Genomic DNA, 109,347 nt, shown 5'->3' with positions numbered 1-109,347 from the left:
CCCCAGAGTCATGTTCCTCCCCGACGCCGCCCCCCACCCTTCTGACACCCGGAGTGCGCTGGCCAACCCCGCACCGCACGACGCCGGAGAGCAGAGACGCCCGAGCCCTCGACAGGAGCACTCGGCTGCCCGGTGCTCCTTGGGCCGGACATCGGAGCCCCCCGCCGTCCGCTGCTGCCCCCCGCTTCATGAGCCCCACATCGTGCGGGGCGAGGGGCTGCCATGACGACAACGAACGAGGGCGCTGTCGGCGCCGAGGCGATCACCGCGAAGTGGCAGGAGCTCGGCGGAGAAGCGGGAGCCCTCGGGGCGCCGCAGTCGCCGACGCAGACGTCCCTCGTCGGGGCATACCGGAGCTTCGATGGTGGCGCGGTCGCTTGGTGCGAGCAACTCGGAGCGCACGCGCTGTATGGCGCGATCAGCAAACGGTGGCTCGAGCGCGGAGTGCATCTCGGCGCGATGCCGGAGGCCGACCAGCAGTCGACACCGGACGGCAGCGGAGCGTTCGCGCCGTTGCGGATCATCGAGCACGACGGTGGGCTGGGCGAAGAGCTGGCCGTGTGCGCTGCCACCGGTTCCGGAGCGTTCGAGGTCTCTGGAGCGATCTGGCAGCACTGGAACGCCGCCGGGGCCGCAGGTAATCCAGTCGGCTTCCCGATCGACGGCGTCGGCACCACCGTGGACGGCGTCGGTGCGCGGCAACAGTTCGAGCACGGGTGGATCTGCTGGCATCCGGCGACCGGCGTCGGCACACTGCGCGAGTCGATCGCGCAACGCTGGTCGGAGCTGGCGTACGAGCAGTACGGCTATCCGACGGGTGACCATGTCGCGCTCCGCGACGGCCGCGGCGAGTACGTCACGCTGGCCACATTGCAGCCCGACGGCAGCAGTGTCGCCGGCCCGTCGATCTATGCCACGCCGGAGTTCGGTGCGTGGGAGATCGCGGACGAGATCCAGACAGAGTGGCGCCGCCGGGGGCGAGAAGCGGGAGAGGTCGGCTATCCGATCGGTCCGCCGACCGATCGCATCAAGGCACCGGGACGTGAGCAGCTGTTCGAGAACGATCGCATTGTCTGGCCGCCCGATCCGCCGGGGACGCCGCGCCCTGTGTTCGCCAGCGGGCCCATCCGCTCCGGCGGGCTCGCAGCGCTGGGCGGGCGCGTCACCATCCAGGTGAATCCGGGCGGGAGCGTGGAGTGGTCGGGCCATGCGCACAACAGCGGTTCGGACAATTACGACTTCTCCGTTCGAGCGGTCCTTCGGCCGGCGAAGCCCGATGCCCCCGCGATCGTGTTCAACCACTCCGGGAGCGTCTACGGCACGTTCCACTCGGGCTCACAGAACGACGACTGGTCCGAGCTGCACCCCTCGGTGGATGACGACGGGCCCGCGCTGCTCGACATGCTGAGGGGCGCCACCCTCGAGACGGTGACGGAGTATGAGAGCGGCATCGTCAGCACGTTCGAGACGGTGCTCGGGTGGGCGATCAAGGCCGTCGTGGCGTCCACGGCGGGGACGGGAACGCTGGTGCTGGTCTTCCTGGGCGTGGAAGTGGGCAGCCTCGTGGCGACGGGGTCTCTGCTGCCGGGAGCGCAGATCATCAACGACATGTACTGGATGGCCGGGCCGTTCGGCACGCTCGTCTCACTGGGGACGCGGGCGATGATCGCCGCCGGCAGCCAGGAGACCGAGGTGACCGAGGAGCAGTACAAATGGGCCAAAGACACGGTGTTCGGCGATTCGCTGCCACCACGTGAAATGCTCGTCGTCACCGACTGGTCGGGGGAGAAAGACCGGGCGTTCACGTTCCGGCGCTTCGACGGCAAGATCACCCTGAACATGGGCCGCTCGGGCTTTCCAGACCCTCGCAACTACCATCTGGGTCGGCGCAAGTACGGGGAGACGTTCATCCACGAACTCGTTCACGCCTGCCAGGCGCATCACGACAAGATGGGCCTGTCATACCTCGGCAAGGGCATCTCCGCGTGCGTCGAGGGCGAGTCGTCGTACAGCTATCCGGCGACCGCCGACTTCGACTACACCGAGATGGGTCTCGAGGCTCAGGCGCAGATCGTCAGTGACTGGTTCGCCTGCTCAGCTCAGAAAGCCGGGACGAAGAAATGGGAGCCGGACACGGAGAACTCGTTCTATCGCTACATCACCGACAATTTGCGGATGGGCGTGTTCTGATCTCCGTGCGAACGGAGCCCGGAACCAGCAGAACGGCCTGTGCCTACCCAAAATTCAGTCGCTGCGTCATGAGCGCGTCACAACGCGCTTCATGATGTGAGCGATTCGCATGACAAGGCGCTGGGTCCTCCCTTCCGTTTGACAGAGGTCGGAATTACGCCCGGCTCAGACGCCTCAACACCTCGCTCTGCCTGCGTGTGGACACTCCCCGCCCCTCCTGCGAACGCAGGTAGGCCGGTGCAGCATGCGCAGGTCTACGAGGGTGGTGTTGGAAGGACCGAGACGCTACGCAGCGCGGCGCTCGTACCGGTGGTGGAGCCCGAAGACTTCCCGTAGCTCTATCACCTTGGCTCCGCGCTCCGGGCCCTGCACCTCACGCGTCTCGGGCGCATCTTTCCCGAGCGACAGGTGCGTCCGGCTCGCATTGTAGTAGCGCTGGTACTCACGCAGCAGGCACCGAGCGTGGGCTTCGTTCAGGATGACGACATGGTCCAGCAGCTCCCTACGTATCGAGCCGATGACTCTCTCCGCATAGGGATTCTGCCACGGACACCGTGCTGCACTCGGCACCTCGCGAATCCCCAAATGGGTAAGCGTGGCGCGAACGCCCTCGGAGTAGAGCTTGTCCCTATCTCAGTGCAAGTATCTCGGAGCACTGGTCCAGGGAAAGGCCTCTCGCAACTGCTGCTTCGTCCATTCTTCCGTCGGGTGCGCTGTCACATTGAGGTGGAGGATTCACCTGTCCCGGTGACTCACAACCACAAATCCCAACAGCACTCCAAACGTTGCAGTCGGAATGACAAAGAAGTCCATCCCTGCGGACTCCGCCAGATGCAAGCGCAAGAAGTTCCGCCATGTTGGTGATGGTTTCGGCGCTCCCTTTCTCGGTCTGGGCATGTACCGAGCGACCGTTGTCTGGCCTACCTCCATCCCCAGCTTCAGCAACTCCCCGTGAATGCGCGGGGCCCCCCATGTCGGGTTGGCTTCGGCCATGCGCCGAATCAACGCCCTCAGCTCCAGGGTTGCCCGAGGACGTCCCACCCGGCTTCGGGACTTCCAGCGCCAGAAGAGCCGAAAGCCCATCCGATGCCACTTCACCACCGTCGCCGGCTGCTGTGCCTACCCAAAATTCGGTCGCTGCGGCATGCGTGCGCCAAGGCCGTGTGAAGATGGGTGTTGTCTCTGACTGCGGCCAAGCGGTGCCCCTGCCCTCCGGCCTGGAATCAAGGTGGTGTTCCGCCACGAGGCTTGCTCTGGCGCTCAAGCAGGCACGAAGTTCGCGGCGGTTCAATTGGTCCCCGATTGGCAACGTCCTCTACCCGGATGCGATTAACCATCAGATATTGCAGCGCTTTCTCCGCCTCAGAGCGTTTGAGTCCTCTCAGAGAAAGACCGAGAACGAGTTCGCGCAGGGCTTCATTCGGGGAGCAAAAAAAGAAGGCCCTGCCCTAACCCGGCAGGGCCTTTTTGCTTTTCGCGGCCCGCCGAGAATGGGCGTGTAGCGCTCCCCCAAGAGCATGGCTCGGCGAATCGGGTCCTCCTAGAGATGCGAGCTTGCTCTCTGCAGCCGCGCCTGGAACTGCTCCCACACGCCGGCTCGGGTCCATTCCTCCAACTTGCGCCAAGCCGTCATGCCCGACAGGCCGAACTGCTTGCGAGGCGGCTCGAACACTGGCTCATGGCCGGCCCGGCGAGCGCTGATGCACAAGCAGGCGGCCTGATTACAACCAACCCGGTGTCTCAATAATCCGGTGCGGTACAGCACAGAGGTCTCGTCACGAAGGCACGAGTTCGCGCGCCTGGAGCTGTTTGCGCGAGATGAGGTACGCCACGCCGAGGTTGGGGAGCCAGCAAAGCCAAGCGACGATTCTGTAGGCCGAGATGAAGTCGCCCAGGGCGTGAGTCAGGATGGGCATCCAAAGTCTCAGCGTGACTGCCGCGAAGCAGGCGGCATAGCTGTAGGTCATCATGAACAGGTGTTCTTCGAGTCGCCGGTTCTTGATGAGCCGATAGGCGGAGGCCGTGGTGTAGAGCCAGACGATGCCCAGGCTGACGAAGCCCGACGCGGCGATGACGCCACCCGTGGCGAAGAAGCCGACGTAGACGCCGGCGAGCCCGCTCAGCAGGACCGCCCCGACGTAGACCTTTCCGAGGAGCCGGTGTGCGCCTGGGCGCTTGAGTCGCAGTCTCGCGACGAACTGAGTCCACCCCAGGGCAAGCGCGAGTCCTCCCAGGGCGATGTGCGTGTAGAAGGCCGCGTTCCAGACGGGGTCGGTCAAGAGCTCGCTGCTCTTCAAGGCACGGACTCCGAAGTTCGAGCCCGCGAGGAAGTAGCTGCCGGGATAGAGCCCCACGGCCAGACAGAGGGCCGCGAAGAGGACCCAGCATGCCTTGCTTGCCATCAAGGAGACTCTTGGTTCGGAGTGAGGAGGCACGGTGCGACAGAGGATACGCAAGAAACAGCGTGCCGTGCTCCTCGGAGTTGAGCGCTGGAGGAGTGTGAGAGTCCCCCGCTTCCGTGGATACCCACGATGTGATGGAAGGGTGTTCGATGTCGGAGAGCGAGAAGAAGCAGAGGCGGCAGCGGCGTAGTTTCCGCCCGGAGTTCAAGGCCGGAGCTGTGAAGCGGGTGCTGGAGCAAGGCAAGTCCGTCGCGGCGGTGGCGCGGGACCTGGACCTGACCGAGACGGCCCTCCGCAAGTGGGTGGAGCAGGCGAAGGCCGACAAGGGCCAGGGCAAGCCGGGTGCGCTCACCAGCGAAGAGCGGGTGGAACTCTCCGGGCTGCGCAAGACGCTCGATTTCCTTCCTCCTGCCGAAAAATAGAGAGCGTGTTGCTCTGACCCGTTGAGCGTGCCCAGTACACCTCGATTGGCTTCGGGCCTCGATGCAAAGAAGCCGGCGTGCGCCCCTCCATGGGAGCGTCGGCGACGCGTACGACAACGCGATGTGCGAGAGCTTCTTCGCCACTCTTGAGTGCGAACTGCTCGCACGTCGCCGTTTCACGTCTCACGCCGAGGCGCGGATGGCAGTCTTCCGCTTCCTCGAGGGCTGGTACAAGCCGCTGCGGCGCCGCTCCGCACTCGACTACGAGTCACCCGCCGGTTACGACAAGAAGCACCGCGCTACCGCTTGAGGGCGAAAGCGCGGAACGCTCTGCTGAACCGGGGCAACTTCAGGGCAGCAGGGTGATGCGATTGAGCGCGGGGGCGGGCAAGGGGCTCGCCTGGCTGCTGTGTGCCTTCAGGTAAGCCTCCAGCGCGTCGCTGTCCACGGCGCCACCCAGCCGGTTCGTCCCCTCGGCGAACACCTGGAAGCCATCACTCCCACTCGCGAGGTAGTTGTTCGCGGTGACACGGTAGTTCGCCGCCGGGTCCACCGTCACGCCGTTGAGCCGGATGGACGCCGGGTCGACGCGGCTTCCGACGGGCGCCGACGCGCTGAACGCATAGGTGAAGCCCGCCGACGGAAGCAGCATGAGGGTGGCTCCCGACGGCCGCCACTGCCACTCCAGCAGTTGTTCGATTTGCGCGCCCGTCAGCGTCAGGGTGACCAGGCTGTTGCCGAACGGCTGCGTGGTGAAGGCCTCGCCGTAGGTGACCTCGCCCTGGGCGATGTCCGCGCGCATGCCGCCCGGGTTCATGAAGGCCACCTGCGCCCCACCCAGGTTCGCGGGCTTCGTCGCCTCCAGATGCGAGTCCGCGATGACGAAGCCCAGGGTGGACTGGCCCACGGAGTCCGACTGTGTCCTGAGCGTCTGCGACACCCAGCCGATGACCCGGTTGGCCCTCGGCGTGACGAGTTCCTGGTACTTCGTCACCAACGCCTTCACCGCGCCGACCTCCTGCACGTCGCGAGTGACGATGACGTTGTTCGCTCGCGCCTCCACGACGTCGCCCGTCGCCTTGCTCAACGTCAGGTCGATGTCCGTGACGAGCTGTCCCATCGACGAGGCGCTCGTGACGACCTTGCCATCGATGACGCAGTTGTAGGCCTGATGCGTGTGGCCGCTGACGATGACATCCACCGCGTCGTTGAGGCCCTTGGCCACGCCCACGATGGCACCTGAGATGAGGCCGTCCGCACCCGCGCCCTTGCATTCGTTCACCAGCGAGCCCGAGGTCGGAATTCCGCCCTGGTGCACCACCACGATGATGGCTTCGATGCCCTGCCGCCGCAGCTCCGGCACCAGCGCGTTCACCGTCTGCACTTCGTCCTTGAAGGTGAGCCCCGCCACGCCCGTGGGTATGACGCTTTCCGGCGTGGCCTCCAACGTCATGCCGATGAAGGCCACCTTCACGCCCTCGAACTCGCGCACGTCGTAGCGGGGGAACAGCGTGCGGTCCACGCCCGTGGCCACGTTGGCCGCCAGGAACTTGAACTTCGCGCCCGGGAAGCCATCCCCGTCCAGGCAGCCATCCACCGGGTGGCAGCCGCCCGACTGCATGCGCAGCAGCTCCGTGCTGCCCTCGTCGAACTCGTGGTTGCCCACCGCGACCAGGTCCAGGCCAATCAGGTTCATCGCCTCGACGGTGGGCTCGTCGTGGAAGAGCCCCGACAGCAGCGGGGAGGCGCCGATGAGGTCTCCCGCCGCGACCACCACCGTGTTCGGATTGGCGGCCCGCAGGGCCGCGATGTGCCGGGCGAAGTACGTCACGCCGCCCGCGTTCACCCGCACCGGTCCACCGTCGGGGGCCACGCCCGCCAGAATCTGGCCCGCGGGCTCCTCGAGCTGCCCGTGGAAGTCATTGAACGCGAGCACCTGCACGCTCACCGTGGTGGGACCCGAGTCGGGAGTCCCCGCGTCGGGTCTCCCCGCGTCGGGCGTCCCCGCGTCCGTGCCGGAATCCGGGGGCGGCACCTGGACGGAATGCTGCTCACAGCGCTTGTCCTCGCAGACCCACTCCGTGTTCGAAGCCGGCGGTCCCTTGTCTTCACGGCAGTCGGCGGCGTCCTGGCACTCGTCACGTCCGCAGCCGCCCTGGGCGAAGAGGAACATGCCGGTGACGAACGCTCCGGCGAGCAGGAAGACGCTGGGACGCGCTTCCAGCAGTGACGAGCGCGGTGTGGCTTGTGGCATCGACGGAACTCCAACGAACAGGGAGGGAGAACCTACTCTGGTTCGTGGACGATGGCGCGACTTCGTCCTGTTGTTCGCCGTGCTAGCGACCCTGCATGGATTCGACCCTGTCAAAGAGGGGCGCCAGCGCGCGTTCCATGGCGTTGGCGGTCGCATCGCCGCTCTGGTTGGTGATGATGAACACCCCCAACTGATACTTCGGCACGAGGTAGAGATAGCATTGCGCGCGAGGCACGCCGCCGTGATGCACGTAGTGGGTGCCCAACTGGCTGCTCTGGCCGATGTTCCAGAAATAGCCAATGCTGAAGTCCTCCGCGAAGCGCACCAGCGGCTTGTGTGACTCTGTCACCGCGGGATGGTTGCTCAACTGCAAGCGCAAGTACTTCACCATCTCCGGCATCGTCGCCTTCAAGGCTCCCGCCGCGCCCCAGGGCAGGAGTGGCATCGGCGTGGTGCCGACCGGGTTGTCGCTGTGGTAGCCAGGAGCCAGGCGGTGGGCGTCCTGGGCACGCAGGCGCAGCCACGTGTCGTGCATACCGGCTTCCCGCGCCAGGAACTCCGCGAGCAACGACTCGTAGGGAGCCCCGTGGATCTTCTCAAGGGTGTGCGCGACCAACTCGGTGCCGGCGCTCGAGTAAGCATAGTCCTTGCCGAGCGGGCCCTTGATGCTGACGGTGTGCAGGTCCTGCCAGAACCGCGGCTGCCCGTAGTCCGCATAGGCGGCATTGAGCTTTGCCGGGGTGGCATGCGCAGTGAAGTCCCTCAACACCTCATTCACTTGCAGTGGCAACATCCCCGGCATGCCGCTGGTGTGTGTGACCAGATGGCGCAGACGGATCGGCCCGCCGTCTGACTGAAGGTTCGGATAGGCGGACGGCAGATACTTTTGTATCGGGTCGTCGAGGGTCGCCTTGCCTTCGAGGACAGCGTTTGCCAACAGCAGGCCGACGAAGGTCTTGCTGACCGACCCTATCTCATAGAGGGTCGAATCATCGGGCGGATTGGACTTGCCGGTCTCCAGCTCACCCCGATGCAGGATGAACTCCTCGCCGCGATAGACCACTGCGATCGACGTTGCGTGCAGCAGTCGTGACTGCAGCAGGGTCGTCGCGGCCTGGTTCATTGCCGTGGGGATATCGCGGGCGGGTGCAGGGCCCGTCGTCTTGCAAGCGGCCAGCACCAGCATCATTCCAGCAATGGCTACGGAGAGTTTGTTCATCAGGCCCATCGTCCAAAGGGGATGGGCACTGTCGCACGCCCCCCCAGGTCGGAGCCAGACACGCGAGGCCCCATGCCCAACAGCCGGGCCACGTCGCGCGCACCCGTCCCCATCCGGTGCAACCGCACCCACTCTCTCAACCTGTCCATGTCGACTCTCCGGTAGCTCATCCTCCACCTCCCAGCCGCGCTTCTTCCAACTGTCTTCAGCGTGGAACGGACCGCCGTCCCGATTGCTCCAGCTCAAGGTCCGCCTGGCCACCCCGCTACGAACAGCTTGGGTGACCCGCCTGCGATCCATTACCCCGGTCCGTTACAGCCGCTGGCGGCGCTTCCTGTCGGACCGCCTGTGCCTACCCAGTGAAGCGGGCGTCGCGAGGATCAACACCATGGATGGGAGGTCACCCACCGTGTAACTTGAGGACATTCAATCGGACCCCGATAAGTGACCGCGAGCGCGTCCCACTTCAACGCGCCGACGTCGAGCCAATCGCATTGATGAAACACGGCTCCTTGGGTGAACGGAGCGCGCTTCGCGGCGAGTTTGTCGTCGACGAACGAGGCGGCGGATGTCCAGTGCTCCGGCATGTCACGGGCGTCAGTCCCACGCATTCGCGCGAGTCACAGGGCGTGAGCGCCATTCCCGCGCTATCCTGTCATTCATGAGCCAGACCGAGGCGCGCGAAGTGGAGAAAGCCTTCCAGCAGGCGGCCCGACTGGAACGCGAGGAACTCCATCGGTGTGTCACCCTCGCCGCATCCCATTTCCAATCGCGTCTCTGGGACGATGAGGAGGGACAAGCCGCGAGGGATTACATCGCCTCGCGCGGCGTCGCACCGGAGAGCGCCCGGGCCTTCGGTCTCGGCTACGCATCGGCCTCGGGGACAGCGCTGGCGGAGACACTCGCACGCGAGGAACTCCTCGACGCGGGTGACCGTGCGGGCGTGTTGCGCCATCCGAGGGCGGGCGACCGCCACACGGACTACTTCAAGCGGCGCGTCATGCTCCCGTTCTGCTCCCCGGAAGGACAACCCCTCTCATTCATCGGACGGGACCTCCCTCCCCATCAGCGAGTCAAGTACCAGGAGACCCGGAACTCCTCCATCTTCATCCGCAACACGACGCTCTTCGGGCTGAACCACGCCCGCGACGCCATCCGCAGCGAGGGCTCCGCCATCGTCGTCGAGGGAGGCTTCGACTGCATGATGCTGCACCAGGCCGGCTTCCCTAACAGCGTGGGCCTCATCGCCACCACCCTGAGCACGGCCCGGATCGACTTGCTGCTCGCCGCGGGGGCCCGCGAGCTGGTGGTCATGTTGGATCCAGACCTCGGAGGCTGGCGAGGCATCCAGCAGAACAGCGACCTGTTGCTGCGCTATGTCCCGAGGACTCGCGTGGTGCAGCTCCCCGGCAAGGAGGACCCGGACGAGTTCATCCTCCGCGCCGGAGCCGGGGCCATGCGCCGCCTGCTCTCCGAGGCGCGCCCTCTCACCGACTACCTCCTCGCCACCGCCCTGCCCCAGGGGCGCGGCGCCTCCGCCTCCGAGCGGAAGAAGGCCATCGAAGAGCTCTCCCCCATCTTCCTCCGGCTGCAGGAGGGCCCGGCACGCACGGCCCTCCTGGAGGCTCTGGCCTCGCACTCCGGGCTCTCAGGCCCGGAGCTGGAGTCGTTGCTGCGCCCCCAGGGATGAACCCGGGGCCTACCGCACGTCGAACAGGCGGAGCTGCACTTCGACGTTCTCGGCGGAGGCGTTCCTCACGTACAGCTCATTGGAGCTGCTGAACCCGGGATAGAGTTCCACCTCGATTTGCGCGTGGATCGGCCCGCTGTAGGAGAAGTAGATGTCATCCTCGTTTCCCTGAGGGATCTGACGCTTCAGGCCCATCGCGACGAGCGGCGGCTGGGTGAAGAGGGGCACCGACTGCGCCCACGACTCGTCGGGCTCCAGCGTGAACGTCCACTGGTAGAGAACCGAGGGGTATTTCGCATCGTGGTGGTGGCTCGTGGAAGCGAACGTCGCGTTCGCGTCCGCTCGCGGGTAGTAGCGCGCGTCGTGGTCCGTGGAGGCCGACGCCACGTGGGTGTTGAGGTGGGTGACGAGCTGGGTGAGCTGGCTCCGGACCGTGCCCGCCGTCAGGTTCTTCGGCGCGCCGGTGATGGCCGCGCTGCCAATCAGGCCCGAACCATTCGCCGCGGAGTTCGCCTTGTTCAACACGGGGATGAGCGAGCTGAGCTGTGACTGCACCGTGGTGCCCATCACGTCCGCGTGCGCCTCCGTGCCGACGTAGTTCGCCCCCGAGTCCCCCACGGACGGCGACATCAGCCGTGTCAACGAGGGGAACCCCAGCGTCCGCTCCGACGTGAAGACGCCCGACCCGATGACGCCCAGCTTCACGTAGCGATGGAGGAGCCCCACGGGCTGCGCGCCGCTCAGGAGCTGGTCCCCCGCGGCATCCTGTTCGCGCACGGGCGCCAGCCAGTAGTCCCCGGCGACGAAGGTACGGCTGGTGGTGCCCCCTCCCGTCAGGGTGAGCGCGAGCGCCAGGTCCTGGAGCTCCAGGTGCAGCACGCCGTTATCGATGCGCACGTGGCCATGCACGCCCTGCGCGTTGGCCGTGGACAGCGGCGCGCCGCGATCCCTCCCTCCGCTGACGAAGGTCCAGACTCCCGTCGTGGTGTTGCGCGTCAGCGTGCACCAGCCGTCCCACCTGCGCACGAACGGGTACGTGGCCGCGTCGGGCACGGAGACCGGGTAGCCCTCCTTCAACAGGCCGCGCGAGGGGAACCCCGCCGGGGGCGTGCCAAGGTGCACGCCCAGGTGGCGCTCCGTCGCGGCGTTGTAGAACTCGTAGAGCCAGTCGTTGCCCTGGTAGTCCTGGGGCACGCGAGGCCCGTTCGCGTAGGCCTCGGCCGCGTTCTCGCTCGACCACTTCAACGTGAGCTCGCTGGGGGCCGTGGGCGAGCCCTTCACGTCGTGCACCTCCAGCCGGAAGAGGTAGTTGCCCGTGAACTGGGCGGCGGGCCCCGTGCCCCCCACGCGCTGGGACAAGGTGAGCGGCGCGTTGCCCCGCCCCGGGTTGACGAGCGGGTCCGTGGGCTGCTGGCCCGCGGGGCAGCGCTTGATCTGCAGCATCACCTGCGTGCGGGTGCACGTGTCCGCGCCGTGCAGCCCCGGGTCCTGGAGGTTCGGGTCCTCCAGGAATAGCACCGGCCGCTCCCAGACGTCCGCGTAGAAGCTCTCGCCCACCGCGGGTGCCCCCGGAGCCAACGGGAAGTCCGGCTGGGTGGCGTAGGTGAAGGGCGTCGTGCCGGGCAGCGAGGCCATCAGCCCGTCCGCGTAGACGCTGCCGGGCGTCATCTGCAGCGTGTTGGAGATGAGCAGCTTGCCGGTGGCGGGGCCGCCGCTGCCCACCACGTCCCGCAGCGCGCTGGTGACGCGGTCGTTGATGATGGACACCAACTCGTTCCAGTCCGCGTCGGTGAGCATCCGCCCCTGCTGCTGGTAGACGCCGGAGTAGCGCTTGGAGGAGTCGTGGGAGTCGCGTGAAATCTGGGTCTTCATGATGAGGAACTCCGCAGGAGTCGAAGCGGGAATCAGGTGGAAGGAGGCGTGACGACGGGCAGGGCCAGGCCGAGCCGTTCGTCGGGAACCAGGATGGCGCTCATGCCCGCGGGCAGGGATTCACGGAGCCGGGCGAGCACCGCCTCGTCGCGCAACGCATAGCGACGGTGGCGGTAGGCCCCCAGCTCCCCTCCATCCTCCGCGCCGTCGAGCAGCCTCGCGCCGCTGTCGCTCGCGAGCACGCCAGCGCCGGGGGCTCCGAAGGCGGTGGCGCGGAAACGGGGCACCTCGCTCGTACACGCGTACGCCTCCGCGGGCTGCCCCTCCACGGTGTACGCCGCCAGCGCGGCCTCTGGCAGCCGGCAGTAGCGGAAGCAGTTGCCCTCCCCAGGGCGGGGAATGACGGAGCCCGCGAAGATTGAGTCGTTGGCGAAGCACCTCTCCACGTTCATCGTGTCGAGCACCGTCACGCTCAGCAACGTGATCAACGCAGTGCTCTCGATTGAACCCAGGAGGCTGTCCTCCACCGTCGCGCCGACCACGTCCAACGTGCCCGCCTCCAGCAGGAGGTCGCCGATGGCGGAGCGGCGGACGACGAGCGCGTTCCCCAGGTTCTTCGACACCATCCCCGTGACGATGGAGTCCTCGATGACGTGCGCGGTATCGGGAACGTCGATGTACACGCTGCCCTGGACGACGCAGTTGCGCATCACCAGCGGCCGATTGCCGACGATGACGTCCACTCCCTCTGGCAGGACGAGGTTCTCGAGGACGTAGTCGCCCGACTCCGGCTCGGGCGGCAGGAGCCCCTGACGGCGCCGGGGCAGCACGCGCGACGGCTCCGGGGGCACGGGCAGCGGACGCGTGTCTCCGAACTCCCAGCCCGGAGGGAAGAACCCCACCCTGGGCAGCGTGAAGACCGCGACGCGCTTGGGGTGGACCTGTCCCTGCCGCGCGGAGGGCCGGCGCAGGTCCGGCGTCCGCCGGGAGACGTCGTCGAAGTGGCCGGGCGCCGCGGGGATGCCGTGCACGTTCTCCTGCAACGGCGGCAGCGACGAGCCATCCCCACGCGGCGGCAGCGCCACCTTGCGGGACAGGTACCGCAGGTCCACCGTCGCCGCGGGCAGCGCCGGGTGCCGTCGCGCTGGCGCCCCCGCCGGCAGTGGCAGGGCCCCGAGCGACTCCGGCGGGAGCAACGGCTGTCCCACGCGCGGCGTCACCGCCACCCGCCTCCAACCCTCCTGGAGGTAGACAGGCTCGGGGGGCTCGCTGCGCGGGTCCTCCGTGTCCCACGCATACTGGCCGACATCCTGGGCGATCTGGGCCACCGACCCGGGCGTGCCCTTGCGCTGGCGCAACGACACGGCCTGGGACAGCTCACGCCGCTGCTCCGGCTCCGCGGGTGACAGCAGCTTCACGTCCAGGAGCTCCGCCAGGTACGGCAGCGTCCAGCCCTGGGCGTCCGGATGGTCGGGGAACGCATCCGCCAACCGCTGGGCCATCACCCCGCGGACCAGGTCCAGCACCTCGCCACAAGCCCCGAGGTAGTCGCGCAGGTCGCCGTTGTCGCGCGTGCGGTACACCTCCGGCAGCAGCCCGTAGAGCTGCGCGCCGAGCCCGCTCCCCGTTCCCCCGCTTCCCGAGCTCACAGTGAGTACTCCTTGAAGCGCACGGACAGGTCCTGCCCCTCCGGCGCCAGGTAGACGACGTGCGCGCCGGACGGCGCGTCCTTGCGCTGCAGCCCCGGCACACCGGCCATCACACAGATGGAACTCTCCACACCCGTCACGGCCTCCACCACCTTGTAGACGTCACTGAGGTACAGCGCCTGTCCCAGCCCCCGGTGCCGCAGCGACAGCGCGTCCAGCAGCGCCGCCCGCACCGCCTGCACCACCGCGTCCGGGTTGAAGGCCCGCGTGTCCACCTCCACCTCCACGTCGAGCGTCACCGGCTCGCTGAGATAGCGGGAGAGCGACACCTCCACGCCCGGCAGCGCGTGGGCGCGCAGGAAGTCCGCCAGGGACTCCTTCAGGGGCCCCAGCTCTCCACCGTCCGAGGGCACCACCACCACCTCCACCCGCTCCATGCGGGAGCCGGGGTTGCGCTTGAGCAGCGCGCGCGCCTGCCAGACGCTGCTGTGGCCCATGGCGAGGCTGGCGAAGTCCTCCGTCGACACCGCGCGCTCCAGCGTCAGCACCGTGGCGGGCGCGGTGCGGCGCAGCGCCTCCACGTCCTCCATGTCGTTGCCCCCCGAAGCGGGCAGCGGCTGCTCCACCGCCTCCACCAGCGCATGAGGCCGGCTCGGCTTCGCGAGGCTGCCCGGGGGCAGGTTGCCTCGCAGCCCCGAGCCCGCGCGGAAGCCCACCCGCACGTTGTTCGCGCCCGTCGGCAGCCGCCGGCCGTTGCGCCCATCACCGAAGACGACCGCCAGCTCCCCGTCGCGAACCAGGCGCACCGTGTAGTGCGGGTCCGTGGGGCCCGACTCGCGCAGGCTCTCCACCGCCTGCCAGCGGCGGCCCGCCACCTGCACCTCCAGGTCCGCGCGCACGCCCGACGCGCGCGTGGAGTCCGCGACGAACGAGAGGCCGCGCTCCCGCAGCACGAACGCCTGCCCGGTCTGGGTGGCGTCTCCGCTGCCCAGCACCTCCTCGGGCTTGCGCTCTCCGTGCCCCACCAGGACGACGTTCGCGTGGAGGACCAGGTTGTCCACCGTGCTGCCGGGAGGCAGCGGGTCCACCAGCGCGACGAAGCCCTCGCCGGTGCCCTGCACGCGCGTGAGCAGCGGCGGCGCCGTGCCGCCCTCCTGCCGCACCACCACGGCGCGGCCGAACGTCAGGCCCCGTGGCACCGTGTCCAGCGGCACCTGCGTGCCGGACAGCGGCGTGGCGTTCTCGTCCCAACCCACCAGCCGCGCCGCATCCTGGAAGCGGCCGTACACGCGCGTCTCCGCGCGGGGAAACTCTCCCCCGCCCCGGCCCTGCCAGCCGTCCACGGGGACGAGCTCCGTGCGCCCCAACTCAGCGTTGTTCGCCACCGAGGCCAGCCGCCCCCACGAGGACTGCACGCCCGTCACCACCACCGCGAAGTCCCCCGCCGCGAGCCCCTTGGGCTTGTCCGCCCACAGGGTCCGTGGCAGCAACGACGCCGAGTCGTCCGCCATCAGGAAGGTGTCCACCTCCCAGCCCCCCGCGGACGCGGGCGGCGGCGCCAGGAAGGACTGCGGGTTGTAGAGCGACTCCTCTGTCTCTCCCTCACCGCGCCGCTGGGTGAGCTTGAGCAGGGTGTAGCCCCGATTCGCCTCCTCGGAGGTCTCCACCGGGACCTCGGCGGCGGACACCACGTGCACCTCGTACTCCCGCACCGGGTCATCGAAGGCGCGCGGGTCCCCCAGCGTCTCCCCGTTCAAGCGCTGCCAGGCACCGGGGACCTGGACGAAGTACGCCACCGAGGGCGGCTCGGTCGAGGTGATGCTCCGCTGCCCCATCTGCCGCGCCACCGGCACCACCACCGGCCGGGCCAGCACCGCCTGCGACAGGGCCAGCTCGCCGACGCCTCGCTCCAACCCCACCTTCTTCCCGTCCACGGCGGTGACGCGCCGGTAGTAGCGCCGCTGCCCGTCCGACACGGTGACGATGTCCCCCGCGAGCAGGCCCCGCGGCTCCACCGCCAGCCGCAGCGTCAACCCCACCGCGCCTCCCGTCCGCAGCGGCCCCTGGACCGGCAACCGCTCCTTGGGGCGGACATGCACGCGCGTGCGCCCGAGGGTGAAGACGTTGCTCGGGAGCGTGGGGGTCACCCGCAGGGTCGTGGTCTCCGCCTCCTGGAGGACGCTGTCCACCACGAAGGCCACGCACCGCCCATCCACCTCGCTCTCGAGGACGACGGGCTCCCCCGCGTTGATGCCGGAGAGGCTCCCCTCCAACACCAGCTTCTTCGTGGAGTGTCCCAGCGCGTCCGGACTCACCCCGTGCCCCGCGGGCCGGAGCAGGTTGAGCTCCGCGTCCACGTCGAGGTCGTCGAGCGACTCGAACGTGACGGGCGCGCCCCCGTCCGGCGGCGAGTGCCGCACCGCGAAGCCGCGCCCCAGCCGTCCCCGCGTCCCCGCCTTCGCGTGCACCACCAGCGGCGTGAAGGCCGACGCGGGAGGCGACGGGTGGTAGTCAATCATCTCCACCAGCCGGCGCAGGCTCTCCCACTGGGTCGCCGTCCCCAGGTAGCCCTCGTTGGCATAGGCATCCACGTGCTCGGTGAGGACGTGCGTCGCACGCGCCAGGGCGCGGGCAATCTCCCAACCCCAATCCGGCACGGAGGCACGCGGGGCCTCGTACTGGGCCACGAGCCGCGCCTGCCGCTCGGACTCGCTCTCCGGAACCGGAGCCTGCATCCCGGGCCAGCGGACGGACGCCTCCGGCCGGTTGAAGCGCTCGTCCAATCGCGCGCGGAGCTCCTCGAGCAGCGTGGCCGCGTTGGCGTCCACGTAACGGATGCGCCGCAACCCCGCCCGGTTCCACCGGGTGATGTCCGATGACTTGCTCACCCTCGCCTCCCGCCCTGCAGGTTCAACGTGTACGAGCCCCGCTCCGGATGGGCCGGGTCGTTGTCACACGTGGCCAATTCGATGCCCTGGAGCAGGATGCGGCCGGTGGCGACCTGGTCCAGGTAGCGCGCGCCGAAACGCTTGAGCTGATCCAACTGCACCGTCTCCACGCCCTCCAGCGCGGTGAGCGTCTGGATGAGGTCGCTGGCGTTGACGTCCTCGCCGAAGCGCAGCCGGCCCGGCTCGAAGAACCCTCCCGGGCCGCGCCCGAGGGCCTGCTCCACCGCGGAGCGGACCTCGGACTGGAAGTAGTCCGGCCCCACCTGGACGGTGAACGCCAGCTGGATGCCCACCGGCACCGCGTCCTGGAGCTGCACCTCCTGGCCCATCATCCGGTACGTCTCCACGTAGCCGCCCAGCAACGTGCGCAGGGTGGTGTCCGGCCAGTGCGGCGCATCCAGCCCCCGCTCGATGTGGAAGCGCTCCACGCGCTTGCGCAGGTCCGCGGGCGTGGTGGCCGCCGCGCTCGTGCCCTCCACGGCATCCAGCACCCGGTCATTCCACCCGATGATGGCCACCCGCACGACGGTCCACGAGCCGCCCCACTCCAGCGAGGCCTGCGCGTGGCGGACCAGCGGGTGCTCCTCCAGCATCCCGCCGTAGTCTTCCACCGTCACCATGCGCCGCTGGACGTGCAGCTCGCGAGGCCCCGCGCGCCGCGCCGCCTCCATCAGGAAGGGGTTCGCCGCCCAGGCCTGCTCCAGCTCCGCCCTCGCCCCCGCCCCATCCGCCGCCGGGTTGGTGCGGATGTCTCCCGCGGCGAAGGCCATGCGCTCCGCGTCGTAGCCAATGAGCCGCAACAGCCGCCGCACGGACTCCGGCCGGCGCGCGGTCTCCAGGAAGGACTCGGCGGCGACCCGGTCCGCCATGTCCGACAGCTGGTCGAGCACCGCCGACAACAGCTCCACCAGGACGACCTCGATGTCCGCCGCCGTCCAGCGCTGGCGCTCCGGGAAGCGCGCCGCCAGCTCCTCCATCATGAAGCGGCGGAAGCCGTCGAAGTCGCGCACCTGCCAGTCGAAGTCGTTGCCCACGTCCGGGAGCGGCCGGGGCAGTCCCCGCACCACGCGGCGGCCACACCCCGGCAGCCCGGGCTCGAAGATGATTTCAGGCACGGGCGTGTCAGCCACCGACGCCTCCCACCGCGAAGAGCTGCTGCTGGGCAACCCCCAGCGTGGTGAGCCGGTAGCGCACGACGAGCTGGAGCTTCTCGTCCTCGCCCGTCACCTCCAGCTCCAGGCTGCCCGGGTCCACCTCTCCGCGCAGCGCGTCCGCCAGCGCCGCCTGCATCCGCCGCCGCGTCACGTCCCACAGCGGCGTGCCGTTGGGTTCGAACACCAGCATCTTCGCCCCACCCCCGAAGTCCGGGCGGAACACCCGCTCCCCCGGCGTGGTGAAGAGGACCTGCTCGATCTGCTCCCGCACGTGCTGGCCGCGCCGGCTGATGGCCGGCCCCTGCGCCTCCACGCGGAACGGGAAGGCCAGGCACGGTGGGTCCCCCAGGCGCTGACGCTGATCGAATGGCTCGCTCATCCCTCGTCCCTTTCCCTCACTTCGTCATCACCGACGTCGACAGCGTGCTCATCTCGCCCTGGGGGATGGGCGGCGACGTGGGGCCCCCCGGCGCCGACGAGGTGTGCACGTGCGTGGCGAACAGGGTGAGGAAGCTCTGCCCCTTGATGACGGGCTCCCCGCCACTGCCGCCCAGGAGCACCTGCGTCCCCTCCACCACCACCTGCTGGCCCTTCACCTTCACCCCCGAGGACGCGGTCTCGATGGTGTTGCCGTGCGCGTCCTCCACCCGCACGCCGCTGGAGGACAGGACGAGCGAGTTGCCGTGGCTGTCCTCGACGCGCAGCTCCTCGCCCTCCGCGTCCAGCACCACCGTGGCGCCCTTGGCGTCCGTCAGCGCCACCGTCCCCTTCGGGTCGATGCTCAGCGCTGCCCCCTTCGGGTGGTGGAGCAGCACCGCCTCCTCGTCCTTCGCGTCGTCGAACCGCAACACGTGGCCCGCGGGCGTGCGCAGCAGGCGCGTGGTGGGAGGCGTCTTCGCCGCGTCCTCCGGCACGTCCTCCTTCTTCTGCCAGAACGTCCCCGTCCAGATGGGCCTGCGCAGGTCCCCCTCCTCGAACTCCACCCACACCTGGGCATCCACCTCCGGAATGGCGAACCAGCCATGTCCAGCGGCGCCACCGAAGGGCACGCAGGGCAGCGCCCAGGGCGAGGGCTCGGAGCCCAGCACCGACGGCACCCGCAGCTTGAGGCGCCCCAGTCCTTCCGGGTCCTGGTTGTCCACGACGAAGCCCCGGTACTTTCCGAAGTACTTGTCGCGCGTATGCCGGACGAGCTCCGTGAGCAGCTCTGGCGTCACAGGAGACCTCCCAGCACGTTGAGCGCCCCGCCCCCGAGGTTGTCCCCATAGGCATTGCGCAAGAGGCGCAGCCCCTGCCGGTAACCGTCGTGAGAGAAGACATGCGTGACGGCGTCCACGTAGTAGATGCCGCCCAGCCACTCACCGACGCCGTCCACGCCCACGGGCTGGCCCACCTTGAGGACATGACCGTAGGCCGTGCCGTCCAGCTCCCCTTCCGCGCGCACGCGCAGGGAGAAGTCGTTCACCTTGCGCCGGGCCCGGGCGAGCAGCTCCTCCTCGTCCACGGCCCCCTCGCGGGTGAGCAGCCACGTGAAGTCGCGCCCCTCATGTCCACCGTGCGCCTGCCGGGTCCCGAGCAGCGGGAGGTCCGGCGTCACCTCCTGCCGGCGAGGCTCCGCGCCCGACAAGGGGGCCAGGTCCACCGCCACCGTGTTCGGGCGGTGCCCGTCCGTGGTGACGCTCAACGCGCGGCAGTGCGTGTCCAGGCCCGCGTAGACGCGGAGGGTCGGCTGGGGCTCTGCGTCCAGCCGCATGGGCCCGAAGTAGATGACGCCCCCCCGGACCAGCAGCTCGTACCCGTTGGCCTCGGCCCGGGCACGCAGGAACCGGATGTCGGTGGAGTCCTGCGGCACCACCAATCCGCTCAGGCCGGCGCCGCTGGTGGGGTCCACCGCCAGACCGTGGCGCGCGGCGATCTCCGCCAGCAGCACGCCGTCCGACGTCGGGACCTCCGCGCCCCACACGCGCCGCACGTGCTCGCGGTCCATCGCCAGCGATTCGTCCTGGCAGGACACCGTGACGCGGGCGGTGCCCATGTCCTCGGGGTAGTCCGCGCGCACCTCGCGCACGAAGCCCCGCAGCACCTCCTCGGTGCGCTGACCGAAGCGGGCCTCGATGAGGATGGGCTCCCAGGGGGCCAGGACCTCCGCGTCCTGCACCGTCCAGCGCCCGCTCTCGTCGCGGCGCGTGTCGAAGACGAGCGTCGCCACGCCGACCCGGTCGCGGCTCAGCTCCACCCTGGCTTCGCGCAGGAACGGATAGAGCGAGGTGATGGGACGGCCTCGCACCTCGATGGAGCACTCGACGGGTGCCCGGAAGCGCTCGCTGAACAGGTCGGCCAGCATGGCGCTATTCCGTGGCCCGGGGGATGAGGATGACCTGGCCCACGAAGCTGTCGAGCGTCAGGTCGCCGCCGAAGAGGAAGCCCGGGTTGGCGTCCAGGATGCGCCACCACAGCCTCGCGTCGTTGTAGTAGTGGCGCGCCAGCAGATCCAGGCGCTCACCGGAGCGGACCACGTGCTCCAACACGCCAGTGGCCGGGCCGATGGCGCGAGGCCTCACGCCGCGGAACACCTCCCCCAACACCGGGTCCTCGTCGAAGGCACGGGCCTTCGCATACCGCGAGTCACGCGGGAACATCACAGCACCCCCTTGAGCAGGTCCGCGGTGAGCCGGCCGCTGTTGACCGCCGCGCCCACGAGCTGACGGGCCTTCTCCCGCAGGTAGAACGGGTTGTTGCCCTCGATGACCTGCAACGTGAGCGACACCGTCGCCCGGTAGGCCACCAGCGATGGCAGGAAGTTCGTCTCCTCCACCCGGACGGACGTCAGGAACACGGGCAGCACCTGGCCCCCCCAGACGAACAGCAGCACCGACGCGAACTGCTCGCGCTGGAAGGCCCGCTCCGACCCGAGCCCCAGGCTGGCCAGCAGCTGGAGCCCTCCCGGCCCCTGCGACTTCGGCTCGACCAGCGTGCGCAGCGTGTCCAGCTCCGGCTGGATGCCCAGCGTTGCGGCCACCGCGTCGCCTTCGTGCATGCGATCGGTGGCGTCCAGGAGGATCTCCAGCGTGAATGACTCCGGCTCGACCGACACGCCCTGTGCCACGCGGGGCGTCTCCGTGGGCAGCGCGAAGTCGTAGGCCCCGCGCAGCCCTGGCGTCCCCGGCGTGCGCAGGGTGAGCGTGCGCGTGCGCGAGAGCGTCCGCGGATTGAAGTCGAACACCAGCGCCAGGGGAGGCACGGACAGGCCGTACTCCACCAGCGCGCCCCTGCTCACCCTCACCATCCGCGGCCTCCTTCCTCTTCGACCCGGCCAGTCTCCACCGCGCCCCTGACATGCGAGACGAGCGCGTGGGCGATGCGCGAGGCCACCTCCCCATCCGGCAGCGACAGGTCCACGTGCAGCGACAGGTGCGCGGAAGGCACGTGGTGCGTCCCTTCATCCACCACGTGCACGCGGGACAGCTCGCGCGCGACGAGCCGGACGAGCGTGTCCGCGCGGCGCTCGAAGCCCGCTGGCAGCCGCAGGTGCAACGCGTCGATGGTCAGCATGGCCCCAGCTCCTTTGGCAGGTGCTTGCGCAAGGGCCCCAGCTCCGAGGCGGACACGTCGCGCCCCTCCTTGCCCAGCTCGCGCCACACCGCGAGCGCGAGCTCCCGCATGCCGATGGGGGTCCCCGCGCCCGCGGCGAGATAGGCCGCGTGCAGCGCGGCGTTGCGGATGCCGCCACCGGACAGGCTCACCGCCGAGCCCAGCACCTCCGGGTCCACCTCCGGCGACAGCGGCGCGCGCGGCGGCAAGAGCCCCCGCCACAACCTCGCCTGCGCGCGGGCGTCCGGCCGGGGGAACTCCACCACCACCTGGAAGCGGCGGGCGAACGCCGGGTCCAGGTTGCCCTTGAGGTTGGTGGTGAGGATGCACGGCCCCGTGTGTTGCTCGATTCGCGCCAGCAGGTGGCTCACCTCCTGGTTGGCGTACCGGTCGCGGGCCTCGCGCACCTCGCCACGGCGGCCGAAGAGGCTGTCCGCCTCGTCGAAGAGGAGGATGACGTCGCGCCCGTGGGCCGCGTCGAAGAGCTTGCTGACGTTCTTCTCCGTCTCGCCGATGTACTTGCTGACGAGCGCGCCCAGGTCCACGCGGTGCAGCTCCCAGCCCATCGTCGTGGCGAGCACCGAGGCGGCGAACGTCTTCCCCGTCCCGGACGGGCCGGAGAACAGCGCCACGGGGCCTCCCATCGCGCGGCCGCCCCACTGCTCCACCACCGTCTCGCGATGCTGGAGCCACAACAGGAACTCCCGCAGGAGCGCCAGCTTCGCCTCCGGCAGCACCAGCTCCTCCCAGCGCGCCGTGCCCGGCACCCGCAGCGCGCCCGGGAGCGACAGGGGCGGCTCCGGGGCTCCGAGCAGGCGCGGCGTGAGCCCCCGGCTCGGCCGGATGGGCGAGTAGGGGCCTCCCTCGTCGCGCTCCAGCAACCCCAGGCGCCGCAGGGGCGCGTCCTCGGACAACACCGACGACAACCTCGCGCCGTCCGCGGGCTGCAATGCGAGCAGCTCCTGGATGAGCGCCGCCGTGGGGTACACCGGCTGCGCCGCGCCGGGCTGGAGCTGCTGGAAGAGCCAGCCGACGCGAGGCTCCATCTCGGGCGCCACCGCGCAGGCCAGCACATCGTACTCGACGGGGGCGAGCTGGCTCGCGCGGAGCCGGCGCCACGCCGAGCCATCCTCCCGGGCCCCCCGCACCCGCGCCTGGGCCTCGCGCAGCCGCTCCAGCACCGCGTCCTCCAACGGCGCGCCCTGCCGCAGCCGCGACAGGCACTGCCCCAGCAACTCCACCCGCTCCACCTCCGCCCGCAGGGGCTCCGTGCTCATGCGCCACCTCCATGCAAGGTGACGAAGACGGGGTTGCCCCGCGCCTCGAGCTCCACGCCCTCCGGCCCATCCGCGGCGCGCCGGTAGCGGCGCACGGCATAGAGCACGGCCTGTCCCGCATGGTCCGAGAAGGGCAGCGGCACCGGCACACGCGACGCGGCGGGCGGCTGCTCCGGATCCACCTCCAGCACGGCCGGCGTCATGTCGACCGCCGTGTCCACCGTGCGCCACCCCAGGGTCTGGTCCCAGACGTCCCAGCGGAAGTGCACGCTCGCGCCGTCCGCTCCGGCCACCACGACCTCTGGCGTGAAGCCTGCCAGCTCCGGGCTGCCCACCTCGAACACCAGGCTCTGCGTGCAGGTCCCCGCGCGCACGAAGCCAACCTGCGGCGCCCAGTCCTCCAACCGGGGGTCCACCCTCAGCCGCGCCAGGGGCGGCGTCCAGGCTGGCACCGCCGGCACCGGCCCGCGGTGTGTCCCCGGCTGCACGTGCGCCCCCACGGACACCACGCGAGGCGCCTCGCGCGTGCGCGTGCGCGGCACCACCGGCACGAGCGCCACCTCGTAGGCCACGGACGGCCGGTAGACGACGTCCTTCTGCGTGGACCAGAGGCGGTTGATGTCATCCAGGCTCAGCGGCTGGAAGATGAGCTGCAGGCGGACCCCCTCGCCGGAGGCGTCCAGCGCGTCCATGACGGGCTTCTCGTGGAAGAAGCGGATGACCTCGCCCAGCAGGCGCAGGTCGTTCTCCCCCGCGCTCACCGTGTCCTCGGCGGCGGCGAACGCCGTCACCAGGCAGTGCACGCGCAGGAACCAGGGCTGACCGGGCAGCACGTCCGCGCCCATGGGCGGTGGCTCGAAGCGGTGGAAGAACAGGTTGACCCGGTGGTCCGTGTCACCCACGGCGGGCGCGGCGGCGGCGGGCGTGCCAATGGGCACGCGGACCGTCTGCCCCTGCAGGCGGAAGCTCTCGCGAACGAAGTCCGCCAGCGAGCGGCAGGCCACGGAGACCGAGGATTCAGGCAGTGCCATCTCAGGCGTTCCGGAGGTAGTGACGGTTGAGCAAGTCCGAGCCCTGGCCCGGAATCGCGGAGGAAGACGCGGGCGCGGGCGCCGGCGCGGTGATGACCACGTGCACCTCGCCGATGTGCACACGGGGCTCCTGGAGCTCGCGCCGCGGCGGCAACGCCGGAGCGGTCCCTCGCGCGGCCTCTCCTGGCGGCAACGCCGGAGCGGCTCCACGCGCGGCTTCCCCTGGCGGCGGAGCCTGTCGCGCGACGTCCCGGGGAATCGCCCGCGCCTCCCGCTCGGCGGCGGGCGCGCCCGGCACCGGGCGCCGGGCAGAAGATGGAGTCTCGGACGCGGCGGCCCCGGGCACGGCGCGCCCCTCCGGCGCTGGGGCTTCTTGAACGGAGGCCCCCGGTGCCGCCGGCCCCGGGGACCGGCTGGACGCGGCCTCCTGGGGCGCGGGCATTGAGGGCCCCCGAGCCTCCGGAACACGCGGAGGCACGGACGGCACGAAGGCGGGAGGGGTGGCGGACCCCTGTGGCTTTCTCCTGAGCAGACCTGTCGAAGCCAGAGGCGGAACGGAGGAGCGCTCGGTGTCCTGGGACCTGCCTTCTTCCAACCCCGCTCCACGAGGAAGCGACGTCAGTCCGGGCACGCCTTCAGGCACCTCAAGCCCACCCGCCCCACGTGACTTCACGAAGGCCGGTTCGGGTAGAACATCAAGGCTGTCGGGGTCGTCGCCGGTCTCCCGGTCCGGTTCCCCACCAGCCTCCACTGGAACTCGGACGGCACCTGCCAGGATGCCGCCCTGCCCCTGAGGGACCACTGCGCTAGCCACCTTTCCCAGACCTCGACCTCCGTTTCCGGAGTCAGGCCTGGCCTCCCATTCATGGTCCGCGGACCGGGGGGCGGGCACTCCGCCCCACGCAGGTGGTGCTTCCCCGACGACCTCGGACACAGGTGTGTCCTCCCGCTCGTCCAGCGGTGCCTCGGGCACCCGGTGCGGGAGCGCATCGGCAAGGATGTCAGCCAGAAACCCCATCGCGGACTCCAAAGTCGTTTCACGTCGTCACACCCGCGCCCCGTTCCACGAGACGCAGGTACCGCCGCCGCCGGTGCCTCGGGAGCGCGAGGATGTCCCGCTCGCTCCAGTGGTACGTCGACGCCAGCGTGTGGACCTCCTCCAGCAACGCCTCCGGGTCCAGGGACAGGCACCCATACGGGTCCACCTCCACCTCCCGCACGTCCCCGCATGCGGCACAGGGCGCCCGGACCCGCGTCACCACTGCTGGAGACACCGCCTCCAATGCCTCGTCGATGCGCTGCACGTCCGCGGCATCCAGCCGCGTCACGTCCCACGTGGAGGCGTCCAGCGGCTCCGCGCAGCGCGCCAGCAGCGCGTGCGCGTCCATCCGCCCTTCCTCCACGACGGCCTCCTGGTCCGCGCCCGCGGGCACGCGGACCCGGACCCGCCCCTGCCCCGTCTCCACCTCCGCGAAGGGGAAGCCCTCCCCCGCCTGCTTCACCGGCAAGCGCGACACCGGCAGCTCGAAGTCGAACCGCTCGCCGCACGCGCCGCACACCACCGTGTGCCACGACCGCTCCAGGCCGAGCAGCCGCTCCAGTCCCCGCATCAGGAACTGGCGATCCGCGACACACAGCTCACCCGCGAGCACCCCGTCCACCGGAGCACCGCCCACGTGCTCCAGCGCCGCCGCCAACACCCGCGACACCTTGCGCGGCAGCGACCCGCGCCCCCGCGCCAGCTCCGCGAGCTCCAGCTCGAGGACTCCGTCCGGTTCGCGGAAGGAGAACTGTCGCCGGAGCGCTCCGGCGCGGAGGAGTCCACCTGGCAGCAGCATCAGGTCTCCGCGGGCTCGGGCACGCTCGTGTCACGCTGCCAGCCCTCATGCTGGAGCGTGAGCGTCTGGATGCCCACCGCGCTCATCGCCTGCGAGTCCAGATCCGGCAGCGCCTGGTACTCCGACACCCAGGCCCGGAGGATCTTGTAGGAGATGGCCACCTGCCCCTGCATGTTGAGGACGTTGATCACCAGGTCCTTGCGGAAGTTCTTCAAGGACATCGCCGCGTCACCCTCGACGTTGTTCACCAGGGCGGCCCAGGCCTCGAACACGGGGTCATGCGTCAGCCCCTGCTCCAGGGTGATGGGGTCGTAGCTGGTGCCTCCCGGCAAGATGCGCTCGTGCGACGGGTCTCCCCCCGTGCGCCACTTGATGGCCTCCGTCTTCTTCTTCAGGGCGCCCATCTTCTTGAGCCCGGCCACCGGACGGCCGTCGATGAGCAGTTGGAACTTGAAGGTCCGGTACGGATCGTGTCGGTGCGTGTTCACCGTGAACATCGGTGCGGCCATGTCTCATCACCTCGGTCGGGGGACCTACTGCTGGAGCTTCTGCTGGATGCGGACGATGACGAACTCGGCGGCCTTGAGCGGCGCGAACCCGACGACGACGATGACCTGCCCCCGGTCGATGTCTCCCTGGGTCATGGTGTCGCCCAGACCGCAGCGGACGAAGTACGCGTCGGAGGCCTTCTCGCCCTGGAAGGCACCGGCCCGGAACAGGCCGTCCATGAACGAGCCGATGTTGGTGCGCAGCGCCGCGTGCAACCGGTGGTCATTGGGCTCGAACACCGCCCACTGGATGCCGTTGTAGACGCTCTGCTCGATGAGGATGGCCGTGCGGCGCACGGACACGTAGCGCCACTCCGGGTCCGCCTTGGTGGCCAGCGTGCGAGCTCCCCAGATGACCGAGCCGAAGTTCGGCAGCGCGCGCAGCGCGTTGACGCCCAGCGGGTTGAGCTGGTCCTGCACGCCGTCATCCACCCCGAACTCCAGGCCCGCCACGCCCGTCAGCCCCGTCTCCACGCCCGCGGGCGCCTTCCACACGCCCCGGCGCGCGTCGACGCGCGACCACATGCCCGCCGCGAACGCCGATGGCGCCACCTTCACCGTGGGGCTCTTCGTGCCCGGCGCCTCCGCCTTGTAGAAGGGGTTGGCCACCTTCACCCAGGGGTAGTAGGCGACGGCATAGGTGGACGTCGGCAGCTTGAGCTGGTCCACGCGCGAGGCCGACGTCAGCTCGAAGCCAGGCTCCGGGTCGACGATGAGCACCCGGTTGCGCATCTCCTCGCAGTGCGCGAGCGCCGCGGCGACGGCGCCGTTGCCCGCGCCGGTGCTCGGCAGCGCGTTGCCCGGCAGAACCACCGTGGTGATGTCGCGGATCTTCCTCAGCGCGCCACCGAAGACGGCCTGGAAGTCCTCCGGACGGGGCGCGTTGGCCGCCCCGCCCGCGAGCTTCGCCGTCGAGCTGGCCTCCACCGACGCGGGCGTCAGCATCACGGCGCCGTGTGCCGCGGTGGGGCTGGAGGCAGGGTCCAGCCTCATCGCCTTGGCGAGCGTGGGGCCCGAGCCCGTGTCGTAGACCTCCACGGAGGCGTACGACGACTTCGGCGACGAGAGCACGAACTGGCGCGTGGCCGTTTCGTAGGTGCAGGTGAAGTCCTTGAAGGGCGCGTCCGTGCCGGAGATGCCCCGCACCGCCTGCTGGATGGCGGCGGCCACCTTGTCCGCGTCCGCGGCCGCGTCCGTCCCCCCGAGCGCCAGGGGCGTCTTCAGGACGGTGAAGTTGCGCGTGCCCAGGGCGTCCAGGTTGATGCTGAACGACAGCTCCTCCGGGAGGCCGAAGGTGGTGAAGTAGTTGGCGGGAACCGCCGTCGCGTGGAGCGCCGCGCCCGTCAGCTTGCCGAAGCCGGCCAGGTCCTTCACGGTGCCGTTGGCGAACTCGAGCCGCACCGGCGAGGAGTCGCCGTTGACCACCGACAGCGCGTAGCTCGGTGAGCGCTCGTTCATGGACAGGTTCGGGAAGGACAGGTCCGCCTTGAAGCGTTGCAGCCCGTCCACCAGCTCCATGTGGCCCACCTCGAGCGTGAAGGCCGGCGCCGCCGTGGAGGCCGAGCGCACCACGCGATGGTGGAGGCCGTTGCCCCAGGCTCCGGGGCTGGTAGCGCTCAACTTGAGCACCGGGTCCGGCGACACATCCGCGTTGTCCAGCGTCGCGGTGGCCGCCACGGCCCCAGTGGGGTCCGCCACGCGGGCGATATACGCGTCCTTGCCGCCGTTCTGGTAGTAGGCCAGCACCGCGAAACCCATCACATCCTGCTCACTGCTGATGGCCCCGAAGGTGCGCTCGTACTCCTCCAGACTGTGCACCAGCACCGGCGTGCCCAGAGGGCCCCGCGTCGCCGCGCCCACGAAGGCAGCCAGCGACGTGGCGACTCCTTCGATAGGCTTTGCACCGCTCGGAATCTCCTCCAGGTAGACACCTGGATGCAGATAGGTCGCCATGCCACCTCTCCTTGAAATGAATATCAGACGCCCGACCTGTCAGGTCATGACGCAAGTCGATCGGCGCAACTCGCGCCGGGTCCGTGTGTCGATGAGGCTTATATCTGGGGGGTCTGACACGTGCCCAACACTCCCCCGACAATCCACCAACTATACGCGCCAGCCTTTATGCCTTGGCTTTATCACGGCGATTTTCTCCAAACCCCCTCAAGTCTGTCTTTCGACCTGGCCCAGGGTTTGAATCCAGCCGGATTCATCCGGTGATTTCGTGCCACCCGCCGGAGCCACGACCGAATACCAGCCCGGGCCCCTCCCCCAGGAAGAAGACGGCGCGGCCAAGCGCGTTGAAGAAATCCATGCCGGTCGCGCCCACGCCCGACGACTCCAGGTCCCCCTGGTTCGCCTCGACCCACCGGAAGGGCGAACCGCCCGACACCAACTCGATGGCCGAGACGGGACATGCGAGGGCCTTGGAGATGGCGACGACGCGTGCTTCGTCGAAAACGCCCGGGTGGCGCAGCTCGACGAAGGAATTCTTCGTGTTCGGTGTCCGTCCCGCGCGCCACCGTCCCCCCGGAGCGAGCCGTCCGGCCACGGCGCTCCAGTCCGACGCCTCGACCTTCGACAACACCAGGAGGCTCTCGGTTGGCAGGGTCTCCAGCACATAGTCCGTGACGGGAGGCGCCACCTCCCAGTGTCCCTCTTCGAGGACTTCTCCCAAGCGTAAGAGGGAGGACACGGAGTTGCAGAAGTTACCGAAGCGCTCCTCGTACACGCTTTCCAGGGAGGCGCCACCGAGGAGCAGGTGGGGCGGAGGAGCGCCCAGCGCGATGCGCGGGAGGCCGACGTCCTCGAGGGACACCTCCATCGTGCGCCCGGAGAAGAAGCTGGCGAGCCCCCGGCGAGACAGGGAGTCATACAGATCCATGCCCACCACCACGCCATCCACCACCGAGGACAGCGCCCGGAAGAAGTCGAGGTCCCAGCTCTCGGCGGGTCCGTCCTGGAGGGTCAACGCCGTGCCGCCTACCGCGGTGGCGCGGATCACCCGCCAGGAGAACCGCCAGGGGCCGCTCGTGGGGGAAGGCCCGGTCCCGTGGCGCCACTGCCGTGAGTGGATGGCCCTGCCAGTCTTTGCCAGGGCCTCCGCGAGCCGGTCCGCGGCCTCGGCGGTCCCCACGCCCGGCGCAAAAGCTTTGATGAAGAGTCCCGCCATCACTTCTCCTAGAAGGTGTGCGTAATCTTGAAGACGTACGTTCCGTTCACGAACTCGACCCGCATCACCCCATTGGAACATTGGATTTCGATGAGCTTGATGATCTGATTCTCGAAGACGTCCCCCACCTGCCGGGGCGGCCCACCACCATCCGAGCTCAAGGGGCCGCCCCAGCCGGCCTGAACGTCCGCCATCTTCTTGCCCTCCGGCTTGATGTAGACCTCCACATCGTTGAATCCGGCATTGCGCGCTTTTTCCAGGGCGGCCATGGCCGCGCTTCGCGCGGCGGAGGCACCGGAGGCATCGGAGGTCGGTTTGATATACTTGAGCTGTATGGCGCGTGGCGGTGAGCCGATGGTGCCGTCGATGCCCGGATATGACACCCCCGCGGCGTTGTTGTCGAAGAGGACGACCGTCTCCTTGGAGCGCTCCTGGATTTCGGAGGCTTGCTGGATCTCGTGCTCTCCCATCCTGGCCTCCGCAGTCCCCGAAATAATTCGGACGCCCTTTTCAGTGCGTACATGCGGCAGGTCGGGACGGAGAGGATCTCCCAACAAGTTGGCGACATGGCGGTGGGCCTGATCCCACTCGGCCACCCTGTTCGCTGCGGGAGCGATGGCGGCCCTCACGTCGGGTTCCTTCATTCCCTTCCCTCTACTGGTGTCCAGGGCCTTCTCGAGATCGATGCCGCGGCTCACCTGAATATCCGCCCAGAGGTCGAACGCCGCCACGCTGTCTCCCGAGAACCACTCGCGCGCGGCCTTCTCGCGGTCCCCAATCTGCCTGCGGGCCTTTCCGCCGCCAGCCGTCACGGCGGTCGTGAACGGTGCCGTGCTCCCCGAGGCCGGCGGAACCAGGGTCACGAGATCCGCGGGCGACAACGACGTCTTTCTCACGGCCTCGGAGAGTTCGCCCAGGCGCTGCTTCAGCAACTGGGGCGTCGTGCCAGGTGTCGCGGCCCTCTGGACCCAGGCCTCGACCCCCGTCATCCGGCCCTGGTGCTGGAGGAGCGCCGCCTGGTCGATGAGCTTCGTGACGATCGTCAGCTCCTGGGCAATGAGCATGGTCCGGACGGTCGCCAGCTCCGCCTTCACCGTGGAGAGCGCGATCTCGGTCGTCGGATGGTAATTCGCGGCCACATAGCCACGCCCGGCCTCCAGGGAGTCGACGAGTCGCTCGTAGTGTTCGAGCTGGACCTCCAGCTCCGCGATGTCCCGCTGGACGGACTCCTTCTCACGGGCCAGCGCCGAGCCCTCCTTGTCTCCGACCTTCTGGATGCGTTCGTCGATGCCCGCGTGCAGCGACTCCAGCTCGCTGATGATGCGGTTCAGCTTGCGCACCTCCAGCCGGGACTCGAAGCCGAGCGTGCCGTAGCCGGGGATGCGCGTGAGGGCCTGGACGAGCCGGCTCAGCAGCTGACGGATGTGGCCAATGGGCCCCTCGTAGCGGCGCAGGAGCCGCGCCGTCTCCACGTGCGTGCGGATCTGGTGAGGCCCCGCCTCGGGTCCCACTTCAATCTGGACCCGGCCCTTCCGGTAGCGAACCCGCGTGGAGCGCCCCTTCAACTCCGGGGGCCCCAGCTCCACCACGGCCACCTTGCCCTGGAGGTCACCCAGCTCGAGCTCCAGCGCCGTGACGCGTTCGCTCTTCGCGGGCTGCCGCGCCGCCGGCCCCGCGGCATCCACGGGCAGCGGCCCCTCGTCGCCGGGCGCGCGGGCCTCACGTGACACCGGCTCCAGGACCTCGTCCGGCGTGGAGACCCGGGGCTCCACCTCCGCCGGTCGCGTGGAGAGGCCGTCCTCGGAGTCCGCGGCATGAGGCGAGCCGCCCGCGTCGGACGGGTGGAGCATCTGCACCGCCGAGCCCGCCGTCATCAACCCCGAACGGACCGCGCCGAGGATGGCCTCCGCCCGCCGCGCCGCCAGCTGGCCCGGACTGAGCTGCCCCTGCAACTTCTCCAGCTCCGCCAGCTCCATCTCGAGTTGGTACGGAATGACGATGACCGTCGAGCCGAGCTGGGTGACGCCGTAGATGTGGAGGATTCCCTGCAGCCGCTCCACGCGCTTCGCCCAGCGGGGCGCGTTGCGCAGCGCCGACAGCGCGGGAGACGCCACCGCCGCCACGCCGCCGACGATGGACGAGACGTCCATGAGGGTCTGGAAGTCCCACTGGAGCGCGCCCGCCGAGTGCCGCCGGGACAGGCTGTCCACCGCGACGACGGCCCCCGCCAGGCCGCCGGCCAGTCCGACCGCCAGGCCCGCGGGGCCGGTGAGGAACAGGCCCGCGATCTCCGCCACGGTGGCCAGGTCCGTCAGGCGCTGCATCACCCGGCCGCGCGTGCCCGGGGCGCTGCGCATGCGAGGCTCCAGCCCCAGGGGGCCGCCCGCCGCGTCCTCCAGCGCCTTCGGCAACCGGAGGGCCAGCGTGCCGCGCCCGTAGCCGTTGTTCTCCCGGAAGTCGACGAAGGCCTTGCGCACCGCCTCCGCATGGCCCTTCGTCCCCGGCTGACTGCCGCGCCCCTCGAAGACGTAGCGGTCCTTCGGAGAGGGCGCCGTGACGTCCGCCAGCAGGTAGTGACGCGCTCCCTCGCGCGAGCCCTCCGCCTCGCCCAGCATCATGACGAGTTCGTGGACCTGACCGTTCTCCTCGGAGACCAGCGTCACGGCCGGCCGGAAGTTGGCCCCCGGGATGCGCGCGCCCACCTTGCCGATGAGCTGGAGCCGCTGGCCCACCTGCTCCTTCTGCTGGGCGAGCTGCTGCTGGTACTCCTCCAGCGGGATGCCCTGCAGCTCCAGCTGCGCATCCAGCAATCGCGACGCCGGTGTACGCGAGTCCCTGGCGACGCTCCCCTGGCGATCCGCGGCGAGCTGGTTCGCCACCGCGATGCGCTCCTCTATCGCCGTGCGCGCATCGCCGCCCAGCTCCGCCACGCTGGCGGTCTCCACCCGTTGAAGGGCCGCGATCTGGGCGTCGAGCCCGTCGCGCTCCTCCCCCGTGGCCTGGTCGCGCAGCGCCTCCAGTCGCCGGAGCTTCGCGAGGTTCTGGTCGTTCACCTGCGTCGCGCGCCGGTTCACGTCCATCACCTTGACGACGACCGCGGCCACGCTGGAGGCCCGGCGGACGGGCGAGTCGTCGTCGAACTGGGGCGAAGCGACGCAGCGGACGAGGAACTCGCCCTCGTGGTCCCACCCCACGCCCTGCTCGCTCCTGGGCGTGGTGACCAGGTCGATGTAGCTGCTGATGCTCGCCTTCCCGAAGCGCACCACGTTGCTCAGCCCCACCACCCCCAACCACGCGGAGCGCGCGGGCCAGGTGGCCACCACGGACAGCGCCGAACCGGACGTGGCGTCGTCCACGTCCGCCGCCGTGTCCTCCGCGATGTCCTCCATCTTCCGCCCGAAGTCGCGAGCGATGGCATCCGTGCGCGAGAGCTGGTTGGCGGAGCTCAAGGCCGCGTTGCGCATGTCGCCCCGGCTCTCGGGCTGCATGTCCGTGACGTCGAAGATGTCCCAGAAGTACGTGATGGGCTGCATCCGCGCGCCCACCTGGTCCAGGGTCGTTGAACCCGCGGACGCATAATCCAGCATCATCTCGAAGCGGCTGCTCGAGCCGGTGACGGTGATCTCCGGGCCGTAATTGGCGATCTTCGAGGGGTACGGCAGCGTGTTGGCGACATTCCGGGCGCCCGCCAGCCGGGGCACGTCCGCGGGCAATGCATCCCCCACGAACTGGCCGTCCCTGCCCGTGAATCCCGTCTGCTTCGCCCCCTTCGCGACCTTCGTGCTGTGGGCCGCGTCGCGGGACTCGCGCAGCTCCTCGGTGGCCTCTTCCACGCGCGACTGGAGCGCCTCCTCCGTCTCGCCGTCCGACAGGGGCAGGACCTTGCAGACCCCGTCCGCCCAGACGTTGACGAAGGGGCCGCGCTCGTCGGACCACACCACCAACCGATCCGGAACGCCCTTCCCCTCTCCGCCAGGAGCGGAGGTCCCCCCGTCCCCCTCCTTCGTGGCGACGCTCCGGGCGATGCGCTCGCGCACCTTCGCGACGAGCCGCTCGGCGTTCGCGACATCCCCCGCGCTGGAGTCGTCCGCGGGCTTCGTCTCGGGAATGCCCACCAGCGCCACCAACGACCCCACCGAGGCGACCTCCGCCTGGAAGCGCTTCGCCTCCGCCGGTTGGAGCCAGTTGAGCAGGAGGCCCGTCTGCTCATTCTCGAAGGACCATGGCGCCCACCAACGCTCGTTCTGCTGCTCGACCAGGCGCACCAGCGCCGACTCCATGGCCAGGTAGTACCCCGTCGCCCAGATGACCGCGTCCGGCCGCATGGCGAACGTGCCCTTGCGCTTCCCGTTCGCATCGAGCCAGAGGACGTCCTGTCCGGAGACGATGAGGTACGTCAGGTCCGCCACCAGATGGCGCTGCTTCGGGTCCAGCGCATTGGCGACGGCCTCCCGCCCCTCCGCCACCATCTGCCGGTTCGTGCGCGCCGTGGGCCGCACGGGCACGGCGTCCGCTTCCGGCCCGGCGTCCAGGTTCATGCTCACGTCGCGCATCACCGCGCCGGCGCTGGGCGTGAGCCGGGGAACCGGCAGGCCGTTCACCGCGAGCGAGGCGGCCCGCTCCGCCTCCACCTCGGCGGGGTGCGTGGGCGTGGACACGGACTCCGGAAAGGCCGCCAGCCCGCTCACGCCGGCCGAGCGCTGCTGCACCACATGCGCCAATTCATGCGCGATGAGGCGCTCTCCCGAGGGGACACCGGGGCGGTAGTTCCCCGCTCCGAAGACGATGTCCGTCCCCACCGTGAAGGCCCGAGCCCCGAGCGCCCGCGCCGCGGCCCCCGCCTCGGGCGAGGTGTGCACGCGCACGTCGCCAAAGCCCGTGCCGAATGCGGACTCCATCGAGTGGCGCGTGGCGGGCGCCAGGGCCTGCCCGGTGGCGAGGATGTCCCGCACCTTCGCCCGCTCGGCGTCCAGGTCCTGCCGCGCATCGAAGCGGGGACCCACGGACGACGGGGACCGGGCCTGCACCGGTTCTCGAGTGGTTTGCGCCTTCACGCCTGACATGAAGCAACATCCCCCTGACATTCGCGTGCTTCACTCGAGTCAATGGCTCCGCGGTGCTGCCCCCAGGCGGAAACACAACCACTGTACCGCACCGGATTGTCGAGACTCCAGGTTGGCCGCAATCACACAACCCGCTGCGACAGCATGGGCAGGCATCCGCCGGGACGACGCCCTCCCCGAAGGAATCGACACGTCAGAGTGATTGGCTGACGCGTCATTCCCCACCAGGTCCTGCGTCCTGGCGAAGCCACTGGGAGTCATTTCCGCCATTTGAAGTGCTGGCACACCCCCTGCACTTCCCACCGGGTCGTTTCCACGACGAACCGGAGGAACCCCATGTCCACCCTCACCCCTGTCCTCAATCTCTGTCAGAAAGCCTTTCTCCTCACCCGGGAATCCAACCGGGTGGGTGACATGCAAGGCGATACCCGGACGCTGGCCAAGGCCCTGCAAACCCAGCTGAACTCCTTCCTGGCCCTGCCGGACGTCCAGAAGGCCATGGGGGGACAATGGTCGCTGGTGTGGGGGCCGGCGGTCTTCGAGACCCAGGAGAGCGCGACGAGCTACGCGGACAATGTGATGTACGTCGCGGCGAGCCCTGACCGGTCCTCCTATGTCGTCGCCATCGCGGGGACCAACATGCATTCCGACTATGACAAGGACCAGGAGGACAACGGCGTCAACACCACGAAGCTCTGGACGGCTGCGTTCCCAGGCCTGCCGTCCTACGGCGTGCCCCTGGGCATCAACCCCTGGCCCGTTGTCTCGACGGGGACCGCGTTGGGGGTCAACAACCTGCTGGGCATGACCGACACGCTGACGACCCAGAAGAGCTTGCTGGACTTCCTGCGCTCGCTGAGCGGGACCAAGACCCAGACACTCATCTTCGGTGGCCACAGCCTGGGCGGAGCGCTGGCGCCGACGCTCGCCCTGGCCCTGTTCAATCCCTCGGGTGGGCCCCTCCGCACCCGGGACTGGAACCATGTCCACGTGCTCCCCGTGGCCGGCCCCACGCCTGGAAACAAGGGCCTCTCCGAGTTCTTCCAGAAGGTGTTCCCGCCGGTCGGCACGGACGCGTTCCAGCCCCCCAACGCCTGGAATCAGAACATCTGGAACAGACTCGACGCCGTGCCACACGCATGGGTCGTCGACATGCTCAAGCAGATTCCCACCCTCTATCCCGCGAAGTGGGAAGGTGGCCAGGTGCCCTCGGACATCACGAAGGCGGTCAACGGCGCGGTCCTGGCCTCGAAGCTTGGCGGCGACCTGCCCGGCCCCTACACGCAGCTCCCCAACATCCAGGTGCAGGGCACCCTCCATGGCCCCATGCCCATCACGACCGAAGAGCAGTTCTTCGCCCAGGTCGCGTACCAGCACCTGGATGCCTACGAGATCCTCTTCGAGGTCCGGTCCCTGGTCTCCGAAGGCACCCGGTCCGCGCTCCGGAAGAACCTCAAGCGGTGGTGGGACTCCCTGCCGAGGATGGCGCCCCGGGACGCGAACCGCGCCGCGACCGGAAGCTGACGGGTCCCACCGCGGAAGCGAGGCGGGGAGGAGTCACTCAGTACAGCGCAGACCGCAGCCTGATGGCTGCGGAACCTGCGAAACCTGGACTCAGGGCACTTCGCTGTCTGGCGGCACCTGGAGCGCCAGTTCCTGGCAGCTCGCGGGCGCCAGGCCCTTCTCCATGGCACTCTGGCGATACTGTCTGCGCAGCTTCAAGCTTCGACTTTCCGAAGCCCCACCCTCCTGCTTGGACTCATCCACGAAGTGAATGGCAGCCCCACCCGCAGCGAAGACATGTCCCTGTTCAGGCCGTGGGGACGGTCCCGCCATCGATGACGAACTCCGTCCCCGTCACCGAGCCCGCGCGCGGAGAAGCAACGAAGGCGATGAGGTCGGCCACCTCGCGAGGTTTCACCGGACGCCCGATGGGAATGCCCCCCAGCGACTGCATGATGATCTGCTTGCCGCCCTCGTAGTCGGTGCCCGTCTGCTTCGCCAGGCGCTCGGCGAGGTGCACGGCGGCCTCTGTCTCGACCCACCCTGGCGAGACGCGCACCACGCGCACCCCTTTGGGAGTCACCTCTTTCGACAGCGCCTTGCTGTACGTGGAGAGCGCCGCCTTCGCCGCCGCGTACGCCGTCGTGGATTCGGGCAGAGGCAGTTCATGCTGAATCGAGGTCACGTGGACGATGACGCCGGAGCCCTGCGCGAGCATCGCCGGCAACAGCGCGCGATCGAGCCGCACGGCGGGCATGAGGTTCAGGTTCAGCTCCTTCTGCCATTCGTCGTCCGTGAGTGCCGCGAAGCCGCCGCCCGGGGCGGTGGAGCCTCCCAGCACATTCACGAGGATGTCGATGCCACCCAGGTGCGCCATGGCCTGCCGGGCGACCTCCGCGCTGCCCTCCGCCGTCGTCACGTCCGCCGCGACATGGTGGACGTCCTTCGTGTCGCTCGGCACCGTGCGCGCCGTGGTGACGACGCGGACGCCAGCCTCGACCAGCGCCGCGACGACGGCCGCCCCGACGCCTTTGGTCCCGCCCGTGACGAGCGCCCGTTTGCCCCTCAATTCGAGATCGAAGCTCATGGAGTGATCTCCAAGTGCGTGGTTCGTTGTCATGGCCATCTCAGTAATGGCGCGGTATCTCTTCCACAAGAACGCACGAAAAAGTGGGGTACGTACTTTTGGGTAAGCATGACCATCACACGCCCATGACTGCGGCCAGCGGCATCGAGGGCGCCATCCAGATGCTCGAAGGCCGCTGGAAGCTGGTCATCCTCTTCCACCTCTTCGGCGGGAATAAGCTGCGGTTCTCCGACCTCGAGCGCGCCATCCCCGCCGTCTCGCAGAAGATGCTCAGCCAGCAACTCCGGCAGCTGGAGCAGGACGGCATCGTCGCGCGCATCGTGCACGCCCAGGTACCACCGAAGGTCGAGTACCACCTGACCGACTGGGGCCAATCCCTGTGCCCGGCCCTGGACGAACTGCTGACCTGGGCAGAAAGACGGCCCACGCCGAAGCCTGAAGAGAAGTCATCGGCCAAGAGCCCCTGACGCCAGAACTCACGAGCGAGTCACCCGTCAGCGCGCTCGGGATCACCGGCACGGAGTACGTCATCAACAGCGGCACGGTGCCAACGGTATGAGCGGCGACGCCCTACCTTGTTGCCCTGCTGGAGTCCGTATGCGCCACGTCGTATCGACGATGCTTGTGTTCGTGGGCGTCATTCACCTACTGCCCCTCCCGGGTGTTCTTGGGAGCGAACGGCTCGCCGCGCTCTACGGTCTCTCCTTCACTGAGCCCAATCTGGCGATTCTCATGCGCCATCGCGCGGTGCTGTTCGGCCTTCTGGGGCTCTTCCTGGTCGTTGCCGCGTTTCAACCTTCGCTGCAAACCACGGCATTCACCGCCGGCTTTGTCAGCGTCATTTCCTTTCTCTGGCTGGCCTGGTCCGTGGGTGGCTACAACGCCCAGCTCGCGCGCGTTTTCATGGCGGACATCGCGGCCCTGATCTTCCTGCTGGTGGGTGTCGCCGCCCATGTCTCCGAGCGATTTCGTGGCTGACCTGTCCCCCTGAGAAGCTGGCACATCATGGCCACGGATTGGTCGTTGCTGGAATGTGAAGATGCCCAGGGGACCATCGCCGGCATTCGAAGAGAGTCGCTCCGCCCCCCTCATGTTACAGTCCGCTGGACTCGTACGCGAAGCAATCAACCATGAAGAAACACTACCAGCTATCCGAGGACTCCTTCCTCGACCATGGCATCACCTCCGGCCCGACGTTGCCAGACGAAAGCATCATGGTGGGGAAATGGGTTGAGGCTGATACCCTGCCCAGGCTGGCTTACGAAGTGACCGCACCTGATGATGAACCCTGCCAGCACTTCATGAGCGGCGGAGCTGTCATTGCCAGCGAGCGTTTCATCCAGGTGCTGCGCGGCGCTGGCGCCAACAACTTCCAATGCTTCCCTGCCCTGCTCATCAATCCAGAGACCCAGAAGCAGCGTTCGGGGGGTTCTATCTATTCAACGTGCCCGGCCTGATAAAGGCAGCGGACATGCAGCAGTCCTCCTTCACGACCTTGATGGAGGCAGACACGGAAGGTGTTGACGCTCCACGGGTGTCATTCGAGAGCATCGTGTTGGATGGCACGAAGTCGCGCGGACTGCACATGTTCAGGCTGGCGGAGTCGCCCAGTGTCCTGGTCATTGATGAGTCAGTGAAGGCAGCCCTCAAGGAAAACCGCCCGGCAGAAGGCTGGGGGATTGTTTTCGAGGAGCTCGACTCAGTGTAGTCCTGGAATGTGTGGGCGGAGCCGGCACCTCCGACAGCGCCCCTGCTTCCCCCGCCTGGGAACCCTGGATGGGTGGGCCGCGACATGAGACGCTAGCCACTACATCTTGAAAGGGTGTGCGTAGCGCAGGGCACGCACAGGTCTCCCGGTGGTCGGGCCGCCACCGGGTCGCGGTGGCTCCCGCGAACACACCCCAGGGTGCAATCTCATGCGCGTACTCATTTCCACCTACGGTACCCGAGGCGATGTCCAGCCCTTCATCGCACTCGCCAAGGCGTTGAAGGCGCATGGCCATGCCGTGGCGCTCTGCACACCCACCGGCTTCCGCGCCACGGTGGAGCGTCACGGCGTTCCGTACGCGCACATGGACAATGCGGTTCTGGAACTGACGGAGGCGGTCCTCCGCGCCCCCACGCGTGCCGAGCAGCGGCGACTGTTCAAGGGGTTCGGCGCCATCGTCCGGGCAGGTCTGGAGGACGAGTGGAGAGCAGCGCAGGAGCTGGAACCGGACGTGCTCGTGTACCACTCCAAGGCGCTCGGCAGTCACCACATCGCGGAAAAGCTCGGGGCAGCCGAGCTTCTGGCGATGCCACTGCCGCTGACTCCGACGCGCGAGTTCCCGGTGCCGATGCTTCCGGCTTTTCGACTCGGCGGTTGGCTCAATGCGCTCAGCTACAAGCTCATTCCATTGGCCAACGCGGTCTGGGCCGGCGCAACCAATGACTTCCGCGTGAAGTCACTGGGCCTCGCCCCCCTCTCACGCTTCGCGGATCCGCTGAAGAAGGTTGATGGCTCCGCGGTGCCCGCGCTGTACGGCTTCAGCGAGCAGCTGCTGCCGCGCCCCGCGGACTGGCCTCCCCACGTACAGGTCACGGGCTGCTGGTTCCTCGACGAGGCCGACAGCTGGACGCCGCCTGCCGAGCTACGGGCGTTCCTGGAGGCAGGGCCGCCTCCCGTGTATGTGGGCTTCGGCAGCATGGGTGGGGCGCACGCCGATGCTCGAGCTGCCACCGTCCTGAAGGCCGTGGCGTTGACCGGCGAGCGCGCGGTGGTCGCCACGGGCTGGGGCGGGTTGAAGGCGGACGCGCTTCCGCGCCATGTCTTCAGGCTGGACGCCGCACCGCATGACTGGCTGTTCCCGCGAATGAGCGCGGTGGTGCATCACGGTGGAGCCGGCTCCACCATGGCGGGCCTGCGGGCGGGCAAGCCGACGGTCATCTGCCCCTTCCTGGGCGATCAGCCGTTCTGGGGGCACGTGGTCCTCCGCGCGGGTGTAGGGCCACGGCCGGTGCCGCAGAAGTCGCTCACAGCCGAACGTCTGGCCGAGGCCATCCGCGCGGCACACTCCCCCTCCGTGCGAGCCCTGGCCGAGGCGATGGGCGAACGCATCCGGGCAGAGGACGGAGCCGCGCGCGCCGTCCAGCTCATCGAGCAGGAACATTCGCGGTGGAGCCACCGTCGTCATGCTGCAACCTGAGGTGGCCGCGATGGGGTTCGGAGTCTCCGCGAGCAGCGCGCGCACGCGCCGCCGAAGTACGACCGCGGCCTCGTCACCCACTGACGGGACTGAATGCTCCGGCGAGCGCGGAAGAAGGGATTCGACGCGCCCCCTGGCTGCCGACCCGGGCGAGCCCCCGCACCGATTCCCCGGTCGCGGTGGATCCGCGCCCGCGGCAAGCAGCCTCGTGCTGCTCACATCGCTCGCGTGCGTGGGTCATCGTCCTGTCCCGCTCCGCATCGTCTCCCGCCATCCCGGCTGCTTTGGCCTGATGAACCTGGAAACGGGCCCGGTGGCCTTCAACGACAGCAGCGCCTGCCACCCGCCTCCACCTTCAAGATTCCGCATGCGCTCATCGCGCTGGAGGAAGGCGTGTTGAAGCCAGACGAGGTGTTCCGTTGGGACGGCGCCCCGCATGCCATCCAGGCCTGGAACCAGGATCAGACGCTGGACACGGCCATGCGTCGCTCGGCCCTGTGGGTCTTCCAGGGACTCGCGACCCGGCTCGGCCGTGACCGCGAGGAGGCCTGGATGAGGCGCCTCCATGGTGCAGGGCCCCCAGTCCGTGTCGCACGTCCGGGATGGCATCGACATGGGCGGCCCCTGGAAGGAGGGCGCGTATGTCTTTGTCAGCACCGTGCGCGCCCCAGGAGCGTGGGTGTCACCCCACCCCGCGCTGGCCGCCGCCATCGACGCATTGACGGCCCAGGGCTTGCTCTGACCGTGAGAGCGAGCGGCCTCAGGCCCCCGTCGCCGGGGCCGGGGCCGGGGCCGGGGCCGGCGTCTCGCCGCGCGGCAGGACGCCCTGCATCACCAGGCCCAGCACCACCACCAGCGCACAGCCGATGACGTTGAACCAGAGGTAGCCCACGTCCGAGAGGAAGAAGAGGGCAATCACCGTCGCCTGGGAGATGACGGCCGCCGCGAACACGGCATGGCCGCGCACGTGCTTCACGAAGAAGGCCACCAGGAAGATGCCCAGCACCGTGCCGTAGAAGATGGAGCCCAGGATGTTGATGGCCTGGATGAGGTTGTCCAGCAGCGAAGCGAAGGTCGCGAAGGCCACCGCGACCAGCCCCCAGAACACGGTGAACAGCTTGGACGCCACCAGCACCTGCCGGTCCGAGGCGCCGGGCCGGAACACCCGCCGGTAGAAGTCCACCGTCGTGGTGGTCCCCAGCGCCGTCAGCTCGCTGGCGATGGAGCTCATGGCCGCGGACAGGATGACGGCGATGAGCAATCCGAACAGCCCGCTGGGCAACCAGCGCTTCACGAAGGCGATGAAGATGTAGTCCGAGTCCTTCGTCTCCGCGCCCGGAAGCGCGCGCGCCACCATGGCCTTGGCCTCCTTGCGGACCTCGCCCGCCTGCTGCTGAGCGCCCTGGAGCAGCGCCCGTGACGCCTCGCCGGCCGCCACGTCACCCGACCCGACGGCCGACAGGTAGCGCTCCACCTCCGCGCGCTTGCTGGACTGGACCTGCTCCCACTTCGCTTCCAGTTCGGCGTACTCGGCCGCCTGCGCCGTGCCCTGCACGCGGGTGCGCAGCGCGTCGTTGAAGAGCAGCGGCGGCGTGCTGAACTGGTAGAAGACGAAGACGAGAATCCCGACGAAGAGGATGAAGAACTGCATCGGGATCTTCAGCACGCCGTTGAAGAGCAGCCCCAGCCGGCTCTCGGAGATGGAGCGGCCCGTCAGGTAGCGGCCCACCTGGGACTGGTCCGTGCCGAAGTACGACAGCGACAGGAACAGACCTCCCGTGATGCCGGACCAGAAGTTGTAGCGGTCCTGCATGTCGAAGTCGAAGCTCACCACGTTCATCCGGCCGAACGCGCCGGCCACGTCCACCGCCTTGCTGAACGAGACGTGCTCCGGCAGGCGCCAGAGGATGACCGCGGCGGCCACCACCATGCCGCCCATCATCACCACCATCTGCTGCTTCTGCGTCTGGCTCACCGCCCTGGAGCCTCCCGTCACCGTGTAGAGGATGACGAGCGCGCCCATGGCGATGACCGTGGGCTCCAGCGGCCAGCCGAGGATGGTGGAGAGGATGATGGCCGGCGCGTAGATGGTGATGCCCGCGGCCAGCCCGCGCTGGATGAGGAAGAGGAAGGCGCCCAGGAGCCGCGTCTTCAAATCGAAGCGCGACTCCAGGTACTCGTACGCGGTGATGACGTTCAGCCGGTAGTAGATGGGCACGAAGACCGCGCTGATGATGACCATCGCGATCGGCAGGCCGAAGTAGAACTGCACGAAGCGCATCCCGTCCTCGTAGGCCTGCCCGGGGACGGAGAGGAAGGTGACGGCGCTTGCCTGCGTGGCCATGACGCCCAGGCCAATGGTGGGCCACCTCAGCTCACGGCCTCCACGCAGGTACTCATCGCTGGTGGCCATCCCCCGGGACTTCCAGAGGCCCCATACAACGATGAACGCAATCGTCCCGCCCAGGACCAGCCAGTCGAGCCCCGTCACGCGTACGCCTCGGTGAGTCCCCAGAACACGGCGACGAACAGCACGAAGGTGCCCAGCACCAGGATGTAGATGTTGCGCCAGGAGCCCAGCAGCGGCGGCGCGTCATCGAGCTCGGGCCGGCGCGCGGGGGCGGCGGCGGCGGCGGGCTCAACAGGGGTCAGGTTGGGAGCGGTGCTCATGGAGAAAGGATGTTGGCCAACAGGCGGTAGGCGCCGGGAACCCCGGCGGGGAGCTGACGGAAGAAGGCGAGGCCCGTGTAGATGAAGGTGCCCTTGCCATGACGAGCGACCAGCAGCGCGCCCTGGAGCGGCGCCTCGCCAGCGTCGTTCATGGCGAACACGGGCTGATAGCGAGCGTCCCACGACGACGCGAAGTAGAGGCCACGCTCCTGCACCCAGCCCTCGAAGTCCGCGGCCGTCAGCGCATTGGGCGCGCGCAGCAGCGGCTCATTGGCGCGCAGCGGCGTCATCACCGCCGTCTCATCCGTCACCCGGTCGCGGCCAATCTCCATTGGATAGGGCCCGACGAAGGACGTGAGCGGCCCCACGCGGCTGCTGGTGTTGTACTGCACCACCAGCCGCCCGCCGCCTTCCACGTACTGGAGCAGCCGCTCCCGGTGGACGGCCAGGTGCGTGTTGGCGTTGAAGGCGCGCACGCCCACGAGGATGGCGTCGAAGCGCTCCAGCTTCTCCCGGGCCAGCCGCTCCTCGGGGAGCAGCGTCACCTCGTAGCCCACCGCGCTCAGGCTCTCCGCGACGCGGTCGCCCGGACCGGGGATGTAGCCAATGCGCTTGCCCTTCATGGCCAGCGAGAACGGCACCACCGTGGCCGTGGAGGGCTGGCGCACCGTCAACGGCGGGATGTGGGGATGGGACACGGACAGGGCACTCCACGACCAGGCGCGGCCCCCCACGTCGACCTCCACGGAGAGGACTCCCTGCTGCGTCGCGCCCGGGGGCGGTGTCACCTGGAAGGTGACGGTGCGCTCGTCTCCGCGTGCCGCGAGCTTGAACTCGATCGACGCGGGCTCCACGCGCCAGCCGGGAGGCGCCACCATCCGCACCGTGCCCGGCACCGGGTCCATCCCCGCGGCCAGCACCACCGGCACGGCGCGGGACTCGCCGTTGGGGAACATGAGCACGTCCTGCGCCAGTGTGGCGGTGACGGGCGGGACGACCTCGAAGTCACGGGAGAGCTCGCCGCGCACCGGATCCGTCCAGGCGTAGACCACCGGGCGCACCGCGCGGATGCGCCGGCCCGCGACCTGGTACTCGAACGCCACCGACAGCGCGGGGACGCCCTCCGGCTGGCCGGTGAGCGCGCGGTCCTCGCCCTTGAGCGTGTAGAGCCCCCCGGTGACAGGCTCCCGGAGCCAGTAGGGCGTGGAGATGGGCGCCGTCGCCGGCAGCGTCACCGTGCGCGACAGCTTCAGGGGCACGTTCGCGCCCAGCGCCTTCCCCACGGCCTCGGGCTTCTCGCCCGGCAGGGTCAGCCCCACCCACTCGACGGCGGCGGGCGAGCGGTTCAGCGCCACCACGTCCAACGCCACGGGCAGCCCCGGGATGCCCGTGGGCGCGGCGGCACGCACCTCCAGGAACAGCCCCGCGCAGGCGGCGATGAGCGCCTCCACCTCCCGCAGCTTGGGCGCCTTCCAGGGGTGGGTGTCCGGCAGCGCGGTCAGCACCTCGTGGACGCGGACGAGCGCGGGCAGGGAGCGGTGGGGGGCGCGCGCATCGAAAGACTTCGTCGCGGCGGACACCGCGCGGGACACGGCCTCCGAGCCCGTCCAACGCTTCCAGGAGAAGTCGAGCCCCTCGAACACGTCGCGCTTCGGGAGCGTCCCCGCCAGCGGCGTGAAGTACTCGGTGGCGGGGCCCCGGTCCGCGGCCTGGCCGAAGCCCTGGCTCTTGTGCTGGCTGCGGCTCTCCGCGGCCACCTCGCCCCACGAACGCCCGAGCAACGCGTCGTAGCCGCCCACGTCCAGCTTCACGTAGCGGGACAGGTCTTCATCGGGCTTGAAGCTCCACGAGGAGGCGTTCTGCAGCAGGCGGTCCGCCTTCCACGGCTTCACCTCGGACAGCTGCTCGGGAAAGCGCTTCGGGTCCGCGGCGGCGATGAAGGCCTCCGCCGCCAGCAGCGCGGAGGCGGTGTGGTGGCCGTGGTTCGGCGGCGCCGTGGTGAAGCGGGTGATGATGACGTCCGGCTGGAAGCGCCGGATGGCGAGCACCACATCCGCCAGCACCGCGTCATGTCCCCAGATGCGCAGCGCCTCTTCCGCGCTCTTCGAATAGCCGAAGTCCCGCGCCCGCGTGAAGAACTGCTCCGCGCCGTCCACGCTCCGCGCGGCGAGCAGCTCATGCGTGCGGATGAGCCCGAGCAGCGCGCCCTGCTCGGTGCCGATGAGGTTCTGCCCACCATCCCCGCGCGTCACGGACAGGTAACCCGTGCGCAGGCCGCGCTCGCCCACCAGCCACGCGAGCAGGCGCGTGTTCTCGTCGTCCGGGTGGGCCGCGACATAGAGCACGCTGCCCGTCACTCCGAGCCGCTTCAGGCCCGCCGCGATTTCACCCGCGTGGAGCTGCCGGGCAGGCCGCGCCACCGCCATCGACCCGAATCCAAGGCTCATGGCCAGCGTCATTCCAAGGAGCAGGTTCCGCATTCGGACGGACCCTATACCAACCCGCGCGGTCTGCCTTCATTCCGGGATGACGCCCGCCGCCATGGCCGGACGCGACGCGCGGGCCCGCACTTCCGGTGGCGGGCCCGCCACGACCTGTTATCACCGCAAGCCGTGACGTCCTCGTTCTCGACCGCGTGGCTGCGCGGAGATGCGTCCGCGCTCTCCTTCCTCTCCGATGACTACCGGCACCGTGAAGCGCGCGCCCGGGCCGTGGCCGCCGCCGCGTCGCGCACGGTGCCGCCCGCGCTGCTGGACGTCCTCGCCGCGCAGAACGCGCGCCTCGCGCCGAGCCCCGCTCGGGAGCAAAACCTCGCGCTGCTCGCGCGGCCCGGCACCGTGGCGGTGGTGACGGGCCAGCAGATGGGCCTCTTCCTGGGCCCGCTGTACACGCTCTACAAAGCCGCGTCCGCCATCGTCACGGCGCGCGCGCTCCGGGAAGAAACCGGCCGGCCCTGTGTTCCCGTCTTCTGGCTCCAGACGGAGGACCACGACCTTCCGGAGATCGACCACTGTGTCATCCCACGTCCGGGCGGAGGGCCCTGTCGCCTGGCGCTCGAGCTTCCGGATGCGGCGACGTCTCGAGCGCCCATCGCCCACCGCCACCTGGGCCCGAGCGTCCTCCCCGCCCTGGCCACCCTCCGCGCCGAGCTGGGAGCAGAACCCCACGCGGAGGAGTTCCTCTGCCTGCTGGAGCAGGCCTACCGTCCCGAGGCCACGCTCGCGCAAGCCTTCACCGGCGTGCTGTCGTCCCTCTTCGCCGACGAGGGCCTGGTCTTCCTCGACCCGAGAGACGCACGGCTGGCGCCACTGGCCGCGCCCGTGCACCGCTTCGCCCTCCAGGAAGCGGGGGCACTCTCCGCGGCGCTCGCGGCCCGTGCGGAGGCGCTCACCCGCGCGGGCTACGCGGTGCAGGTCCATGTCCGCCCCGGCTCGCCGCTCAGCTTCTTCTCACCGGATGCGCTCGATGGCCCGCGCTACCGGCTGGATCCGGCGGAGGCAGGCGCCTGGAGTCTGGTGGGCCACCCGGAAGGCAGCGCCATCCCCCAGGACGCGCTGCACGCCGCCCTGGAGCGTGAGCCGCTGCGCTTCACCACGTCCGCGCTGCTGCGCCCCCTCCTCCAGGACACCTGGCTCCCCACGGCGGCGTATGTCGGCGGCCCTGGCGAGCTGGCCTACTTCGCGCAGCTCGCGCCGCTCTACGCCCGCGCGGGCCGGCCCATGCCGCTCGCCATTCCCCGGGCCCGCTTCCGCGTGCTCGATGACCGCGCGCGCCGGTGGCTGGGCAAGGCGGGGCTCCAGCCGGATGAGGTGAACGTGCCGCGCGACACGCTGCTCACGCGGCTGGCCACGCGCAATGCCCCGGAGCCGCTGGACACGCCCGAGGCCCTGGAGGCCCGCCTCTTCGGCGCGTTCTCCTCCGAGCTGGAGCGCGTCACCGGACAGGTGTCGGCGGTGGACGCGAGCCTCCAGGACGCGCTGCGCCGCACCCAGGGCACGGTGCGGGTCGCGGTGTCCCGGCTGACGGGCCGCTACCGCCGCGCGCTCGCCCGGCGCGACGCCACGGCGGCCGAACAGGTGGACCGCCTGCGCACGTTCCTCTTCCCGGAGGACGCGCCCCAGGAGCGGGTCCTGGGCCTGCCCTACTTCGCCTGCCGCATCGGGATGCGGGCCTTCACGAAGCAGGTGCTGGACGCGTGTGTCCCCTTCTCCGGTGACTCGAAGGACCTGACGCCATGAGCGCGACCGGCACTGGCTACAACATCGACGTCCTCGCCTTTGGCCCGCACCCGGATGACGTGGAGCTGTTCTGCGGCGGGCTGATGGCGAGCATGGCCGCCCGCGGCTACCGCACCGGCATCGTCGACCTGACGCGCGGCGAGAAGAGCTCGCGCGGCACGCCGCAATCCCGCGCGGAGGAGACAGAGGCCGCCACCCGCGCGCTGGGGCTGGCCCACCGGGAGAACCTGGAGCTGCCCGACGGCTGGCTCAACCCGTGGGCGGGCTTCGACACGCCCGAGCCCGAGCGTGCCCGCACCGCCGCCGTGGTCCGCGTGGTGGAGGCGCTGCGCCGCCTGCGTCCGGAGCTGGTCGTCGTGCCCTGGGAGCAGGAGCGACACCCGGACCACGAGGCGGCCAGCGCGCTGGTGACGCGCGCCCTCTTCTTCGCGGGCGTGCGCAAGTTCGACGCGCAGCCCGCCGCGGAGCCCTTCACGCCGCGGCAGGTCCTCTACTACCCGCTGCGGCACCTGGCCGAGCCCGGCGTCATCATCGACGTGTCCGCCGTCTACGAGCGAAAGCTGGCGGCGGTGCACTGCTACGCCAGCCAGGTGATGCCCCGCCCGGACGCCCCGCCCACGCTGGTGGGCTCACCGCTATCGCTGTCCTCGCTGGAGGCCCGGGACCGCTTCCATGGCGCGCAGATTGGCGTCACCCACGGTGAGCCCTACATCCTCCGCGAGGCGCTGGGACTGGCCGATCCGCTCGACCACTTCCGCAGGAATAGCTTCGCCCGGCCCCTGTTCTTCCCGGCACGGACATGAACGCCCCGCTCAACGTGGCCATCACCTGCTTTCCGACCTTCGGTGGCAGCGGCATGGTCGCCACGGAGATTGGCCTCGCGATGGCGGACCGGGGCCACCGCGTCCACTTCATCGCCCGGGACCTGCCGGTCCGGCTCCATGGCACGAACCGGAAGGTCGTCTTCCACGAGGTGACGGAGAGCGACTACCCGGCGCTCCAGCAGTCCAGCACCTACCCCATCGCGCTGGCCTCCAAGATGATTGAAGTCGCCAGCTACGAGCGCCTGGACATCCTGCACGTCCACTACGCGGTGCCGCACGCCACCGCCGCGTGGATGGCGCGCGAGGTGCTGGGCCCCAGAGCGCCGCGCGTCGTCACCACGCTGCACGGGACGGACACCACGCTGGTGGGAATCGACCCCAGCTACCTGCCGATTACTCGCTTCTCCATCATGCGCAGCGACGCGGTGACGGTGCCGTCGGCCTACCTGCGCCGCGCGACGTGGCAGGGCTTCGACATCCCCGAGAGCGTCCGCATCGACGTCATCGCCAACTTCGCGGACACCGCGCGCTACGCCCCGGTGCGCGACCGCGCCTGCCTGCGCGCGCTCTTCCCGGACCTGCACGAAGACGAGCCGGTGCTCATCCACGTCTCCAACTTCCGGCCGGTGAAGCGCATCGCCGACGTGGTCTCCATCTTCACCGAGGTCCACCGCCGCCGTCCCTGCCGGCTGGTGATGGTGGGAGACGGCCCGGAGCGCTCGCCCGCGGAGCGGATGCTGCGGGAGATGGGCCTGGAGGGCCGCGTCGCGTTCCTCGGCAAGCAGGACCGCTTCGAGGAGCTGGTCGCCGCCTCCGACGTCTTCCTGCTCCCCAGCGAACAGGAGAGCTTCGGGCTGGCCGCGCTGGAGGCGCTGAGCTGCGGCATTCCCGTGGTGGCCAGTGACCTGGGCGGCATCCCGGAGCTCGTCACGCACGGAGAGACGGGCTTCCTGGCGCCGCTGGGGGATGTCCCCGCCATGGTCCGGCACGTGCTCACGCTGGTCGAGGACCCGGAGCGCTGGCGGGGCTTCTCACGCCGCGCGCGGGCGCGGGTCCTGGAGCACTTCCAGATGGAACCCGCTATCGACCGCTACGAGGCGCTCTACCGCCGGCTCCTGACGGGGCCCCTCCATCGCTGAGGAGCCCCGGGAGCGAAAGCGGGCTACTTCTTGTTCTTCCACTCCGCCAGGGCCTTGGAGACCTGGTCCCGGAAGAAGAAGTTCTTGTCCTTCTGCCCCAGGTCCCACGCGGTCTGCGCGGCCTTGCGGGCCTCGGCGTACCGCCCCATCTGCGACAGGACGCTCGCGCGGGTCCAGTGGGCGTACCACGTGGGGTTGGCGGCCACGGCCGCGTCGGCGTGCTTCAGCGCGGCGGCCGGGTCCTTGGCGGTGCCCGCCAGGTAGGAGGCCGCGCTCGTGTGCATGCTCGCCGCGTCCTTCTCCGCCTGCTCAATGTTGGCCTTCGCGAAGGCGGCGGTGTCCACCGTGATGGGCACGGAGACGCGCAGCTTCTCCCACTCCAGGTCCAGCCGCGTGCCGGTGTCCGTGGTGTCGGTGAAGAGGTACGTCAGGCGCTCGCGCGCCGGAATCTCCGTGGTGGTGGCGCTCACCGAGGCCACGTCCTTGGAGGCGTCATAGGGCGCCGCGCCCCGCCACAGGCCCAGGTCCGTGTTCAGCATCACCTTCCAGCCCTTCTGCGAGGGCAGGCTGACGATGGCGTAGGAGCCGGCCGGGACGGCCTTGTCGCCGAAGGTGACCGGGTGGCTGAAGGTAATCTTCGTCGCCGCGTTGGCGCCGCTGCGCCACGCCTTGTCATGGGGGACCAGCTCACCCCAGATCTTCCGGCCCTTCACGGCGGGGCTGGAATATTCGACGGAGATTTCGGAGACACCCACGGACTGCGACACCTTCGCCGCGGGGCTGGGGGCAGGCAGTTGGAGCTGGGCCAGCGCGGGCGTCGCCGCCAGGGTCATGAGCGCGGAGGCCATACAGCCGAAGAGCGGGTTCCTCATGGTCTTCACTTCGTCCTTTCCGACCCGAGAAGGGTCGCAGAGCCCGCGGAGTGTAGAGACGCGCAGTCCGATGTCCACCACCGCCACCCGCCGTAACGCGCCCTTCCCAGTCGACCCAAAGAACGCGATGTTCTGTTCTTCCTCCTTTTCCCCCTCTGGAGTGAGTCGCATGCGCATCCTGACAACGTCCCTCATCGTCGCCACCCTCCTGGTCGGCTGCCAGGAGGATCCAGAACCCACGTCACCGGACTCAGGCACCCAGTTGCAGGACTCGGGCGTCCCTGAGAATGACTCGGGTGTCCCGGAGAATGACGCGGGCACTCCTGAGAATGACGCGGGTGTCCCGGAAGATCCGCTCCCCAGCGGTCCCCCGGTTCCGCAGGGCCCGCGCAACGTGCCCGAGTTCGAGCCGGCCTTCCCCGGGCAGACGCGCGTCCCCGCCATCCAGACGAAGACGCCCCTCCAGGTCACGGAGATTGCCTCGGGCTTCAGGAACCCCTGGGCCATCGCCTTCCTGCCGGACCAGCGCATGCTGGTGACGGAGAAGGCCACCGGCTCGCTCTACATCGTCACGCAGCAGGGCGCGAAGTCCTCCGCCGTCAGCGGCCTGCCCGCCGTGGACGCACGCGGCCAGGGCGGCCTGCTCGACGTGGAGGTGGGCCCGGACTACGCCCAGAGCCAGCTCATCTACTGGACCTATTCCGAGCCCCGCACGGGCGGCAACGGGCTGGCCGTGGCGCGCGCGCGGCTCGTGGACGGAGCGCAGCCTCGCGTGGAGAACGTCCAGGTCATCTTCCGCATGATGCCCACGCTCGAGTCGACGCTGCACTCCGGGGGCCGGATGGTGTTCACCCCGGACGGCAAGCTGTTCGTCACGCTCGGGGAGCGCTCCATCCTCGCGGGCCGTGCCCAGGCCCAGGACGTGAAGAGCCACTTCGGCAAGGTGGTCCGCATCAACCCCGACGGCTCCGTGCCCAAGGACAACCCGTACCTGAACAACCCGGAGGCGAAGCCGGAGATCTGGTCGGTGGGTCACCGCAACGTCCTGTCCGCCGCGCTCGACAGCCAGAACCGGCTGTGGACGGTGGAGATGGGACCGCAGGGAGGTGACGAAGTGAACCGCCCGGAGGCAGGCAAGGACTACGGCTGGCCCACCATCGGGTATGGCGAGGAGTACTCCGGCGCGCCCATCCACCAGAGCACCCAGGCTCCGGGCATGGAGCAGCCCGTGTACTACTGGGACCCGGTGATTGCCCCCTCGGGGATGACCATCTACTCCGGGACCCTGTTCCCCGAGTGGAAGAACGACATGTTCATCGGCGGCCTGGCCGCCAAGACGCTGGTGCGGCTCATGGTGCGCAACGACCGCGTGGTGGGCGAGGAGCACCTCCTCAAGGACCTGGACTCGCGCATCCGCGAGGTGGTGCAGGGCCCCGAGGGCGCCCTCTACCTGCTCACCGACGCCACCAACGGCAAGGTGCTCAAGGTCACGCCGAAGTGAAGCATCCGTAGGCCACGGCGCGCTCCCCGCTCCCCGAGCGAATCAAACCTCGGGGAGCGCAAGGGGGCGGTGGCTACTGCGCAGGCATCCAGGCCAACCCCAGGTTCCTGGCGCTGCCCGAGTTCACGGTCTGGATATCTCCGCCGTCCGCCAGATTGGCGCTCCGGACCGCGGTCCCCAGCCAATCCGCCCAGTACACCCGCCCGGCCGTGACATCGATGGCAATCCCATGCACCGTGCTCTGTTTGGTCACCAGGGCGGTGGAGCTGGCGCCGTCCAGGCTGGTGACATAGAGGCTGGCGCCGCGGGTCGAGTAGTACACCTCCCCGCTGCTCGAATCGACCGCCAGGCCCACGCCCTGTCCGCCCAGGCTTGAAGCGGCCGTCTCCACGTTGGTGCCATCCAGATTGAACCGCACGAGCCGGGTGTTGTTGTAGGTAATGACATACGCCTTGCCGTTCGGGACATCGAACGCGATGGCGGACGGGCTATCGATTCCGCCGGCGACCTGCGTGGGATTGCTGCCGTCCAGTTCGGCGCGCATGACCCGCTTGCCGTTGAAGTCGGACCAGTACAGCTTGCGGTTCGTCGAATCGACGGCCAGCCCACTGGGGAAGCCTCCGTTCGCCACGACCTCGACAGCGTTCGCCCCATCACCATCCACTCGAACGATCGCGCTGTCGCGATTGTAGAAGATGGAACGGGTGACCGGGTCGGTCGCGACAGAAGACGCCCCGCTGATGCCGGTCTTGAGCTCAATGGCATTCGCGCCGTCCACGTCGACCCGCCACAACGAGCCGGCGGCGGTCATCCAGTAGAGGCGCGCAGGAATGGTGACGTCGACCGTGAAGGTGGTGGAGGTGGTGTCGGAGCCGTCACTCACCGAGAGGGTGATGGTGGTGGAGCCGCTGGCGTTGGCGGCGGGAACCACCTTGAGGGTGCGGCCGGTGCCGGAGCCTCCGAAGACGAGGTTCGCGGGGGCGTTGGGCACCAGGTCGGGATTGGAAGACGTGGCGAAGACCGTGAGGCCGTCGGCGGCGGTCTCCACGTCGCCCACGGTGAAGTCCAGGTCGCCGGTCGCGCTGCCAGCAAGGATGCGCTGGTCAGCCACTGGGGAAAGGGTGGGAACGTCATTCACCGGGGTGATGGTCAGGGTCACCGTGCCCTGGGCGCTCTGGCCCTGGCTGTTGGTGGCGCGAAAGACGAGCGCATCTTCGCCATTGTAGTCGGCGCTGGGGGTGTAGGTGATGGAGCCATTGGCGCTGACCTCACCCACCGTGCCGTGGTCCGGTGCATCGACGAGGGTGAAGGTGAGTGCCCCGTTGCCGCTGGCCGGCAGGTCCACCTCCAGAGGCGTGTCTTCCACCGTCTCGAGGGTGACGCTGCGGGCGACTGGCGGGTTGCTGGGCGTCGGGTTGGTGGGCGGGTCGTCGTCACGACATGCGCCGAGGGTGCTGGCGGCCAGACCCACCACCCATCCGGCGCGCAATGCGGCGGCCCATCGTGAAGACAGAGATGACATGAACTTTCCTCGTGGGGAGCCCGACATGGGTGCCGCCGGCATGAAGCGCCGGGATGTGGATTCGGTGCAACCTTGTTTTCGCGCACGGCCATGGCTCGTCGGTGGCGTGCGAGGAGTTGATGGCAGGCCCCACCCCGCTGGGACGGGCGGAAAGCAAGACACTGCCACGGTGACTCGAGCGCGGGCTCGAGTTCGCCTCGGCAGCCCTCTTCGCTCTTTCCACAGCCAGCAAATGCCAGACCCCGGGTGTTGCCGCAAGCCCCCTCGGTCATGCTCCACCATTGCCCGTTTCGATCCACGAACGGGAGGCCGAGATGGACACGGACAGGGTGAAACAGCACACAGTGGTGATTGCGGGAGGGGGCCCGACCGGGCTGATGCTGGCGGCGGAGCTGGCGTTGGCGCAGGTGGACGTGGCCATCGTCGAGCGGCGCGCCAGTCAGGAGATCGCCGGCTCGCGCTCGCGCGGCCTGCACGCGCGCAGCCTGGAGGTGCTCGACCAACGCGGGGTCGTCGAGCGCTTCACCTCGCAAGGGCAGGCGGTCCAGAACGTCGCGTTCGGGCAGGCGCCCCTGGACCTCAGCGACTTCCCGACGCGTCACAACCATGGGCTCGCGCTCGTGCAGGAGCGCTTCGAGCGCATCCTGGCGGAGTGGGTGGGCGAGCTGGCGGTGCCCCTCTACCGTGGGTGCGAGGTGACGGGCTTCGCGCAGGACGACACCGGCGTCGACGTCGCCCTGTCCGACGGACGTGTGCTGCGGGCGAAGTACCTCGTCGGGTGCGACGGGGGCCGCAGCCTCGTCCGCAAGGCGGCGGGCATCGGGTTCCCGGGGTGGGACGCGTCCATCAGCTACCTCATCGCCGAGGTCGAGATGACCGGAGCGCCGGAGTTCGGCATCCGCCGGGATGAGAAGGGCACCTACGCCATGGGCCCGGCAGAGGGCGGACGCGTGGGCCTCGTGCTGCGAGAGGAGCAGGTCAATACGGGCGACGCGCCGACCCTCGATGCGCTGCGCGAGGGGCTCGTCGCGCTCTACGGGACGGACTACGGCCTGCGCAGCGCCACGTACCTCTCACGATTCACCGACATGACGCGGCAGGCGGCGTCCTACCGGGACCGGCGGGTGCTCCTGGCCGGAGACGCGGCCCACGTGCACTCCCCCATGGGTGGACAGGGGCTCAACCTCGGCGTGCAGGATGCAGTGAACCTGGGGTGGAAGCTGGCCCAGGTCGTGCGCGGCGTCTCGCCGGAGAACCTGCTCGACACGTACCAGGCCGAGCGGCACCCCGTCGCGGCCCGTGCGCTGCGCAAGACGATGGCGCAGACCGCGCTGAGCCGCGGTGATGCGCGGATGGACGCCGTGCGCGAGACGCTGACGGAGCTGCTGCGGATGGACGGGCCACGCAAGCAGTACGCGGCGATGATGTCGGGGCTGGACGTCCACTACGACCTGGGAACCGGGCACCCGCTGCTCGGGCGCCGCATGCCGGACCTCGACCTGGTCACCGCCGACGGCCCCCGGCGCGTGTTCCACCTGCTGCACACCGCGCGGCCCGTGCTGCTCGACCTGGGCGAGCCTGGCACTCTCGACGTCACGCCCTGGGCGGACCGGGTTCAGCGGGTCGCTGCTCGCTACACAGGCGAGTGGGAGCTCCCGGCGCTCGGCGCGGTCACGGCGCCCGTCGCGGTGCTGATTCGCCCGGACGGACACGTCGCGTGGGTCGGAGAGGGCACGAACCAGGGGCTGCATGAGGCCCTGACCCGGTGGTTCGGCCCGCCGCGGACGGCGTAACGCGTCCAGAGCGGTCTGGCACCGCCGACCATGTAGACCGGCGTCAGAAGTGGCAGGTCCAATCCGAGCCGCAGTAGCCCGCGACGCCGTTGCAGCTGCAATCCCAGTTCTCGGTGCAGAACTGCTCGGCGCAGAACGGACCGCCAGGGCCACCGCCACCGCCCGTGTAGGTGAACTCGCAGGTGTTCTGGACGCAGGTCGCGGTGCGAGCGCTGGAGCAGGAGTTCCGGCAGTCCTGGTCCGTCTCGCAAAGGCTCGCATGACAGATGGGGCCGAGCATGGCCTGACTGGAGGAGGCTTCCTCGTAGCTCGCGTTCGGGGCTTCCGCGGAGGCCACGGAGGCGGCGAGAAGGGTCGCGGCGAACAACTGACGGAAGAAGGACATGGGGCTCCTTGAGGGAAAGGCGCGACATCCTGAGATATCGCGCCTTGATAAGCATACAGGATGGGTTCACTCCGCGTTGCGGATGAACTGCTCCAGCCCGCCTCCCTTGACGCGGAGCATCCATCCCAAACCCGGTCGCTGCGTCATGAGCTCGTCTGGGGCCGTCTGCGCAAAAGGAGGTATGCCACGCCGAGGTTGGGGAGCCAGCAGAGCCAGGCGACGATTCTGTAGGCCGGGATGAAGTCCCCCAGAGCGTAGATCAGGACAGGCATCCAGAGTCTCAGCGTGACTGCCGCGAAGCAGGCGGCATAGCTGTAGGTCATCATGAGCCGGTGCTCTTCGAGTCGCCGGCTCTTGATGAGCCGATAGGCGGAAGCCGTGGTGTAGAGCCAGACGATGCCCAGGCTGACGAAGCCCGACGCGGCGATGACCCCACCCGTGGCGAAGAAGCCGACGTAGACGCCAGCAAGTCCGCTCAGCAGGACCGCCCCGACGTAGAGCTTTCCGAGGAGCCGGTGTGCACCTGGGCGATGGAGTCGCAGTCTCGCGACGAACTGGGTCCAGCCGACGGCCAGCGCGAGCCCTCCCAGGGCGATGTGCGTGTAGAAGGCCGCGTTCCAGACGGGGTCGGTCAGGAGCTCGCTGCTCTTCAATGCACGGAGTCCGAAGTTCGAGTCCGCGAGGAAGTAGCTGCCGGGATAGAGGCCCACGGCCAGACAGAGGGCGGAGAAGAGGATCCAGCAGGCCTTGCTTGCCATCATGGAGACTCGTGGTTCGGAGTGGGGAGGCACAGGGCGGCAAGCGCTGACGTGCCATCAGCGCGTGTCGGTGCTGGACTGCTGAGCCTTGGCGTGGTGGCGCCGCACGGCCGCGACATCACCGGCCACGTCGGCGGTATTCACTGCACGCGGCTGATGGCCGGCGCACAGGACGCCCGCGCCGTGCTCCTCGTCCCAGGCACATGGGGAGTCCTGGCTCCAGGAGGACACGGCGGTTGGCGGCCCGCAGGCTGTCGATGGCAAGCATGGGAGCGGAGCTCTCGGGCTGGAGGACGGATCGAGAATATCAGCTCCACGGCGTCGACTTGATGAAGTCGACGAACGTGCGCAGCGGCACCGGCAGGTGCTTCCGCCCCGAGTAGTAGAGGAACGGCCCCGAGAAGCTCGGCCACCACCGTTCGAGCACGGGCTCCAGCTCTCCCCGGTCGAGGTAGGGGCGCAGCCAATCCTCCAACAGATAGACGATTCCACCGCCCGCGACCGCGGACTCCACGGCGAGGTCGGTGCTCGTGTTGAGGCTGAAGAGCAGCGGCCCCTTGGTTTCGACGTGGATCGTCTCTCCACGGCGTTCAAACTCCCACGCAGGCACCGGTCCGCTCAGCAAGCGCCCGCGCAGGCAGTCGTGTTCGAGCAGCTCGCGAGGATGCTTCGGCCGGCCCCGGCGCTCCAGGTATGCGGGCGATGCGGCCGCCGCGTAGCGCTGCGTGCGCGGCCCGATGGGCACCGCCACCATGTCCTGCTCGAGGCGCTCCTCGTAACGGATTCCGGCGTCATAGCCTTCCGCGACCACGTCGATGAGGCGCTCCTCGGCGGTCACCTCCAGGGCGATGTCGGGGTACTTCGCGAGGAACGGCTGCACGATGCGCGGGAGGATGAGGCGCGCGGCGGCGATCGGCACATTGAGCCTCAAGCGCCCCGCGGGCCGGTCACGGAAGGTGTTCACCACGTCCAGTGCTGAGCGCACCTCACCCAGCGCCGGTGCGAGCCGTTCAAGCAAACGCGCCCCCGCGTCCGTCGGCGTCACGCTGCGCGTGTTCCGGTGGAGCAAGCGAACGCCCAGACGGGCTTCGAGGCGGCGGACTGCATCCCCCAAACGGGAGGCGCTCGTGCCCGACGCGCGAGCCGCGCTGCGGAACCCGCCCTCGCGGGCGACCGCCAGGAACGCCGTGAGATCAGAGAGGTCATCCATCGGTGTGCGGATTTTCGCACGACCTGTGCGGACTGCCACCGGTAGTCGCGCAGTGATTCCTTGCGTAGATGAGGTGGGCAACCTCGCTCAACCCAGGACTCTCACCGTGACCCACCGTCCCATCCCAGGCAGCTATCGCATTGGCACACACACCGTCCGCCGCGTGGGTTACGGCGCCATGCAGCTCGCCGGCCCCGGCGTCTTCGGCCCGCCCAGGGACCGCGAGGCCGCGCTCGCGGTGCTGCGAGAGGCCATCGCCCAGGGCGTCGACCATCTCGACACCAGTGACATCTACGGCCCCCACGTGACCAACCAGCTCATCCGGGAGGCGCTGCACCCGTATCGCGACGGCCTGGTCATCGCCACGAAGGTCGGCGCGGTGCGCGGTCCCAATGGCTCGTGGGAGCCTGCGTTCTCCCCCGCGGACCTCGAGCGCTCGGTCCACGACAACCTGCGCAATCTCGGGCTCGAGGTGCTCGATGTTGTGAATTTCCGGGCGATGTTCAGCGCCGCGGGCCCGGTGGAGGGCTCCATCGAGGCGCCGCTCACCGCGCTCGCGGAGCTCCAGCGGCGTGGCCTCATCCGCCACATCGGCTTGAGCAACGTCACGCCGGCGCAGGTCGCCGAGGGTCGCAAGATCGCCGAGATCGTCTGCGTGCAGAACCACTACAACCTGACGCACCGGAGTGATGACGCCCTGATTGACGAGCTCGCCGCCAGGGGTACGGCCTACGTGCCGTTCTTCCCGCTGGGCGGGTTCACGCCGTTGCAGTCGAGCGCGCTGAACGACGTGGCCGCGCGGCTGGGCGCGACCCCGATGCAGGTCGCGCTGGCCTGGCTCCTGCGCCGGTCCCCCAACGTGCTCCTCATCCCGGGTACGTCGTCAATCACACATCTCCGGGAGAACCTCGCCAGTGCCGACCTCACCCTGAGCGTTGAGGACATGGACACCTTGAACCGTCTTGCCGAGCAGACCTGACCTCGCCGGCATGCGAGCGAGCCCCCACTCCGCCTATCCTGTGCTGGCGGACTCGAAGCGCGCATGGGGGGAAGCATGGACAAGCACCGGCTGGAAGCGTTCAGCGACGGCGTCATCGCCATCATCATCACCATCATGGTGCTGGAGCTCAAGGTGCCGCACGGCAGCGAGCTGGCCGACCTGCGGCCCCTGATTCCGGTCTTCCTCAGCTATGTGCTCAGCTTCGTCTACATCGGCATCTACTGGAACAACCACCATCATCTCTTGCACACCATCAACCATGTCACTGGCGGCGTGCTGTGGGCGAACCTCCACCTGTTGTTCTGGCTGTCGTTGATCCCCTTTGCCACCGGCTGGATGGGCGAGAACCACTTCTCGTCCGTACCGCTGGCGCTCTACGGCTTCGTGCTCCTGATGTGCGCCTTCGCCTGGTGGCTGTTGCAAAGCCGCCTGGTGGTGATGCAAGGACCAAAGTCGACCCTGGCGCTGGCGGTCGGGCGCGATCTCAAGGGCAAGATTTCACCGATCTTCTACCTGGCCGGAATCGGCAGCGCCTTTCTCAATGGGTATTTCTCCGAGGCGATTTACGTCCTTGCCGCGCTGATGTGGCTGGTGCCAGACCGCCGCTTTGAGAAAGCGACGCATGCAAGCTAGCCCTCGTCCAGAGGAGCAGGGCCGCCGAGCCATGCCCGCTACCGGCGCAGCGTCACCTGCTCGCCGAGCCGGCCCCTCTTGTGCGGGTTGCGCATGGCGTGGCTCCGGGTGATCCCGCCGCTCTCGACGACGACGCTGAACGCCGTGTCGAGATTTCCAGCGAAGTCGCCCCGGAGCGAGGGCTCTCCGGTGGAGTTAGCGCTGTCTTCTGCGTCATCGCTCCCGGCTGCTCAATGCCCGTAGATGCTCAACCGTCGCAGTGACGCCACCGCAGACGATCACCGCGATGCGTGGCGCGGCGGCAAGCATCGGCGACGCCGTGTCGAGCGCGGCCAGTGCGGCCCCGCACGCGGGCTCCACCAGGATGCGGTGTTCATCGAGAAACCGCAGCGAGGCCGCCACTGCCGCCGCATCCGACACAACGATGCTATCGACCGCGTGGCGCGTCGCCCACTCAACCGCCGCGTCACAAGGCCGCTTCGCGCCGAGCGACGTAGCGATGCTCGTAATCTCCGACAATTCGACTGGCCGCCCCTGGGCAACCGAACGCGCATAGCAGTCCGCGCCCTGGGTCTCGGCCGCGACGACCGGCACATCGCACCAACCGTTGCGCACCAGGCCTTCGAGCACGCCGCACAGCAACCCGCCACCGCCAACCGCCAGCACGACTGCGTCCGGTTTCGGTCCGGCCGCCGCCATCTCGTCGATCATCGTTGAATGGCCCTGCCACAGCACTGGATCGTCGAACGGATGCACGAACGCGTCGTGCGGGCCGATCACGGATTGCGCGAACGTGTTCGCCTCCGCCCAAGACGCGCCGTGGACGATCAGCTCCGCTCCTTCGAGACGGATCAGGTCGCGTGCGCGCGCGGACGTACTCTCCGGAACAACGACGAGCACGGGCACGCCGAGCTCGCGACCGGCATAGGCGACCGCGATGCCCGCGTTGCCGCCCGACGAAGACACAAAACGACGGGCGCCTGCCGCGCGCCGCGCGTCGCATACCGCACCGACGCCGCGCAGCTTGAACGAGCCGGACGGCTGCATCGCCTCGATCTTGAACAGGACGTCCTTGCCGAGCCGGCGGGACGCGGCTTGCGAACGGAGGTAGGGAGTCTGGATATGGAGTGGCATGTGGAGAAGTGCGGCAAACGTCCGCGGCGCGCGGACGGTCGTCATGACGCTGGCCAACCTAAACCGGGCCATCCATACTTCCCAATACCATTCAAGGCAGGAAGCCATACCTTTCAGGCATATCGACGGAACGGACAGACACGGCATGCGACAGGTCGAATTGCGCCATCTGCGCTACTTCGTGGCGGTCGCCGAGGCCGGCAGCATGATGGCCGGCGCCCGCGCAATCGGGATTGCACAGCCCGCGCTCTCCCGGCAGATCCGAGAGCTTGAGGAGGCGATCGGCACCCCGCTGTTGCTCCGCCGCTCGACCGGCATCGCGCTCACAGCGGCCGGCGCGAGCTTCCTGCAGGACGCCACGCGCATGCTCGCCGAGCTGCAGGGCAGCCGCGAACGCGCGCTTCGCAGCGCGGCCGGCCAACTCGGCGAGCTGCGTCTCGGCGTGCTGCCGAACTATTTCCCGTTGCCTGTGGTGTCGAACGTTCTCAAGGCCTTTCGGAACGCCTGCCCGGACGTGATGCTATCGATCGCGCCCATGCTGTCGGCCGAGCAGGCGGCTGCGATCTCACGCGGAGAGCTCGATGGCGGCATCATGGCGTGGCGGCAGGACGAGGCGCCGCATCTGTCAGGCATGCGGCTGCTACGCGACCGGTTCGTGCTCGCGATGCCATCCATGCCGGGACAGCGCCTCCGCGCGCCCCGTCAACTGGCCGAACTCGCAGGCGCGCCGTTCGTCTGGTTCGACCCACTCCGGTCCGCCGCGCATCACCGGTTCTTGATCGAGCAGTGCCGGCGGGCCGGCTTCACGCCTCGCATCGCGCAGGTCGGCGGTGACATCCCGACGCTCATCGGGCTCGTCGCAGCCGGAATGGGCTACGCGTTCGTGCCGGAGAGCACTTCACCTACGTGCCCGCGCACGGTGCGGCTGGTCGCGCTTGACGAGCTCGACGGCCGCTTCGACGTCGAATTCGTGTATGACGGCCAAGCGGGCTCGCCGGTCGTGCAGCAGTTCCTCGCGGCGCTGCGCGCGACTGCTAACGCATGAGCGAGCCCCCACCGGAGTTCACAGCGTCGACAACGAGCGCGGGGCTGCCCAGGACGGCGTAATCCAAACGCCTCGGGCCGGTGTGTCGCGGATGACGAGAAGCAGCCTCATCCCGTCTTGCGCGCCAGGTAGTAGACGTTCCCGCCAGGGTCCGTGTGCGTTTCTTCCAGCGTGAGCCGGTGCGCGCGCAGCAGGTCGCGATACCCGTCGACGCTGTACGAGTGATAGCGGAACGGCACGCCATTCATCGGCGCGCCATCGATGGAGCTGTGGGCGTCGCCCGAGGTGAAGAGGAACGCGGCGCCCGGTTTCAATGCCCTCGCGATATGGGCGATCGCCTGTTCCTGCTCCTCGTGGCGTAGGTGGAACAGGACGCCCCACGCGATCGCGGCGTCGAACGCCCGCTCCTGAAGTTCACACGACTGGATGGGCGCACAGCGCACCGGGACGTAGGGGAAGTTCGCTTGAAAGCGCGCCAGCAGCTCGCGGGAGCTGTCCACGCCCATCACCTGGCAGCCGTGCTCCAGCAGCACCCGCGTCAGCGGCAGTCCCGTGCCGCAGCCGGCGTCCAGCACCGAGGCACCGGCTGGGAGTGAGGCCGCGAGCGCGGTCACTTCCGGGACGCCCATGGGGCCTGCGCGGTGGGATGCATACCAGTCCGCGATCAAATCGTACTCGTGCACGCGTCAGCCTCCTCCATCAGAGCCGAAGTCGCGGGGCCTCCGCCCCAGGGCTTCCTGGGACACCTCTCTTCTGGGGGATAGCCTCCCTCCTCGTGAGGTGGATGTGAAGAAGCAGGACAGGCCGACAGAGCGCTGATGCAGTCGAAGCAGGCGTCCGGATGCAGGACTCGTTATTCGTCAATCGCCACGACATCGAAACGACTCTCGCGGCGGCGGCCGCCATCGCGAGCACGTCGAATCGCTAGGGCCTCGGAGGGATGGTGTCGAACTGCCGCACCCCATCCGCGACCTCGTAGTAGTCGCCCTTGTCGGCCATGTAGACGTGGACCGCGATGCGGGTGTGGGTCGGCGTGTCGAAGGCCCCCATCGCGATTCCAATCCAATCGCGGTGGAGCGGGTCCCAGAACAGTGACGAGCCGCAGACGGAGCAGAACCCGCGGCGCGCCTTCTCGGACGACTGGAACCAGTTGACCTTGTCCGCGCCCTCGATGGTGACGGCCGAGCGCGGCACGTCGGTCGAGACGAAGTAGTGGCCCGACTGCTTGCGGCACTTGCCGCAGTGGCAGGCGTCAGGGGCGGGCAGCTCGCCCTCCACGGTGAAGCGGACCGCGCCGCACAAGCAGGAACCGCGATGCATGGACGACCTCCTCAGGACGTCAGCGAACGTCCTCTGGCCACCTGCGCTCCACGCCGGTGGGGTTCTGATTGTACAGCTCCGCGAGCCGGGCCTTCACCTCCTCCACGGTGCCGACGATGACGTAGGACCGCGTCTGGATGTCAGTGGGCACGCCCTCCGACATGCCGAAGGTGACGCCGAGCTTGGTGCAGTCGTCCATAGGGTCGTCGAGGTCGAACTGGTGCAGGCGGTACTGAAGGTCTGAGCGCGCCTCGTCCGGCGACCAGATGGCCATGGCATGCTCGCCCCCCTTCGTGGCGACGATGAGCGGCACGTTGCCCCCCTCGTCCGGGAAGCCCTTTCTCTCCTCCGGGGGCTTCGGGGGCTCCGAGTGCACCCGGGGGTACTCGCGCGACTCGCCCGTCGCCGGGTCGAAGCGGTAGTGCCTCTCGAACTCGCCGTTGACGTAGGTGGTGGGGACCTCGGCATAGAGCTTGTCGTGGGAGGCGGCGAGGTGGATGTGGCTGTCGTATTGGATGACGTTGTCGTGACCGCCCACGCCGACGGTGATGTCCTTGGTGATGAGGTCGTCGGACACCAGGGTCGTGTTCTTGGCTTTGGGAACGCTGTTGTACGGGCCCGCCTCCTCTCCCGGCTCCAGCCAGTAGGCGGGGTGCACGGTGCTGGTCATGCTGCCGGGCTGCGCGCCGTAGCCCACCACCTTCGTCGTGGAAATGGGGTCCGTGCCGTTCCGGTGGCTCCCCGCCTCGGTGGGCATCAGGGCCTCGTCGTAGCCGTCCAGGGAGAAGGCCACCTGCATCTGCCGGCCATGGTCCTTGTTGTTGATGTACTCCTTGCCGTCGTAGACGAGGCTGGTGACAGCGCCGCCGTGGCTCGCGGAGGTGCCCATCTGCACCGTCGCGTTGCCGAAGGAGGTGTCCCCGTCGTTCGGGCCCGTGGTGCCGTAGGGGCCCGTAGGCGTCTGGACGCCCCCTGGGCCCTGCGTCGCCGGCGCGGACATGTCCCCGCCGGGCCACGCGGTGCCCAGGGGCTGTCCCTCCTTGGAGAAGGCCTGCACCTTGCCTCCGAGGTCGACGAGGTAGCCGTTCTGGAACTCCTGGAAGGGCACCATGTCGGGCTTGCCGGCGGCGACCCGGGCGTCACGGAACGCCTTCACCATCGGCTCATCGAGGAAGGGCGGGCGGGCCTTCACGCCGTCCTCGAGGCCGGAGTTGGGGTAGCCCAGGAGCGAGTTGGTGCCCTGGCGGCCGTGGGTGAAGGTGTTGTCCGAGTAGGCCTTGCAGATGTCGCCATGCACCTCGAAGGACACCCACTGGTTGCGGTTCGAGGGGTCCAGGGCCTGGCCCGGAGATGGGCGGCAGAAGGTGTAGAGCTGCATCTGCCGCTCACCGGTGGCAGGGAAGTCCTGGAAGAAGGCGGGGATGTTCTCGTTGCCGGGCACGGTGGAGCGGCCCGCGGCATACATGGGCGAGCGGGAGCCATGCATGACCTGGTCGGCGGCGACGTCCGGCAGGGTGGTGCCGCGCTTGCGGTTGAGCTCGGCCTCGGCATTGCCTTTGAATTGCTCGCAGTAGACCTGCCAATCGTTGACGGACGGGTTGGACACGTCCGGAGGAGGCGTGGGCTGGGACAGGGCCCTGAAGGACGAGGTCGTCGCCGGGCAGGACCGCGGCTCGAAGCTACTGCGGGAGAACAGCTCGCGAAGCATGCGCTCGGCGGTGGAGTCCTGGGACGTCGTTGGTTGAGAGACCGTCTCCGAGACCGAAGACGTCCGGACACCATTCAGAGCCGATGAGAAACGAGAGATTCCGTCCATGTGAGCCGCCCCCCCCTGATGCATGCCGCGAGATTCGCTGCACCTATGACGATGAGCGGGGGAATCCATTGCCGAATGGTTGAATCGCCCCAGCCGAACAGGCTTTCAGTGTAAAACCAGGAATATGCCAGGAACGCATGTCCGATTCGTCGTGTGCGCGGTCTTCTCCCTCCTCGTAGGCTGCGCGACAGAGCCGCCGCCGGATTTGGCGGTCGCGCGAGCGGCTGCGGTCATTCAAGAGCCCAACTTCGCCGACTCGGTCTTTGTCAGTGGCCTCCAGGGCCCCACGACCATGACCTTCGCGCCCGACGGGCGCCTGTTCATCTCGGAGAAGAATGGCTCGCTGCGGGTCGTCGTGAACGGCCAGCTCCTGGCGACGCCGTTCATGACGCTCGCCGTGGATACCGACAATGAGCGTGGGCTGATGGGCGTCGCGTTCGACCCCAACTTCGACAGCAACCACTATCTCTACGTCTATTACACGTCGGTCGCGGGCAGCATCCACAACCGGGTCAGCCGCTTCACCGCCAACGGCAACGTGGTGGTTCCCGGAAGCGAGCTCGTGCTGGCCGACTTTCCGACGCTGGACGCCGCCAATCACAACGGTGGCGCGGTCCGCTTCGGGCTCGACGGCAAGCTCTATGTCTCCGTCGGAGAGAACGCGGTCTCCTCCAATTCGCAGAGCCTGAACACGCCGCTCGGCAAGCTGCTGCGCTTCAACCCGGACGGCAGCATCCCCACGGACAATCCCTTCTATGCGACCGCCACCGGGCTCGCCAAGGCGACCTGGGCGATGGGGCTGCGCAACCCCTTCACCTTCGACGTGCAGCCCGGCACGGGAGTCCTGTTCATCAACGACGTGGGCGAAGGCGGCTGGGAGGAGATCAACCGCGGCCAGGCCGGCGCCAACTACGGCTGGCCGATGACGGAAGGCTATTTCACCAACCGCCCGGAGCTCACGCAGCCGTTCTTCGCGTACCCGCATGGCGCTGGCACGGCCGCCGGCAACTGCATCGCTGGCGGTGCCTTCTACAATCCCCCCGTCACGGCCTTTCCCAGCGCGTACGTCGGCCAGTACTTCTTCGCGGACTACACCAACAATTGGATCTCCCGCATCGACCCGAACACCGGTGCGCATTCGCTGTTCGCGACGGCCGCCGCGGGGCCCGTGGACCTCGATGTCGGGCCCGATGGCGCGCTCTACTACCTGGCGCGCGGCGCGGGCCAGGTGGGCCGCATCGCCTACACGGCCTCGCTGCCGCCGAGCATCGCGCAGCAGCCGGCGAACACGTTGGTCTCGGTCGGCTATCCGGCGACCTTCACGGTGTCGGCGAGCGGCGAGCCGCCTCTCACCTACCGGTGGCAGCGCAACGGCGTGGACATCCCCGGCGCGACCTCTCCGGGCTATGAGCTGAGCGCCGCGCAGCTCACCGACAGCGGCGCGCGCTTCCGCGTGGTCGTGACCAACGGGCTGGGTTCGACGACCAGCACCGAGGCCGTGCTGACGGTGACGTCCAACAAGCCGCCGGTGGCCACGATTGTCACGCCGGCCACGGGCGCGACCTACACCGCGGCCACGAACCTGACGTTCTCCGGCTCGGCCAGCGACCTGGAGGATGGCGCGCTGCCGCCGGGCGCGATGACCTGGAACATCACCTTCCATCACGACACGCACACGCACCCGGCCATGGCCGATACCACCGGCATCGCGAGCGGGAGCTGGCTCATCCCGAGCATCGGCGAGAGCTCGGCCAACGTCTGGTATCGCTTACGGCTCACGGTGCGCGACTCGATTGGCCTCACCCACACGACGTATCGCGACGTCCACCCCGTCACGGTCCCCCTCACGGTGACCAGCGTGCCGAGCGGACTTCAGGTCCTGATGGACGGGCGGCCGGTCCCGGCGCCGCACGAGACGACGGGCGTGGTCGGGGTCATCCGCTCCGTGGGCGTGGAGTCGCCGCAGTATGCGAACGGCAGGTTCTGGGCGTTCTCGTCGTGGTCGGACGGCGGCGCGCAATCCCACACCTTCATCACGCCTGCCAGCGCGGCCACCTACACCGCCCTGTTCGTCGAGACCTCGGGCGGGAGCTGCTATCAGATTCAAAGCGAGCGCAGCGACAAGTGGCTCACCGTCGACACCGCGGGCAAGGTCATCGCCGGCAGCACGACGCAGGCGGGCGGGCAGATCTTCCAGCTGGTTCCGAACGGCACGCAGTACAAGCTCAAGGGCTCTGGCGACGCGTTCCTGACGGTGGTGGCGAACCAGCTCACGATGGGCGCCAACTTCACCAGCGGGGAGTCGTTCACCCAGCTGGCCTGCGGCTATGGCGGGCGCACTCGCGTCGGCTTCCGGGCCTCCGTGGGGAGCGCGCCCCACTGGAAGGAGACCACGACGGGCGGGCCCATCCAGAGTGGTGACGGCGGCAATGGCGGCGCCTGCAATCCGGCCGATGGCGGCGCCTGGGAGGGCTTCTATCTCGAACCGGTGGCCTGCCCGGGCGGCGGCAGCGGCCCTGTGTGCGGCAACGGCGCGGTCGAGAGCGGCGAGCAATGCGACGATGGCAACACCCAGCCGGGCGATGGCTGCGATGCGGCCTGCCAGACCGAGGCCAGCGGCAGCGCGGGCTGCTTCCGCATCCAGAGCGAGCGCACCGACCTGTGGCTCACCGTCGACGGCGCGGGCAAGGTGGCCGCCCTCGGCGCGACGCAGGCCGGTGGCGTGGTCTTCGAGCTCGTCACCAGCGGCGCGAAATACAAGCTCAAGGGAGCGAGCGGCGCGTACGTGGCGGTGGTCGCGGACCAGCTCACCGTGAATGCCTCGCTCGGCACGGCGGAGGCGTTCACCCGCCACGCCTGCGGCGTCTTCGGCGGGCGCAATCGCTATGGCTTCGAAGCGACGACAGGCACCGCGCGCAACTGGAAGGAGAACACCCCCGGCGCTCCCATCCAGAGCGGCAACGGCGGCAACGTGGGCATCTGCAATCCCGCCGACGCCACCTCGTGGGAAGCCTTCTACCTCGAGCCCGCCACCTGCCCCGCCTCCGGTCCGTAGTCGAGGCGTTCCATCACGACCTTCTGGAGCGCCCATCCCCCCAGCACCGCCTTCTGGGCTTCGTGCTGGGGGTGATGGCGCCGCCGAGCTTCCACCCCACGCCGTTGCTCATGGCTGCACACACTCCAATCCGGGACGTTGCAGACGCGCCCGGAATCGGGCGACCTGCTCGGGCGTCTCTGTGAGAGTGAATGGGCCGGGAGCGAGCTGCCCGCTCACCACTCCGATGACCGTGGGCGTGGCCTTCATCAGGGCTTCGTCGTCCTGCGAGGTGACGACCGGCCCCCCGGAGTCGCCGAAATCCACCATCTGCCCACTGCCCGCCTCATTGGCCCAGCGGGCACACCCCGGCGCCTCATCGGTCGTCCGCAGGTTTCCCCGAAGGACCTCGTCGGGCAATTCCATCCGGTTCAGCCCGTATCCGAGTGCGACCACGAGCCCGGTCATCATGTCCTCGCCAGCCACGTTCCACGGCTCTGGCGCGTTGGGCCCCAGCACCAGCCTGGGGGGCGCGGTGATGAAGGCGACATCTGGCTGATGACGGACCATGACGCACTCGCGAAACGTGAGCCGCTGGGTCGCGCAGGTGCGAAATCCGGCGGGTACCGTGACCAGCCTCGCATCCAGGAGCATCCGCTGGCCGTTGACCCAGAGTTCGGTTCGAGGGCTCCCAAGCGCGACCTGGTTCGTGTCCGAACGCTTCTGTGTATCAAAGAGGCAGTGGGCGGCGGTCAGGATGGCGGGGGGCAGCCCCTCTCGACGTACCAGCGTCCCAGTACATTGCAGCTCGCCGAGGGCGTCCGTGAGTCGCACCACTGATCGCAGACGCCGAATGCGCGCATCAATGATGCTCCGTGGAACAAAGGATGCCGTGCGGCCCGGCGGTTGCGCGGCGGGCGTGCCGTCGAAGATGAACACCTTTTCTGGAATGGACAATCCCTCAATCCGCTTGCTGACCCGCAGCTGTTCGAGAACCGCTCTCTCCTCGGAGCGCATGCTGCCCTCCCCCTCGTCAATACTGGTCCTTTCCAGCTGAGCCTGAGCCAGGAGTACGACCAGGAAGGAAAGAGCGCTCATGTCATTCCCCTTCTACTGAGCCCGAGGACCCCAGCGCCCCGATGTAGTCCATCAAGGGGATCTGAAGCCCCACCACCACTCCGAACTGGTTGTTCAATTGGTCGGAGGCAAAGAGGTACGAAGCATTCAGCGAAACATCCACCAGCTTGTAGATGTTGACGGACACGCCGGCCAGGCCGAGCACTCCCTTTCCGGTACTCTCCTCCAGCACAAACTGGTTGAGGATTCCGGAGGCGGCCAGATGCGGTCCGATGAGCAGCCGCCCCCCGCCAGTAGACCAGCGGTACCCCACTCCCACTTCCTCGTAGACCAGGGGCCGCAAGTCGGAAGCTCCCTTCAGCCCAGGGAGAGCCAGGTAACCCACGCCCACCGTGGCGCGAAGGTACAAACCGTCGCGCCGGGTGTCGATATAGCGGGCCACCATCCGGCTGCCGAGTGAGGTGACATCGAGGCGGACACCGATTCGCGTATTGGTATCCTCGCGAATGACGTGCGGCAATTCATCGAAGAGCGCGTCCACCACGGGTTTGACAGTCGTGGAAGAGGAGTATTTCGGTGCTGACTCAAGTGCCCGCTTGACCCCGCCAAGTATCTCCAGCACCTCTCCGCGCCGCAGCTGCCCCCCGTCCACGAGGCGCCGCAGGGGCAGCAGGGCTGCCTCCATGGGATAGCCGACGATGGCGTTCTTCAGCAGCACCCGGCTCCGCTCAATGGTCGCCACGAGTGCATCGAGCTTGGGTGAAGCAGTTTCGCCAAAGTGCTTGTTCGCAGCCAGAAGGCCGGACGCGGTAAGCGTGGCCCGGAATGCACGCAGGCTCTTCTGGCATGCAGAACCCGGCGCGGGCGCCACCCCCACGAGCGCGTCCGCATAGCGCGACAGACCGGCCAGGTCCACGGTGGAGAGCGAGGACAGGTCGACCTCATCGCTGGCCTCGGCGAACCCGGCCACGTTGCTGCAATCCGTAGCCAGTGCATTCGCGTGGTTGAGTACATCCTGAAACAGGAGCTTGGCCGGATGCTCCTTGAGCCTGCTCAGCGGAAGTCCAACGAGGGCCGTGTCGATCATCACCGCGATGCCGTTGCTATAGGCCTTGCACTTGTCCTGCAGGTTCGAGTCGCCAGAGAACTTGCCGTCGGCGAAAGGGAATCCCAGGACCTTGAGGCGGGCAGACTGACTCAGGCCCTCATAGGCAGCTTCGATGCGCGCGTTGCAGAGCTTGCCCTCCTGATCTCCGGCGCAGGCGCATCCCTGTGCATCCGGCACGAGCACCGACAAGGCGATTGCCGCGGATGAGCGGGACAGGGACGAGAGGAGGTTCTGGGCTTGCGTTTCGGAATCAGCGAGTTCGACGATCAAGGCGGCGACGGCGTCGAGGACATCGCCCACTGCGGGGTTCTCGGAGGGGATGACACCTCGGAAGGCATCCCGCAGGACTTCGGCCTGAACGCGCCCGAGCCGTTGCCTCACCAATCGGCTGACAACGACCGTGTCTATCGGCTGGCGTGCCGCCGTCGCGTTGAGGTTTTCGTATCCAGCAAAGGTCTGCAGTGTTTGAGCGAACACCCCTGCATCCGCTGCGTTGGCGGTGGGTGTATCCGCCGCCGCCGCGAGTGCGGCAATGGCGGAGGGAGGCCCTGCGTCCGGAGACTCATCGGCGAGTGCCCCGGTCCCGATCAGAAAAGACACAATCGCAGCAAGCGCGTAGATTTTCATGCTCCCCCCTGGCGAGAGCCTCACCTGACTCCCACAGTTGTAGTTTGATTCGCTTACCGTATCCAATGATGACATTGAATGGCGGCGGCCTGGTAGTGGAGTCGTCAGCGACTCCAGGCTGAGACGTGTACGAGAGGAAGAGGATTTCTCTCCAAAGCCAGAATTGAGAACAAAGATGGGGCTCCCGGCCCCTTGTCTTTGCCCCCAGCTCCAGTTGTCACCGATGTCGAGGAGCGCGCCGTTGCATGGCGCTTCGGCCGTCGCGGTGCGTGGCCTGGAGCAGCCCTGGCGATGCGCTCAGCGCCGGATGCCAGCGAGCGCGAGGCGCAGTACCCGGCGCGCGGTGGTCGGATCGTTTTCGTTCGCGACGGCGATGGCGTTCGACAGCAGCACCAGGTCCTCCGCCGTGGCGCCCGGTTGAAGCGCCCCCACGGCTGACGCCCGCGCCACCAGCGCCTTCACCACGTTGAGCAGCATGTCGGTGCAGCAGATGTCTTCGGCGGAGAGGCCCTCCGGGCCGGCCAGCAGCGCGGCGGCGAGCCCGCGATGGGTCGCGGTGTAGACCGTCACCTCCTCCAGCCAGTCCGCCAACTCGGCGGCGGGCGCCTTGCCCGGCTGCGCGGCGGCCCGTGCACAGAGCTGCGCGACGCCATCCCGAAAGACTGTCTCCAGCAGCGCCTGCCGCGACGGGAAGTGCCGGTGCAGCGTCGCCGAGCCCACCCCTGCCTGCCGGGCGATCTCCTCGAGCGACACCTGCGCGCCCTCCCTGGCGACCAGCTCCGCGGCGACTTCGACAATCCGCTCCCGGTTGCGTCGCCCATCCGCGCGCAACCGCTTCACCTGCTCCACGGCGCACTCCCCTTCACAAGACCCTTCTCTTTGACAAACGGGGGCCCCCTCCGTATTTAACACGGGCATAAACGGTGGGGTCCCCCACTTACCAAGGAGCCGCCGATGAGCCGCAGCGATGTCGTCCTCGTCACCGCCGCCACAGGACGCCAGGGTGGCGCCACCGCCCGGGCCTTGCTGGCCGAGGGCCGCACGAAGGTGCGCGTCCTGGTGCGCAATCCGGAGACGGCGAACGCCCGGGCCCTCGCGGCGGCTGGCGCGGAGGTGGTCGTCGGGGACCTGGACGACCCGGCGTCGTTGCGCGCCGCCTGCGCCGGGACGCGGGCGGTCTTCTCCATGCAGTCCCCCATCGTCACCGCGACCGGCATCGACTTCAGCAAGGAGCGTCAGCAAGGGAGGAACCTCGTCGAGGCCGCGCTCACCGAGGGCGTCGGGGCGTTCGTGCACACCGCGACGTCCGGCGTCGGCGCCCACCGCGACGTCGAGGGCTGGGCGGAGGGGCGCTGGAAGTTCCACGAGGAGTACTGGGAGAACAAGCTGGCCACGTGCGACCTCGTCCGCACCGCGGGCTTCCAGCACTGGACCGTCATCCTGCCCGCCACCTTCATGGACCACCCGATGTTGGATCCCGCCGGCTTCGTCGACGGGCGCCGGTTGCTCACGGTCGTCAGGGCCGACAAGCCCATCGGGCTGATCGCACCCGAGGACATCGGGAAGGCGGCCGCGGCGGCGATCAACGACCCCGCGAGGTTCCATGGCGTGACGCTGGAGCTCGCGGGTGACGTGCTCACGCTCCCCCAAATCACCGAGGTCCTCTCGCGCGTCGACGGCAAGGAGTACGTCGCCTGGTCCTCCACGATTGAAGAGGCCGTCGCGGCCGGCCTGCATCCGGGCGTGGCGCAAGGCATGACGTACATGAACGTCGCCCCGCTGCTGGCACGGCCCGAAATCGCGCGCGCCTACGGCCTTTCGCCCATGAGCTTCGAGGCCTGGGTACGTCAGCGTCGCGAGATGACCTGACGCGTCGACAGCTCACGTCCTCGCTCAAGTCAGACACGGTCGCATGCGTGTCTTTCTCTACCCATCTTCCGCGCGCTCGATTCTCGTGGTCTTGCAAGGATGCCGTGTCGTCAGACTTCCCCCCATGACGCCGCGGCGCTGTCCCCCACTGAGAAATGGAGCTCGTGATGAAACACCTTCTCTTGAGCATGTTCGGGTTCGCGGGCGTCGTCGGCGCCGCGGGCATCCCCTCCGTCGCCGCGGCCCAGGTTCCGGCCCCGTCCTGGGTGGCGCAGCTCGGCGCCAACCTGGATGAGCAGGCCAACGCCGTGGCCGTGTCGGGCGCGAGCGTCTACGTGGTGGGTCAGACGACCAGCCAGCTCGGCGCCGACCCGAAGGTTGGTGGCCAGGACGCGTTCATTGCCCGGTACGACACCGCCGGCAACCTCCAGTGGGTCCGCCAGCTGGGCACCCCCGGGGCGGACCGCGCCACCGCCGTGGCCACCGACGCGGATGGCAATGCGTACGTCGCCGGCACCACCTACGGCGGCTTCGACTTCTATACCAATGCGGGCGGCTTCGACTTCTTCATCGCCAAGTATGACGCCGCCGGCAACCGCCTGTGGTTGCGCCAGAACGGCACGCAGATGGATGACTTCGCCACCGGCATCGCCATCGGCGCGGACGACACCCTCTACGTCACCGGCTACACCGGCGGCAGCTTCGCCAACGGCGGCAACCCCAACAACTACGACATCATCGCCGGGCTCTATGACACGGCGGGCAACCCGTACTGGCTCCAGCAGTACGGCACCTCCGCGGGCGACACGGCGCGCGGCATCGCCGTCACGCCGGGCCATGAGGTCTACATCGTCGGGAACACCTTCGGCAGCCTCGACGGCACCACCCCGGCGGTGAGCAGCGACATCTTCCTGCTCAAGCTCAACATCCTCGGCGTCCAGCAGTGGGTCCGGCAGGTTGACGCGGGCGACCTGGATGACGCCAAGGGCGTCGCCGTGGGTCCGGACGGTGGCGTCTACCTCGTTGGCGAGACGTTCGGCAGCCTGGACGGCAACGCCAACAACGGCACCATCGACGTGCTGCTCGCCCGCTACGACAGCGCCGGCAACCGCGACTGGAGCCGCATGCTCGGAGGCGGGCAGCCCGACTACGCGTTCGGCGTCGCCGTCAGCCCGGACAACGTCGTGCAGGTGGCCGGCTACACCGCCGGGCTGGACGGCATCGCGTCCGCGGGCGCCTCCGATGCCTTCCTCACCCGCTACGACGCGCTCGGCACGAAGCTGGGCAGCCGGCTCCTGGGCACCTCGCGCCAGGACATCGCCCGCGGCGTGGCCGTGGACGCCTCCGGCAATGCCTACGTCGCCGGACAGACCGGCGGAAGCCTCGGCGGCAACACCAGCGCTGGCGGCAATGACGCCTTCCTCGCCCGCTTCTAAGCGAGGCCCCTGATGAAACCCGGGCAGGGCCCAACGTGTTCCGGGCCCTGCCGCGGTTCGCGCGTGACTAGCGCCGGTGCTTCGCGATGAGCGCGTTCGCCGCCTCCGGATTGCCCTGGCACTCCAGCAGCGCGCGGAGCATCAGCGGGACGACGATGGTGGCGTCCGACTCGATGACGAACATCGGCGTCGTCTCCGTCAGCTTGTCCCAGGTGATCTTCTCGTTGGGCGTGGCGCCCGAGTACGAGCCGTAGGACGTCGTCGAGTCGCTGATCTGGCAGAAGTAGGCCCACGGCTTCACGGGCTTCTGCAGGTCGTACTTCGTGGACGGCACGACGCAGATGGGGAAGTCACCGGCGATGCCGCCGCCAATCTGGAAGAAGCCGACGCCCTGGCCCGCGGACAGCTCCTCGTAGCGGTCGTAGAAGTCGGCCATGTACTCGATGCCGGACTTGACGATGCTCGCGCTGCTGTCGCCCGTCTTCACGTAGGACGCGAAGATGTTCCCGAACGTCGAGTCCTCGTAGCCCGGGACGACGATGGGCAGCTTGCGCTTCGCCGCCTCCATCAGCCAGCAGGCCTCCGGGTCGCCCTCGTACGCGGAGGGCTCCAGCACCTGGATGAGCTCGTAGAAGTACTCGTGCCAGAAGCGGCGCTCGCCCTTCGCGGAGGCGTTCTTCCACATGGGGACGACGATCTTCTCCACCGCCCGGAACGCCTCGTCCTCGGGGATGCTCGTGTCGGTGACCCGGCGCATCCGCTGCTCGAGGATGCGCGTGTCATCCTGCTTGGTGAAGTAGCGGTACTCGGGGAAGTCCTTGTACGCCGTGTGCGCGACGAGCCGGAAGAGCGACTCCTCCAGGTTGGCGCCCGTCACGGACAGGCCGTGAATCAGGCCCGAGCGGATGGCGGGCGCGAGCGTGATGCCGAGCTGCGCGGACGACATCGCGCCCGCGACGCTCCAGAACATCCGGCCGCCGCTCGACACGTGCTCCCAGTAGGACAGGAGCGCGTCGCGCGTCGCGCGGGCGTTGAAGTTCTTGTAGTTCGTGAGGATGAACTCGAGGACGGGCAGTTCGGACGTGGACATGGGGGCCTCCAGAGACAACGGGGTCATGACCCGGGAGGCGCCAGCCGGCGAATGCCACCCGAGGACACCCTACGGTCGCGACGGAACGTCGCACCGCCATCGGAGCGTCAAGTGGCTGCCGGCTGGGTACCACGGCAGGGGGCTCGCGGCTACGACATCGACGCGGGCAGCGGCCAGGCGGTTCGCCATGTACCGCGCGGGCCACGTTCCGAGCGCCTTTCTGGAGGGCCAAGGAGTCCTCCAGGAACGCCCGCATCTTCTGGATGAACCTGGGGCTCGTCAGCGGCTGACGAGGACAGGTCACTCCCTGCCGAAGGCCTTGGCGAAGAGCTTCTCGATGCCCGACTTCTCGGGCTCGATGGCGATCGCGGGCGCGGGCACGCCCATCGCGGTGCCGAGGCCGGGGCGCAGGCCCGAGGCGATGCCCGGCTTGATGTGGTGACGCAGGTCCACCGCCACGTCCGACTTCACGTGGGTGCCCACGCCCATGGCCGTGTTCACGTCCGCGGACTGCTTGAGGAAGCCATTCTCCAGGCCGAACTTGCCGCCGGCCTGGGCCGAAGCGCCCGCCACCGCGCCGGCGGTGACCGAGCCGTGCACCCGGCCCACGTGCCCGCCCGCCGTGCCGTACACGCCCGCCGTGGCGCCCGCGCCCACCTGACCGGAGACCATCGCCGTGGCCGTCCTCGGGTCGAGGGTGGCCACGCCCTCGGCGTAGGCGGAGGCGCCGGCCTTCGCCTCACCCTTCACGTAGCCGCCCACGTGCCGGTTGAAGTCGTGGTTCGCGCTCGCCGTGACGCCCACGCCCGTCTCCGCCTTGGCCGTCAGCGCGGCGGTGTAGGCGTGCGAGCCCGTGTCGGCCGACACACCCGCCTGGGCCTGCGCCTTGAAGGAGTTGGCCTCGCCGGTGACCTGCGCGCTCGACACGCCCATCCGGCCCGCGTGCGACTTCTGCCAGTCGAAGGAGGCGTTGGGCCCCTGGACCTCGGCCTGGGCCGAGTAGTGGTGCACGCCACCGCCGCTGTGGCTGGTGGTGGAGGCCTGCATCGAACCCATGTTGCCGCTCAGCCGGCCGCCGCCGAAGGTGTCCTTCTGGTAGGGCGTGGCCGGCTTGTCGATGAACATGGTCTGCTTCGCGGCCGCGGGCGCCGTGAGCTTGTTGTCACCGCCGCTCACCGACACATCCGTGCCTGAGTTCAGCGACCACGGGCTGTAGGACGGCTGTCCTTCGGGAGCCCCCGCGTGCTTCGGCGGCGTCGCCGTGTTCGCGGCGGGCGTCGTCGCCGTGGGCTTCGTGGCCGTCACGGCCGGCGTCGTCGCCGTGGGCTTCGTGGCAGTGGGCTTCGTGGCCGTCGTCGGCGCGGGCAGCGTCGACGCGCGCGCCGGCGGCTTGGGCTTGGACGCCGTGGAGGTCGGGAGGGTGGAGGAGCGGGACAGGGACGAACCAATGCGACGGGCCATGGGAGGAACCTCAGGAGTACGTCGAAGGGGGAGCAGAACAGCGATGCCTTCCCCTACTGCACCCGTCATGCCGGGCCCTGGCCGAACGGTGTGGCCCGTGATTCCAAGGGGTTGGAGGGCGCGACGTCCCTGGTGGAGCCAGAGACCTGGTGACTGCCGTCACCAGTGCCAGGACAGCCGTCATCACTCCCGCTTCGCGCACCGGGCCCCGCCTCTTTTGCAGTGGCGCGTCAAAGCCAGCTCAATCCCTACCATGCGGGTACAGCCCTTTTCCTTCAGCTTCGCGGGCGGCACGTTCACCCGCGTGCCTGGCAACAGCGGGCCTTCGTCGGATGCAATTGTCGGAGCGCTGTCGGCCTCGGGCGGCGGGCCGCTGGGTCACCCGGATGGGCGCCCGGCGCGCCATCGTGTACGCCTTCGAGGACAACCCGGCGTCCGTCGCCCTCTATCAGTCCTCCGGCTTCACCGTGGTGGACCGCAACCTGGGCCACAGCGAACCTCCTGCGAAATAGCGCCCGCGGAGCGTTCGTTCTTCCGATAGGAGAGCAACCGACCCTCGAGCGGGAGCAGAACCCATGAGCAGACTGGCCTTCCCCTCTCCTCATCCGTGGCGCATGCGGGCGCTCTCGCTCGCGGTGATGGGGGCCGCGGCCAGCCTCTCAGCCTGCGCCGCGCCGTCCGCGCTCGCGGTGTCTCCGTCCGGGGTGCCGGCGTTCAGCGAAGACATGCTGACGCCCGAGTTCTGGATCCGCCGCGCGCCGTCTCCCGATGCCGTGCGGCTCGATTCAAGTTCCTCGGCGAGCGCTACGGCTGGGGGCACCAGTTCAATGCGCGCGACTGCAGCGGACTGACCAGCGAGGTGTACCGCAGCATGGGGCTGGTGCTGCCGCCCAACTCCGGGATGCAGGGGAAGAGCGCGGCGCTGAACCACCGCCTCTTCACGGCGAAGGACTCACACGCCGAGCGGGTGAGCGCGCTGGAGCAGGCGGAGGTGGGCGACCTGGTCGTCGTCCCCGGCCATGTGCTGATGATCATCGGCCACGTGAATGGGGAGCCCTACGTCATCCAGGATGTCCCCTACGCCGTGTTCAAGGACCCGGAGACCCAGCAGGTCCGCAAGACGAAGCTGAACCAGGTGTCGGTCACCCCGCTGCTGCCGCTGTACGCCGACGACACGACCCTCTACGTGGACGCGATGACGAGCCTGGTGCACGTCACCCGGCCATAGGCGCATCGGACGCGGCTACGCCGGGAGGCTCCACTCCGGCCGAGTGCTCGCGTACCGCGCCGGCGTCGTTCCGACGATGCGCCGGAAGTGGCGGTTCAGCTGACTCTGGTCATAGAACCCGACGCGCGCCGCGACCTCCGCCGCCCGGAGGCCGCGCTGGAGCAGCTCCTTCGCCCGCGCGATGCGCAGATGCGTGAGGTACGCGTGCGGCGGCATCCCCACCTGGGCGCGGAACGCGCGGCAGAGATGGAACTTGTCGTAGCCGGCATGGTCCGCCAGGTCATCCAGCGTGATGGCGTCCCCCACCCGCTCGCGGAGGTACGCCATCGCCCGCCGCACCGGCCGCGTGTGGTCCGGCGTGGCGCCCCTCAAGACCGTGAACGCCTCCACGGCTTCGACCACCGCGACCTCCAGCGTGAGGCGCTCCGCGCCAGCGGCGACCGCATCGTGGAGACGCTGGAAGGAAAGGCCCCGCTCGTCGCCGGGCTTGAAGTGGGGATGCGCGACGACCTTCCCCTCATGGCGGATGCGCTCGATGTCGCGCTCGGGCAGCACGACGGCCTGGTAGGTCATCGTCCCGTCGTGCGCGACGTCGCGATGCACGTCGCCTGGCTGCTTCAGGTGGATCGCGCCGGGCCCGCCAGTCCAGACCCGGCCACGCCCCCACCACTCGCTGCGCCCGCGCTCGATGCGCATGGACGCGTGGAATTCCTTCATGCCGACGCGAAGCAGGTCGGTCGTCATGCGCACGGCCCGCAGGCCAGGGACCGAGACCGGGATCGCGTCGATGGTGAACATCCCCTCAGTGTATAAGGAGCTCTGGCGGCCCTGGCTTGGCGTTTCTTGGCACGAAATCTCCGCCAAGAAGCGCCAAGCGCGCGTGTCACCCGCCCCCGTATCTCCCCGGGCATGCACGACAAACAAGTCGCCCTCGTCACCGGGGCCAACAAGGGAATCGGACTGCGGATCGCCAAGGACCTCGCCGCGCACGGCTTCACGGTGCTCGTCGGCTCACGTGACCTCGCCCGTGGCGAGGCGGCGGCGAAGACCCTCGCCGGTGACGCCCGCGCGCTCGCGCTCGACGTCACGGACGCGAAGTCGATCTCCGCCGCGGCGGAGCGCATCCGCCAGGAGCTGGGGCGCCTGGACGTGCTCGTGAACAACGCGGGCATCGCCCGTTCGGGCAGGCAGGCGAACAATCCAGGCCAGCCGCTGGCGGAGCGCGCGAAGGCGGGCCGTGCGACCGTCGCGCCGCTCGACGAGTTCCGCACGGTGTTCGAGACGAACGTGTTCGGCGTGATCGCCGTCACGCAAGCGATGCTTCCGCTCCTCCGGGAGGCTCCGGCGGGGCGCATCGTCAACGTCTCGAGCGGCGTCGGCTCGCTCACGAACAACTCGAACCCGGCGAACCCGTACCGCGCGATGTACGGCGTCTACTCGTCGTCGAAGTCGGCCCTCAATGCGATCACACTCGCCTTCGCCCTGGACCTGGAGTCGACCCGCATCAAGGTGAACGCGGTGTGCCCGGGCTTCACCGCCACGGACCTCAACAACTTCCAGGGCACCCGCACCGTCGAGCAGGCCGCGCGCGCGCCCGTGCGCATGGCGCTCCTCGGACCGGACGGCCCCACGGGCACCTACTCGGACGACCAGGGCGTCATCCCCTGGTGATGCCGGGCTCCCCAACCACGCCCGCTACAGGGGACGCAGGGAAGCCCTGTCGATATCCACGGAGTCCTCGTCACCGCCCGGCGACGCTTCGCTGGCCCGGAAGCGCTTGCCGTCGGGGGTGATGAGGAACCAGGAGGTGGCGACCGCCGGGTCGTCCGCGGGGGGCGAGACCAGGACCTCTTCGCCGAGCAGGGCCGCGACCCGGGCGGCCACCTCCACCGAAGTGAGCCCGACTGCGCCGCGAGTGCGCGAGGCATCGATGTAGAGCGTCACATCCGTGCGGAAACCGGAGGACCGGAGCGCGGTCTCCACGAGCACCGCCGCGTCCGCGGGGCCATCCACGTCGAAGCGCGTCACACCTTCGGGAGGAAGACCGAGCGCGCTGCCGATGCTCTCGAAGAGGCGTCCTTCACCCACGGCCCCCCGCGCGATGAACCCGACAACCTGTCTTTCCGGCGGCATGTCTCTTCCTCTCAACCTGCTTTGTAGGCCGTGAGCGCGGCCTTCCGGTCGCTCGGCGACGTCCCCATCTTGTCCAGGATCTCCTTGGCTCGCGGGGTGTCGTCGAACTTGTTGTAGACACCCAAGGCCTTGAAGGCCGAGCGGTTCAACTCATGGAACCCGGAGCCTCGGATGGGGTACAGCGTACCATTGTCGTGGGCCCCATAGGTCCGGCCGTTGAGCGTCCAGGTCACGCTCCCCGACTCACGGCCCTTCTTGGCCTTGCCGTCGTTGATCCCCTTCACGTCCCGGCTGACGTCGACCCGCGTTTCAACGACCGTGTTCTTGTCCTTGGCGACGGAGGACTGGTCGACCTTCCGGATGTAGTGCCGGTCCGCGGGCCGGGACGTGGGCTTGTCAGGCTTCTCCGCCCAGGCGGACGGCGCGAGGAGCAGGACACCGAGCGCCATCAGCACGGTGGCCAGGGGCAACGGGATGAAAGACTTCAGGACAGCGGGACGAAGCATCGGAGGCTCTCCTGCGGAGGGGATGCGGCCGTCCGGTAAGCCTCTCACAGTTACTTCGCCGGTTGCTTGCGCTTCGCGCGCGAAGCCTTGGGCTTGTTGCTCTTGCTCTCCAGGTTGAGCGCCACCGCGGCGCGGATGAGCGCCTTGAAGGCCGCTTCGTTGAGCTTGTCGCCTTCGTGGATGTCGATGGCGCGCCGGACGTTCCCGTCGAGGCTGGAGTTGAAGAGCCCTGACGGGTCATTCAACGCGGCCCCCTTGATGAACGTCAGCTTCACGGCGGCCTTGTACGACTCCCCCGTGCAGATGATGCCGTCATGGGACCAGACGGGGGTCCCCATCCACTTCCACTCCTCGACGACCTCGGGGTCCGCCGCGTGGATGAGCGCACGCACCTTCGCGAGCGTCTTTCCACGCCAGTCTCCCAGGTCCTGGATCCGCTGGTCGATCAACGCGGACGCGGACTCCGTCGCGACGGCCTTCTTCATGCCCGTCCTCCCTTCAGGTTGCGCCAGCAGACGTAGGAGCCCACCCAGAGCACGCTGGTGAACGCCGCGAAGGCCCACGCCTCCGGGCCGTCTCCCACCGCGAAGTGGGCGATGAGCGCCGAGACGAGATTGATGGCGAAGCCGGCGTAGGCCCACTCCTTGAGCCGCCCCGGCACCGGCGCGAGCAGCACCAGCACTCCGAGGACCTTGGCCCACGCCAGTTCCACGCGGAAGTAGCCGGGGAAGCCGAGGCGGGTGAACCCGTCCGCCGCGTCCCGCAGGTTCAACTGCGCGTAGGCGGTGAAGCCCATCTCCAGGCAGAAGAGCACGGTGGCGATCCAGAAGACGACGGTCACGGCTTTGGGGGACGTCCTGGCGGCGACGAGCGCCGGCTTCGGCAGGGTCGATTCCATGGCGCTGCTCCTTCACTGCTTCGAGGTGTTGGCCTTCCAGGTGGGGCTCTGCACCCCGAACTGCTCCGCGTACTCGGAGTTCAAGCGCTGCCAGTCGTACTGCATCGCATCCGGCCCCACGATGCGTCCCAGGGGGTCGCCCGAGAGGAGCTGGTCGAGGACGTCGAAGCAGATGTGCCAGCCCGCGGCGCCCCACGAGATGAAGCCGCGGTCGATGTTGTGCCAGAGCGTGAGCCGGGTGCCGTTGGCGCCCGTCGGCTCCAGCTCCCAGCGCAGGTCCTGCTGCCCCCAGCTGTACTCGAGCAGCTTGGGCGGCTCCGCCCGCTTCACGGTGGTCTCGGCGACCATGGGCGTCGGCGCACCGGCCGTGGAGAGCTTCACCGGTCCCACGCTGGCCATGTTCCGGTCCGCGTCGAACGGCGCCCACTGGGCCAGGTGCGCGGGGTCGGTCAACGCCTGCCACACCTTCGCCGGGGGATGACGCAGGTCCCGGACGAGGACGAGCGTCCACTTCTCGCCTTCCTTCTGGACCCTGGCTCCGGCCGCGGGGCCGGGCGTGTACTTCGCACGGTGGCTCATCGCTTCTTTCCCTTCTTGGGTTCGGGTTCCTGGTCCATCCGGTCGAGATGGCGCTCGAGCGCGTCCACGTGGGCCGCCCAGAAGCGCCGGAATGGCGCGAGCCATTCATCGACCTCCATGAGCGGCTCGGGCCGGATGCGATAGACGCGCCGTTGAGCGTCGACGCGCGACTCCACGAAGCCGGCGTCGCGCAGCACGCGCAGGTGCTTGGACACCGACGTCTGGGGCATCCGCAGCTGGTGCTCGATTTCGCCGACGGAGTGCTCCGACGCCGCCAGCAGGCTGAGGATGGCCCGGCGGTTCGGCTCCGCGATGATCGCGAACGATGATTCCATGCCCCATATATGCCCACGACTTCATATACCCGTCAAGGCATATACGAACCCTGACGGAGCCGGATGCAGGCCGCCCCCGGCGGGCTGGCACTCAAGGGATGCGCTGCCTCCAGAGCCGGCCGAAGGCGCTCGCCGCGGCGAAGACCTGGTAGCGGTTCACCCAGCAACGGCCCTGCGCACCGCGGGGCGTTGCGAGTGACGCCGGACGTACGCCACCAGCTCCGGATGCCCGCCGAGCAGCATCAGCGTGTTCGCGAGGTGGAGGATGGAAGCCATCACCACGTCGGCGGCGGTGAAGGACTCCCCTACGAGGAACTCACGGCCGCCGAGTCCCCTCTGGATGAGGTCGAGAGCAGCCGTGAGCCGGGCCCTGAGCTTCGCGGCCTCCCCTTCCGAGACTTCGCGCGCGCCTGGTGACTGCGCGTCCCGGTAGAACTCCATCACCACGGGGTCGAGGCTCAACTCGGCGAAGGCCATCCAGCCGTAATACGGACCGCGCTCCCTGCTCCCCACCGGCGGCGCCAGGTGCTTCTCCGGGAACCGGTCGGCCAGGTGCAGACAGATGGCCAGGGACTCGAGCAGCGTGACGTCCCCGTCCACCAGGGCGGGGAGATCTCCCAGCGGATGCACCGCCAGGTACTCAGGGGTGGTGTTCTCCTGCCGGGCAAGGTCGAGCCTGACCAGCTCGTACGGCACGCCGAGCTCCTCCAGCAGCCAGCGGGGACGGACCGCCCGGGTCCGGGGGGCGAAATAGAGCTTCATGGGTGGCGCTCCTGAACGTTGCGTGAGGCCTCACCATGCGGCCGCCGGAGCGCCCGGACAATGCGGCCCCGGGCGAACTCATTGTCAGGTTAATCTTGACGGCCATGATTCCACCGGCCGATATGCTCCTCTTCGCGACCGTCGTCCGCGAGGAGAGCTTCACCCGCGCGGCGCTCAAGCTCGGCATCACCAAGCAGACCGTCAGCGAGCGCATCCGTCATCTGGAGGAGCGGCTGGGCGTGCGGCTCCTCGAGCGGACCACCCGGCGCCTGCGCGTCACCGGGGCCGGCGTGACGTACTCCGAGCGCTGCGCCGCCATCGCCGCGCTCATCGAGGAAGCGAACAGCGAGGTGCAGCAGGGAAAGGCGGATCCCACCGGACTGATCCGGGTCTCCTCGCCAGTGCTCTACGGCCGGCGCTACCTCACCCCTGTCGTCTCGAAGTTCCTCGGCCGCTATCCCCAGGCGCGGGTGGAGCTGGTGTTGGCGGACCGCCGTGTCCACCTCATCGAAGAGGGCTTCGACGTCGCCATCCACATCGGCCCGCTCAATGATTCATCGCTCGTGGCGCGGAAGCTGGGAGAGGGCGCGGTCCGCTTCGTGGCGAGCCCCCGCTTCCTGTCGAAGCACGGCATCCCGGACGCCAGGGAGCTTGGCTCCGCGCGCTGCATTGGCTTCAGCGCGTTCGAGACGTGGGAGGCAGGGGGCGTGAAGTCCCGGATCGATCCGGTCCTGATGGTGAATGACAGCGAGCTCGCGTGCGAGGCGGCCATCGCCGGGGTCGGCATCGCGCGGGTGCCGGAGATCCTCTGCCAGGAGGCCATCCGCGACGGCCGGCTGAAGGTCCTCTTCGGCCCCAAGCCGGCGATGCTTCGGCCCATCCACATCGTCTATCCCAGCCGGTCGAACCTTCCTCCCAAGGTCCGGCTCTTCGTGGATGCCCTGGCCACGCTGGCTGAGCCGACGCCGTCGAAGTCCCGTGGCCGGAAGCGGAAGTGAGGCTCACCGGGGCGCGGTCATGAAGAGCTCTCCCAGCAGGGCCACGACCAGAGGACTCCGGGGTGCAGCGAACGGGACGACGGCCCCCCCGCCAGGGGGCATGTATTCCCGCGGGAGCTCGCTCCGCCATGGCCGCTCCCCGTCCCTCCTCCCCCGCCCGGCGCGCGGGCAGCTACCTGGAGCCCAGCCGCTTCGACACCGTCGGGCCTCGCCGACGTGTCCCGCCTCTACTTCGGCTGGGGCTTCGGCGTGGGCACCTGGCATCAGCCTTCCGGCGTCTCGAGCGGCACCGCCGGTCCAATCCAGAGGATGTCCCGGAACGACAGGAGCCGCTCCCGGTACGAGCCGATGGGGGCGCGTGGGTGGAGGAGGATGCCCTCGTCGGAGACCTCGAGCAGGGCCCCGAGGGCGTACCACGTCCCGTATTGCGTCTGGCGCAGCAGCACCCCCTTGCCGAGATACGGCGTCAGGTTGGCGCGGTTGATGGCGGGACCGTGCGTGAACACGGGTTCGGCCTTGTAATGATTCAGGGGCCGCGTGGGGGCCTGGTATTGCCTCAGGAATCCCCACTTCCCGTGCCGGGCGTCCCGCGCCGCCAGCGTCTCGCCTTCGGGCACGGGGACGTGCCGCTCCTCGAACGCGGCCTCCGCCAGGGGCTCGACGGGCCACGGGGCCTCGTCCACCCAACGCGCGTGCCGGGTCCCCTCGGCCCAGCGCCAGGGCCAGGCATGGCGCCCCCCCACGGAGAACATCAGCCGGGGCTCGAGCTTCTCCCGCGAGCCCGGGGGACACACCACGGTGCCGTCCGGCTGCGCTCGCGTGAAGTCCCAGCCGCGCTCGGTCGGGATGAAGCGCGCGACCTCGTCCGGCCAGGGGTTCCAGTCGCTCGGGGGCGGCACGCGGCCCGGCTCCAGCTCCAACGAGGAGCGGAAGCGCAGCTGCCCGGTGTTCACGTCCCAGAAGGCGATGGCATGGGGCCCCGTTCCCACGAGCGTGTCGTCCGCGCCCCAGACCAGCCCGTCGATGCCGCTGGCGCCCTCGAGCCGACGGAGCATCTTGGCCGAGGACCCCACCTTCCACAGCTCGACCGTTCCTCCCTCATCCCGCAGCAGGCATGCGCCCATGGAGCCATCCGGCGACCAGGCCCAGCGGCCCAGGTCGCCGCTCCTGGAAGCCAGCCCGAACGAACGGCGCTTCAGGTTCACCTGACACAGGCGCTTGCCGCCCTCGAAGATGAGGACCTGGGGGAACTCGTAGTTGTTGATGAGCACCGCCAGACGCCGGCCGTCGCGGGACCAGACATACTCCTCGACCGCGTGAACGCGCAGCTCGGCGTCCCTGCTCAGGTCGGACACCGCGCGGCCGGTGTGCCCGTTGGCGAGCCGGGGCAGCTCCTCCCCGTAGGCCAGGCGCGCGCCGTCCGGAGAGAAGGCCACCGGCAGCGTCAGCGCATCGAAGCGGTACTCGAGGTCGCCGCTCCGCACGTCGATGGAGGAGGCGGACGGATGGGGTTCCTGCGCGGTGCTGGCGTTCGCTTCGAGCACGAACTCGTCTTTGCAATAGCCCTGGATGCGTGAGCCGTCCGGGCTCCAGCGCACCCAGGTATGCGGACGCGACTTCGAAGGCTGTCCGTCCAGCCGGGCCGGGCACCAGCGAATGCCTTCACTGTCCTCGTTGACCCGGGCGCCCTCCCGGAACGGGACGATGCAGCCCAGCGCGCCATCAGGCCCGGGGGTGGAGATGAACAACCGGGTTTCATCCGGAGACCAGCACCACGCCGGCAGGTGCCCCGTGTTCTCCACGTGCTTGGGATTGATGACAGCCCCCCCCGGCGGCGAGCCCCAGCGCCGGGTGACGTCGGCGGTGAAGGAAGGCAGCGTCCCAGCGAAGGCCCGCATCACGCCGATGACCACCTGGCCCAGGATGACGCCGAGCCATTCTCCCGACGGCGACCACTGGAGGCAGGAGGGCTCCCGCGTCGAGCCGACCAGCGTCGTCTCGAAGCCGACGGCGTCGACCACGCGCCCCGTGGCCAGCTCCCAGATGCGCACGTCTCCCCCGTGCGATTCATCGAGGCGGTTGCTCGCGATGGCGAGGTGGCGTCCATCCGGGCTGAGCGCGAAGCAGCGCTGCATGCCGATGTAGCGCGGGGTCTCCACGAGCCGCGCCCCCGCGGCCAGGACCTTGTCGGAGAAGCGCCGGTGGACCTCCGTGAGGCCGCGCTCGCGCTCGAGCCGGAGCAAGCGTTCGCGCAGCGGCGGAAGGTCCCGGCCGGGCTCGAAGTTTCCGAAGTCGGCCTGCTCCAACAGCGCTTCGAGCTCCGCGTCGGAGCATTGGGCCAGCGAGGTGAGGGTCGCGAAGGGTCCTGGCATCGTCATGGAATCACTCCTTCGACCCACGATACTGCATCCTCGGCGGCGTCCCTCTTGTGTGTAGGCTGGGCACCGCGTGACCGAGCGCTCCCTCATCGCTGGCGTCTGCCTGGGCCTGGGCCTGTCGCTGACCGCGTGCAGGCGCCCCTCTCCCACTCCGGAAGGCCCTTCCATGACCTGGGTGAGCATTCCCGCCACCGACGCGCGGGTGCGGTACGTGGGCCGCACGTACCGCTCCGATACGGGCATCGTCTTCTCCCATCCGGGCGTGACGGTGCGCGCGCGCTTCTGGGGAGACGCCGTGCGGATCCGGCTCGAGGACGCGGGCCTGGGTGGCGACGTGGGGACCAACCACTTCGACGTCTCCGTGGACGGGGCAGCGCCCACGCTGCTCGCGGTGCATCCCGGTCAGGGCAGCCACCTGCTCGCCAGTGGACTCCCCGTGGGCCTGCACACGGTGGAGCTCTTCAAGCGCACCGAGTCCCTGGTGGGCGCCAGCACGCTCCTGGCGCTGGAGGTCCATGGCGAGCTCCGGGAGCCGCCCCTCCGGCACACGGGGCTCAAGCTGGAGTTCATCGGGGACTCCATCACCTGTGGCTACGGCACCGACGCCACCTTCGTTCCGGCGACTGCCTCCTCCAAGGTGCCTGGCTTCACGTCGAAGCACCAGAATCCCAGAAACGCCTATGGCTGGCTCACGGCCCAGCGCCTGGGCGCGGAGGCCGTGTTCGTCTGCTATTCGGGCCACGGCGTGTACCGCAACCTGGACCTGTCCACGTCCGGGTTGATCCCCGCCCTCTACGAGCGCGCCGTCCCGGACCACCCCGCCGCCTGGGACTTCTCCCACGATTCGCCGGATGTGATTGTCCTCAACGCCGGCACCAACGACACGTTCGCGGGCGCGGGCACCGCCGCGTTCCTCCCGGACGAAGCGGCCTTCAAGGCCGCCTACCGTAGCTTCCTGGAGCGGCTCCGCGCGCTGCATCCCCGCGCGCACATCGTCTGCACGCTGGGCAGCATGACGGATGGCTTCAAGCGGAAGGAACAGCAGGGCGTGGTGACGTCCGTGCACGTCGGCGATTGGATTTCCCAGCTCGTGGCGGAGCGCCAGCGCCTGGGCGACGCCCGGGTCCACCGCCACGTGATGGCCATGCAGAACCCCTTCGCTGACGGCGTCGGCGAAGACTGGCATCCCTCCGCCGCCACGCACCAGAAGATGGCGGAGTCGCTGAGCCGGTTCATCCAGGACGTCGTGCGCCCCTGAGCCAGGGCCCGCGAAACAAATCCCTCATCACATCCTGACGGGCAGAGGCACGAGGGTGCCTTCCCCTGGCATGCCCGCCTGTGATTGCCGTACGCGCGGTGCGTGTCGAAGGTTGCGTGGAACGCGAGAAGGCCTTCGAGCACCACCGAGCCCGCCCCTCCCCCATCGCCGGGGCATGCAGGCTCCTCCTTCCCCAGGGCACGTATGAGTCCACTCCTCATCCTCTTCGCGGCCCTGGCCCAGACGCCCTCGCCTCCTCCCGAAGCGGAGGAGGACTCCTCACCGGCTTCCGTCGCGGCGGCAGCCGAGGACGAGGACGAGGAGGAAGGGCCCTGGACGGGCACGGCGGGGCTCGGCGCGTCCTTCTTCACCGGCAACGCCCGCACCTTCACCATCACGGGCGATGCGATGGCGGAGTACGAGTCCCCGGTATGGGCGCTCACCCTGGAGGCGGATGGCGCCTATGGCAACGCGGCCACCGAGGACGAGGAGGAGCGGGAGGTCACGGCCCTGACGCTCGGCGGCTGGGCGCGCGGCGACTACCGCTTCACGCGCCTGCTCAGCGCCTACACCTTCCTGGGCGTGGAGACGGACCACCCCGCCAGCCTGGAGCTGCGCACCGAGGTGGAGCTGGGAGCCGGCTTCACGCTCCTGGAGCGCAAGAAGAAGGCGAAGGAGCTCTTCCTGCGCACGTACCTGGGCGCGGGCTACGCCAAGGACCGCCGGTTCCAGTACACCCCCACGCGCGAGAACCTGCCGGATGTGACGCAGTGGTCGCCCGCGGTGGGCCTGGCGTTCCGCTATGACATCAACGAGTACGTGTACCTGCGCGAGGACGCCGTGCTGCTGCCGGACATCTTCGGCGACACGCGCATCCTGCTGGACTCCACCACGAAGCTGTCCGTGGACCTGACGGACCGCTTCGCGCTCACCACGTACTTCGAACTGCAACACGACAGCGCCCCCGCGGCGGGCAAGGTCCGGACGGATACCTCGCTCACCGTGGGGGCCGAGCTGGAGCTCTGAGGGATTGGAAAGGAGCAGCACTCCCATGGCCAAAGCGGCTCATTTCGACGACATCCAGGTCCCGGGCGAGACGAAGAAGAAACAGCGCACGCCGCCGAAGAAGAAGGGCATGGAGCGGGTGCTCGACGCCATCGAGCGGGTGGGCAACAAGGTCCCCCACCCCGCGGTCATCTTCGTCGCGCTGATTGCCCTCGTGATGGTGCTCTCCCACCTCTTCTACTGGCTGGGCGCGAGCGTCACCTACGAGACCATCAACCCGGAGACCCACAAGCTGGAGGAGACGACCACCGCCGCGAAGAGCCTGCTGACGGGCGAGGGCCTGCGCTTCATGTTCGCGGGCGTCGTCCAGCACTTCATGGACTTCAACGCGGTGGGCGTCATCATCGTCGCCATGCTGGGCGTGGGCGTCGCGGACGCGGCGGGCCTGGTGGGCGCGCTCATCCGCAAGCTGGTGGCGGTCGCTCCGGCCCGGCTCCTCACGTACATCCTGGTGTTCGTGGGCATCCTGTCGAGCATCGCCGCGGATGCCGGCTACCTGGTGCTGATTCCCCTGGCGGCGGCCGCCTACCTCACCGTGGGCAGGCATCCGCTCGCGGGCCTGGCGGCCTCGTTCGCGGGTGTCGCCGCGGTCTTCACCGTCAACATCCTCATCAAACCGCTGGACGGCATCCTGACGGAGATCACCAACGACGCCATCCACATCATGGCGCCGGACCGCTCCATCGACCTGACGGCGAACTTCTGGTTCTCCGTCGCGTCGGTGGTGATGCTGACCATCGTCGTGTCGCTCATCAGCGACAGGATCATCGAACCCCGGCTGGGTGCGTACCAGGGGGAGAAGCCGGCCACGACGGGCGCGAAGCTGTCCCCGGAGGAGTCGCGGGGGTTGAAGTTCGCGTTCTGGGGGCTCGTGGGCGTGCTGGTGTTCTTCGGCCTGCTGGCGCTGCCCCCGGGGGCTCCGCTGCGCAATCCGGAGACGGGGGCGCTCATCGGGGACTCGCCGTTCATGAACGGCCTCATCGTCGCCATCACCGTGCTGTTCCTGGTGACGGGGGCCGCCTACGGCGTCGGCGCCGGGACGCTCAAGAACAGCGTGGACGTCATCAAGGCCATGGAGAAGGCGGTCGCCGGGCTGGGCGGCCTCATCTTCCTCTTGTTCATCATCAGCCAGTTCATCGCCCTGTTCACCTACACGAACATGGCGACCATCGCGGCCGTGAAGGTGGGGGATGCCCTGGAGCACGCGGGCCTGGGCGCGCTGCCGCTGCTCGTCGGGTTCGTGCTGGTGGTCGCCGTCCTGGACCTCATCATGACGGGCGCCATCCCGAAGTGGGCCATCTTCGCGCCCGTGTTCGTGCCGCTCCTGATGCGGCTGAACGTGGACCCGGAGGCCGTGCTCGCCGCGTACCGCGTGGGTGACGGTCCGTTCAATGCCATCTCACCGTTGAACGCCTACTTCGCGCTCATCGTCACCTTCGCGCAGAAGTACCAGAAGGACGCGGGCGTGGGGACGGTGGTGGCCTTGATGCTGCCGTACGTCATCGTGGTCTTCGCCGTGTGGATTGCCCTGCTGGTAGCGTGGCAGGTGCTGGGGCTGCCCTGGGGACTCGGGTAGGCGCGGGAGAGCGCCTCGCGGTGCAGGAGGCGTTCTCCCGTCACCCGGGCGCGCCGCCCTCAGCGCCGCGAGTCGCGCCGGGCTTGGGTCCGGCGGCCCCGGGCCGAGGCGTGGGACTGACGCTTGAGGGAGGCAAAGCGCTCCTGCTTCAGGGCCCCGCCCTGCTTCTTGCGGGACGCCTTCCGTGAGACGGGGGCCTTCGCGGTGCGGCCGGCGGCGCGCGTCCGGCGCGCGGGCTTGCGTCCTCCCGTGGCCGCGCGCGTCGTCTTCCGGATGCCGCTCGGACGGCTCGCGGCGCGGGTGCGGACCTGCGCCTTGCGCTCGAGCAGGGCGAGCCGCTTCTCGAAGCGCTCCAGGGTGAGGGCGAAGTACTCGGCCTTGCGGAGGGTGTTGCGGTCGCCCTCGGCGCGGCGGGAGCGGGACGGCACCTCCTTGCGGAGCGCCTCCCTGCGCTGCCGCTGCGCCTGGTCCTGGTACTTCTCCATCAGGCGGCGCGCTCTCAGGATGCGTCCGCGCAGCTCCCGTGGCGACAGCTCCGCCAGGTTGCGTGGGGCGCTGGACAGGACGAGCTGGGCTTCGCGCTCGGTGAGCAATGACATCCGCTTCGACGGCAGTGTGCGCATGGGCTTCCCCCCTCATGGGATTGCGTGGCGGAACATCCACACCTCCCATCCGCCGGCAAACCGCTCCCGGAGGCAGGGGCGAGTGAGCTTCTGGATGTTGCACCCTCCTGGCGCCGTGGCCAGTTCCTCCCTCAGGAGGCTTCCATGTTGACCTCGTTTCATTCACGCGCGCAGGCCGAGTTCCACCCCGCACCCTCCATTGAACCCCCGGAGGAGACGAAGCTCGCCGTAGCAGCCACCATCCCCACCGACGCCGGTTGCGTCGGCACGTTCGTGGGAGCGGACGAAGAGGTGAAGGCCCCCGGCCTCGACCGCGCGGTCCTGAAGGCGGCGGGCTTCGAAGGCAAGGCCGGTCAGACGCTGCTCATCCCCCGCAAGGAGGGCCCGCCGCTGGTCGCCGTCGGCCTGGGAGCGAAGGCCCAGCTGGATGCAGGCAAGCTCCGGGATGCCGCCGCCGCGTTCGCGCGGACCGTGGGGAAACAGAAGCGCGTGGCGCTCCAGGTCCCGGACACCGGGAGCGTCCCGGTGGACCTCGCCGCGCAGGCCCTGACCGAAGGCGTCCTGCTCGCCCGCTACCGCTACCGGCCCTACAAGCGGCACTCGGAGCAGGAGCCGCCGCTCGAAACCCTGACGCTCGTCCCGGGTTCCGGGAACACAGAGGAGGTCGAGCAGGGAATGGCGCGCGGAGGCATCCACGCCCGCGCGACTGCGTTCGCGCGCGACCTCGCCAACTCCCCCGCCACCCTGCTGACCGCCGCACGGCTGGCGGAGGTGGCCGAGTCCGTGGCCAGGCGCTGCGGCCTGGAGGTCGAGATCTTCGACGGCGAGGCCCTGGCCAGGCTCGGCTGCGGAGGCCTGCTGGGCGTCAACGCCGGCAGCGCGGAGCCTCCGCGGATGATCAAGCTGACGTACACGCCCCAAGGCAGCCGGGGAGAAGCCGTCCAGCCCCTGGGCCGCGTCTCGCTGGTCGGCAAGGGCATCATGTTCGACTCGGGCGGCCTGGGCCTGAAGCCGAACGACCTGGTCCACGCGACGATGAAGGGCGACATGTCCGGCGCGGGCGCCATCCTCGCGGCGATGACGACGCTGAAGTCCCTGGGCTGCAGGACGGCGGTGACGGCGTACCTGATGTGCACCGACAACATGCCCTCCGGCACCGCCATGAAGCTGGGGGACGTGCTGACGGTGCGCGGCGGCAAGACGGTGGAGGTCATCAACACCGACGCGGAGGGCCGCCTGGTGATGTCGGACGCGCTCGTCCTGGCCACCGAGCAGTCGCCCAGGCCCGACGCCATCGTGGACCTCGCCACGCTCACCGGGGCGTGTCAGCGCGCGCTGGGCGTGCTGAGCGCGGGGGTCATGGGCAACGACCCATCCCTGGTGGAGCAGGTGAAGGAGTCGGGGGAGCGCACCGGAGACACCGTGTGGCAGCTCCCGCTGGACCGGCGCCTGCGGCAGGAGCTGGAGTCGGAGGTGGCGGACATGAAGAACGTCGGCGGCGACAACGCCGGAGCCATCACCGCGGGCCTCTTCCTGGAGGAGTTCGTGGACGGGCTGCCCTGGGCGCACATCGACATGGCGGGGACGGCGCAAGCCGAGCGCGACAACGCGTGGCGCAGCAAGGGCGCCACGGGTTACGGCGCCCGCCTGCTCATCGACTTCCTCATGGGCTTCAAGCCCACCCGCGAAACCCGCCACTGAGAGTTGGCGCTTCAGTCCGGAAGCCAGTCCGCGCGGCCCCGTTCAATGCGCGTCCGGCGCTCGCCCTGGAAGGAGGCCCGGACGCGCTCCGCCTGGGCGAGCAGGCGGTGGAAGCGGTCCTTCTCCGTGGAGCCCTGGACGTCCGCGAGCACGCGCGCGAGCAGCGCGTGTGCCGCGGCGCGGTCCTGGGCGTCGCGCGCGAGCAGGCCCACGGTGAGGGCAATCTGGAGCACCTCCTCCAGCACCTCCGGGTCGCCCTCCGCGTAATGGAGCGGGCCATCCACGGCGAGGAAGAGGTAGTCGCGCAGCCGCATGGCCACCAGTGACACGCGCGCCCGGCCATCCGGGTCCACGACGTTCCAGTCCCCCAGGGGCAGGCCCGCCAGCCGGCGCATCACGGAGCGGATCTGATGGAGCGCCTGCCGCGCCGTGTACGGGTCGTTCGCTGACGAGGACAGGGCCCGGTTCGCGACGTCGACGAGGATGCGCAGCCCCAGGGCGGGGTCGCAGTCTGGCTCGCGCGCCGACTGGATGCTCAACGTGGCGGCGAGGTCGTGGAGCACGTGGGCGTCCACGGGCCCCCCTCCGTCCGCCACCACCCAACCGATGACGTCCTCCTGGTCGATGTACTCACCCACGGTGATGCAGATGCGGACCCGCACGCCCCACTTCCGGGCGTGCCGCGTGAGGTCCTGGAGGTCGACGTCCGCGAGGTAGCCCGACGAAGCAGCCAGCAGCGAGGTGGCATCCGCCGGCAGCCGGAGGACCGCCGCCGGGTCCAGCGGGAGCCGCTTCAGGCGGGCCTGGATGCGGCGCTCCGTCGCGGAGACAATCAGGTCCTGCACGAGCCCCAGCACGCGCTCCACCCGCAGGAAGCGGAAGGTGCGGGCCAGGAAGACGATGAGCACGCAGAGCGCCACCAGCACCAGGATGATGGCTCCCGACAGGACGGGCCGGGGCCTGACGCCGGCGTCCTCGATGACGCCCAGCTCCCGGATGGCCGTGAGGATGTAGCTGATGGAGAGGACGAAGAAGGGAATGGCGCGGCGGAGCGGCGCGCTCTTCAAATAGATGGGGACCAGCCGTGACGAATACTGGTTCGCCGCGGACTGGATGACCGGCGCGTTCAGGGACAGGACGATGGTGAGGATGGTGATCTGCAACCCGAGCAGCGCCCCCAGGGCGCCCCGGGTGTCGTCGACGTCCCCGGGCCAGGCATGCCCGAGCAGGGCCGGCGCGGCGTCCGTCTGCACGCGGGCGAGCGCGATGCCGAGCGCGCCCCCCATGACGATAAGACCGCCCAGGAGCAGCCAGTGGGGCTCGCGGAGGAACCTGCGCAGGCGGCGGATGGACATGCGGACCTCGCGCGGAAGGGGACGCCGGGTGCTAGCCCTCGTCGTCCCGGGGCGAGGCGCCGTCCGGCGTCAGCGGGTGGAGGCTCTTCTGGAACGTCTCTTCCGCGCGTGGGTCGGCCATCGCGGGCAACGTAGGGACGCGGGAGGCCCGGTGGGACGTGCCCTCAAGGGAAGAGGGCTGTCCACCGGGCGTCCCTGTGTCGCTTACGTCACTGCACGACGGGCGCGCACTTCGCCGGGCCGAGCGTGGCCTGGAAGTAATGCGCGTAGAGGTCCGGCGCGAGCGTGAAGTTGCAGGTGTTCACCGCGTCCGGCGACAGGTTCTGGTGCTCCTGCATGTAGCGCGCGACGTAGTCCCGCACCCCGTCCGCGGAGGACCACAGCATGCGGCCTTCCTTGAACATGCTGTACCCGCCTCCGCCACCGCCGCGGTAGTTGTTCACGGCGATGCGGAAGAGCTGCTCGTCCTTCACGTCCTCACCCTTGAAGCGCAGGTGCGTGAGCCGGGAGCCCGCGGGCTTCGTCAGGTCGTAGCCGTATTCGATGTGCGAGTAGAGGTCCCAGTTGTAGTCCGCGACCACGGGCGTGGTGGCCTTCGCGTCCGCGGGCTTCGCGGGCAGGTTCGCCGCGTCCAGCTGCTTGAAGTACAGCGTGTTCATCTCCAGCGCGCGCCGGAGGATGGAGCCGGTGATCTCCATCACGTACAGCGTGTTGTCGTAGATGTAGACGCTGTAGGCGTCCCGCAGGGTGACGTCCCCCGCCGGCAGCGCGACGTCATTGGAGAACAGGGCGGTCGCGGACAGGTCCACGGGGAAGCCGGCCTCCTTCGCGGCCTCCTCCTGCACGATGTTGAGCAGGTCCGCCAGGGCGCTGTCCACGTAGCGGCCGGGGAAGCCGCCCGTGAAGGCCGCGGTGGTGCTGCCAATCTTCTGGTTCACGTAGGCCACCGTGGTGTCGTGGGCGGCCTGGGTGAGCTGCTTGACGTTGGCGTCCTCCGCCACCGTCTCGTCCACCGCGTGGAGCTTCGAGTCGTGCGCGTCCACGCCCCAGCGCTCGCCGTTCCAGGTGACGTTGAGCTGCACGTCGGCCAGGTGGCTGCCCCAGCGGTTGGGCTGGGTGAGGAGGACCTCGCGGCCATCCTGCTGCTTCAGCAGCATCTTCGGGATGGGCTGGTGGGTGTGGCCGGTGAGGAGCACGTCCACGTCCGCCACCTGCTGGGCGATCTGCACGGCCTGGTTCTCAGCGGTGAGGTTGCCGCGGTCCGCCCACTTCGTGGCGTCCGAGTAGTCCGCGAGCCACGACTCGGGGCTGGTCGCGCTGCCCGTCGGCTGCTTGTCCGGGCCGCCGTGGATGGCCACCACCACCACGTCCGCGCCGGCCTGCTTCATCATCGGCACGTAGGTCTTCGCGACCTCCAGCGGTTCATCGAAGCGCAGCCCGGTGATGTTGTCCTTGCGCTCCCACGTCGCCACGCCCGGCGTCACCAGGCCGAGGATGCCGACCTTCACGTCGCACACGGTGGTGATGATGTACGGGGTGAAGGCCTCGGAGCCGTCCGAGCTCTTGCGCACGTTGGCGCCCAGGAGGGGGAAGTTCGCCTCGCCCTTGAACTTGTTGAGGACGTCCTGGCCGTAGTTGAACTCGTGGTTGCCCATGGCCATGGCGGCGTAGCCCAGCTCGTTCATGGCGGCGGCCATGGGGTGCTTGGACGCGTTGTCCACCTGGGCGTAGTAGGTGCCGAGCGGCGAGCCCTGGATGGTGTCACCCGTGTCCACGAGCAGCGTGCAGTCCGGGTTCTTCGCGCGCTCCTGCTTGATGAGCGTGGCCACCTTGGAGAGGCCGCGCTTCGCGTCCGGCTTCCCGGTGAAGTAGTCCCACGGGAAGATGTTGGTGTGCAGGTCGCTGGTCTGCAGCACGGTCAGCGTGCGCGGCGACCGGTCCACCGGGGTCGGGTCGACGGGGGGATCATCGTTGGAGTCACAGGCGGTCATCAGCGAGCTGGCGCCCACGAGACAGAAAGTGCCGGTGCGCAGCGCGCGCATCAGGAAGGAGGAGCGGTTCAAGAGGCCTCGACCTTGTGCCATGCCGGAAGGAGATCTCCCGGAGGGGCGCGCACCCTACAAGACCCCTCTGACGTGCTGGGAGTGGATGGCCCTCAATCCCCGGACGCCGGCTCCAGGTTGTCCACCACCCGGCGCAGGAGCGACATGAACGTGGCGCGCTCGCGGTCGCTGAAGCCCGCGGTCGCCTGCTCCGCGACGTCCTCCAGCCGCGCCTTCGCCTGGGGCAGGCGCTCCCGGGCCTTGGCCGAGAGCGAGATCCGGCTCGCGCGCTTGTCGTCCGGGTGGGGATGACGCGCGATGAGCCCGTCGCGCTCCATGCGCGTGAGGAGCGCGGCCATGGTGGGCTGCTCGACGTGGGCGAACTCCGCGAGCTGCTTCTGCAAGAGCGGCCCGTGCTCCTCCAGCGCGATGACCACCGGCAGATACGCCATCCCGAACTCGAGCGGCCGCAGCCGCTGCTCGAAGTGGCGCATCAGCAGGCGGGACGCGTGGTTGATCCAGAAGGTCGGTACGGCCTCCGGGTCCCAGCGCGGGGCGGGCTTCGCGCTCATTGGAGGTTGCCCGAGGAGTCCTCCGACTCCTCCTCGGCGGTCGGATAGGCGGAGACGGCCACGGCGATTCCCTGGTCCGCGAACCACCGGACGTCATCCGGAGGGAAGTGGATGGAGCTGGTGAAGTGCCGCGCGGTGCCGACGAACAGCCCGAAGTCCACGACGCAGGGCACGGCCTGCTGGCGCAGCTCCGCGAGCAGGGGGGCCAGCACCTCCAGCTGCCTGCGGGCGGCGGCGACGGGGCCGTGCAGCGTGCCCTCGCCGTCCTCCACCAGGGTGAGGTTGAAGCCAGAGGTCGAGTGCCTCCCCTGGCGCTGGTGCTGCTCCCCCTGGAGCCAGACGGCATCCGGGTGGCACTCCGGGAAGCGGTCCAGGACGGACGCCACATCGAACTCTGGGGCCTGGGCCCGTAGGACCGCCACCGTCATGACACCGCTCCGTTCCCCTGCTTCGACACGTCCATGGGCCCATCCTCGACTGGAGCGGGCATTTTCGCGAGTCCGTCAGGTGAGGTGTGTTGGATCGTCCAGGGGGTCGCGGACGCTCCGGCGTCCCGACCGCGGCTGCTGACCCGAGGTCTCGAACCCATCGCTCACGTCCCCCGGGCCGCGCATCCGCCCGGGTCAGATTCCGAGAAGGTCATGCAGCCGAAACTGAACCGGCTCCTGCGGGCACTTGCCCGCGAGGGGCTCGACGTTGCCTACGACGGTCGTGTCTACACGGTCCGCCTCCAGGCGGATCCCCATGCGCCCCCCGCCGAGGTCCTCCTTCCGCCGGACCTGCCGGTGGAGGGCAAGGCGCTCCAGCAGCTCGCGGCGCTCGCCGCGCTCCATCACCCCGACGGCGGCCGCGTGAAGCAGGTGCGCGCGACGCCGGACTTCCACCCGGGTGACTCCGGGGTGGCCATCGGGTCGGTGGTCCACACGGAGGGCCTGGTGGTCCCCGGCGCCGTGGGCACGGACATCAACTGCGGCATGCGCCTGCATGTCGCGGACATCCCCGTGGACGCCTTCCTCGCCCGCCGCGACGCCTTCGTCGAGCGGATGAAGGGGCACTATTTCTTCGGCACGCGGGACGTCGCCCAGGGCTCGCGCGCCCTGGAGGCGCTGCTGCGGGACGGCCTGCCCGGCTGGCTCCTGGAGACGGAGGGCCAGCCCCTGGGCATGGCGGGCCGGATGGACCTGGGCCAGCTTCACCGCGAGTCCGGCCGCGTCCATCTGGGCGGGGCTTTGGAGGGCGACCCGGCCTGGGCGCCCACCGGGCTGCGGCGGGAGGGCGTGGTGCGCGACCCGGGCCTGGCCACCATTGGCGGAGGCAACCACTTCGTGGAGGTGCAGCGGGTGGAGGCCGTGGTGGACCGGGCGCGGGCCTGGGCCTGGGGCGTGCGGGAGGGGCAGCTCGCGTTCATGGTGCACTCCGGTTCGCGGGACATGGGCAAGCACGTGGGGCGCACCTGGCAGGAGCGGGCGCGCGCCGCGTGGCCCTCGGGGGCCCCGCACCCGGCGAGCGGCATCTTCCCGCTCGCGGACCCGGCGAAGGTGCGCGAGTACCTGAAGGCGGAGGCCACGGCCGCCAACTACGCCTTCCTCAACCGGCTGCTGCTCGCGGAGCTGGTGCGGCAGACGCTGCGGGAGCTGTTCGGGGACGTGGAGGCGCCGCTCGTCTACGACGTGCCCCACAACATCACCCTGCCCTGGGAAGGCGGCTGGCTGGCGCGCAAGGGGGCCTGCCCCGCGGAAGAAGACCAGCCGGTCATCATCCCCGGCTCCATGGGCGCCACGTCGTACCTGATGCGGGGCCTGGGCAACGCGAGGGCCCTGGCGTCGGCCTCGCATGGGGCGGGGCGGGCGCACTCGCGCTTCTCCATGTCACGGGGCGGCGCGAAGCACCGGGAGGAGGACCTGGGGCTGACGGGGGTGGACTGCATCGCGCTCAGGGCCGAGCGCCGCATCGAGGAGGCCCCCGCCGCCTACAAGCCCATTGGCCCGGTGGTGGCCTCCCAGGTGGACGCCGACATCGTCCGGGAGGTGGCCCGGCTGCGGCCCTTGATGACCTTCAAGGCCTGAGCCGGAGGCTTGGGGGTGACGCAGGGCGTCTGGATTCGTGGCTCCAGACGCCCTTGCGATTGGCTCGCGCGCCAATGGCTGTCCCGTTAGCTTGCGCGCCCATGTACTTCGAGACCTTTACGCAGATGAAGAAGCAGCTGGGGCAGTTGGGCAAGTGGTTGGAGACGGCCGCGGCCCATGCCAAGGCGAAGTCCTTCGACCCGAACCTCTACCTGAACTTCCGGCTGGCGCCGGATCAGCTCCCGTTCGTGCGGCAGGTGCAGATCGGCTGTGACGCCGTGAAGCTCGCGGCCTCGCGCTTGTCAGGCAAGGCCGCGCCGTCGAACCCGGACACGGAGCAGACGCTGGAGGAGCTCGGCGCCCGCGTCCGGTCCACCATCGCGTACCTGGACACGTTCACGGCGAAGGACTTCGAGGGCGCCGCCGGGCGCACCGTCACCCACCCCCGGTGGGAGGGGCAGGTGATGAGCGGCGCGGACTACTTCCTGGAGAACGCGGTCCCCAACTTCTACTTCCACGTCACCCACGCCTACGCGCTCCTGCGTCACAACGGCGTCAACCTGGGCAAGGCGGACTACCTGGGGTCGCTGAGCCTTCGCGCGCCTTGAAGTCTCTGGCCTGTCGCTCCGCGAGCGACAGCGCCCACAGCGGGAAGATGCGCAGGTAGGCGTCGTAGTGGATGGCGCAGGTGCGGCTGAACACGCCGGCCAGGGGCTCTGGTGGCCACTGGCCCTCGGCGTCCTGTGTTGAGCGCAGCCACGCCACGCCCCGGCGCGTGGCCTCCGCGTTCGCCTCGCCCGCGGCCACCAGGGACAGCACGGCCCAGGACGTCATCACCGCGTGGCCGGTGCGCCCCTCCACCCAGCGGCGCTCACGGCAGGCCTGGATGGTTTCGCTCCAGGCCCCGTCCTCTCGCTGGTGGGCCTTCAGGAACGTGACGGCCCTGCGCAGGGCGGGGTCTCCGGTCCCCGCGCCCGAGGCCACCAGGCCTGTGACGCCGAACCACGTGCCATAGCTGAAGCACACGCCCCAGGAGCCCTCCCAGCCGCCGTCCGGACGCTGCTGGCGGCGCAGGAAGTCCGCGCCCCGCGCGATGGCGTGGCCCACCGGGGCATCCGCGAAGGCCTCGCGCCACGCGGCCAGCGCCTGGATGCAGGCCGACGTGCACTCCACGTAGCTGGGGTCCACCATGATGCCGGCGAAGACATCCGAGGGATTGAACCGCTCCAGCCAGCGCGGCCCCCGCTGCCGCTCGTAGGTGGCCCAGCCGCCGTCCCGGTTCTGCAAGGACAGGATGAAGGCCACGGCCTGCGCCAGCCGCTCGCGAGGCACGCGATTGAGCCCGAGCGGCTCCAACAACAGACACGCCTTCAGCGCCTCCGCCGTGCAATCACTGATGGGCCAGCCGTGCGCGCGCGTGCTGAAGGGCCACCCTCCCCGGCTCGGGTGCCGGTGGTGTCTGGCGGCGTCGGGTGAATCCTCCAGCACCTGCTGCGCCTCCAGGAAGCGGCCCGCGCGCGCCAGCGTGTCCCGAGCCCAGGGGGACTCTCCGGAGGCCACCAGCGCCTGCACCGCGAAGGCGGTGTCCCAGAGCTGCGAGGAGTTGTAGCCGTTGACCGCGACGCCCTCCTGCGTCTGCTGGAGGTAGTCCGGCAGGCGCTCCAGGTGGGCCCGCACCTCCGGGCCGTCCGGCCGCGCCACGTGCCACACCACCAGGTCGAGCACCTTGTTGATGGGCCCGATGCAGACGAAGTGCGTCGCTTCATCCTCGCCGCGAATCAACGCCAGGGACTCCTCCAGCGCGCGCTCCCGCAGCCGCCTCGAATGGAACCGCTCATACACACCCAGCACGCGGTGCACGGCGCGCAATCCCAGACCGTGGGGGCTGTAGGCGTCCGTGCCCGCCACGCGCCCGCGCGCCGCCTTCCAGTCCACGTCCGCGTAGGGTTGGGGGTACAGCTCGCGCCGCAGCTCGGCCAACAGCGGTGTCTCCGGGGCGCGGACCCGGCGGCCATAGAGCCAGCCCATGGGCAGGTACACCATGCGGCAGTGGCACCAGAGCCGCGAGGGATGGAACGGCAGCCCTCGCGGCAACAGCCAGAGCTCGGGAGGCACGGGCGCGAGGCCCTCGTATTCGTAGAGCCCCAGCAGGGCGAGGATGAACTTCCCCCAGGACGCGCTGCCCAACGGGCCTCCTCGGGGAAGGAACCACGCCCTCGCGCGGACCAGCCCCGGGTCGTCCGCGCCGACGCCCAGCAGCCGCTGCGCGACGTAGTTGAGCACCGAGGTGAAGACGAGGCTGGGCGACTCCACGTCCAGCCCCCAGCCGCCATCCGGGTTTTGGTGCGCGCGCATGTGGGCGACCAGGCCGTCGCGGACGGACACCTCCGGCGCGCGCCCCATCACGTACAGCCCGGCCACGTACACCGGGCCCAGGAACAAGGGACCGCTGTAGTCCCCCTTCCAGGAGCCGTCCGCCGCCTGCGTCCCAGCCAGCATGTCGCGGGCCCGCCGCATCAACTCCAGGCCTCCGCGCCGCTCCGGGATGCCCGAGAACAGCTGGCGTAGAGCGCCCGCAGCGCCTCATCCGAGCCCACCCGCTCCTGCGTGAGCCGCATCAGCGTCGCCACCGTCTCCCGGGGAATCTTCACCGGCTCGGGTTCGAACACCGCGGGGTTGCCCTCCAAGGCGTCGAGCGTCGCGGCCGCGAAGAAGAGCGGATAGAGGCAGAACAGCCGCAGGCCGGGCTCATCCACGGGCAGCGCCAGCGAGTATTCGAGCGCGACGTCCAGCTCCCGGCGCGCCACCGCCACCAGCTCATCCATCAGCGCCACGGCGTTCGCTCGGAGCGAAGGCAGGGCCAACGTGGCGGGCGTGAGGCCCTGCGCGGCCATGCGGTCCCTGGGCAGCCAGCAGCTGCCGCGGTCCAGGTCCTCGCGCACGTCCTTGAGGATGTTGGTGAGCTGCAGCGCCCGGCCAAAGGCAGGCGCCCGCGACAGGAGCCGCTCCTCACGCCAGGCGACCCGGGGTGAGCTGGCGACGAAGAGGCCGGTCAGCATCTCGCCGACGACGCCCGCCACGTAATAGCAATACATGAACGTCGCCTGGAGGTCGGGCAGCCCCATGACCTGCCCGCTCCCTCCATGCATCCGCTGTATCTGATTCATGCCGCCGGTCATCGTCCGCACGCATCGCGCGATGGGCGGGTGGACCCAGGAGGGGAGCGAGGCCAGGGTTTCGAGCACGGCCGGTGTCTCTGAAATCAGCTCGGCCTCCGCGGGTGGCACCTCGTCCCGCAGGGCGAGCCGCGCCCTTCGCGCGAAGGAGCGGGCACGGGCCTCCCAGCCCGGTTCCAGCGACACCAGGGCCCCCAGCTCGTCGAGCAATGCACCGTGAAGCGCCCCCGGGGCCTCGTCCTCCAGCGTGTCCGCGATGCGGCACAGCAGGTAGGCCACCGTCACCGCCAGGTCCAGGGGCTCGGGCAACAGCGGGATGTTGAGCGCGAAGGTCCGGGAGACCCGGGGCAATTGGGTGCGACAGAATGATGCAACCTGCACTTTCATGCCTGCCTCCTCCGCGTGCGGCGCCGCGCATCAATGGATAAGTCGTCAATGCCAGACATGGTGTCTGCGAACCGAGCGGGGGCGACGTGGGGGACACCGAGGTGGTGATAGCCGGGGGCGGGCCCGCGGGCTGCGCGGTGGCGGCGGCGCTCTCCGATCTGGGGTGGTCCGTGCTGCTGCTGGACGCGGGCGTGGACCGGCACAAGCAGCTCGCGGGCGAGCTGCTCCACCCGCCCGGGGTGCGGGACCTGCGCGCGCTGGGCTTCGGGGACGTCGTGGATGGCTGGGCGGCCCACCCCGTGAAGGGCTTCGCGGTGCGCTTCCATGCCCCCGCCCGCACGCTCGTCCTGCCCTACGGTCGCGGTGTCACGGGGCTGTCGCTGGAGCACGCCGCGCTGACCCTTCCCCTGCAGGAGTCGGTGTCGCGGCGGCGCGGCGTCACCGTGCACACCCGGGCCCGCGTGACGGCCGTGGAGCACAACTGCGAGCGCGGCGTGCGCCTGCGCTATTCGCACGCGGGCACCGAGCACACCGTGCACGCCCGGCTGCTGGTGGCCGCGGACGGACGCGCGTCGCCCGTGCGCCGGATGCTGGGCATCGCCGAGCACCACCAGCGCCTGTCCACCATGCTGGGCGTGACGGTGGACAGCGCCTGCCTCACCCACCCGGAATACGGCCACCAGTTCGTGGGCGGCGCCGTGCACGCGCTGGCGTACACCATCCAGCCCGGCGTGGCGCGCGTGATGGTGGACCTGCCCCTGGGCAGCACGGCCCAGACGCTGAAGGAACAACCGGAGTTGCTGCTCGCCCTGCCCTCGCGGCTGAGGGAGGCCGTCTTGCAGGCGCTGGAGCAGCGGCCCGCGGTGCGCATGGCCTCCAACGACGACTGGCTGGCGGAGACCGTCTGGATGGGGAGCGCCGTGCTCGTGGGCGACGCCGCCGCGTGCTGCCACCCGCTCACGGCCAGCGGCATGGCGTCGTGCTTCCACGATGCCCGCGCCCTCCAGGAGTCGCTGGAGCGCCACCCGGGCCACGTCGCCCGCGCGCTGGAGCACTACGCGCACGCGCGACGGCCCGCGCAGCGCACCCGCGTCGCGCTCGCCTCCGCGCTCTACAGCGCCTTCGCCCGGCAGGACGAGGGCATGCACGCGCTGCGCATGGGCCTGTTGCACTACTGGGAGCACAGCCCCGGCGGCGCGCGCGCCTCCATGGCCCTGCTGTCCTCCGAGGAGCCCCGCATGCGGGTGATGGCCCGCGAGTACCTGCGCGTCGTCGCGCATGCCTTCGCCGCGATGCTCTCGCCCAACGGCCCCGGGGGCAGCCTGCGGTCCGCCGCGCCGCTGTTGCGCTCGGCCGGGCCGCCCTTGCGAGGCACCGTGGCGAGCGCGGTGGAACAGGTGGGGAGCTGGCTGCATCGTCGCGTCCGCCGTCCCGTCTACACGCTGGCCCGGGCGGGCTGGGCTTCACCCAGGCGCGCCTTCGCATCCAACCGGTAGCCCCGGCCGCGCCAGTCCACCTCGCGAGACAGCCGCGCGGACACGGCCACGCCGGCCCCCAGGAGCGGCAGGACCGCCGGCACCCAGTAGTGCCGGGGCGCGACCTGGGGCCCGTGACAGGCCCGCTGGAGCCGCAGCTGGCTCCACACGGAGAAGCCGATGGGCGCCGCCGACAGGAGCGCCGGGCCCCAGGCCCTCCGCGCCACCGCCGTCACCAGCGCGCCCCACGACAGCCAGCTCACCGCGCCCCGCACCCAGTGGGGCCGCGCGAAGGTGCCGGGGATGCCCGCCTCCGAGAAGAGGATCCACCGCCGGAAGATGCGCAGGAAGGCGCCCAGCCCCAGGCGTCCCGTGACGACGCGCAGGGGCACGTGGACGACGCGGTTCTTCCACCCGGACAGGTACAGCCGGCGTCCCAGGTACATGTCATCCACGAACTGCCCGGCGGCGCAGCCCACGCCCCCGATGGCCTCCAGCGCCTGGCGACGGAACACCATCAACTGCCCCATGATGAAGGGCAGCGCGCCATCCGGCTCCGCGGTGCACGCGACCGACGCGCCGTACCACGCGTTCACCAGCAGCCCGTAGCCCACGTCGCCCGCGAGGGGCGCGTCCGCCGCCGCGTAGATGGGCGCGAACGTGGCGCCTGTCCCGCCATCCTCCAACAGCGCGCCCACCAGCGCCGTGAGCACCCCGGGCGAGGGGCGCGTGTCCGAATCGCTGAAGGCCAGCAGCTGGCACCGGGAGCGGGCCACGCCCACCTGCATCGCGTTGAGCTTGCCCGTCATCCCCTCCGGTGGCTCGCCCGCGACCATCAGCTCCACCCGCTTCGCGCGCGTCGGCCAGGTGGCCGCCTCCTCGCGGGTGGGGAGGAACGCCGGGTCGTCCTCGCTGTCGAAGACGAAGAGCACCTCCCACTCGCCGGGATAGTCCAGGTCCAGCAGCGCGCGCACGTTCTCTCGCGCGTCCACGTCCAGGCCCCGGATGGGCCGGATGACCGTCACCGAGGGCGGCTCGAAGCGCTTCACGGGTGGAGCCTGACGCCGCCGCAGGCCGGCCATCAGCTCCCGGTGTCCGTGCGCGAGCACGCCCAGCGCCGCCGCCGTCCATGCGAGGCTCCGCGCGCTCATGGCCGCACCTCCGTCCCTTGCGGCCGTGGATGCGAGCGCCTCCAGTGGCCGGGCCCCCACCAGTTGAAGTCCCCCATCAGGCGCATCATCGCGGGGACGATGAGCACCCGGACCAGCGTCGCATCCAGCGCGACCGCGATGGCCATGCCCAGTCCCATCGCCTTCACCACCACCACCGACGCCAGCGTGAACGCCGCGAACACGGCCACCATGATGGCCGCCGCGCTGGTGATGAGGCCGCCGGTCCGCTCCAGGCCCTCGGCCACCGCGTGGGTGTTGTCACCCGTGCGCAGATACTCCTCGCGGATGCGGCTGAGCAGCAGCACCTCGTAGTCCATGGACAGGCCGAACAGCGCGCAGAACAAGAGGATGGGCAGCGACGGTTCAATGGGCCCGGGTTCGAAGCGCAGCAGCCGGTGCAGGTGTCCCTCCTGGAAGATCCACACCAGGGCGCCGAACGAACCCGCCAGCGACAGCAGGTTCATCAGGAGCGCCTTCAAGGGCAGCACCACGGAGCGCAGGAGCACGAAGAGGACGATGCACGTCATCCCCATCACGAACCCCACCGCCGCGGGCGTGTGCTCCTTCACGAAGGCCGCCGCGTCCACGTCCGTCGCGGTCTGCCCGCCCACCAGCCACCGGCCATCGCCCACCGCGCGGTCCTCGCGCAGCGCGCGGACCAGGTTGCGCGCCTCCAGGCTGCTGGGCGCCGAGGACGTCAGCACCTGCATCACGGCCACGTTGCCGGTGACGTACGCGGCCCGCGCGGCCTGGAGCTCCGGTGGAAGGAGTTGGGGGGGCGCCGCGGCCATCCGCTGGACGGTCGCCCGGTCCATGCCGGGGCCCAGGTCCACCGCGCTCTCCACGCCGACCACGCCGGGCATCGAAGCCACCCGGCGGCTGGCGTCGTAGAGGGCGCCCGCGCGCTCCGGCTTGAGGGGACTGCCCCCTGGGAACTCCACTGCCACCAGGACGCGCGTGGCGGCCTCGCGGGGGAACAGGCGGGCCAGCGTCTCCGCGCCCTGGCGCGCCTCGGTGCCCTCCGGCAGCGCGGTGATGTCCGTGGCCGCCAGTTGCAGCCGCCGGAATGGCAGCCCCATGGCCAGGAGCAGCGTCAGCGTGGGCAACAGCACCCACCAGGGATGCCGCATCACCCAGGTGGCCAGCGCGTGCCAGGCCCCGCCGCGGCCCTCCTTCCGGGCGAAGGGCAACCGTCCCCGGTCCACCCGGGGCCCCAGCCAGGCGAGGAGCGCGGGCAGCACGGTGAGCGCGAAGAGGACCGCGAAGGCCACCACCAGGGCGCCGCCCAGCCCCATGGCGCTCAGGTATGAGCCGCGGAAGAAGAGCAGGCCGCCCAGCCCCACCGTGACGGCCAGCCCCGAGAACGCCACCGCGCGCCCGGCGGTGTCCAGCGTGCGCGTCAGTGCTTGCTCCGTGGAGAGGCCCAGCGCGAGCTCGGAGCGGAAGCGGCTCACGATGAAGAGCGAGTAGTCGATGGCCACGCCCAGCCCGATGAGCGACACGACGTTGAGCGTGTACTGGGCCATGTTCGTGGCGTGCGACAGGAGCATCACGCCCGCCACGCCGCAGAGCACCGCCAGGCCGCCCACCACCAGGGGCAGCATCGCCGCCACCACCGTGCGGAACACCCACAGCAGGACCACCAGCGCCAGCGGGAAGGACAGCAGCTCCGCGCGCAGCAGGTCGTGCTCCAGCAATTCATTGAGCGCGGCCAGGAAGGCCACCTTGCCGGTGAGCGTCGTCCGGAGGTCCGGGTTCTCCAGCGCCGCGCGCACGGCGGGGAACGCGGCGGTGGCCTCGCGCTCGCCGCCCTTGAGCCGCACCAGCGCCAGGAGGTCGTGGCCCGTCCTCGCCACGAAGCGGGCGCGGAAGGCCTCGGGCGACCCGATGGGTGACACCACCGACGCGACCTCCGGCAGCCGCTCCACGCGCGACAGCACGGACGTCACCGCCTGGGCGAAGCGCGGCTCGTCCGTGGCCCATTCGTCGTGGTGGAAGATGACCGCCAGGGTCTGGTCGTTCGACCCCGCGGCGGCGCCACGCGCGAGCGCTTCGGCCCTCGCGGATTCGATGCCCTCGATGGTGCCGGTGGTGAGGTGTCCGCCCCGGAGCAGCGCCCACACCGCCGCGGCGAGGAGCAGCAGCGTGCCCACCAGCACCCAACTCCGGTGCCGGAACACGCCCACCGCCAGCCGGGCGAACAGGGATGGCTCGCCCCCCGCTGGTGAGTCGTCCCCCCGCCCTGCCATGCACGTCCCCCCGTTCGCACGCCCTGTCCGTCACCAGGGAACTGGTGACGGAGGGAGCGCTTGGACAGGGGCTTCACCCCTTGGGGCAGTCCGGAGGTGGACCGGCCCACTGGAAGGTCACCTTGCCGTCCCGTTGGTAGCAGACATGCCGCACGCCATCCGGGGGACGGAGCGCCGCGCTCGGACGGGAGTTGTCCTGCACCGTCCCGAGCTGCGTGTACGTCCAGAAGCCCTGCGCGTTCGTCGTGCCAGGCGACAGCGACGTCTCGTTGCGCAGGAGGGTCGAGATCCGCACGTTTCCCGCCGCGGGGGAGTGCGCTCAAACGGATGCGCGCTGTGAAAGTTTCATCAGGGCCCTCTCTCCACGAAGTCCGTCTCACTACGGCACGGGCATGCGCACCCCCATGAGCTTCCGGTCCACCAACACGGAATGCAGCGCATGGATGCGTCCGCGGGAGTCCAGGTCCACGCGAAGCACCATGTGCAGGGCCAGCATCGGATCCGCCCCCGGATTGAACACTGCCACCACGGCGGGCAGGCCATTGAGCATCCTCTCCTCCCACGCCACGGGCGGGCCCCGCATCTCCATCAACCGGCGCAGGAAGAGGATGACGCGCTGGGGTCCCACGATGGGCACCAGGGCCGCGCGCACCTTTCCGCCCCCATCCGACAGGGCGCGCACATCCGAGGCCAGCAGCGCCTCCGCGGCGGCCACGTCTCCCGTCACCAGCGCCCCCAGGAAGGCCTCCAGCGAGGCCCGCGTGCGAGCCTGCACGTCGCGCGTTGGCACACAGCGTGCTTGGTCATACGCGGCCATCGCGGCCCGCGCGCGGTGGTGCACGACCTTTACGTTCGCTTCGCTCATGCGCAGCGCCTCGGCCACTTCCAGCACCGAGTAATCAAAGACATCGCGCAGCAGCAGCACCGCCCGCTGCTTGGGTGAAAGGGCTTCCAGCGCCAGGAGGAAGGCGAAGGACACGCTCTCCAGCAGTTCGTAACGTCCCTCTGTCGAGCCACCGTCCGGAAGCCTTGCCTCCACAGCGGGTAGGACCTCCTCGTCGCCGGTCTCCACCGGAGAAGGCAGCCAGGGACCGACGTAGCCCTCTCGGCGGCGCCGTCGCAGGTGGTCCCGGGCCAGGTTCACCGCCACGCGGGTCAACCAGGGGCGCAGGGTGTCCAGGCGCTCCGGAGGCGTCGCGAGCGCGCGCGCATAGACGTCCTGCACCAGGTCGTCCGCGTCCGCCGCCACGCCGGTCATCCGGTAGCAGAGCCCCCAGAGGAAGCGCTCGTGCTCGCGTGCGGCCTGCCCCAGTGCTCCTCGCGCCTGTGAGTCCATCCGGTTCAAACCCTCACGTTCCCACAATCCAAGAGCCTCACTGGAGCACCGCAAGGCCTGGTACCCCAAGCCCCTCAGACTCCACGCCGAGCCCCTCCGGGCCCGGACCGGGCCAAACCTGTCCGACTGTCGGACAAGTTTCCAAGGTCCGCGGCCAGCGCTCGGGAGCCCCACCAAGGCCCCCCAACCTGTCCGACTGTCGGACAAGTTTCCAAGGTCCGCGGCCAGCGACTGGGAGCCCCACCAAGGCCCCTCAACATGTCCGACAGTCCGACAAGTTCCCGTTTCCTGGAGCCAGCGCCGAGGGCCCCGGTCACGGTCCGCCCAACCTGTCCGACTGTCCGACAAGTTTTCCAACTGCGCGGGGCAGCGCGGGGGGCCTGCCGCGGTCCTCCCAACTTGTCCGACAGTCCGACAGGTCTCCGCCATTCGGGGTCGCCCCAGGGCTCGCCTGGTCCCCCAAAACCTGTCCGACAGTCCGACAAGTTCCCGTTTCCTGAAGCCAGCGCCGAGGGCCCCGGTCACGGTCGTCCCAACTTGTCCGACTGTCCGACAGGTTCTCGCTCTGCGCCGCCGGGAGGGGCGCCTGGCCTGTACGCCCATCCGCCTCAAGTTGCCGCCGCGCGGCGCTGGGATGTTGCGGTGCGTCGCACCAGGGCTTGCTCCACGGCCTCGGCGCTCGCCAGGGATGCGTCCGCGAGCATGCCCTCCGCGCCCACCCAGTCGCCCACGCGGAACAGTCCGCCCACGTGCGGCACCTCCACTGCGGGGCGGCCGGTCAGTCCGCCGTTCACGGCACGGGGCAGCCCGGCGCTGACGGTGAGCGAGGGCCGGTAGCGCCGCGCCACCACCTTCGCGCGCCATCCCGGCTGGAGCGCGTCCATCACGACTTCCAGCGCCGCCTCGCTCGCCTCCGTGTCCGCGCCACCCAGGTACTTCGCCACGTGCACCATCGCGCCCCCTTCCGGGGCCAGCTTCGCGGAGGCCGAATGCACCGACGCGTACCAGGGCCCATCCAGTCCCAGCGCGAACAGCGCATCCGGTCTCGGCAGGGCCGACAGTCCCAGCTCCAGCGTCGCCGCATGGATGGGCACCGCCTCCCGCGCCTCTTGCGCGAGCACCGCGTCCCCCGGCATGAGCGCCGCCACGTCCGCGGGGCTCCCCGCCATCACCACCGCGTCCGCGCGGTGCACCGTGCCGTCCGCGAGCCGCACGCCCTCGACCCGCTTGCCCCCTTCCTGGAGGACAACGGCTTCCACTCGCGCGGACAGCTCCGGCCGGGCCCCCGCCTCGCGCCCCAGCCGCTCCACCGCGTCCACCAACGTGCTCCAGCCTCCGTCCACGTACAGCACGTTCGCGGCGGTCGCGCACTGGAGCTGCTTCAGCCCCGCCTCCGCGCTGAGCGCTTCGAAGTCCGCGCAGTACGAAGACACGCGGATCAGCGCCCCGACGAGCGCCCGGCTGTCCTTGCGCGTCAGGTGCGTCTCCAGCCACTCCCGCATCGGCATGGCCCCCAACGGCTGCGTGTCGATGCGGGCCAGCCCCGCCAGCAGCTTCGCCACCTCCAGCTTCGAGGCGAGCGACAGCACGTCCGTCGTCATCAGCGTCACGGCGCCCCGAGGCAGCGTGTGCAGCCGGCCGCCGACCAGCGCATGGGAGCCTGTCTGATTCGGAATGCCTCCCGCGGGCCTCACGCCCAGGCGCTCCAGCACCCGATACGCCGCGCCCGCCCGGTACAGGGCATGCGGACCCAGGTTGAAGCGGAAGCCCTCCACCTCCGTCGTCCTCGCCCGCCCTCCCAGGTGCTTGGAGCGCTCGTACAC

General features: G+C 69.4%; 94 protein-coding genes and 2 pseudogenes. 34 read left to right on the top strand and 62 right to left on the bottom strand.

The window, feature by feature from the left end; all coding sequences use genetic code 11:
• Window positions 1-222: 222 nt before the first annotated feature.
• On the top strand, window positions 223-2,190 hold the full coding sequence (locus tag D7W82_RS01475; RefSeq protein ID WP_120616593.1) for a hypothetical protein: 1,968 nt from the start codon (window positions 223-225) through the stop codon (window positions 2,188-2,190).
• A 285-nt stretch (window positions 2,191-2,475) separates the two neighbouring features.
• Here D7W82_RS01475 and D7W82_RS41200 read toward each other — a convergent pair whose 3' ends face one another.
• The 3 genes from D7W82_RS41200 to D7W82_RS01460 all read right to left on the bottom strand — a co-directional run bounded on the left by D7W82_RS41200 (window position 2,476) and on the right by D7W82_RS01460 (window position 4,592).
• On the bottom strand, window positions 2,476-2,760 hold the full coding sequence (locus D7W82_RS41200; protein ID WP_233587229.1) for a transposase: 285 nt from the start codon (window positions 2,758-2,760) through the stop codon (window positions 2,476-2,478).
• Window positions 2,761-2,925: 165 nt separating this feature from the next.
• On the bottom strand, window positions 2,926-3,273 hold the full coding sequence (locus D7W82_RS42490; protein WP_120616591.1) for an IS3 family transposase: 348 nt from the start codon (window positions 3,271-3,273) through the stop codon (window positions 2,926-2,928).
• Window positions 3,274-3,965: 692 nt separating this feature from the next.
• Entirely contained in the window at window positions 3,966-4,592 is a 627-nt protein-coding gene (locus D7W82_RS01460) for a DUF2306 domain-containing protein (RefSeq protein ID WP_120616590.1), read from the bottom strand.
• Window positions 4,593-4,741: 149 nt separating this feature from the next.
• On the opposite strand from D7W82_RS01460, the gene D7W82_RS01455 reads away from it, so the two are divergent.
• Together D7W82_RS01455 and D7W82_RS01450 are read left to right on the top strand one after the other, a co-directional pair.
• Window positions 4,742-5,014 (top strand): transposase, encoded by a 273-nt coding sequence (locus tag D7W82_RS01455; RefSeq protein ID WP_158617554.1) that lies wholly within the window; start codon window positions 4,742-4,744, stop codon window positions 5,012-5,014.
• A 32-nt stretch (window positions 5,015-5,046) separates the two neighbouring features.
• A pseudogene (locus D7W82_RS01450) lies at window positions 5,047-5,324 on the top strand (integrase core domain-containing protein); the annotation flags it as partial.
• 39 nt (window positions 5,325-5,363) lie between these two features.
• Here the strand turns inward: D7W82_RS01450 and D7W82_RS01445 are convergent.
• Together D7W82_RS01445 and D7W82_RS01440 are read right to left on the bottom strand one after the other, a co-directional pair.
• Complete coding sequence (locus tag D7W82_RS01445; protein WP_120616588.1) at window positions 5,364-7,268, bottom strand: bifunctional UDP-sugar hydrolase/5'-nucleotidase; 1,905 nt, start codon at window positions 7,266-7,268, stop codon at window positions 5,364-5,366.
• 82 nt (window positions 7,269-7,350) lie between these two features.
• On the bottom strand, window positions 7,351-8,487 hold the full coding sequence (locus tag D7W82_RS01440) for a serine hydrolase (RefSeq protein ID WP_120616598.1): 1,137 nt from the start codon (window positions 8,485-8,487) through the stop codon (window positions 7,351-7,353).
• 661 nt (window positions 8,488-9,148) lie between these two features.
• Between D7W82_RS01440 and D7W82_RS01435 the strand changes: the two genes are divergently transcribed.
• A complete protein-coding gene (locus tag D7W82_RS01435) occupies window positions 9,149-10,177 on the top strand; it encodes a toprim domain-containing protein (protein WP_158617552.1) in 1,029 nt (342 codons plus the stop codon).
• A gap of 9 nt (window positions 10,178-10,186) precedes the next feature.
• Here the strand turns inward: D7W82_RS01435 and D7W82_RS01430 are convergent, their stop codons facing one another.
• From D7W82_RS01430 to D7W82_RS01350, 17 genes are all read right to left on the bottom strand, one after another.
• A complete protein-coding gene (locus D7W82_RS01430) occupies window positions 10,187-12,049 on the bottom strand; it encodes a DUF6519 domain-containing protein (protein WP_120616586.1) in 1,863 nt (620 codons plus the stop codon).
• Between the two features lie 32 nt (window positions 12,050-12,081).
• Window positions 12,082-13,698 carry a phage tail protein gene (locus tag D7W82_RS01425; protein WP_120616585.1) on the bottom strand — a complete coding sequence of 539 codons (1,617 nt, stop codon included), beginning with the start codon at window positions 13,696-13,698 and terminating at the stop codon, window positions 12,082-12,084.
• Window positions 13,695-16,586, bottom strand: a complete 2,892-nt coding sequence (locus D7W82_RS01420) for a baseplate J/gp47 family protein (protein WP_120616584.1) — start codon at window positions 16,584-16,586, stop codon at window positions 13,695-13,697. Before D7W82_RS01420 ends, D7W82_RS01425 begins: the two co-directional genes overlap by 4 nt.
• Window positions 16,583-17,776 (bottom strand): hypothetical protein, encoded by a 1,194-nt coding sequence (locus D7W82_RS01415; RefSeq protein WP_120616583.1) that lies wholly within the window; start codon window positions 17,774-17,776, stop codon window positions 16,583-16,585. Before D7W82_RS01415 ends, D7W82_RS01420 begins: the two co-directional genes overlap by 4 nt.
• A complete protein-coding gene (locus D7W82_RS01410; RefSeq protein ID WP_120616582.1) occupies window positions 17,769-18,179 on the bottom strand; it encodes a GPW/gp25 family protein in 411 nt (136 codons plus the stop codon). Before D7W82_RS01410 ends, D7W82_RS01415 begins: the two co-directional genes overlap by 8 nt.
• Before the next feature lie 16 nt (window positions 18,180-18,195).
• Window positions 18,196-19,017 carry a phage baseplate assembly protein V gene (locus tag D7W82_RS01405; RefSeq protein WP_120616581.1) on the bottom strand — a complete coding sequence of 274 codons (822 nt, stop codon included), beginning with the start codon at window positions 19,015-19,017 and terminating at the stop codon, window positions 18,196-18,198.
• The gene (locus D7W82_RS01400; RefSeq protein WP_120616580.1) at window positions 19,014-20,144 is read right to left on the bottom strand and encodes a phage late control D family protein; all 1,131 of its coding nucleotides are present in this window, start codon (window positions 20,142-20,144) and stop codon (window positions 19,014-19,016) included. The genes D7W82_RS01405 and D7W82_RS01400 overlap by 4 nt, the downstream gene beginning before the upstream one ends.
• Window positions 20,145-20,148: 4 nt before the next feature.
• Window positions 20,149-20,439, bottom strand: coding sequence for a LysM peptidoglycan-binding domain-containing protein (locus D7W82_RS01395; RefSeq protein ID WP_120616579.1), 291 nt, complete (start codon window positions 20,437-20,439; stop codon window positions 20,149-20,151).
• Complete coding sequence (locus tag D7W82_RS01390; protein WP_014394729.1) at window positions 20,439-21,086, bottom strand: hypothetical protein; 648 nt, start codon at window positions 21,084-21,086, stop codon at window positions 20,439-20,441. The genes D7W82_RS01395 and D7W82_RS01390 overlap by 1 nt, the downstream gene beginning before the upstream one ends.
• A complete protein-coding gene (locus tag D7W82_RS01385) occupies window positions 21,080-21,352 on the bottom strand; it encodes a hypothetical protein (RefSeq protein WP_120523669.1) in 273 nt (90 codons plus the stop codon). The genes D7W82_RS01390 and D7W82_RS01385 overlap by 7 nt, the downstream gene beginning before the upstream one ends.
• Window positions 21,346-22,668 carry an ATP-binding protein gene (locus D7W82_RS01380; protein ID WP_120616578.1) on the bottom strand — a complete coding sequence of 441 codons (1,323 nt, stop codon included), beginning with the start codon at window positions 22,666-22,668 and terminating at the stop codon, window positions 21,346-21,348. The genes D7W82_RS01385 and D7W82_RS01380 overlap by 7 nt, the downstream gene beginning before the upstream one ends.
• Entirely contained in the window at window positions 22,665-23,699 is a 1,035-nt protein-coding gene (locus tag D7W82_RS01375; protein WP_120616577.1) for a DUF4255 domain-containing protein, read from the bottom strand. Before D7W82_RS01375 ends, D7W82_RS01380 begins: the two co-directional genes overlap by 4 nt.
• A 1,037-nt stretch (window positions 23,700-24,736) precedes the next feature.
• Window positions 24,737-25,537 carry a hypothetical protein gene (locus D7W82_RS01370; RefSeq protein ID WP_120616576.1) on the bottom strand — a complete coding sequence of 267 codons (801 nt, stop codon included), beginning with the start codon at window positions 25,535-25,537 and terminating at the stop codon, window positions 24,737-24,739.
• Complete coding sequence (locus D7W82_RS01365) at window positions 25,537-26,046, bottom strand: phage tail protein (protein WP_120616575.1); 510 nt, start codon at window positions 26,044-26,046, stop codon at window positions 25,537-25,539. Before D7W82_RS01365 ends, D7W82_RS01370 begins: the two co-directional genes overlap by 1 nt.
• A 24-nt stretch (window positions 26,047-26,070) precedes the next feature.
• Complete coding sequence (locus D7W82_RS01360; protein WP_120616574.1) at window positions 26,071-28,038, bottom strand: phage tail sheath C-terminal domain-containing protein; 1,968 nt, start codon at window positions 28,036-28,038, stop codon at window positions 26,071-26,073.
• A gap of 253 nt (window positions 28,039-28,291) precedes the next feature.
• On the bottom strand, window positions 28,292-29,254 hold the full coding sequence (locus tag D7W82_RS01355; protein WP_147439172.1) for a hypothetical protein: 963 nt from the start codon (window positions 29,252-29,254) through the stop codon (window positions 28,292-28,294).
• A gap of 8 nt (window positions 29,255-29,262) precedes the next feature.
• Window positions 29,263-34,317 carry a DUF4157 domain-containing protein gene (locus D7W82_RS01350; protein WP_158617551.1) on the bottom strand — a complete coding sequence of 1,685 codons (5,055 nt, stop codon included), beginning with the start codon at window positions 34,315-34,317 and terminating at the stop codon, window positions 29,263-29,265.
• 414 nt (window positions 34,318-34,731) lie between these two features.
• On the opposite strand from D7W82_RS01350, the gene D7W82_RS01345 reads away from it, so the two are divergent.
• Window positions 34,732-35,841, top strand: a complete 1,110-nt coding sequence (locus tag D7W82_RS01345; protein WP_233587228.1) for a hypothetical protein — start codon at window positions 34,732-34,734, stop codon at window positions 35,839-35,841.
• 286 nt (window positions 35,842-36,127) lie between these two features.
• Here the strand turns inward: D7W82_RS01345 and D7W82_RS01340 are convergent, their stop codons facing one another.
• A complete protein-coding gene (locus D7W82_RS01340; protein ID WP_120616570.1) occupies window positions 36,128-36,907 on the bottom strand; it encodes an SDR family oxidoreductase in 780 nt (259 codons plus the stop codon).
• Window positions 36,908-37,032: 125 nt separating this feature from the next.
• On the opposite strand from D7W82_RS01340, the gene D7W82_RS01335 reads away from it, so the two are divergent.
• The 7 genes and pseudogenes from D7W82_RS01335 (at window position 37,033) to D7W82_RS41195 (ending at window position 40,834) form a co-directional block, all read left to right on the top strand.
• On the top strand, window positions 37,033-37,374 hold the full coding sequence (locus D7W82_RS01335) for a helix-turn-helix domain-containing protein (protein ID WP_120616569.1): 342 nt from the start codon (window positions 37,033-37,035) through the stop codon (window positions 37,372-37,374).
• Between the two features lie 130 nt (window positions 37,375-37,504).
• The gene (locus tag D7W82_RS01330) at window positions 37,505-37,885 is read left to right on the top strand and encodes a phosphopantetheine adenylyltransferase (protein ID WP_120616568.1); all 381 of its coding nucleotides are present in this window, start codon (window positions 37,505-37,507) and stop codon (window positions 37,883-37,885) included.
• Between the two features lie 152 nt (window positions 37,886-38,037).
• The gene (locus D7W82_RS01325; RefSeq protein ID WP_120616567.1) at window positions 38,038-38,364 is read left to right on the top strand and encodes a hypothetical protein; all 327 of its coding nucleotides are present in this window, start codon (window positions 38,038-38,040) and stop codon (window positions 38,362-38,364) included.
• A gap of 14 nt (window positions 38,365-38,378) precedes the next feature.
• Window positions 38,379-38,615 carry a hypothetical protein gene (locus D7W82_RS01320; protein WP_147439171.1) on the top strand — a complete coding sequence of 79 codons (237 nt, stop codon included), beginning with the start codon at window positions 38,379-38,381 and terminating at the stop codon, window positions 38,613-38,615.
• A 208-nt stretch (window positions 38,616-38,823) separates the two neighbouring features.
• The gene (locus D7W82_RS01315; protein ID WP_120616565.1) at window positions 38,824-40,092 is read left to right on the top strand and encodes a glycosyltransferase; all 1,269 of its coding nucleotides are present in this window, start codon (window positions 38,824-38,826) and stop codon (window positions 40,090-40,092) included.
• Window positions 40,093-40,185: 93 nt separating this feature from the next.
• A pseudogene (locus D7W82_RS42485) lies at window positions 40,186-40,599 on the top strand (penicillin-binding transpeptidase domain-containing protein); the annotation flags it as partial.
• A gap of 58 nt (window positions 40,600-40,657) precedes the next feature.
• Window positions 40,658-40,834, top strand: a complete 177-nt coding sequence (locus D7W82_RS41195; protein ID WP_233587227.1) for a hypothetical protein — start codon at window positions 40,658-40,660, stop codon at window positions 40,832-40,834.
• 18 nt (window positions 40,835-40,852) lie between these two features.
• Here D7W82_RS41195 and D7W82_RS01305 read toward each other — a convergent pair whose 3' ends face one another.
• Genes D7W82_RS01305 through D7W82_RS01295 form a run of 3 tightly spaced genes read right to left on the bottom strand, consistent with a single transcriptional unit; the run spans window position 40,853 to window position 45,242 of the window.
• Complete coding sequence (locus D7W82_RS01305) at window positions 40,853-42,583, bottom strand: sodium:solute symporter (protein ID WP_120616563.1); 1,731 nt, start codon at window positions 42,581-42,583, stop codon at window positions 40,853-40,855.
• On the bottom strand, window positions 42,580-42,762 hold the full coding sequence (locus D7W82_RS01300; protein ID WP_120616562.1) for a hypothetical protein: 183 nt from the start codon (window positions 42,760-42,762) through the stop codon (window positions 42,580-42,582). Before D7W82_RS01300 ends, D7W82_RS01305 begins: the two co-directional genes overlap by 4 nt.
• The gene (locus D7W82_RS01295) at window positions 42,759-45,242 is read right to left on the bottom strand and encodes a PIG-L family deacetylase (protein ID WP_120616561.1); all 2,484 of its coding nucleotides are present in this window, start codon (window positions 45,240-45,242) and stop codon (window positions 42,759-42,761) included. Before D7W82_RS01295 ends, D7W82_RS01300 begins: the two co-directional genes overlap by 4 nt.
• 132 nt (window positions 45,243-45,374) lie before the next feature.
• Here D7W82_RS01295 and bshC point away from each other — a divergent pair, with 132 nt between their 5' ends.
• Genes bshC through bshA form a run of 3 tightly spaced genes read left to right on the top strand, consistent with a single transcriptional unit; the run spans window position 45,375 to window position 48,963 of the window.
• Window positions 45,375-47,000, top strand: coding sequence for a bacillithiol biosynthesis cysteine-adding enzyme BshC (gene bshC / locus D7W82_RS01290; RefSeq protein WP_120616560.1), 1,626 nt, complete (start codon window positions 45,375-45,377; stop codon window positions 46,998-47,000).
• Window positions 46,997-47,803, top strand: coding sequence for a bacillithiol biosynthesis deacetylase BshB1 (gene bshB1 / locus D7W82_RS01285; protein ID WP_120616559.1), 807 nt, complete (start codon window positions 46,997-46,999; stop codon window positions 47,801-47,803). The genes bshC and bshB1 overlap by 4 nt, the downstream gene beginning before the upstream one ends.
• Window positions 47,800-48,963, top strand: coding sequence for an N-acetyl-alpha-D-glucosaminyl L-malate synthase BshA (bshA, locus tag D7W82_RS01280; protein WP_120616558.1), 1,164 nt, complete (start codon window positions 47,800-47,802; stop codon window positions 48,961-48,963). Before bshB1 ends, bshA begins: the two co-directional genes overlap by 4 nt.
• Before the next feature lie 23 nt (window positions 48,964-48,986).
• Here the strand turns inward: bshA and D7W82_RS01275 are convergent, their stop codons facing one another.
• Window positions 48,987-49,844 (bottom strand): DUF2911 domain-containing protein, encoded by an 858-nt coding sequence (locus D7W82_RS01275; protein WP_120616557.1) that lies wholly within the window; start codon window positions 49,842-49,844, stop codon window positions 48,987-48,989.
• A gap of 160 nt (window positions 49,845-50,004) precedes the next feature.
• Between D7W82_RS01275 and D7W82_RS01270 the strand changes: the two genes are divergently transcribed.
• Complete coding sequence (locus tag D7W82_RS01270; protein ID WP_120616556.1) at window positions 50,005-51,336, top strand: PQQ-dependent sugar dehydrogenase; 1,332 nt, start codon at window positions 50,005-50,007, stop codon at window positions 51,334-51,336.
• A gap of 73 nt (window positions 51,337-51,409) precedes the next feature.
• On the opposite strand, the gene D7W82_RS01265 is transcribed toward D7W82_RS01270, so the two are convergent.
• Complete coding sequence (locus D7W82_RS01265; protein WP_120616555.1) at window positions 51,410-52,858, bottom strand: Ig-like domain-containing protein; 1,449 nt, start codon at window positions 52,856-52,858, stop codon at window positions 51,410-51,412.
• 314 nt (window positions 52,859-53,172) lie between these two features.
• Between D7W82_RS01265 and D7W82_RS01260 the strand changes: the two genes are divergently transcribed.
• On the top strand, window positions 53,173-54,651 hold the full coding sequence (locus tag D7W82_RS01260) for an FAD-dependent monooxygenase (RefSeq protein WP_120616554.1): 1,479 nt from the start codon (window positions 53,173-53,175) through the stop codon (window positions 54,649-54,651).
• Between the two features lie 43 nt (window positions 54,652-54,694).
• Here D7W82_RS01260 and D7W82_RS01255 read toward each other — a convergent pair whose 3' ends face one another.
• The 3 genes from D7W82_RS01255 to D7W82_RS01245 form a co-directional block, all read right to left on the bottom strand.
• Entirely contained in the window at window positions 54,695-55,036 is a 342-nt protein-coding gene (locus tag D7W82_RS01255; RefSeq protein WP_120616553.1) for a hypothetical protein, read from the bottom strand.
• Window positions 55,037-55,179: 143 nt separating this feature from the next.
• Entirely contained in the window at window positions 55,180-55,797 is a 618-nt protein-coding gene (locus D7W82_RS01250; RefSeq protein ID WP_233587224.1) for a DUF2306 domain-containing protein, read from the bottom strand.
• 304 nt (window positions 55,798-56,101) lie between these two features.
• The gene (locus tag D7W82_RS01245) at window positions 56,102-57,004 is read right to left on the bottom strand and encodes a LysR family transcriptional regulator (protein ID WP_120616552.1); all 903 of its coding nucleotides are present in this window, start codon (window positions 57,002-57,004) and stop codon (window positions 56,102-56,104) included.
• Between the two features lie 106 nt (window positions 57,005-57,110).
• Here D7W82_RS01245 and D7W82_RS01240 point away from each other — a divergent pair, with 106 nt between their 5' ends.
• Window positions 57,111-57,983, top strand: a complete 873-nt coding sequence (locus D7W82_RS01240) for an aldo/keto reductase family oxidoreductase (protein WP_120616551.1) — start codon at window positions 57,111-57,113, stop codon at window positions 57,981-57,983.
• A 75-nt stretch (window positions 57,984-58,058) separates the two neighbouring features.
• Complete coding sequence (locus D7W82_RS01235) at window positions 58,059-58,637, top strand: TMEM175 family protein (RefSeq protein WP_120616596.1); 579 nt, start codon at window positions 58,059-58,061, stop codon at window positions 58,635-58,637.
• 213 nt (window positions 58,638-58,850) lie between these two features.
• Here the strand turns inward: D7W82_RS01235 and D7W82_RS01225 are convergent, their stop codons facing one another.
• Window positions 58,851-59,816 (bottom strand): pyridoxal-phosphate dependent enzyme, encoded by a 966-nt coding sequence (locus D7W82_RS01225; protein WP_233587223.1) that lies wholly within the window; start codon window positions 59,814-59,816, stop codon window positions 58,851-58,853.
• Here D7W82_RS01225 and D7W82_RS01220 point away from each other — a divergent pair.
• On the top strand, window positions 59,815-60,816 hold the full coding sequence (locus tag D7W82_RS01220; RefSeq protein WP_233587222.1) for a LysR family transcriptional regulator: 1,002 nt from the start codon (window positions 59,815-59,817) through the stop codon (window positions 60,814-60,816). The two genes, D7W82_RS01225 and D7W82_RS01220, sit on opposite strands and share 2 nt — an antisense overlap.
• A 107-nt stretch (window positions 60,817-60,923) precedes the next feature.
• Here D7W82_RS01220 and D7W82_RS01215 read toward each other — a convergent pair whose 3' ends face one another.
• The 3 genes from D7W82_RS01215 to D7W82_RS01205 form a co-directional block, all read right to left on the bottom strand.
• A complete protein-coding gene (locus tag D7W82_RS01215) occupies window positions 60,924-61,499 on the bottom strand; it encodes a bifunctional 2-polyprenyl-6-hydroxyphenol methylase/3-demethylubiquinol 3-O-methyltransferase UbiG (RefSeq protein ID WP_120616549.1) in 576 nt (191 codons plus the stop codon).
• A 241-nt stretch (window positions 61,500-61,740) separates the two neighbouring features.
• Window positions 61,741-62,136, bottom strand: coding sequence for a GFA family protein (locus tag D7W82_RS01210; RefSeq protein ID WP_120616548.1), 396 nt, complete (start codon window positions 62,134-62,136; stop codon window positions 61,741-61,743).
• A 19-nt stretch (window positions 62,137-62,155) separates the two neighbouring features.
• Window positions 62,156-63,844 (bottom strand): hypothetical protein, encoded by a 1,689-nt coding sequence (locus tag D7W82_RS01205; RefSeq protein ID WP_120616547.1) that lies wholly within the window; start codon window positions 63,842-63,844, stop codon window positions 62,156-62,158.
• Between the two features lie 232 nt (window positions 63,845-64,076).
• On the opposite strand from D7W82_RS01205, the gene D7W82_RS01200 reads away from it, so the two are divergent.
• Window positions 64,077-67,007, top strand: a complete 2,931-nt coding sequence (locus tag D7W82_RS01200; protein WP_120616546.1) for a PQQ-dependent sugar dehydrogenase — start codon at window positions 64,077-64,079, stop codon at window positions 67,005-67,007.
• A gap of 108 nt (window positions 67,008-67,115) precedes the next feature.
• Here D7W82_RS01200 and D7W82_RS01195 read toward each other — a convergent pair whose 3' ends face one another.
• The 3 genes from D7W82_RS01195 to D7W82_RS01185 form a co-directional block, all read right to left on the bottom strand.
• Window positions 67,116-68,084, bottom strand: a complete 969-nt coding sequence (locus tag D7W82_RS01195; protein WP_120616545.1) for a trypsin-like serine protease — start codon at window positions 68,082-68,084, stop codon at window positions 67,116-67,118.
• Window position 68,085: 1 nt separating this feature from the next.
• Entirely contained in the window at window positions 68,086-69,798 is a 1,713-nt protein-coding gene (locus D7W82_RS01190) for a hypothetical protein (protein WP_147439170.1), read from the bottom strand.
• Window positions 69,799-70,095: 297 nt separating this feature from the next.
• A complete protein-coding gene (locus D7W82_RS01185) occupies window positions 70,096-70,647 on the bottom strand; it encodes a TetR/AcrR family transcriptional regulator (protein WP_120616543.1) in 552 nt (183 codons plus the stop codon).
• 105 nt (window positions 70,648-70,752) lie between these two features.
• Here D7W82_RS01185 and D7W82_RS01180 point away from each other — a divergent pair, with 105 nt between their 5' ends.
• Window positions 70,753-71,667 carry an NmrA family NAD(P)-binding protein gene (locus tag D7W82_RS01180; RefSeq protein WP_120616542.1) on the top strand — a complete coding sequence of 305 codons (915 nt, stop codon included), beginning with the start codon at window positions 70,753-70,755 and terminating at the stop codon, window positions 71,665-71,667.
• A 167-nt stretch (window positions 71,668-71,834) separates the two neighbouring features.
• Window positions 71,835-73,103, top strand: coding sequence for an SBBP repeat-containing protein (locus tag D7W82_RS01175; protein ID WP_233587220.1), 1,269 nt, complete (start codon window positions 71,835-71,837; stop codon window positions 73,101-73,103).
• A 67-nt stretch (window positions 73,104-73,170) separates the two neighbouring features.
• Here the strand turns inward: D7W82_RS01175 and D7W82_RS01170 are convergent, their stop codons facing one another.
• Both D7W82_RS01170 and D7W82_RS01165 read right to left on the bottom strand, forming a co-directional pair.
• A complete protein-coding gene (locus tag D7W82_RS01170; RefSeq protein ID WP_120616540.1) occupies window positions 73,171-74,193 on the bottom strand; it encodes a deoxyhypusine synthase family protein in 1,023 nt (340 codons plus the stop codon).
• A 300-nt stretch (window positions 74,194-74,493) separates the two neighbouring features.
• Entirely contained in the window at window positions 74,494-75,654 is a 1,161-nt protein-coding gene (locus D7W82_RS01165; protein ID WP_120616539.1) for a hypothetical protein, read from the bottom strand.
• A gap of 386 nt (window positions 75,655-76,040) precedes the next feature.
• On the opposite strand from D7W82_RS01165, the gene D7W82_RS42130 reads away from it, so the two are divergent.
• On the top strand, window positions 76,041-76,166 hold the full coding sequence (locus D7W82_RS42130) for a hypothetical protein (protein WP_255417079.1): 126 nt from the start codon (window positions 76,041-76,043) through the stop codon (window positions 76,164-76,166).
• 89 nt (window positions 76,167-76,255) lie between these two features.
• Here the strand turns inward: D7W82_RS42130 and D7W82_RS42125 are convergent, their stop codons facing one another.
• A complete protein-coding gene (locus tag D7W82_RS42125) occupies window positions 76,256-76,381 on the bottom strand; it encodes a hypothetical protein (RefSeq protein WP_255417080.1) in 126 nt (41 codons plus the stop codon).
• A 15-nt stretch (window positions 76,382-76,396) separates the two neighbouring features.
• On the opposite strand from D7W82_RS42125, the gene D7W82_RS01155 reads away from it, so the two are divergent.
• Entirely contained in the window at window positions 76,397-76,882 is a 486-nt protein-coding gene (locus D7W82_RS01155) for an NlpC/P60 family protein (RefSeq protein WP_233587230.1), read from the top strand.
• A 15-nt stretch (window positions 76,883-76,897) separates the two neighbouring features.
• Here D7W82_RS01155 and D7W82_RS01150 read toward each other — a convergent pair whose 3' ends face one another.
• Entirely contained in the window at window positions 76,898-77,626 is a 729-nt protein-coding gene (locus D7W82_RS01150) for an AraC family transcriptional regulator (RefSeq protein ID WP_233587219.1), read from the bottom strand.
• 165 nt (window positions 77,627-77,791) lie between these two features.
• On the opposite strand from D7W82_RS01150, the gene D7W82_RS01145 reads away from it, so the two are divergent.
• Window positions 77,792-78,553 carry an SDR family oxidoreductase gene (locus D7W82_RS01145; protein WP_120616537.1) on the top strand — a complete coding sequence of 254 codons (762 nt, stop codon included), beginning with the start codon at window positions 77,792-77,794 and terminating at the stop codon, window positions 78,551-78,553.
• Between the two features lie 24 nt (window positions 78,554-78,577).
• Here the strand turns inward: D7W82_RS01145 and D7W82_RS01140 are convergent, their stop codons facing one another.
• The 7 genes from D7W82_RS01140 to D7W82_RS01110 all read right to left on the bottom strand — a co-directional run bounded on the left by D7W82_RS01140 (window position 78,578) and on the right by D7W82_RS01110 (window position 82,095).
• The gene (locus D7W82_RS01140) at window positions 78,578-79,015 is read right to left on the bottom strand and encodes a hypothetical protein (protein ID WP_120616536.1); all 438 of its coding nucleotides are present in this window, start codon (window positions 79,013-79,015) and stop codon (window positions 78,578-78,580) included.
• Window positions 79,016-79,026: 11 nt separating this feature from the next.
• Window positions 79,027-79,521 (bottom strand): hypothetical protein, encoded by a 495-nt coding sequence (locus tag D7W82_RS01135; protein ID WP_120616535.1) that lies wholly within the window; start codon window positions 79,519-79,521, stop codon window positions 79,027-79,029.
• 50 nt (window positions 79,522-79,571) lie between these two features.
• Window positions 79,572-80,006 carry a DUF1801 domain-containing protein gene (locus tag D7W82_RS01130; RefSeq protein WP_120616534.1) on the bottom strand — a complete coding sequence of 145 codons (435 nt, stop codon included), beginning with the start codon at window positions 80,004-80,006 and terminating at the stop codon, window positions 79,572-79,574.
• Entirely contained in the window at window positions 80,003-80,419 is a 417-nt protein-coding gene (locus D7W82_RS01125) for a DoxX family protein (RefSeq protein WP_120616533.1), read from the bottom strand. The genes D7W82_RS01130 and D7W82_RS01125 overlap by 4 nt, the downstream gene beginning before the upstream one ends.
• Window positions 80,420-80,431: 12 nt before the next feature.
• Window positions 80,432-80,998 carry an SRPBCC family protein gene (locus D7W82_RS01120; protein WP_120616532.1) on the bottom strand — a complete coding sequence of 189 codons (567 nt, stop codon included), beginning with the start codon at window positions 80,996-80,998 and terminating at the stop codon, window positions 80,432-80,434.
• Window positions 80,995-81,333, bottom strand: a complete 339-nt coding sequence (locus D7W82_RS01115) for a helix-turn-helix transcriptional regulator (RefSeq protein WP_120616531.1) — start codon at window positions 81,331-81,333, stop codon at window positions 80,995-80,997. The genes D7W82_RS01120 and D7W82_RS01115 overlap by 4 nt, the downstream gene beginning before the upstream one ends.
• 156 nt (window positions 81,334-81,489) lie before the next feature.
• The gene (locus D7W82_RS01110) at window positions 81,490-82,095 is read right to left on the bottom strand and encodes a glutathione S-transferase family protein (protein WP_120616530.1); all 606 of its coding nucleotides are present in this window, start codon (window positions 82,093-82,095) and stop codon (window positions 81,490-81,492) included.
• Between the two features lie 122 nt (window positions 82,096-82,217).
• Here D7W82_RS01110 and D7W82_RS01105 point away from each other — a divergent pair, with 122 nt between their 5' ends.
• Entirely contained in the window at window positions 82,218-83,093 is an 876-nt protein-coding gene (locus D7W82_RS01105; RefSeq protein WP_233587218.1) for a LysR family transcriptional regulator, read from the top strand.
• Between the two features lie 263 nt (window positions 83,094-83,356).
• Here D7W82_RS01105 and D7W82_RS01100 read toward each other — a convergent pair whose 3' ends face one another.
• Complete coding sequence (locus D7W82_RS01100) at window positions 83,357-85,471, bottom strand: WD40 repeat domain-containing protein (protein WP_120616528.1); 2,115 nt, start codon at window positions 85,469-85,471, stop codon at window positions 83,357-83,359.
• A 70-nt stretch (window positions 85,472-85,541) separates the two neighbouring features.
• Between D7W82_RS01100 and D7W82_RS01095 the strand changes: the two genes are divergently transcribed.
• The 3 genes from D7W82_RS01095 (at window position 85,542) to D7W82_RS01085 (ending at window position 89,370) form a co-directional block, all read left to right on the top strand.
• The gene (locus D7W82_RS01095) at window positions 85,542-86,729 is read left to right on the top strand and encodes an SGNH/GDSL hydrolase family protein (RefSeq protein ID WP_233587217.1); all 1,188 of its coding nucleotides are present in this window, start codon (window positions 85,542-85,544) and stop codon (window positions 86,727-86,729) included.
• Between the two features lie 204 nt (window positions 86,730-86,933).
• Window positions 86,934-87,755 carry a YdiY family protein gene (locus tag D7W82_RS01090; protein ID WP_120616526.1) on the top strand — a complete coding sequence of 274 codons (822 nt, stop codon included), beginning with the start codon at window positions 86,934-86,936 and terminating at the stop codon, window positions 87,753-87,755.
• A 25-nt stretch (window positions 87,756-87,780) separates the two neighbouring features.
• Window positions 87,781-89,370 (top strand): AbgT family transporter, encoded by a 1,590-nt coding sequence (locus tag D7W82_RS01085; protein ID WP_120616525.1) that lies wholly within the window; start codon window positions 87,781-87,783, stop codon window positions 89,368-89,370.
• Between the two features lie 59 nt (window positions 89,371-89,429).
• Here the strand turns inward: D7W82_RS01085 and D7W82_RS01080 are convergent, their stop codons facing one another.
• The gene (locus D7W82_RS01080; RefSeq protein ID WP_120616524.1) at window positions 89,430-89,993 is read right to left on the bottom strand and encodes a hypothetical protein; all 564 of its coding nucleotides are present in this window, start codon (window positions 89,991-89,993) and stop codon (window positions 89,430-89,432) included.
• Window positions 89,994-90,137: 144 nt separating this feature from the next.
• Here D7W82_RS01080 and D7W82_RS01075 point away from each other — a divergent pair, with 144 nt between their 5' ends.
• Window positions 90,138-91,694: a leucyl aminopeptidase gene (locus D7W82_RS01075; protein ID WP_120616523.1), complete on the top strand. Its 1,557-nt coding sequence runs from the start codon at window positions 90,138-90,140 to the stop codon at window positions 91,692-91,694.
• Window positions 91,695-91,705: 11 nt separating this feature from the next.
• Here the strand turns inward: D7W82_RS01075 and D7W82_RS01070 are convergent, their stop codons facing one another.
• From D7W82_RS01070 to D7W82_RS01055, 4 genes are all read right to left on the bottom strand, one after another.
• Window positions 91,706-93,049: a DUF2254 domain-containing protein gene (locus D7W82_RS01070; RefSeq protein WP_120616522.1), complete on the bottom strand. Its 1,344-nt coding sequence runs from the start codon at window positions 93,047-93,049 to the stop codon at window positions 91,706-91,708.
• A gap of 209 nt (window positions 93,050-93,258) precedes the next feature.
• Complete coding sequence (locus tag D7W82_RS01065) at window positions 93,259-95,133, bottom strand: bifunctional UDP-sugar hydrolase/5'-nucleotidase (RefSeq protein ID WP_233587216.1); 1,875 nt, start codon at window positions 95,131-95,133, stop codon at window positions 93,259-93,261.
• 71 nt (window positions 95,134-95,204) lie between these two features.
• Window positions 95,205-95,663: a MarR family winged helix-turn-helix transcriptional regulator gene (locus D7W82_RS01060; RefSeq protein WP_120616521.1), complete on the bottom strand. Its 459-nt coding sequence runs from the start codon at window positions 95,661-95,663 to the stop codon at window positions 95,205-95,207.
• Window positions 95,660-96,091 carry a hypothetical protein gene (locus D7W82_RS01055; RefSeq protein ID WP_120616520.1) on the bottom strand — a complete coding sequence of 144 codons (432 nt, stop codon included), beginning with the start codon at window positions 96,089-96,091 and terminating at the stop codon, window positions 95,660-95,662. The genes D7W82_RS01060 and D7W82_RS01055 overlap by 4 nt, the downstream gene beginning before the upstream one ends.
• Window positions 96,092-96,304: 213 nt before the next feature.
• Between D7W82_RS01055 and D7W82_RS01050 the strand changes: the two genes are divergently transcribed.
• Window positions 96,305-97,729, top strand: a complete 1,425-nt coding sequence (locus tag D7W82_RS01050) for an RtcB family protein (protein ID WP_120616519.1) — start codon at window positions 96,305-96,307, stop codon at window positions 97,727-97,729.
• Between the two features lie 101 nt (window positions 97,730-97,830).
• The gene (locus tag D7W82_RS01045) at window positions 97,831-98,337 is read left to right on the top strand and encodes a DUF1993 family protein (protein WP_120616518.1); all 507 of its coding nucleotides are present in this window, start codon (window positions 97,831-97,833) and stop codon (window positions 98,335-98,337) included.
• Here the strand turns inward: D7W82_RS01045 and D7W82_RS01040 are convergent.
• On the bottom strand, window positions 98,285-100,246 hold the full coding sequence (locus D7W82_RS01040) for a 2,3-oxidosqualene cyclase (RefSeq protein WP_120616517.1): 1,962 nt from the start codon (window positions 100,244-100,246) through the stop codon (window positions 98,285-98,287). The genes D7W82_RS01045 and D7W82_RS01040 overlap by 53 nt on opposite strands.
• Window positions 100,246-101,292, bottom strand: coding sequence for a phytoene/squalene synthase family protein (locus D7W82_RS01035; protein ID WP_120616516.1), 1,047 nt, complete (start codon window positions 101,290-101,292; stop codon window positions 100,246-100,248). The genes D7W82_RS01040 and D7W82_RS01035 overlap by 1 nt, the downstream gene beginning before the upstream one ends.
• 86 nt (window positions 101,293-101,378) lie before the next feature.
• On the opposite strand from D7W82_RS01035, the gene D7W82_RS01030 reads away from it, so the two are divergent.
• On the top strand, window positions 101,379-102,788 hold the full coding sequence (locus D7W82_RS01030) for an NAD(P)/FAD-dependent oxidoreductase (protein ID WP_120616515.1): 1,410 nt from the start codon (window positions 101,379-101,381) through the stop codon (window positions 102,786-102,788).
• Here the strand turns inward: D7W82_RS01030 and D7W82_RS01025 are convergent.
• From D7W82_RS01025 to D7W82_RS01005, 5 genes are all read right to left on the bottom strand, one after another.
• Window positions 102,728-103,918 carry a glycosyltransferase family 2 protein gene (locus D7W82_RS01025; protein WP_120616514.1) on the bottom strand — a complete coding sequence of 397 codons (1,191 nt, stop codon included), beginning with the start codon at window positions 103,916-103,918 and terminating at the stop codon, window positions 102,728-102,730. The genes D7W82_RS01030 and D7W82_RS01025 overlap by 61 nt on opposite strands.
• The gene (locus D7W82_RS01020; RefSeq protein WP_120616513.1) at window positions 103,915-106,188 is read right to left on the bottom strand and encodes an MMPL family transporter; all 2,274 of its coding nucleotides are present in this window, start codon (window positions 106,186-106,188) and stop codon (window positions 103,915-103,917) included. Before D7W82_RS01020 ends, D7W82_RS01025 begins: the two co-directional genes overlap by 4 nt.
• A gap of 73 nt (window positions 106,189-106,261) precedes the next feature.
• Complete coding sequence (locus D7W82_RS01015; RefSeq protein WP_120616512.1) at window positions 106,262-106,483, bottom strand: hypothetical protein; 222 nt, start codon at window positions 106,481-106,483, stop codon at window positions 106,262-106,264.
• Window positions 106,484-106,567: 84 nt separating this feature from the next.
• A complete protein-coding gene (locus tag D7W82_RS01010) occupies window positions 106,568-107,524 on the bottom strand; it encodes a sigma-70 family RNA polymerase sigma factor (RefSeq protein ID WP_120616511.1) in 957 nt (318 codons plus the stop codon).
• A gap of 608 nt (window positions 107,525-108,132) precedes the next feature.
• The coding region (locus D7W82_RS01005) for an NAD(P)/FAD-dependent oxidoreductase (RefSeq protein WP_120616510.1) at window positions 108,133-109,347 on the bottom strand (1,215 nt) is incomplete at its 5' end.

Origin of the sequence: Corallococcus sp. CA049B, assembly GCF_003611685.1 — a bacterium.
Lineage (GTDB): Bacteria > Myxococcota > Myxococcia > Myxococcales > Myxococcaceae > Corallococcus > Corallococcus coralloides.
This window is presented reverse-complemented; position numbering and strand designations above follow the sequence as displayed.

Bases quoted from the DNA above. Each gene is read 5' to 3' on its own strand.
- D7W82_RS01475 (WP_120616593.1), top strand. From the start codon at position 223: ATGACGACAACGAACGAGGGCGCTGTCGGCGCCGAGGCGATCACCGCG.
- D7W82_RS42490 (WP_120616591.1), bottom strand. From the start codon at position 3,273: ATGGGCTTTCGGCTCTTCTGGCGCTGGAAGTCCCGAAGCCGGGTGGGA.
- D7W82_RS01460 (WP_120616590.1), bottom strand. From the start codon at position 4,592: ATGGCAAGCAAGGCATGCTGGGTCCTCTTCGCGGCCCTCTGTCTGGCC.
- D7W82_RS01455 (WP_158617554.1), top strand. From the start codon at position 4,742: ATGTCGGAGAGCGAGAAGAAGCAGAGGCGGCAGCGGCGTAGTTTCCGC.
- D7W82_RS01445 (WP_120616588.1), bottom strand. From the start codon at position 7,268: ATGCCACAAGCCACACCGCGCTCGTCACTGCTGGAAGCGCGTCCCAGC.
- D7W82_RS01440 (WP_120616598.1), bottom strand. From the start codon at position 8,487: ATGAACAAACTCTCCGTAGCCATTGCTGGAATGATGCTGGTGCTGGCC.
- D7W82_RS01435 (WP_158617552.1), top strand. From the start codon at position 9,149: ATGAGCCAGACCGAGGCGCGCGAAGTGGAGAAAGCCTTCCAGCAGGCG.
- D7W82_RS01430 (WP_120616586.1), bottom strand. From the start codon at position 12,049: ATGAAGACCCAGATTTCACGCGACTCCCACGACTCCTCCAAGCGCTAC.
- D7W82_RS01410 (WP_120616582.1), bottom strand. From the start codon at position 18,179: ATGAGCGAGCCATTCGATCAGCGTCAGCGCCTGGGGGACCCACCGTGC.
- D7W82_RS01400 (WP_120616580.1), bottom strand. From the start codon at position 20,144: ATGCTGGCCGACCTGTTCAGCGAGCGCTTCCGGGCACCCGTCGAGTGC.
- D7W82_RS01395 (WP_120616579.1), bottom strand. From the start codon at position 20,439: ATGTTCCCGCGTGACTCGCGGTATGCGAAGGCCCGTGCCTTCGACGAG.
- D7W82_RS01390 (WP_014394729.1), bottom strand. From the start codon at position 21,086: ATGGTGAGGGTGAGCAGGGGCGCGCTGGTGGAGTACGGCCTGTCCGTG.
- D7W82_RS01385 (WP_120523669.1), bottom strand. From the start codon at position 21,352: ATGCTGACCATCGACGCGTTGCACCTGCGGCTGCCAGCGGGCTTCGAG.
- D7W82_RS01380 (WP_120616578.1), bottom strand. From the start codon at position 22,668: ATGAGCACGGAGCCCCTGCGGGCGGAGGTGGAGCGGGTGGAGTTGCTG.
- D7W82_RS01375 (WP_120616577.1), bottom strand. From the start codon at position 23,699: ATGGCACTGCCTGAATCCTCGGTCTCCGTGGCCTGCCGCTCGCTGGCG.
- D7W82_RS01370 (WP_120616576.1), bottom strand. From the start codon at position 25,537: ATGCTGCTGCCAGGTGGACTCCTCCGCGCCGGAGCGCTCCGGCGACAG.
- D7W82_RS01365 (WP_120616575.1), bottom strand. From the start codon at position 26,046: ATGGCCGCACCGATGTTCACGGTGAACACGCACCGACACGATCCGTAC.
- D7W82_RS01360 (WP_120616574.1), bottom strand. From the start codon at position 28,038: ATGGCGACCTATCTGCATCCAGGTGTCTACCTGGAGGAGATTCCGAGC.
- D7W82_RS01355 (WP_147439172.1), bottom strand. From the start codon at position 29,254: ATGGCGGGACTCTTCATCAAAGCTTTTGCGCCGGGCGTGGGGACCGCC.
- D7W82_RS01350 (WP_158617551.1), bottom strand. From the start codon at position 34,317: ATGTCAGGCGTGAAGGCGCAAACCACTCGAGAACCGGTGCAGGCCCGG.
- D7W82_RS01345 (WP_233587228.1), top strand. From the start codon at position 34,732: ATGCAAGGCGATACCCGGACGCTGGCCAAGGCCCTGCAAACCCAGCTG.
- D7W82_RS01340 (WP_120616570.1), bottom strand. From the start codon at position 36,907: ATGAGCTTCGATCTCGAATTGAGGGGCAAACGGGCGCTCGTCACGGGC.
- D7W82_RS01335 (WP_120616569.1), top strand. From the start codon at position 37,033: ATGACTGCGGCCAGCGGCATCGAGGGCGCCATCCAGATGCTCGAAGGC.
- D7W82_RS01330 (WP_120616568.1), top strand. From the start codon at position 37,505: ATGCGCCACGTCGTATCGACGATGCTTGTGTTCGTGGGCGTCATTCAC.
- D7W82_RS01325 (WP_120616567.1), top strand. From the start codon at position 38,038: ATGAAGAAACACTACCAGCTATCCGAGGACTCCTTCCTCGACCATGGC.
- D7W82_RS01320 (WP_147439171.1), top strand. From the start codon at position 38,379: ATGCAGCAGTCCTCCTTCACGACCTTGATGGAGGCAGACACGGAAGGT.
- D7W82_RS01315 (WP_120616565.1), top strand. From the start codon at position 38,824: ATGCGCGTACTCATTTCCACCTACGGTACCCGAGGCGATGTCCAGCCC.
- D7W82_RS41195 (WP_233587227.1), top strand. From the start codon at position 40,658: ATGGTGCAGGGCCCCCAGTCCGTGTCGCACGTCCGGGATGGCATCGAC.
- D7W82_RS01300 (WP_120616562.1), bottom strand. From the start codon at position 42,762: ATGAGCACCGCTCCCAACCTGACCCCTGTTGAGCCCGCCGCCGCCGCC.
- D7W82_RS01295 (WP_120616561.1), bottom strand. From the start codon at position 45,242: ATGCGGAACCTGCTCCTTGGAATGACGCTGGCCATGAGCCTTGGATTC.
- bshB1 (WP_120616559.1), top strand. From the start codon at position 46,997: ATGAGCGCGACCGGCACTGGCTACAACATCGACGTCCTCGCCTTTGGC.
- bshA (WP_120616558.1), top strand. From the start codon at position 47,800: ATGAACGCCCCGCTCAACGTGGCCATCACCTGCTTTCCGACCTTCGGT.
- D7W82_RS01270 (WP_120616556.1), top strand. From the start codon at position 50,005: ATGCGCATCCTGACAACGTCCCTCATCGTCGCCACCCTCCTGGTCGGC.
- D7W82_RS01265 (WP_120616555.1), bottom strand. From the start codon at position 52,858: ATGTCATCTCTGTCTTCACGATGGGCCGCCGCATTGCGCGCCGGATGG.
- D7W82_RS01260 (WP_120616554.1), top strand. From the start codon at position 53,173: ATGGACACGGACAGGGTGAAACAGCACACAGTGGTGATTGCGGGAGGG.
- D7W82_RS01255 (WP_120616553.1), bottom strand. From the start codon at position 55,036: ATGTCCTTCTTCCGTCAGTTGTTCGCCGCGACCCTTCTCGCCGCCTCC.
- D7W82_RS01250 (WP_233587224.1), bottom strand. From the start codon at position 55,797: ATGATGGCAAGCAAGGCCTGCTGGATCCTCTTCTCCGCCCTCTGTCTG.
- D7W82_RS01245 (WP_120616552.1), bottom strand. From the start codon at position 57,004: ATGGATGACCTCTCTGATCTCACGGCGTTCCTGGCGGTCGCCCGCGAG.
- D7W82_RS01235 (WP_120616596.1), top strand. From the start codon at position 58,059: ATGGACAAGCACCGGCTGGAAGCGTTCAGCGACGGCGTCATCGCCATC.
- D7W82_RS01220 (WP_233587222.1), top strand. From the start codon at position 59,815: ATGACGCTGGCCAACCTAAACCGGGCCATCCATACTTCCCAATACCAT.
- D7W82_RS01225 (WP_233587223.1), bottom strand. From the start codon at position 59,816: ATGACGACCGTCCGCGCGCCGCGGACGTTTGCCGCACTTCTCCACATG.
- D7W82_RS01210 (WP_120616548.1), bottom strand. From the start codon at position 62,136: ATGCATCGCGGTTCCTGCTTGTGCGGCGCGGTCCGCTTCACCGTGGAG.
- D7W82_RS01205 (WP_120616547.1), bottom strand. From the start codon at position 63,844: ATGCTTCGCGAGCTGTTCTCCCGCAGTAGCTTCGAGCCGCGGTCCTGC.
- D7W82_RS01200 (WP_120616546.1), top strand. From the start codon at position 64,077: ATGCCAGGAACGCATGTCCGATTCGTCGTGTGCGCGGTCTTCTCCCTC.
- D7W82_RS01195 (WP_120616545.1), bottom strand. From the start codon at position 68,084: ATGAGCGCTCTTTCCTTCCTGGTCGTACTCCTGGCTCAGGCTCAGCTG.
- D7W82_RS01190 (WP_147439170.1), bottom strand. From the start codon at position 69,798: ATGAAAATCTACGCGCTTGCTGCGATTGTGTCTTTTCTGATCGGGACC.
- D7W82_RS01180 (WP_120616542.1), top strand. From the start codon at position 70,753: ATGAGCCGCAGCGATGTCGTCCTCGTCACCGCCGCCACAGGACGCCAG.
- D7W82_RS01175 (WP_233587220.1), top strand. From the start codon at position 71,835: ATGAAACACCTTCTCTTGAGCATGTTCGGGTTCGCGGGCGTCGTCGGC.
- D7W82_RS01170 (WP_120616540.1), bottom strand. From the start codon at position 74,193: ATGTCCACGTCCGAACTGCCCGTCCTCGAGTTCATCCTCACGAACTAC.
- D7W82_RS01165 (WP_120616539.1), bottom strand. From the start codon at position 75,654: ATGGCCCGTCGCATTGGTTCGTCCCTGTCCCGCTCCTCCACCCTCCCG.
- D7W82_RS42130 (WP_255417079.1), top strand. From the start codon at position 76,041: ATGGGCGCCCGGCGCGCCATCGTGTACGCCTTCGAGGACAACCCGGCG.
- D7W82_RS42125 (WP_255417080.1), bottom strand. From the start codon at position 76,381: ATGTCTTCGCTGAACGCCGGCACCCCGGACGGAGACACCGCGAGCGCG.
- D7W82_RS01150 (WP_233587219.1), bottom strand. From the start codon at position 77,626: ATGACGACCGACCTGCTTCGCGTCGGCATGAAGGAATTCCACGCGTCC.
- D7W82_RS01145 (WP_120616537.1), top strand. From the start codon at position 77,792: ATGCACGACAAACAAGTCGCCCTCGTCACCGGGGCCAACAAGGGAATC.
- D7W82_RS01140 (WP_120616536.1), bottom strand. From the start codon at position 79,015: ATGCCGCCGGAAAGACAGGTTGTCGGGTTCATCGCGCGGGGGGCCGTG.
- D7W82_RS01135 (WP_120616535.1), bottom strand. From the start codon at position 79,521: ATGCTTCGTCCCGCTGTCCTGAAGTCTTTCATCCCGTTGCCCCTGGCC.
- D7W82_RS01130 (WP_120616534.1), bottom strand. From the start codon at position 80,006: ATGAAGAAGGCCGTCGCGACGGAGTCCGCGTCCGCGTTGATCGACCAG.
- D7W82_RS01125 (WP_120616533.1), bottom strand. From the start codon at position 80,419: ATGGAATCGACCCTGCCGAAGCCGGCGCTCGTCGCCGCCAGGACGTCC.
- D7W82_RS01120 (WP_120616532.1), bottom strand. From the start codon at position 80,998: ATGAGCCACCGTGCGAAGTACACGCCCGGCCCCGCGGCCGGAGCCAGG.
- D7W82_RS01115 (WP_120616531.1), bottom strand. From the start codon at position 81,333: ATGGAATCATCGTTCGCGATCATCGCGGAGCCGAACCGCCGGGCCATC.
- D7W82_RS01110 (WP_120616530.1), bottom strand. From the start codon at position 82,095: ATGAAGCTCTATTTCGCCCCCCGGACCCGGGCGGTCCGTCCCCGCTGG.
- D7W82_RS01105 (WP_233587218.1), top strand. From the start codon at position 82,218: ATGCTCCTCTTCGCGACCGTCGTCCGCGAGGAGAGCTTCACCCGCGCG.
- D7W82_RS01100 (WP_120616528.1), bottom strand. From the start codon at position 85,471: ATGACGATGCCAGGACCCTTCGCGACCCTCACCTCGCTGGCCCAATGC.
- D7W82_RS01090 (WP_120616526.1), top strand. From the start codon at position 86,934: ATGAGTCCACTCCTCATCCTCTTCGCGGCCCTGGCCCAGACGCCCTCG.
- D7W82_RS01085 (WP_120616525.1), top strand. From the start codon at position 87,781: ATGGCCAAAGCGGCTCATTTCGACGACATCCAGGTCCCGGGCGAGACG.
- D7W82_RS01080 (WP_120616524.1), bottom strand. From the start codon at position 89,993: ATGCGCACACTGCCGTCGAAGCGGATGTCATTGCTCACCGAGCGCGAA.
- D7W82_RS01075 (WP_120616523.1), top strand. From the start codon at position 90,138: ATGTTGACCTCGTTTCATTCACGCGCGCAGGCCGAGTTCCACCCCGCA.
- D7W82_RS01070 (WP_120616522.1), bottom strand. From the start codon at position 93,049: ATGTCCATCCGCCGCCTGCGCAGGTTCCTCCGCGAGCCCCACTGGCTG.
- D7W82_RS01065 (WP_233587216.1), bottom strand. From the start codon at position 95,133: ATGGCACAAGGTCGAGGCCTCTTGAACCGCTCCTCCTTCCTGATGCGC.
- D7W82_RS01060 (WP_120616521.1), bottom strand. From the start codon at position 95,663: ATGAGCGCGAAGCCCGCCCCGCGCTGGGACCCGGAGGCCGTACCGACC.
- D7W82_RS01055 (WP_120616520.1), bottom strand. From the start codon at position 96,091: ATGACGGTGGCGGTCCTACGGGCCCAGGCCCCAGAGTTCGATGTGGCG.
- D7W82_RS01050 (WP_120616519.1), top strand. From the start codon at position 96,305: ATGCAGCCGAAACTGAACCGGCTCCTGCGGGCACTTGCCCGCGAGGGG.
- D7W82_RS01045 (WP_120616518.1), top strand. From the start codon at position 97,831: ATGTACTTCGAGACCTTTACGCAGATGAAGAAGCAGCTGGGGCAGTTG.
- D7W82_RS01040 (WP_120616517.1), bottom strand. From the start codon at position 100,246: ATGCGGCGGGCCCGCGACATGCTGGCTGGGACGCAGGCGGCGGACGGC.
- D7W82_RS01035 (WP_120616516.1), bottom strand. From the start codon at position 101,292: ATGAAAGTGCAGGTTGCATCATTCTGTCGCACCCAATTGCCCCGGGTC.
- D7W82_RS01025 (WP_120616514.1), bottom strand. From the start codon at position 103,918: ATGAGCGCGCGGAGCCTCGCATGGACGGCGGCGGCGCTGGGCGTGCTC.
- D7W82_RS01020 (WP_120616513.1), bottom strand. From the start codon at position 106,188: ATGGCAGGGCGGGGGGACGACTCACCAGCGGGGGGCGAGCCATCCCTG.
- D7W82_RS01010 (WP_120616511.1), bottom strand. From the start codon at position 107,524: ATGGACTCACAGGCGCGAGGAGCACTGGGGCAGGCCGCACGCGAGCAC.